Source organism: Ditibartonella apis (genome assembly GCF_001952075.1).
GTDB lineage: Bacteria > Pseudomonadota > Alphaproteobacteria > Rhizobiales > Rhizobiaceae > Bartonella > Bartonella apis.
In genome coordinates this window covers 403,700-513,774 of the sequence record NZ_LXYU01000003.1, presented here as the reverse complement: position 1 = coordinate 513,774, position 110,075 = coordinate 403,700, and the positions used below count along the sequence as shown (strand labels likewise).

Annotated in this window: 82 protein-coding genes, 4 tRNA genes and 1 other RNA gene (1 of these 87 cut by a window edge); 42 read left to right on the top strand and 45 right to left on the bottom strand. The window is 45.0% G+C overall.

Features of this window, described 5'->3' with window-relative positions; genetic code table 11:
* From PEB0122_RS09140 to rpsL, 4 genes are all read right to left on the bottom strand, one after another.
* A partial coding sequence (locus PEB0122_RS09140) for a GTP-binding protein (protein ID WP_143238797.1) occupies nt 1–412 on the bottom strand: 412 nt, incomplete at its 3' end.
* Nucleotides 413–476: 64 nt separating this feature from the next.
* Nucleotides 477–2,561: an elongation factor G gene (gene fusA, locus PEB0122_RS09135; RefSeq protein WP_075868527.1), complete on the bottom strand. Its 2,085-nt coding sequence runs from the start codon at nt 2,559–2,561 to the stop codon at nt 477–479.
* 30 nt (nt 2,562–2,591) lie between these two features.
* A complete protein-coding gene (rpsG, locus tag PEB0122_RS09130) occupies nt 2,592–3,062 on the bottom strand; it encodes a 30S ribosomal protein S7 (RefSeq protein ID WP_075868529.1) in 471 nt (156 codons plus the stop codon).
* 19 nt (nt 3,063–3,081) lie between these two features.
* Nucleotides 3,082–3,453, bottom strand: coding sequence for a 30S ribosomal protein S12 (gene rpsL / locus PEB0122_RS09125; protein ID WP_002964366.1), 372 nt, complete (start codon nt 3,451–3,453; stop codon nt 3,082–3,084).
* 976 nt (nt 3,454–4,429) lie between these two features.
* Between rpsL and xth the strand changes: the two genes are divergently transcribed.
* The 5 genes from xth (at nt 4,430) to PEB0122_RS09100 (ending at nt 8,617) form a co-directional block, all read left to right on the top strand.
* On the top strand, nt 4,430–5,206 hold the full coding sequence (gene xth / locus PEB0122_RS09120; protein WP_075916842.1) for an exodeoxyribonuclease III: 777 nt from the start codon (nt 4,430–4,432) through the stop codon (nt 5,204–5,206).
* A gap of 147 nt (nt 5,207–5,353) precedes the next feature.
* Nucleotides 5,354–6,259: a transporter substrate-binding domain-containing protein gene (locus PEB0122_RS09115; RefSeq protein ID WP_075868533.1), complete on the top strand. Its 906-nt coding sequence runs from the start codon at nt 5,354–5,356 to the stop codon at nt 6,257–6,259.
* Between the two features lie 130 nt (nt 6,260–6,389).
* Nucleotides 6,390–7,142, top strand: a complete 753-nt coding sequence (locus PEB0122_RS09110) for an amino acid ABC transporter permease (protein WP_075916840.1) — start codon at nt 6,390–6,392, stop codon at nt 7,140–7,142.
* Nucleotides 7,143–7,144: 2 nt separating this feature from the next.
* Nucleotides 7,145–7,858, top strand: coding sequence for an amino acid ABC transporter permease (locus PEB0122_RS09105; RefSeq protein WP_143238453.1), 714 nt, complete (start codon nt 7,145–7,147; stop codon nt 7,856–7,858).
* Nucleotides 7,859–7,870: 12 nt separating this feature from the next.
* Complete coding sequence (locus PEB0122_RS09100; protein WP_083639705.1) at nt 7,871–8,617, top strand: amino acid ABC transporter ATP-binding protein; 747 nt, start codon at nt 7,871–7,873, stop codon at nt 8,615–8,617.
* Nucleotides 8,618–9,282: 665 nt separating this feature from the next.
* On the opposite strand, the gene PEB0122_RS09095 is transcribed toward PEB0122_RS09100, so the two are convergent.
* The gene (locus PEB0122_RS09095; RefSeq protein ID WP_075869813.1) at nt 9,283–10,077 is read right to left on the bottom strand and encodes a tetratricopeptide repeat protein; all 795 of its coding nucleotides are present in this window, start codon (nt 10,075–10,077) and stop codon (nt 9,283–9,285) included.
* A 383-nt stretch (nt 10,078–10,460) separates the two neighbouring features.
* Here PEB0122_RS09095 and PEB0122_RS09090 point away from each other — a divergent pair, with 383 nt between their 5' ends.
* Nucleotides 10,461–10,706 (top strand): hypothetical protein, encoded by a 246-nt coding sequence (locus PEB0122_RS09090; RefSeq protein ID WP_075916838.1) that lies wholly within the window; start codon nt 10,461–10,463, stop codon nt 10,704–10,706.
* A 66-nt stretch (nt 10,707–10,772) separates the two neighbouring features.
* Here PEB0122_RS09090 and PEB0122_RS09085 read toward each other — a convergent pair whose 3' ends face one another.
* The 5 genes from PEB0122_RS09085 to PEB0122_RS09060 form a co-directional block, all read right to left on the bottom strand.
* Nucleotides 10,773–13,496, bottom strand: coding sequence for a valine--tRNA ligase (locus PEB0122_RS09085; RefSeq protein ID WP_075916836.1), 2,724 nt, complete (start codon nt 13,494–13,496; stop codon nt 10,773–10,775).
* Between the two features lie 328 nt (nt 13,497–13,824).
* Nucleotides 13,825–14,607: a DUF2497 domain-containing protein gene (locus tag PEB0122_RS09080; protein ID WP_075916834.1), complete on the bottom strand. Its 783-nt coding sequence runs from the start codon at nt 14,605–14,607 to the stop codon at nt 13,825–13,827.
* 933 nt (nt 14,608–15,540) lie between these two features.
* Complete coding sequence (locus PEB0122_RS09070) at nt 15,541–16,914, bottom strand: TolC family outer membrane protein (RefSeq protein WP_178391748.1); 1,374 nt, start codon at nt 16,912–16,914, stop codon at nt 15,541–15,543.
* 126 nt (nt 16,915–17,040) lie between these two features.
* Nucleotides 17,041–17,715, bottom strand: coding sequence for a protein-L-isoaspartate O-methyltransferase family protein (locus PEB0122_RS09065; RefSeq protein ID WP_075868555.1), 675 nt, complete (start codon nt 17,713–17,715; stop codon nt 17,041–17,043).
* Nucleotides 17,716–18,364: 649 nt separating this feature from the next.
* A tRNA-Cys gene (locus tag PEB0122_RS09060) sits at nt 18,365–18,438 on the bottom strand.
* Between the two features lie 702 nt (nt 18,439–19,140).
* On the opposite strand from PEB0122_RS09060, the gene PEB0122_RS09055 reads away from it, so the two are divergent.
* Nucleotides 19,141–19,215, top strand: a tRNA-Asn gene (locus PEB0122_RS09055).
* A gap of 557 nt (nt 19,216–19,772) precedes the next feature.
* Here the strand turns inward: PEB0122_RS09055 and PEB0122_RS09050 are convergent.
* Nucleotides 19,773–20,453, bottom strand: coding sequence for a glutathione S-transferase (locus PEB0122_RS09050; protein WP_075916830.1), 681 nt, complete (start codon nt 20,451–20,453; stop codon nt 19,773–19,775).
* 649 nt (nt 20,454–21,102) lie between these two features.
* Nucleotides 21,103–24,909 carry an autotransporter outer membrane beta-barrel domain-containing protein gene (locus PEB0122_RS09045; protein ID WP_075916828.1) on the bottom strand — a complete coding sequence of 1,269 codons (3,807 nt, stop codon included), beginning with the start codon at nt 24,907–24,909 and terminating at the stop codon, nt 21,103–21,105.
* Nucleotides 24,910–26,299: 1,390 nt separating this feature from the next.
* Between PEB0122_RS09045 and PEB0122_RS09040 the strand changes: the two genes are divergently transcribed.
* The 6 genes from PEB0122_RS09040 to pqqE all read left to right on the top strand — a co-directional run bounded on the left by PEB0122_RS09040 (nt 26,300) and on the right by pqqE (nt 33,547).
* On the top strand, nt 26,300–27,337 hold the full coding sequence (locus PEB0122_RS09040; RefSeq protein ID WP_083650298.1) for a LacI family DNA-binding transcriptional regulator: 1,038 nt from the start codon (nt 26,300–26,302) through the stop codon (nt 27,335–27,337).
* A 285-nt stretch (nt 27,338–27,622) separates the two neighbouring features.
* Entirely contained in the window at nt 27,623–30,070 is a 2,448-nt protein-coding gene (locus tag PEB0122_RS09035; protein WP_075916826.1) for a membrane-bound PQQ-dependent dehydrogenase, glucose/quinate/shikimate family, read from the top strand.
* A gap of 397 nt (nt 30,071–30,467) precedes the next feature.
* On the top strand, nt 30,468–31,403 hold the full coding sequence (pqqB, locus tag PEB0122_RS09030) for a pyrroloquinoline quinone biosynthesis protein PqqB (RefSeq protein WP_075916896.1): 936 nt from the start codon (nt 30,468–30,470) through the stop codon (nt 31,401–31,403).
* On the top strand, nt 31,396–32,154 hold the full coding sequence (gene pqqC / locus PEB0122_RS09025) for a pyrroloquinoline-quinone synthase PqqC (RefSeq protein WP_143238825.1): 759 nt from the start codon (nt 31,396–31,398) through the stop codon (nt 32,152–32,154). Before pqqB ends, pqqC begins: the two co-directional genes overlap by 8 nt.
* Nucleotides 32,151–32,456, top strand: a complete 306-nt coding sequence (pqqD, locus tag PEB0122_RS09020; protein ID WP_143238824.1) for a pyrroloquinoline quinone biosynthesis peptide chaperone PqqD — start codon at nt 32,151–32,153, stop codon at nt 32,454–32,456. Before pqqC ends, pqqD begins: the two co-directional genes overlap by 4 nt.
* On the top strand, nt 32,453–33,547 hold the full coding sequence (pqqE, locus tag PEB0122_RS09015; RefSeq protein ID WP_075916824.1) for a pyrroloquinoline quinone biosynthesis protein PqqE: 1,095 nt from the start codon (nt 32,453–32,455) through the stop codon (nt 33,545–33,547). The genes pqqD and pqqE overlap by 4 nt, the downstream gene beginning before the upstream one ends.
* A 129-nt stretch (nt 33,548–33,676) precedes the next feature.
* On the opposite strand, the gene pcaQ is transcribed toward pqqE, so the two are convergent.
* Nucleotides 33,677–34,600, bottom strand: coding sequence for a pca operon transcription factor PcaQ (pcaQ, locus tag PEB0122_RS09010; protein ID WP_075916822.1), 924 nt, complete (start codon nt 34,598–34,600; stop codon nt 33,677–33,679).
* An 89-nt stretch (nt 34,601–34,689) separates the two neighbouring features.
* Here pcaQ and pcaD point away from each other — a divergent pair, with 89 nt between their 5' ends.
* From pcaD to PEB0122_RS08955, 11 genes are all read left to right on the top strand, one after another.
* Complete coding sequence (pcaD, locus tag PEB0122_RS09005; RefSeq protein ID WP_075916820.1) at nt 34,690–35,487, top strand: 3-oxoadipate enol-lactonase; 798 nt, start codon at nt 34,690–34,692, stop codon at nt 35,485–35,487.
* Nucleotides 35,480–35,875, top strand: a complete 396-nt coding sequence (gene pcaC / locus PEB0122_RS09000; RefSeq protein ID WP_075914269.1) for a 4-carboxymuconolactone decarboxylase — start codon at nt 35,480–35,482, stop codon at nt 35,873–35,875. The genes pcaD and pcaC overlap by 8 nt, the downstream gene beginning before the upstream one ends.
* A 24-nt stretch (nt 35,876–35,899) precedes the next feature.
* A complete protein-coding gene (gene pcaH / locus PEB0122_RS08995; RefSeq protein WP_075916818.1) occupies nt 35,900–36,619 on the top strand; it encodes a protocatechuate 3,4-dioxygenase subunit beta in 720 nt (239 codons plus the stop codon).
* 1 nt (nt 36,620) lies between these two features.
* Nucleotides 36,621–37,247, top strand: coding sequence for a protocatechuate 3,4-dioxygenase subunit alpha (gene pcaG / locus PEB0122_RS08990; protein WP_075916816.1), 627 nt, complete (start codon nt 36,621–36,623; stop codon nt 37,245–37,247).
* 284 nt (nt 37,248–37,531) lie between these two features.
* A complete protein-coding gene (locus PEB0122_RS08985; protein WP_158025430.1) occupies nt 37,532–38,575 on the top strand; it encodes a 3-carboxy-cis,cis-muconate cycloisomerase in 1,044 nt (347 codons plus the stop codon).
* 202 nt (nt 38,576–38,777) lie between these two features.
* Nucleotides 38,778–39,947: a 4-hydroxybenzoate 3-monooxygenase gene (gene pobA / locus PEB0122_RS08980; RefSeq protein WP_075869818.1), complete on the top strand. Its 1,170-nt coding sequence runs from the start codon at nt 38,778–38,780 to the stop codon at nt 39,945–39,947.
* 43 nt (nt 39,948–39,990) lie between these two features.
* Nucleotides 39,991–41,166 (top strand): ABC transporter substrate-binding protein, encoded by a 1,176-nt coding sequence (locus PEB0122_RS08975; RefSeq protein WP_075916812.1) that lies wholly within the window; start codon nt 39,991–39,993, stop codon nt 41,164–41,166.
* A gap of 23 nt (nt 41,167–41,189) precedes the next feature.
* The gene (locus PEB0122_RS08970; RefSeq protein WP_075914257.1) at nt 41,190–42,053 is read left to right on the top strand and encodes a branched-chain amino acid ABC transporter permease; all 864 of its coding nucleotides are present in this window, start codon (nt 41,190–41,192) and stop codon (nt 42,051–42,053) included.
* A complete protein-coding gene (locus PEB0122_RS08965) occupies nt 42,054–43,043 on the top strand; it encodes a branched-chain amino acid ABC transporter permease (protein ID WP_075916810.1) in 990 nt (329 codons plus the stop codon).
* The gene (locus PEB0122_RS08960; RefSeq protein WP_075916893.1) at nt 43,040–43,789 is read left to right on the top strand and encodes an ABC transporter ATP-binding protein; all 750 of its coding nucleotides are present in this window, start codon (nt 43,040–43,042) and stop codon (nt 43,787–43,789) included. Before PEB0122_RS08965 ends, PEB0122_RS08960 begins: the two co-directional genes overlap by 4 nt.
* Complete coding sequence (locus PEB0122_RS08955) at nt 43,786–44,502, top strand: ABC transporter ATP-binding protein (protein WP_075868586.1); 717 nt, start codon at nt 43,786–43,788, stop codon at nt 44,500–44,502. The genes PEB0122_RS08960 and PEB0122_RS08955 overlap by 4 nt, the downstream gene beginning before the upstream one ends.
* 341 nt (nt 44,503–44,843) lie before the next feature.
* On the opposite strand, the gene PEB0122_RS08950 is transcribed toward PEB0122_RS08955, so the two are convergent.
* The 5 genes from PEB0122_RS08950 to ilvA all read right to left on the bottom strand — a co-directional run bounded on the left by PEB0122_RS08950 (nt 44,844) and on the right by ilvA (nt 50,669).
* Nucleotides 44,844–45,365, bottom strand: a complete 522-nt coding sequence (locus PEB0122_RS08950) for a GNAT family N-acetyltransferase (protein WP_075868589.1) — start codon at nt 45,363–45,365, stop codon at nt 44,844–44,846.
* 1 nt (nt 45,366) lies between these two features.
* The gene (gene sseA, locus PEB0122_RS08945; protein WP_075916808.1) at nt 45,367–46,227 is read right to left on the bottom strand and encodes a 3-mercaptopyruvate sulfurtransferase; all 861 of its coding nucleotides are present in this window, start codon (nt 46,225–46,227) and stop codon (nt 45,367–45,369) included.
* A 443-nt stretch (nt 46,228–46,670) separates the two neighbouring features.
* Nucleotides 46,671–48,182 (bottom strand): DEAD/DEAH box helicase, encoded by a 1,512-nt coding sequence (locus tag PEB0122_RS08940; protein WP_225867837.1) that lies wholly within the window; start codon nt 48,180–48,182, stop codon nt 46,671–46,673.
* A gap of 649 nt (nt 48,183–48,831) precedes the next feature.
* Nucleotides 48,832–49,362, bottom strand: a complete 531-nt coding sequence (locus tag PEB0122_RS08925) for a hypothetical protein (protein WP_075868599.1) — start codon at nt 49,360–49,362, stop codon at nt 48,832–48,834.
* A 38-nt stretch (nt 49,363–49,400) separates the two neighbouring features.
* The gene (gene ilvA / locus PEB0122_RS08920; RefSeq protein WP_075916804.1) at nt 49,401–50,669 is read right to left on the bottom strand and encodes a threonine ammonia-lyase IlvA; all 1,269 of its coding nucleotides are present in this window, start codon (nt 50,667–50,669) and stop codon (nt 49,401–49,403) included.
* 539 nt (nt 50,670–51,208) lie between these two features.
* Between ilvA and PEB0122_RS08915 the strand changes: the two genes are divergently transcribed.
* Nucleotides 51,209–51,295, top strand: a tRNA-Leu gene (locus PEB0122_RS08915).
* 502 nt (nt 51,296–51,797) lie between these two features.
* Here the strand turns inward: PEB0122_RS08915 and PEB0122_RS08905 are convergent.
* Nucleotides 51,798–52,064: a hypothetical protein gene (locus PEB0122_RS08905; RefSeq protein ID WP_075868605.1), complete on the bottom strand. Its 267-nt coding sequence runs from the start codon at nt 52,062–52,064 to the stop codon at nt 51,798–51,800.
* A 1-nt stretch (nt 52,065) separates the two neighbouring features.
* Nucleotides 52,066–54,372, bottom strand: a complete 2,307-nt coding sequence (locus PEB0122_RS08900; RefSeq protein WP_225867841.1) for a mechanosensitive ion channel family protein — start codon at nt 54,370–54,372, stop codon at nt 52,066–52,068.
* 1,318 nt (nt 54,373–55,690) lie between these two features.
* Here PEB0122_RS08900 and secD point away from each other — a divergent pair.
* The 3 genes from secD (at nt 55,691) to PEB0122_RS08885 (ending at nt 61,130) form a co-directional block, all read left to right on the top strand.
* The gene (gene secD, locus PEB0122_RS08895; protein ID WP_075916889.1) at nt 55,691–58,237 is read left to right on the top strand and encodes a protein translocase subunit SecD; all 2,547 of its coding nucleotides are present in this window, start codon (nt 55,691–55,693) and stop codon (nt 58,235–58,237) included.
* Nucleotides 58,238–58,398: 161 nt separating this feature from the next.
* On the top strand, nt 58,399–60,168 hold the full coding sequence (locus PEB0122_RS08890; protein WP_075916800.1) for a cation:proton antiporter domain-containing protein: 1,770 nt from the start codon (nt 58,399–58,401) through the stop codon (nt 60,166–60,168).
* On the top strand, nt 60,165–61,130 hold the full coding sequence (locus PEB0122_RS08885) for a lysylphosphatidylglycerol synthase transmembrane domain-containing protein (RefSeq protein ID WP_075868615.1): 966 nt from the start codon (nt 60,165–60,167) through the stop codon (nt 61,128–61,130). The genes PEB0122_RS08890 and PEB0122_RS08885 overlap by 4 nt, the downstream gene beginning before the upstream one ends.
* A gap of 49 nt (nt 61,131–61,179) precedes the next feature.
* On the opposite strand, the gene PEB0122_RS08880 is transcribed toward PEB0122_RS08885, so the two are convergent.
* From PEB0122_RS08880 to PEB0122_RS08870, 3 genes are all read right to left on the bottom strand, one after another.
* Nucleotides 61,180–62,199, bottom strand: coding sequence for a dihydroneopterin aldolase (locus PEB0122_RS08880; protein WP_075916798.1), 1,020 nt, complete (start codon nt 62,197–62,199; stop codon nt 61,180–61,182).
* Nucleotides 62,200–62,224: 25 nt separating this feature from the next.
* Nucleotides 62,225–62,797 carry an NADPH-dependent FMN reductase gene (locus tag PEB0122_RS08875; protein ID WP_075914244.1) on the bottom strand — a complete coding sequence of 191 codons (573 nt, stop codon included), beginning with the start codon at nt 62,795–62,797 and terminating at the stop codon, nt 62,225–62,227.
* Nucleotides 62,798–62,894: 97 nt separating this feature from the next.
* Nucleotides 62,895–64,460 (bottom strand): TerC family protein, encoded by a 1,566-nt coding sequence (locus PEB0122_RS08870; protein WP_075916796.1) that lies wholly within the window; start codon nt 64,458–64,460, stop codon nt 62,895–62,897.
* Nucleotides 64,461–64,945: 485 nt separating this feature from the next.
* On the opposite strand from PEB0122_RS08870, the gene PEB0122_RS08865 reads away from it, so the two are divergent.
* Nucleotides 64,946–65,021 (top strand) — tRNA-Lys (locus tag PEB0122_RS08865).
* 318 nt (nt 65,022–65,339) lie between these two features.
* Here PEB0122_RS08865 and PEB0122_RS08860 read toward each other — a convergent pair.
* From PEB0122_RS08860 to PEB0122_RS08790, 14 genes are all read right to left on the bottom strand, one after another.
* On the bottom strand, nt 65,340–66,035 hold the full coding sequence (locus tag PEB0122_RS08860; RefSeq protein WP_075916794.1) for an amino acid ABC transporter permease: 696 nt from the start codon (nt 66,033–66,035) through the stop codon (nt 65,340–65,342).
* The gene (locus PEB0122_RS08855) at nt 66,032–66,757 is read right to left on the bottom strand and encodes an amino acid ABC transporter permease (protein WP_075916792.1); all 726 of its coding nucleotides are present in this window, start codon (nt 66,755–66,757) and stop codon (nt 66,032–66,034) included. The genes PEB0122_RS08860 and PEB0122_RS08855 overlap by 4 nt, the downstream gene beginning before the upstream one ends.
* A 104-nt stretch (nt 66,758–66,861) precedes the next feature.
* Nucleotides 66,862–67,671, bottom strand: a complete 810-nt coding sequence (locus PEB0122_RS08850; RefSeq protein ID WP_075916790.1) for an ABC transporter substrate-binding protein — start codon at nt 67,669–67,671, stop codon at nt 66,862–66,864.
* A gap of 741 nt (nt 67,672–68,412) precedes the next feature.
* A complete protein-coding gene (locus PEB0122_RS08840) occupies nt 68,413–69,132 on the bottom strand; it encodes a M48 family metallopeptidase (protein ID WP_075916786.1) in 720 nt (239 codons plus the stop codon).
* The gene (locus tag PEB0122_RS08835; protein WP_075916784.1) at nt 69,132–72,242 is read right to left on the bottom strand and encodes a type I restriction endonuclease subunit R; all 3,111 of its coding nucleotides are present in this window, start codon (nt 72,240–72,242) and stop codon (nt 69,132–69,134) included. The genes PEB0122_RS08840 and PEB0122_RS08835 overlap by 1 nt, the downstream gene beginning before the upstream one ends.
* A 9-nt stretch (nt 72,243–72,251) precedes the next feature.
* On the bottom strand, nt 72,252–74,048 hold the full coding sequence (locus tag PEB0122_RS08830) for a restriction endonuclease subunit S (RefSeq protein WP_075916782.1): 1,797 nt from the start codon (nt 74,046–74,048) through the stop codon (nt 72,252–72,254).
* Nucleotides 74,042–76,489 carry a type I restriction-modification system subunit M gene (locus PEB0122_RS08825; protein ID WP_075916780.1) on the bottom strand — a complete coding sequence of 816 codons (2,448 nt, stop codon included), beginning with the start codon at nt 76,487–76,489 and terminating at the stop codon, nt 74,042–74,044. Before PEB0122_RS08825 ends, PEB0122_RS08830 begins: the two co-directional genes overlap by 7 nt.
* Before the next feature lie 725 nt (nt 76,490–77,214).
* Nucleotides 77,215–77,457, bottom strand: a complete 243-nt coding sequence (locus PEB0122_RS08820; protein ID WP_075916778.1) for a PhzF family phenazine biosynthesis protein — start codon at nt 77,455–77,457, stop codon at nt 77,215–77,217.
* A gap of 81 nt (nt 77,458–77,538) precedes the next feature.
* The gene (locus PEB0122_RS08815) at nt 77,539–78,885 is read right to left on the bottom strand and encodes an MFS transporter (RefSeq protein ID WP_075916775.1); all 1,347 of its coding nucleotides are present in this window, start codon (nt 78,883–78,885) and stop codon (nt 77,539–77,541) included.
* Nucleotides 78,886–79,057: 172 nt separating this feature from the next.
* Nucleotides 79,058–80,509 (bottom strand): aldehyde dehydrogenase, encoded by a 1,452-nt coding sequence (locus PEB0122_RS08810; protein ID WP_075868633.1) that lies wholly within the window; start codon nt 80,507–80,509, stop codon nt 79,058–79,060.
* A 64-nt stretch (nt 80,510–80,573) separates the two neighbouring features.
* Nucleotides 80,574–82,235, bottom strand: a complete 1,662-nt coding sequence (gene mdlC, locus PEB0122_RS08805; protein WP_198935999.1) for a benzoylformate decarboxylase — start codon at nt 82,233–82,235, stop codon at nt 80,574–80,576.
* 229 nt (nt 82,236–82,464) lie between these two features.
* Nucleotides 82,465–84,189, bottom strand: a complete 1,725-nt coding sequence (locus tag PEB0122_RS08800) for an acyl-CoA dehydrogenase family protein (RefSeq protein ID WP_075916773.1) — start codon at nt 84,187–84,189, stop codon at nt 82,465–82,467.
* Nucleotide 84,190: 1 nt separating this feature from the next.
* Nucleotides 84,191–86,326, bottom strand: coding sequence for an acetate--CoA ligase family protein (locus PEB0122_RS08795; protein WP_075916771.1), 2,136 nt, complete (start codon nt 86,324–86,326; stop codon nt 84,191–84,193).
* A 103-nt stretch (nt 86,327–86,429) separates the two neighbouring features.
* Entirely contained in the window at nt 86,430–87,242 is an 813-nt protein-coding gene (locus PEB0122_RS08790) for a p-hydroxycinnamoyl CoA hydratase/lyase (protein WP_075916769.1), read from the bottom strand.
* Nucleotides 87,243–87,347: 105 nt separating this feature from the next.
* On the opposite strand from PEB0122_RS08790, the gene PEB0122_RS08785 reads away from it, so the two are divergent.
* A complete protein-coding gene (locus PEB0122_RS08785; RefSeq protein ID WP_075868639.1) occupies nt 87,348–87,788 on the top strand; it encodes a MarR family winged helix-turn-helix transcriptional regulator in 441 nt (146 codons plus the stop codon).
* Nucleotides 87,789–88,363: 575 nt separating this feature from the next.
* On the opposite strand, the gene PEB0122_RS08780 is transcribed toward PEB0122_RS08785, so the two are convergent.
* Together PEB0122_RS08780 and PEB0122_RS08775 are read right to left on the bottom strand one after the other, a co-directional pair.
* Nucleotides 88,364–89,269, bottom strand: coding sequence for a PhzF family phenazine biosynthesis protein (locus tag PEB0122_RS08780; RefSeq protein ID WP_075869823.1), 906 nt, complete (start codon nt 89,267–89,269; stop codon nt 88,364–88,366).
* 242 nt (nt 89,270–89,511) lie between these two features.
* Nucleotides 89,512–90,006, bottom strand: a complete 495-nt coding sequence (locus tag PEB0122_RS08775) for a DUF992 domain-containing protein (protein ID WP_075868641.1) — start codon at nt 90,004–90,006, stop codon at nt 89,512–89,514.
* Nucleotides 90,007–90,179: 173 nt separating this feature from the next.
* On the opposite strand from PEB0122_RS08775, the gene PEB0122_RS11975 reads away from it, so the two are divergent.
* Complete coding sequence (locus tag PEB0122_RS11975) at nt 90,180–90,521, top strand: BA14K family protein (protein ID WP_075868643.1); 342 nt, start codon at nt 90,180–90,182, stop codon at nt 90,519–90,521.
* 487 nt (nt 90,522–91,008) lie between these two features.
* Here PEB0122_RS11975 and ilvC read toward each other — a convergent pair whose 3' ends face one another.
* The 4 genes from ilvC to PEB0122_RS08750 form a co-directional block, all read right to left on the bottom strand.
* Nucleotides 91,009–92,028 (bottom strand): ketol-acid reductoisomerase, encoded by a 1,020-nt coding sequence (ilvC, locus tag PEB0122_RS08765; RefSeq protein ID WP_075868645.1) that lies wholly within the window; start codon nt 92,026–92,028, stop codon nt 91,009–91,011.
* Nucleotides 92,029–92,039: 11 nt separating this feature from the next.
* Nucleotides 92,040–92,690: a TetR/AcrR family transcriptional regulator gene (locus PEB0122_RS08760; RefSeq protein ID WP_075869824.1), complete on the bottom strand. Its 651-nt coding sequence runs from the start codon at nt 92,688–92,690 to the stop codon at nt 92,040–92,042.
* 213 nt (nt 92,691–92,903) lie between these two features.
* Nucleotides 92,904–94,829, bottom strand: coding sequence for a potassium transporter Kup (locus PEB0122_RS08755; RefSeq protein WP_075916766.1), 1,926 nt, complete (start codon nt 94,827–94,829; stop codon nt 92,904–92,906).
* A 103-nt stretch (nt 94,830–94,932) separates the two neighbouring features.
* Nucleotides 94,933–95,670 carry a pyridoxine 5'-phosphate synthase gene (locus PEB0122_RS08750; RefSeq protein ID WP_075914235.1) on the bottom strand — a complete coding sequence of 246 codons (738 nt, stop codon included), beginning with the start codon at nt 95,668–95,670 and terminating at the stop codon, nt 94,933–94,935.
* A gap of 105 nt (nt 95,671–95,775) precedes the next feature.
* On the opposite strand from PEB0122_RS08750, the gene PEB0122_RS08745 reads away from it, so the two are divergent.
* From PEB0122_RS08745 to PEB0122_RS08705, 8 genes are all read left to right on the top strand, one after another.
* Nucleotides 95,776–96,174 carry a SpoIIAA family protein gene (locus tag PEB0122_RS08745; protein WP_075916764.1) on the top strand — a complete coding sequence of 133 codons (399 nt, stop codon included), beginning with the start codon at nt 95,776–95,778 and terminating at the stop codon, nt 96,172–96,174.
* A gap of 810 nt (nt 96,175–96,984) precedes the next feature.
* Nucleotides 96,985–98,328, top strand: coding sequence for a dicarboxylate/amino acid:cation symporter (locus PEB0122_RS08735; RefSeq protein WP_075868655.1), 1,344 nt, complete (start codon nt 96,985–96,987; stop codon nt 98,326–98,328).
* Between the two features lie 734 nt (nt 98,329–99,062).
* Nucleotides 99,063–99,433, top strand: a transfer-messenger RNA (tmRNA) gene (gene ssrA / locus PEB0122_RS08730).
* Between the two features lie 267 nt (nt 99,434–99,700).
* Nucleotides 99,701–100,279 (top strand): SspB family protein, encoded by a 579-nt coding sequence (locus tag PEB0122_RS08725; RefSeq protein WP_075868658.1) that lies wholly within the window; start codon nt 99,701–99,703, stop codon nt 100,277–100,279.
* 10 nt (nt 100,280–100,289) lie between these two features.
* Nucleotides 100,290–100,481, top strand: coding sequence for a DUF4169 family protein (locus PEB0122_RS08720; RefSeq protein WP_075868660.1), 192 nt, complete (start codon nt 100,290–100,292; stop codon nt 100,479–100,481).
* A gap of 1 nt (nt 100,482) precedes the next feature.
* Nucleotides 100,483–100,731: a ribbon-helix-helix domain-containing protein gene (locus tag PEB0122_RS08715; protein ID WP_075916760.1), complete on the top strand. Its 249-nt coding sequence runs from the start codon at nt 100,483–100,485 to the stop codon at nt 100,729–100,731.
* A 331-nt stretch (nt 100,732–101,062) separates the two neighbouring features.
* Nucleotides 101,063–102,169 carry a serine/threonine protein kinase gene (locus tag PEB0122_RS08710; protein ID WP_075916758.1) on the top strand — a complete coding sequence of 369 codons (1,107 nt, stop codon included), beginning with the start codon at nt 101,063–101,065 and terminating at the stop codon, nt 102,167–102,169.
* A gap of 75 nt (nt 102,170–102,244) precedes the next feature.
* The gene (locus tag PEB0122_RS08705; RefSeq protein WP_075916883.1) at nt 102,245–104,725 is read left to right on the top strand and encodes an ATP-dependent helicase; all 2,481 of its coding nucleotides are present in this window, start codon (nt 102,245–102,247) and stop codon (nt 104,723–104,725) included.
* Nucleotides 104,726–104,837: 112 nt separating this feature from the next.
* On the opposite strand, the gene PEB0122_RS08700 is transcribed toward PEB0122_RS08705, so the two are convergent.
* Both PEB0122_RS08700 and PEB0122_RS08695 read right to left on the bottom strand, forming a co-directional pair.
* Nucleotides 104,838–106,553, bottom strand: a complete 1,716-nt coding sequence (locus PEB0122_RS08700; RefSeq protein WP_075916756.1) for a thiamine pyrophosphate-dependent enzyme — start codon at nt 106,551–106,553, stop codon at nt 104,838–104,840.
* Nucleotides 106,554–106,661: 108 nt separating this feature from the next.
* The gene (locus PEB0122_RS08695; RefSeq protein ID WP_075916754.1) at nt 106,662–107,303 is read right to left on the bottom strand and encodes a DapH/DapD/GlmU-related protein; all 642 of its coding nucleotides are present in this window, start codon (nt 107,301–107,303) and stop codon (nt 106,662–106,664) included.
* Between the two features lie 212 nt (nt 107,304–107,515).
* Between PEB0122_RS08695 and PEB0122_RS08690 the strand changes: the two genes are divergently transcribed.
* From PEB0122_RS08690 to PEB0122_RS08680, 3 genes are all read left to right on the top strand, one after another.
* Nucleotides 107,516–108,121 (top strand): SCO family protein, encoded by a 606-nt coding sequence (locus PEB0122_RS08690; protein ID WP_225867835.1) that lies wholly within the window; start codon nt 107,516–107,518, stop codon nt 108,119–108,121.
* Between the two features lie 17 nt (nt 108,122–108,138).
* Entirely contained in the window at nt 108,139–109,008 is an 870-nt protein-coding gene (locus PEB0122_RS08685) for a 50S ribosomal protein L11 methyltransferase (RefSeq protein WP_143238822.1), read from the top strand.
* A 133-nt stretch (nt 109,009–109,141) separates the two neighbouring features.
* Nucleotides 109,142–110,075: the 5' portion of an aminopeptidase P family protein gene (locus tag PEB0122_RS08680; protein WP_075916750.1), read on the top strand. The gene runs 893 nt beyond the window's last position; only the first 934 of its 1,827 coding nucleotides appear in the window; its start codon is at nt 109,142–109,144; the stop codon falls past the right edge of the window.

Genomic DNA, 110,075 nt, shown 5'->3' with positions numbered 1-110,075 from the left:
CATCAACCTGATCAACTTTGTTCAGGAAAACAACAATTGCAGGAACACCAACCTGACGGGCAAGAAGAATGTGTTCACGTGTTTGAGGCATCGGGCCATCAGCTGCCGAAACAACAAGAATAGCACCATCCATCTGCGCAGCACCGGTGATCATGTTCTTGACATAGTCAGCGTGTCCCGGGCAATCAACGTGTGCGTAGTGACGCTTCTCTGTCTCATATTCTACGTGTGCTGTAGAAATCGTAATACCACGAGCGCGTTCTTCCGGCGCAGCATCAATCTGGTCATATGCCTTGAACTCGCCAAAATACTTTGTAATCGCTGCTGTCAGCGTTGTTTTACCATGGTCAACGTGACCAATCGTGCCGATGTTTACATGCGGCTTCGTACGTTCATATTTGGACTTTGCCATCTGAGCTCTCTCCATTTCCTGCCCTATTCAGGGCTGAGTTGAAAGTTAATACGTAACCGCCTGATTACGCGAATTTTTTCTGAATTTCTTGAGCCACTGCCGTCGGCACTGGATCATAATGATCAAACTGCATTGTATATTGGGCGCGCCCCTGGCTCATAGACCGCAAACTGTTGACATAGCCGAACATGTTTGCAAGCGGAACCATGGCATCAACCACAGTAGCAATACCTCTCGGTTCTGTACCGGAAATCTGTCCGCGACGGGAATTCAAATCACCAATAACATCACCGACATAATCTTCCGGTGTCACAACCTCGACTTTCATGATTGGTTCCAGAAGCTGGGCGCCAGCCTTCTGAGCTCCCTCACGGAAAGCAGCACGGGCTGCAATTTCGAAAGCCAATACGGAAGAGTCAACATCATGGTAGGCACCGTCAAGCAAGGTTGCTTTAACACCTTGCATCGGAAAACCTGCAAGAGGACCTGACCCCATGACGCTCTCGAGCCCCTTCTGAACACCCGGAATGTATTCCTTCGGAACAGAACCACCAACGATCTTCGATTCAAACAACAAGCCTTCGCCGTCATAAGGTTCGAAAAGAATCTTGACACGAGCGAACTGACCAGAACCACCGGATTGCTTCTTATGTGTGTAGTCAATTTCGGCAGGCTTCGTTATCGTCTCGCGATAAGCAACCTGCGGCTGTCCAACATTGGCTTCAACCTTGAACTCACGACGCATACGATCAACGATGATGTCAAGATGAAGCTCGCCCATACCAGCAATGATTGTCTGACCGGATTCTTCATCCGATTTTACACGGAATGAAGGATCTTCTGCTGCCAAACGATTAAGAGCTATACCCATCTTTTCCTGATCGGCCTTGGTCTTCGGCTCGATAGCAATTTCAATAACCGGATCAGGGAATTCCATACGTTCCAGAATGACCGGATGAAGTGGATCGCAAAGTGTGTCACCAGTCGTGGTTTCTTTCAAACCAGCCAAGGCAACAATATCACCAGCAAAAGCTTCATCAATATCTGTACGTGCATTCGAATGCATCAGCAGCATACGACCGATACGTTCTTTCTTGCCTTTTACTGTGTTTTCAAGCGAAACACCTTTATGAAGCTCGCCTGAATAGATACGGCAGAAAGTCAACGAACCAACGAACGGGTCGTTCATAATCTTGAAGGCCAGCATCGAAAGCGGAGCTGCATCGGAAGATTCACGTGTCGTCTCTTCACCTGTCTTGACATCAACACCCTGAATGGCAGGAACATCAACCGGAGAAGGAAGATAGGAAACAACAGCATCCAACAACGGCTGAACACCTTTGTTTTTAAAAGCAGAGCCGCAAAGAACAGGATGGAACAATACCTCGCAGGTACCCTTGCGGATAAGAGCGATAAGCTCGTCATTGGTAGGCATTTTGCCTTCAAGATAAGCTTCGGTAGCCGCTTCATCGACTTCAACAGCAGACTCAACCAGTTTCTCGCGATATTCTTCAGCTTTATCCTTCATATCGGCGGGAATTTCGCTGGTCACTGTATGACCACCAATCGAACCGTCCCAAGTAAGGGCTTTCATATCGATAAGATCAATAACGCCTTCGAAATCATTCTCCGCACCAATAGGCAACTGAAGAACAAGTGCTTTCGCTCCAAGACGCGAACCAACCATTTCAACGCTGCGATAAAAATCAGCGCCGATCTTGTCCATCTTGTTGACAAAAACCATCCTCGGTACGTGATATTTTTCCGCCTGACGCCAAACAGTCTCTGTTTGCGGCTCAACACCAGCATTAGCATCAAGAAGTGCAATAGCACCATCAAGAACGCGTAATGAACGTTCTACTTCAATTGTGAAATCGACGTGTCCTGGAGTGTCAATAATATTAAACCGGCATTTTTCGCCGTTACGACCTTTCCAGAAGGTGGTTGTTGCAGCGGAAGTAATGGTAATACCACGTTCCTGTTCCTGTTCCATCCAATCCATCGTAGAAGCGCCATCATGCGTTTCGCCGATTTTATGATTCTTACCGGTATAGTAAAGAATACGCTCGGTCATTGTGGTCTTACCGGCATCAATATGCGCCATAATACCAAAATTGCGATAATCTTCGATTTTATACTCGCGAGCCATATTTTTTGCTTTCGATTAAAAAGAGTTCTCTTACCAACGATAATGCGAGAAGGCGCGGTTGGCTTCAGCCATACGGTGCGTATCTTCGCGTTTCTTGACAGCCGAACCACGATTATTCGCAGCATCCATCAATTCACCCGACAAGCGATCAACCATGGTTGTTTCGTTACGGTTACGTGCTGCAGCAATAAGCCAACGAATGGCCAATGCCTGACGACGATCTGGACGTACATCAACAGGAACCTGATAAGTTGCACCACCAACACGACGAGAACGAACCTCAACATGCGGAGCAACATTCTCTAGTGCTTGATGAAACAGAGCAACCGGTTCTGTTTTTGCTTTATCTCCAACTGCATCAAGCGCACCATAAACGATGCGTTCTGCAACTGACTTCTTACCATCAAACATGATGGCATTCATAAACTTTGTAATCACAAGATCGCCGAACTTAGGATCTGGATTAATCTCACGTTTTTCTGCTCTATGGCGACGGGACATTGGCTTCGTCTCTCAAAAATTATTTAGGACGTTTGGCACCGTATTTTGAACGGCGCTGCTTACGATTCTTGACACCTTGTGTATCGAGCACACCACGAATGATGTGATAACGAACACCCGGCAAATCCTTAACACGTCCGCCACGAATCATGACAACGGAGTGTTCCTGAAGGTTATGACCTTCACCCGGAATATAACCAATAACTTCAAAACCATTGGTCAAACGAACCTTGGCAACCTTACGGAGAGCCGAATTAGGTTTCTTCGGTGTCGTTGTATAAACGCGCGTGCACACACCACGCTTTTGCGGGTTTGCCTGAAGGGCAGGAACCTTATTACGCTTGACCGGCGCTGTACGCGGCTTGCGGATCAACTGGTTTACGGTAGGCATTCAACCTTCCTCTTTTCAATCTCTTTTTGTCTCGCCCAATCTGGGCCGCTTCACTTTATTTAGCTACCAGTCACCTGGCAACAACAGTAAACACATGCACAAAAAACCGGGCTTCACCGCTATCGTGCAGATCACCCGACTATAAGCAGAGGAGACTTTTTCAGTCTCATGCATCCGGCATTTGCGTTTCAAAACCGTAAAACGAACCCTGTTTGAGGCGAACTCCAAAACGTGTCGTTTCGAAAATGTAGCTAACCTCACATCGGCTCCGATGGCGGTTTATTAACGATAAACTACTGTTGCGTCAAGCCCTATCGCCCAAGAAAAGCAATGAAATTGCGAAATTGGCGGCGATAAGGCAAACTGAACACAGTTTAGGATAAAAACATCCTATGCTCGAACCTATTTTATAAGGCCGGGTTTACCAGTAAGCTTCTCAAACGTTAAATTCTTGCACTTTTTGCGATTGATTTAGGACTTGATGGGCTTCGTTCAAGAATCAATTCAAGAAAAACAGAATCGTCTTGAGACAATGATCCAACAATTCACGAAAATCTGCTGAGGCTTTCACGCCCTCGCATGGTAGAGGAGCCTACACTATAATAGAGATCAATACGGTTTTGTTTGCAGCAGGTCCGATATCCAGAATTCAAACTGTTAGCTATGTTATTCCATCATGAGACTAATAATGCCATGAAACATTGAAGTGTCACAAACAATGAGAAGCCAAGAACTCCCTGCCTCTGCATGTGCGCCACACAAAACCGGAACATCCCTCTTAACGGTTTGACGAGATTCTAAGCGGAAGGCAGTTAGCGGGTCTTGGACCATTCAAATGGCGCCCTTTAAAAAACGCTTTCGACTAAAGAAAGCCCTATTCCGATTTCGCTGCGCTCAAGCTTTAAAAACAAGAAACACCGATCAATAACAAACAAATGCTTGAAGCTTTAAGCAAACATTGATTAAACTATAATTCATGAAAATAGCAACATGGAATGTAGCAGGCATCAGGGCCAGACATGAAACGCTGATAAAGTGGCTGAAATGGTGTGAGCCCGATATTGTCTGCTTGCAAGAAACAAAAACGATTGACACAACCTTCCCGCATGCCGAGATTGAAGCGCTTGGCTACCATATTGATGCGCATGGTCAAAAAGGGTTCAACGGTGTCGCCCTACTTTCAAAAACCAATCCGGATGAAGTCATACGAGGCCTTCCCGGAGATGATAGCGATGAACAGGCGCGTTATATTGAAGCTGTTTATTCGACCAAGACAGGGGTCATCCGCGTTGCATCACTTTATATACCGAACGGCAATCCGGTTGATAGTGACAAATATCCTTATAAGCTTCGGTGGTATGAGCGTTTCTTTCAACATGCCTGTTCTCTTCTTGCCTTGGAAGAGCCGTTGATATTTGCCGGCGATTATAATGTCATTTCATCGGATTTCGACGCGAAAAATCCTAATGAATGGGTGGGAGATGCGCTTTATCTTCCCCAAACTCGACAAGCACTCTGGAAAATAAAAAATCTGGGGTTTTACGATGCAATCCGCGCCACGTCCGATGAACCGAATTATAGCTTTTGGGACTTCAAATCCGGAGCATGGCAGAAAAACGATGGCATAAGAATCGACCATTTTCTTATTTCACCCGAGGCAGCAGACAAGTTGGAAAACAGTTCTGTCCAAAGTGTTGTCCGTAGCTGGGAAAAACCGTCGGATCATGTACCGGTTGTCATTAATTTGCGCTGATATTCATTCTGCGTTCGCTTTCAGCGAAGTGAAATTATAAAGAATCCGTTTAAAAACACAGAAAAATTATATTCATGAAAAAAAATGTGTTAAACTTATCGCTAACTGCAATTTTATTGCGGAATTAAATGAATAAGGAGAACATTCATGAAAAAGGCTCTCATGGCTTTTGCCGCTTTGGCAATCTTGGGATTGACCGGAACAGCAATGGGTCAGCAAAAAGACACTCTCGAAAAGATTAAAGACACCGGCTCTGTTACATTGGGCGTGCGCGAATCTTCAGGTTTGGCTTACGCTTTAGGGAATGGCAAATATGTCGGATTTCATACCGAAATGGCTGAACGCATTGTCGATGATATTTCCAAAAAAATCGGAAAACCGATAAAGATCAATTATTTGCCTATTACCTCACAAAACCGCATCCCTCTTTTGCAAAATGGGACCTATGATTTTGAATGTGGTTCAACAACCAATAATGCTGCAAGAGGCAAAGAAGCGGCTTTTGCCTATACGACTTATGTCGAGGAAGTGCGCATTGCCACAAAGAAAAATTCAGGGATAAAGTCGATTGCAGATCTTAATGGCAAAACTGTTGCAACGACGACAGGAACGACGTCTGTTCAACTTATCCGGAAAAATAAACGCGCGCAAAACATTGATTTTAAAGAAGTAAATGGAAAAGACCATGGCGACAGCTTTCTTCTCCTCGAATCCGGAAGAGCAGACGCATTTGTTATGGATAGATCGATTCTTGCCGGAAATATTTCAAAATCGAAGAACCCGTCAGACTACGTAATTTTGAACGATGTTCTTTCCGTTGAACCGATAGCATGCATGTTACGTCTGGATGACAAAAATCTGGAGCAGGCCATCGACGACAGCATTGTCCGTCAGGTCAAGGATGGTTCACTTGAAGTGCTCTACAATAAGTGGTTCATGCAACCGGTACCTCCTTCAAATACAGTTGTCGGATTGCCACTTTCGGATACAACCAAATATGCATGGGAACACCCGAACAACAAACCGATGGAAGACTATCAGGAAAACAAATAATAAAATCATGCTGAAAGGCTGCTCGCATGGGAACTTGCAGGCAGCCATTTTGACAATTGGATATCATGGTTTTGTTCATCCAAATTTTTATGTATGAGTGCTTTGTGTAAGTTTTCGGGAATAGTCTACAATGGATTTTTCATTCCTCTGTATGGATGATATCGATCACACCCATGTTGCGGGGTGTTTTGGCAAAGCCGGTTTGAGCCACACCTATCTTGACACTTTGGTCAATGCATTTCTCAATACCGCGCTACTTTCCGTTTCAAGTTTGATTTTGGCCATCATTGTCGGCGTAATTATCGGCACAATGAGAACTTTGCCTAAAACCTCTATATTGAACCGGGTTTTACGAATAATTGCGCGGATATGGGTGGAAATAACACGTAACATCCCGTTATTGGTTCAAATATTTCTATGGTATTTTGTCGTACCGAAGATTTATCCTCCGGCAATGGGTTTCCCGCCAATGATTCTCATCATCTGTGCATTGGGATTTTTCACATCCGCTCGTATTGCCGAACAGGTTCGTTCGGGCATTGAATCGATTCCGACAGGGCAACGTTATGCCGCCATGGCGATGGGATTCAGCACGTTTCAAACTTACCGCTATGTCATCTTGCCGCGCGCGATGCGAACAATTCTGCCGCCACTCATATCGGAATCGATGGGGATTGTAAAAAATTCGGCAGTCGCATTCGCTGTCTCGATTCATGAATTGATGCAATTCCAATTTCAGGCCATTGAAGAAGTAAGCCATGTTTATGAAAACTATATGGTCGTCACTGTCCTCTATGTCATCATTTCTCTCGTTATCTTCATTGTCATGACAATCATTGAAAAAACGGTCAAGATTCCCGGTTTCCAGACGGAGGGGAGATAATTATGTCCCATCTCGGCTCCACCCTCTCCTATTACCTGACCTTCGATTTTTCGTGGATGGATTTTTCCTTCTTCACTTTCGATGTGTTCAAAACCTATATTTTGTCCGGTCTTATTTTTAGTGTTGTTCTCACTATTGTAGCAACGATATTAGGGCTGATTTTCGGAACACTATTGGCAATGATGCGCCTATCCTCAATAAAGCCGCTGTCATGGATTGCCACTTTTTACGTCACCGCAATGCGGGCAATTCCGCTCGTCATGGTGATTTTGTGGTTCTTCGTTTTGCTTCCCTTTGTAACCGGTCATTCAATAGGGGCGAACAATTCTGCATTCATTACATTTACCGCATTCGAGGCAGCCTATTTTGCGGAAATTATGCGTGCGGGAATTCGTTCAATTCCACAAGGTCAGAAGTTTGCAAGCGAGGCTCTCGGCATGACTTACTGGCAATCCATGCTGATTGTTATATTGCCGCAGGCATTGCGCAATATGCTTCCCGTACTTCTTACACAGGTTATCATTCTGTTTCAGGATACTTCGCTTGTCTATGCCATTAGCGGTAATGATCTCCTCAAAGGTTTTGACATTGTGGCTAATAACTTCGGTGTCAAACAAGAAGCGTATATTCTTGCTGCTGTGTTCTATTTTGTTATCTGTTTTACTCTTTCTCAGGCCGTTATGTACCTGCAGAAGAAAGTTGCCATTATTCGCTGATAGGAAAGTTTCATGCCCGAACACATGATTGAAGTAAAAAACGTTTCAAAATGGTACGGAAAATTCAACGTTTTGAAAAATTGCTCTACCAATATTAGCAAGGGTGAGGTTGTCGTTGTTTGTGGTCCTTCCGGTTCGGGAAAATCGACCTTTATTAAAACTATCAACGCACTCGAGCCATTTCAGGAAGGGCAAATCTGGGTTGATGGTGTTCCCGTTCATTCGCCTAAAACCAATTTGCCAAAACTGAGAAGCCGTGTCGGAATGGTTTTCCAACATTTCGAGCTTTTTCCGCATCTATCGGTGATGGAAAATTTGACGATTGCCCAAACCAAGGTTCTTCACCGCTCAAAAAAAGATGCCATTGAAAGCGGACTAAAATATCTCAAACGCGTTGGTCTGATCGACCATAAGGATAAATATCCGGGGCAACTTTCGGGTGGTCAACAACAGCGGGTTGCCATTGCGCGCGCTTTGACAATGGATCCGGTTGTTATGCTGTTCGACGAACCGACATCAGCCCTTGACCCTGAAATGGTCGGAGAAGTTCTTGATGTCATGGTGGGACTTGCGCAGGACGGTATGACCATGATCTGCGTAACCCATGAAATGGGATTTGCCCATAAAGTTTCCGATAGAGTCATTTTCATGGATGCCGGAACAATATTGGAAGATTGTACTTCCGAAGAGTTTTTTGCTTCTCCGGAATCAAGAACCCCACGCGCCCGCGATTTTTTATCGAAAATCCTGAGCCATTGATCGTTTTAACCAAATATAATTCTTAGAATGCCGGATAAGGGTTAAGCACCTGCTAAACCTTTCCGGCTTTAACAATTCTATATCGGGTTGTTTGCACATAAGTCGGGGTTCCGTCTTTTATTGCGCTTTTTCAAGAACGTGTTTTTCACCTACATAGAATTGGCATTTTCAAAATCCGAATTGTGGTCCTTTTAATGAGATAAGTTTCTAGCGCTTTGCTCCGACCACAGAGGCAACATCAATAGGATTGCCATTCCCTCTCAACTTCTAGAATTAGGCAAGTTAATCAGGTAAATTCCGATATCCGGTTTAAAGGATAGTTCTTGAACCATCCGTGACGTTGTTTTCCTTTTCACGTCAGATTTTTAAGAACCGCAATAAACCGACGCTTTTTATCGCATGAAGAAGCGTTAAGAGATCGTGCAATATAACACCAGCAAAAGAGATGTCGGGAGAACAATGAGTGCTATTAACTCGGGGTTTAGCAAAACCACCAGACTATCCGCCGAGTAAGTTAATCGGTATCAGGCGACTTTAAGGACGGAAATCGGAATTGGCAGGACTGCTTTAATTCGGATTTCTTGAATTTATCCCGATGCCGGAAACCATACTTTTTAAACGAATTGGCTAATGGGAAATCGATAAAATTGAGAACAAATTTTTAATCAGAAACCGTTGTCATTTCTGACAATGTCGCTTGCAAGCGAAATAGCCGTGCGACGATCGGCTTCACCGGAAACAGCAAAAGCACGCTCTTGCAACTGTCTTATCCATATTTGATCATGTGGCCCGGCTTTTTCATACGCGGCGGTCATCATTGCAAGTCCACGCACCGTCTTGCCCGCTTGAAAAAGCATGTTTCCCAGCATTGCTTGTGCCGCCGGGTTACCTTTTCTCGCCGAAAGTTGGAACCAGCGTGCAGCTTGAACAGGATTCTTTTCGCCGCCATCACCATTCAGCAGCATTTTACCCAACCGATATTGGGCTTCGGGGTTGCCGAAATTGGTTGCTGCCTGCAAATAAAGGCTACGCGCTTGAGGCATATCCTGTTTAACGGGGGAATTCGGAATTCCGGTTACAAGATAGTCGGCTATTTCAACAAGTGCATCCGAAAGATAGCTTTCATCTTCCGAACCGGGATCGGCACCTTCCTGAACAATGCGAACGTAAAACTTGTAAGCGGCGTAGTCGTTTTCTGCAACACCATCTCCATCCGCATACATACGGGCAAGCTTCCAATTGGCACCCGGATGCCCCATATCGGCGGCATATTTCAACGCCTTGACAGCCTGACCTTTATCGCCATTTTTATAGGCTGAAATGCCGCTTTTAAAAAACTCGAACGGACTGTCGGACTCGCTTTTTGTGTGGTTCACATCCAAAGCAGATGCTGTGGAAAGACAGATTCCCAATGTGAGCGCAGTCACACTGGCCAACCAACCTTCTTTGCACCTGTTCATATGAACTTTTCCTATCTCGCCCGTCTTCATACACGAATGCTATCAATGCTTGCTAAAATGCTCTTTCTTTGTGGTGGGAATGAGGCACCAACTTTGCTGGTATTATTAGCATATCAACTATCATAAAGGTGTTGCTTCAAAGCAACACGTAAAAATCACCTTGCTATGGTTAACTCGATGCAACGCATTATTTCATTTAAAATTGCATCAGGATCGCAATTATGTAGAATAAGTTATAAAGCCGTTAAAACTTGATAATTATAAAGCTTGATTGTTTTTTCGAACAAACATAGCCAACATGAAACTGATTTGCCAACTTCAACGTTATTTGCCAACTTGAAACTGATTTTCCAAATCGAAACTGATTTTAATGAGTCGAAACAATGATGAGTAAAACGAGTATTATAGTGTTCGCTCTTTGCGCGGCTATTGTATCGGGTTGTTCTGCTACGAAAAAGCCGGAAATCGCAGCAACGGATGAACATTCAGCTTCCACTGGTTACTGGTATCTTGGCGATAACGGAGAACGCCAATGGCGAACATTAAATCCTGCCGATATCCCCGAGCCAGCTCCTGCCATGCGAAAAAATTATGCTTCATCAACAGGCAATGGAAGCGGAAACGGTTAAAGGTAAAGAAAACCGCCCTTTAACGGATGTCAGGGCGGTTTTCGTTTTTTCAAAGTTGTTGTGAAATCAACCCAAGCGCTTCATGGCAACAACAAGTTTTTCTTTAGCTGCTTCAAGTTCGCTTAACCGTTCGCGTTCGGCTTCGACGATTTCCGGCTTGGCATTTTCTACAAACTTCGGATTATTGAGCTTCTTTTCAACCTTTTCGATATCAAGATCAACTTTACCCATCTCTTTTTCAAGCCTTGCGCGCTCGGCATCAAAATCGATCAATTTACCTAATGGCATGCAGAAGGTTGCCTCGCCAAGAATAATCTGGGCCGACGCTTCAGGAACCTTGTTAGCGAATTCAATGCTTTCAATACGGGCAAGGCGCTTAATTGCTGCCTCATGACGTTCGACGCGTTCTTTTGTTTGCTTACCAGCCTCAACAATAACCAATGGTGCCATTGCTCCCGCCGGAACATTCATCTCTGCACGGGCAGAACGGATTCCGCTCACAACGTCAATGAGCCAATTGATATCTTCGGCTGCCTTTTCATCACGGAAATTGATATCCGGCCAACTTGCCAGTGCCAACATAGTATCTCTTTTATGCTGATCCGTTGCCGTCAATCTCCATAATTCTTCTGTCATATAAGGCATGAAGGGATGGAGAATTTTATAGACCTGTTCAAGAACCCAGGCGACGCAGGCCTGTGCTTCTTTCTTGTCACTTTCATCTTCGCCCTGAAAAATCGGCTTCAACAGTTCGAGATACCAGTCGCAAAGCGTATTCCAAATAAAACGATAGACAGCCGCCGCTGCTTCGTTGAACTTGTAAGTTTCAATTCCGGAGGTGACTGCTTCAACTGTTTTCGAAAGCTCAGTCAAAATCCAGCGGTTAAGCGAGAGTTTGACCGATTCCGGTTTGAATGACGGATCATAGGCAACGCCATTCATTTCAGCAAAACGCGTGGCATTCCATAGTTTCGTTCCGAAATTACGATATCCGGCAATACGCGCGGGATCGAGTTTTACATCGCGTCCCTGCGCCGCCATTATAGCCAGCGTAAAGCGCAAAGCATCGGCACCATATTCGTCCATGAGGTCGAGGGGATCAATCACATTGCCCTTCGATTTCGACATTTTAGCGCCGTGCTTATCACGAACCAGCGCATGCATATAAATGTTGTGGAACGGCACATCATGCATGAAGTGCAGCCCCATCATCATCATACGGGCAACCCAGAAAAATAGAATATCAAAACCTGTTACCACAACGCTGGTCGGGTAATAGATTTCCAGTTCTTTTGTCTTATCCGGCCAACCTAGCGTCGAGAATGGCCATAAGGCCGAAGAAAACCACGTGTCGAGCACATCCTCATCTCTCCGCAGTTCAACAGACTTTCCATAATGTGCGTCAGCAGCCTTCTGTGCTTCTTCCGCCGATTTTTCGACGAATACCTTGCCATCAGGCCCGTACCAGGCCGGAATTTGATGCCCCCACCATAATTGGCGGGAAATGCACCAAGGTTCGATATTTTCCATCCAGTTGAAATAGGTTTTTTCCCAGTTTTTGGGAATAATCGTCGTTTTGCCGTTTTTAACGGCATCAATGGCCGGTTTTGCTAGTTTTGCCGCGTTGACATACCATTGGTCGGTCAACAACGGTTCAATCGGTACACCACCACGGTCGCCATGAGGAACCATATGCGTATGATCTTCCACGCCGGCAAGATAGCCGCCCTCTTCCATCATCTCGACTATTTTTTCCCGTGCCGCAAAGCGATCCATCTGGTCGAATATTTCAACAAGTTTCTTGAGCTCGTCTGTCTGTTCCAGATCTTTTAAAAAATCCTCGTTGTCACGCAGAAAAATTTTCGCATTTTCTGTCATGATATTGATGATTCGCAGATTATGACGACGACCGACCTCAAAGTCGTTGAAGTCATGCGCCGGTGTGATTTTAACCGCACCTGTGCCTGCCTCGGGGTCAGCGTAATCGTCACCGACAATTTCAATTTTACGTCCGACAAACGGCAATATTGCATGGTGGCCGATGAGTGCCTGATATCTTTTGTCTTTCGGATTGACTGCAATACCGGTATCACCAAGCATAGTCTCGGGCCGTGTTGTTGCCACAACAATGAAGGTACTTGGGTCATCCGGATTGAAGACTTTGCCTTCCAAAGGATAGCGGAAATGCCAAAGATGCCCCTTTATTTCCTTCTGCTCGACCTCAAGATCGGAAATGGCTGTCAACAGTTTCGGATCCCAATTGACAAGGCGCTTATCTTTGTAAATCAACCCTTCTTTATATAGAGTAACAAAAACTTCAAGAACTGCGCGCGACAACCCTTCGTCCATAGTGAAGCGCTCGCGCGACCAGTCACAAGAGGCGCCCAGACGCCGCAATTGGTGAGCGATTTTACCACCCGATTCTTCGCGCCATTGCCAAACACGTTCGACAAACTTTTCACGTCCCATTTCTTGGCGTGTCGGTTCTTTTCTTTGCGCGAGTTGCCGTTCGACAACCATTTGGGTGGCAATGCCGGCATGATCCATTCCCGGTTGCCATAAAACATTTTTGCCCCTCATGCGCTCGAAGCGAACCATGATGTCCTGAATGGTATTATTAAGCGCATGCCCCATGTGTAACGAGCCGGTGACATTGGGCGGCGGAATGACAATGCTGAAAGCCTCGGCACCGGGCTTGGACCCTGCGCCAGCCTTGAAGACACCATTGTCTTCCCATTGCTTTTCTATACGGGGCTCGGTCGAGCCGGCATCATAAGTTTTGTCTAACATTCTCTTTTCCAATTTCCACCGGTAAACGGGCGATCTCGTTGCTGTCGTGCAAAAGATATCCGGCTTCCGTTTGAACACACATTTTCAACCGGTTTTAACCGACTTCGTAACAGGTTTCAAAAAATAATAGAATGAATCGATAAAATTTCTTGATTTAATATGGACTTTACGCATTTTCGACGATTTCAATTGCTTTGACCGTTAAGCGTTGACGCCCCCCCCTGCATCAAACGCATTTGACCGCAACCTCGTTAACCGGAAAACCGGTGAACCAGTAAATAGCAAAAGAGCGCCGATTATTCGTCACGAAGATTAATTCGCCGGTATATTATCCACGATCGGAGGGAAAATTCTTTTCAAACGCGGTGGTTATTTCTTCGCGCAAAATCTTTTCCACAAGAGCAGGCCAATGCTTTTGCAGCCATTTCACAAGTACCGGTCGCAATGCCTGTTCGGCCAAAGAGTCGACACTTTCCCAAAATTTCGGGCTGAACTGCATATCGGTATAAATTTCTTCACCCTGGGTCACCGGTTGCGGTTCTCTTTCGGGGGCGTTTTCAACTTCCTCACGCGCCGAAAAGTCTTCACTTCCAGCCGGTTGATAGACGCCGGTCATAGACGAATCCCGAGGCGAAGCATCTTGAGACAAAGAATCCTGTGATAAAGTATTCGGAGACAACGTATTCTGGAACGTGCCTGTCGCCTCCTCTACCGGACGAGCTGTTTCGAACTCTACCCTCTCTTGTTGTCCGGCCGGAACGTCGGTCATAACCGGTTGCGTTGTGCTATCGGCAACGGCTTCCATATTGTTATTGACCGGCTGTCCCGCATTGCTATCGAACTCGTTCCGGTTAGCCTGCTCGCTCAAACCGATGCGGGCAGCCAAAGCTTTCATGGCATCATCAACGTTCAAAGAATCTGTATTCGCCTCCGGTCTCATTTGCGCTGTCGCGGGGGCGGAATCATTATGAGCTCCAGAGCGAATTTCACTTTGGTTTTTCGCGGCCACACGCGGAGTGACGTGTCCTGTATTTTCCTCGATGATCTCGCGTATTGATGCGAGTATCTCGTCTGTTGTCGGTTCCTTAGCCGCGTTTGAACTTTGTGCCATACTCTTAAACCTCATACTCCAACTAGCAACCAGAATCGTAGGCCAAACTTAGCAAATCATCCAGCTTGCTAAAATCATTGAGCAAAATTTCCGGTACACTACGCACAGCTTTCTCTTCTTTTTCAACCTACGCTAGGTTGATACCCTTGTTATACCCGCGATACGTTCATCCAGACAAGGCCGGTATCCTTTGGAAAACAAGTTATTAGGCAATTCAATGGGCAATTTGAAACATAGATGGAAAATTGCAGTACTCTATCTATCTCAATCGTTTAGCGATAAATTGTTCAGCCTTCTCAAACAGTTTTCATCGGATAGATAACTTGCTCTTTCTCGGATTAGCTGTTGCATCGGATAAATTACATTCATTACTGTAAAATCCGGTTAGCTTTAATCAAGCTAATGAATGCCGAATAAATGACAATTTCAAAAATCGAACAATGACCGGAAATGTAAGTCAGTCATCGTGGGATTTTTACAGAATTGGCTACTTTGATCGTTGGTAATTCCGAAAACAGCGTCAGTTGTCCGATACCGTGTCATGAAAATGAGAATTTCAGAAATGGAAGAAAAGAAACTTCAATAGCGTCCGATGACCTACTGATGAATGGTCTTCTATTAGTATTGCAAATTTAACTTTCCAAACATGTGCCTATGAATAACCATTGCTTTCCGTGATTTTTATTTTGCGAGCCATAAGTTTTTATCATGATGGAACGAGTCGGCACGTTGTCGACAAAATGATGAATACAGAGGATGTTATCCGTTTTTCTTCAACTGATAATGGCATTCGAACCATCAGTTCCGGCGCAGCAACTATAAAAACAAAAAGGCACATTTTAAAAAAATGTGCCTTTTTATAATCAGTTGAAGAATTTTGTTGGGGTCGGATATCCCGTTGGTTATTCAACAAACTTTATTGGACCGGAAAGTTCACCGGCCATCCGGTGTACGTACGCCGATCCATTTATCCTTCACAGCTTTGTTGTGTTCTTCAGGATCATATTTGACAACACGGAGTCCCAATTGATCAGCTGTCATTTTGCCAATTGCCGATTGGACATTGTAGCTTGCGACAACTACGTTACGTTCTGCCGTTACCAAAGAAATCTGGGCATCAATGAGCTGCGTGCGCGAATTCAACACATCCAATGTAGTCGCTTGTCCAACGCGGTTTTCCTGAACACGACCATCAAGTGCAATTTCCGCAGCACGAACACTATCCCGATAGGCTATGACAGAAGCACGAGCCCCTTCCAATTGCGACCAGGATGACGACATATTTTCACGAACGCTATCTTGTGCCAAATCAAGCTGTATTCTTGCCTGACCGAGCTGTTCCTTTGACTGGCGTATTTGTGCCGACGTCCGTCCACCCTGATAGATAGGAACATTGATCGACACGCCAACGGAATTCGACCGACCACCGTCACCGGGACCATTATAAATCTGGTTATAAGATGTACTTGCGGACAAATCCACCTGAGGAAGCAAAGCGCCTTCTTTGGCTTTTACATTGTAGGAGCTCGCGTCAATCAGATATTTTGAATATAAAATTGCAGGGTGAGTCGCTGCACCGATTTTATATCCGGCATCCGGCGAACCCGGCAGTGCTTTAGAAACCGGCGGGCGTTCGAGTTTATCCGGATCAGCCCCGATAACCTGACGATATACAGCTTCTGCCGACTTCACATCGGCACGTGCAAGACTGAGCTCGGAAACTGCAACAGAACGGGCTGCTTCGGATTGAGCCAAATCTGTACGTGTTCCTTCACCGACATCAAGTTTGGCCTTGTCAGCGCGAACCTGTTCTTCAAGTGCTGCAAGGTTCTGCCGACGCAATTCGGCAATTTGCCTGTATTGAAAAACATTTGCATAAGCGGTTGCAGCATTGACCAGCATATTCTGCTCGGTATTGCGCAAATATTCTCTCTGGGCCTGTGCTTTGACCTCTGCTGAAGCGACCGTGTTCTTGGTAACAAAGCCATCAAAGACTTTCTGGCTTAATTGTACCCCCAACGACCCGGTCGTTGTATAATAAGTCGTGGCAGCACTACGGCCGCGGGCATAAGAACCGAACCCCTCGATTTGCGGGCGGAAATTGGATTTTGCGATTGCTATATCCTCGTCAAGAATACGCGCGCTCGCTCTTTCACTGTTCAGATTACCATTATTTGTGTAAGCCTTGGCAAGAGCCCCCATTAGCGTTTCGGCATGCACAGGGTGCGACGCAAAAACAACGCCTGATAGCAACAAAGCCGATAACAGAGCTTTTTTTGTTTTCACCACAGCTACACCTCTATTCATATAAATTCACAATCATCCATCTTGCATGGACGAGTTGCTACTATTTACCTGACCGTCCAAAAAATGCAATGCGTCAGTTCATTAAAAATCTTAAACGTTGCACAAGCGCAACCCTTCAAAGATATCTCAGAAAACAAATTCCGGGGTTTTCTGGAAACCTTCCAGCGGATTGATTGCAAGGTTGAATATTCGACGTGCAGAAACAACTCCGTCTTCCTTCATATAGACCCGCGCAACAGCAGAATTTCCATGCCCTTCAGCAACCACGAGACGACCACCTTCCCTCAATTGTGCAAATAGCGCGTCCGGAATAAAATCAACCGCCCCTTCAAGGAGGATTACATCAAACGGACCTTCTTCAGCATAGCCTTTGGTCAATTCGCCACTTACGACAACAACATTGTCATAACCGCCTTTTTGCATATTTTCATTGGCAATTGCAGCAAGTTTTTCATCCTGCTCCAGAGCGATAACAGAGCTTGCCAATTTTGACAAAAGCGCGGCACTATAACCTGTACCTGCTCCAATATCGAGCACAATATCTTCGGATTTAATATCTGCTGCCTGCAGCAATTTAGCCAGAGCCGCCGGTTTCATCAAATAGCGTCCGCACCCGCCTGCACGAGGCGCTGCCAACGGAATTGTCTCGTCCGAATAACTGAGTTCTTCAAATTTCGCGGGGACAAATTTCTCGCGGGGAATAGACAAAAAAGCGGCGAGCACGGACAGTTTCGTCACATCAACTGTACGAATCTGCCCATCGACCATTCTCTGCCTTAGCATTGCAAAATCTGCTGCCATAACCGATTTTCCTTTTTATACCCACTACGCAACATTTTAACGGAAATATATACAACCCGACGAGATGTCGCAAAAAACATCGCTTCAGTCAATCACAACATTGGCAAACTCGTTGTTTCACTAGCGAAATCAAGTGGAATACGTCATCAGACCTTTGTGATCCAATTGTGCGTAGCTATAACATAAATATATAAAATACGCATGAAAAAGTTCTGAGAAAACCTATCAAGTGATAAGCACGATAGAATTAAGTCAAATTTTTACTGACACTCATTCATGTTGCCGAGTTCGAGAATGTCCGACTTTACAAAAGCCTGAAAGCATAGAGTTATAAACCTAAATCCTTAAGACCGACAACAGCGGACAGCTCAACAAAAGTCGGTGTAACAAGCCAACATTTTTGCTTCCGATTGAATATTCCGAATGAAAATGAGATTGACGATTCGGTCGATTGGAAACAGGTATCATTTCACAATTTTTCTGAAATAAACATCTTCCGTCTGACAGACTTAAACTATAGTGCCACATCTCCGGATGGTGGTGAAATTTAAGGAACTAAAAGCCGGTCAGGCAAATCGTATGTAGACATCGGCTACTTGTAGAAGAATCTGGCTGTTCAGAAATACCGATCCAATGGGGGGGAACAAAATGGAGGCCTCGCCCGGAGTCGAACCGGGTTACAAGGATTTGCAGTCCTCTGCGTAACCGTTCCGCCACGAGGCCTCATAAAATGCACGTAGGTCATTAAGTTAAGCAAACGCTTCCGTCAAGACACCCTATAACCGAATATGCGGATTTTCTGTTAAATCTTGCACATTATTGGAAGACAAATTCGACAGCGGACTCAAATCTGTTTTCGCTAATCGTTTGCGCCACACGCTTATCTTCCAAATTATTCTCTGACCTTTTATCCGATTGCATTTCCGATCAACATAACGCCAGCGTTTAAAAAATTGTCTGTGCTGAAAAGTTCTTTTTGCAATCCGTGTTATCACTGCAATGATCAAATTTATTCATCCGGATAATGAGTTAATTTCGACAAACGAATAGTTCCCGCATGAGACTCGAATTGCTGTCCTCAAGCCGCCTTCTCTAAACGATGTTATATTCTCTGAATTCCGTTTTTTTCTAATGACGAAATTTATGTCCCGTTATCTCTTAAAATACGGTTGGGACGTGCAACGGGGGTTCCTTATGGCTTCACCACCACTTCGGTGCATGAGCCTCGCCCTACTTCTTCCTTCGTCACGCTTTATTTGCTTCTTCGACATACAAGCAAGAATGGCGTTTTTCCCCCTGTGTGAGTGCTGTAAATGCAGTATCCCGAACACTTATTCAGATTTTTTTTAAAAAATAGCATTTCCCTATTTGCAAAACATAAATTCATTTGCTATAGCCCTGCTGCATCACACAAATGAGCATCGTTCCCCGGTAGCTCAGTGGTAGAGCCACCGGCTGTTAACCGGTTGGTCGCTGGTTCGAATCCGGCCCGGGGAGCCATTTTTCTTCTTCCTGTTTATAAATTGTTGTTTTACCGTGAAATTTTTAAAGCGGAAATTGTTGGAAGAGATGCGAAAATAAAAAACCGTTATAGTTTTCCCGAAGTTTTGTGATTGCTTCTTGTGCTAATCTTCCCGGTCATTATAGCTCACTTCACTTCAGGTCATAGGCGGACATAGTTCATATTGAAAGCGGTTTGTTTTAGGCATGTGTATGGGCAGCATAACATGCGTCGTCAATTGCGGAACCGGTTATTTACCTTGAATGTTCTGAGTATTTGATTTGCTCGGCTTTTTTTAAAGCCCTAGCGTTTACAACCACAGGGCAAAAGCTATCCGGCTCTTTTCCGGTTTAGAACGTTCAATTATGTGATCCGTGCTATTTCATCGTTAAAACGGATCTAAATGGTCTCCCCGGCAAGTATAGTTGCTTTTCAAGCTCTTCTGTAACCATTCGTCGAGTTAAGGCTACGCAGCAATTCTTCGAATTCAGGTTGCTGATCGGGTCGGTATTATTGCATTATCGCACGGGCTTTATACGCGTCTCTATACGGCGTTTCAAATCTCCCTGAGATCTTTAATGCGAATAGCGTATCGATCAAGTTGTTGCTCCTCCATCGGATCCGTCTCCTGCTCTTCCAATGCTAGCTGCAACCATTCCTGCATAGAAGAGAGTGCAATGAGTTGTTCTATATAGCCCATCGATTTCCTACTTAATTTAAGGTTATAGTTTTTGATACGGAATGCCACCGGGCAGAAAAACGCATCAACAGCAGTAAATCTGTCTCCGGCAAGGAACGGCCCATTGAATTTTTCTTGTGCGGATACAAAGAGTTCATCCACGCGACGAATATCATTTTCAAGTTCCGGAGTTAGTTTTTTCAGTTTCGCAATAACACCTACCGACATCGGGCATTGTGCCCTTAACGCCTGAAAAGACGAATGCATTTCAGCAGCGGCTGAACGCGCCCAAGCTCGCGCAACACGGTTTGTCGGCCATACATTGTGGTAACTTTCATACAAATATTCTGTTATCGCAAGACTGTCCCAAACAGTGATCGTGCCATCAATAAGAACCGGAACTCTTGCCGAAGGTGAAAAAACTTTAAATTGACTATAATTATCCTGCTTGAAATAATGCTTTATTTCTTCAAACTCTATCCCCAATGTTTTCATTAGAACCCACGGGCGGAGCGACCATGAGGAATAGTTTTTGTTTGCAATGTGAAGTTTGAACATTTTTTTAGAACTCCGACATACAACTTGTTGATACGGGATACATTGTGCAGGTTTTAATAACTTCGATTACTGCCGGCCTCAATGCCGATGCCGGAATTTTATCAGACCGGCATATTTCCGCATCCTACATAACCCGGCAATATCACTTTCCTTATTTTCCCACTTTTTAAAAAATCTGTATAAAACGTTTTTTCCCAATTTATCGCTCAAAATTATCGCTCAAAAAAACATCCATAAAAAAATTAGAAATAAAATTATTTGTTCTATATATAAAAATATATATTATATTTTCATATATATCTTTAAATAATATATAATATATTATTTTTTATAGAATCAGTATTATTTTTTTAGATTAAATATATATTTTGTAAATATTTATGAATATTTTTAATATACAAATATTATCAGGATTGGAACAATTCCCAAATAGAATTTTTTGATTTTCGTGGAATCACAAATTTTCGTTTTAAAATTTCGACACTCCCTCCATTCACATCACTCGGTGAAAACAGGAAATAATCGAGCATAAACAACTATAAAAAAGAAGCCTGCACTCTTTCCAGTCGAAAAAGCACAGGCTTTCAATATTCAATTTTCCTGAAATTCCGGAAAATAGTTTATTAAAATCAAAATTGACGAAGGTTGATCAGAACTGGTATTTGATCTTGAGACCGCCACCGCCGCCTTCACGTCTGCCGATAAATCCTTGACCGCTGACATCAACACTCAAAGCATCAATCGTGCTAACCGGTTTCATAGAAATACCAGCTTCCACAATGCCTGTGTCACCTTCAAGCGACGGCTTGTCCAATTTCAATCCATAAGCACGGGCTGCAACTTCACCATCAAATTCATGATCGTAAGCAATACCGACATATGGCTTGAGCTGTTGGTTATAAATCATCGTATATCTGGTACCGATGCGTAAACGCGAACTATCTGCTTCATCGAAGTGCAAACGGTCACGACCGACATCAACGGTTTCGCTATCAACTCTCGTCCAGAAATAGCGGCCATAGACATCAACCGAATTACGTTCGTCGAAATTCATGACATAACCGACACCACCATGTAGGCCGTAATAGTCCGCACCACTGTCGTAATCGCTCCCCTCGCCGAATTCACCCAACAAGTCATCCGTGTCAAAATCGGTGTCAAGATGACCAGCACGGAACGATGCTTCTGCATAAAGCCCGTCCGCCTGACCCGCGTCAAGTTTGTTAACAAGACCTAAGCCTGTACCGGCAAAATCAATCCGGCCGAGAACACCGCCACCTGTATAGTGCGTGTCACCGTCACCATGAACCGATGCATAATTGGCAAAGCTGTTATAGGTGTCATATGTACCACGGCCATATTCGAAGAATGCACCGAGCGTTACCGGATGTTTGTCCGCAAGTTCAAAGCCGGTTGCCAATCCGACAGCCATATTGAAACCGTCAACATTTGCATGGCTTCCCGTTTCATAACGGTTCGAGCTACCGTCAATAACGAAGAACGGCATCAAATTCATCTGCCATGGATTATTGCGCCCCTCTGCAACAGAACTTTTGGCTGCACGAATGCCGGAATTTGCAATCAAATCTGCTCCTTGATTCAAGAAGCCCAGAGACGCTACACGCCCCTCAGAAAAGGCCTTTGTTTGCGGATTGATACGACCTGCAAGCTCGCGGTTGCCGCTTTCGCCCTGCTCACCATGCGCTGTATTTCCGGTGTTGTTAGTTCCACCGATATTAACATTAGGCAAATTGCCAGTATTGGAAGTGTTGCCGGAATTGCCATTGTTTTGATTGGCATTGGCCCCATTGTTAGCACCGGTATTGCCGCTGTTACCGACTGTATTCTCTCCCCCGTTTGAACCTGCATTGTTGCTATTATGGCCGCTACCATTGGCATTACTACTTCCGCTATTGTTGGACGTATTCTCTCCGCCGTTGTTTCCTCCATTGTTGGTATCGCCAGAGTGTTCCTCTTTAACAGCCTCACTGTTTTGAGCGGTTAGAACATAACCATCACCGGATTGTTCTGCCTTCATGTCATAGATCAGGAAATTGCCTTGTTTGACTTCCATAGTAGATGTCGGTGCATTGGCAGTTTTATCAATAAGCGTAATTTTGTCGCCAACAGTCAGGCGATTACCATCGTTGTCAATTGCGACTTTATGCGTCGTGTTGGAAAGATTAACGGGGTTTTCGCCGGTAATGCGAACCAGAGCATCATTATTGACAACATCCTTCGGCAAAATCCAATTATAATTTTGTACGTTTTCAATGCCCCCCAACTCGCCGCGGAAGTGAACGAGGTTCAATGTATTGCCGGTAAAGACATCCCCGGCCGATCTGGTCTCGCCATCAAAAAAACCACCGTAAACAGTGCCGCCGATTTTTACATTTCCACCTGTTAAAGTGATCAAATTATTCGTGGCATTGCCATTTGACGTAACACCACCGTAAACATTGCCATCAATAGTCGCATCTTCAATCGACACGCTGTTGTTTGTCGCATCACCAATAAGTGTTTTACCGCCTACACCGTATCTTAATAAATGTGCTCCCCCACTAATAGTGAGCGAATTTTCGCTTACATTACCATTTTCGGAAACACCTGCCACGACGCCCTTATTAACTTCGGCTTTCGAGGTCACCAACAAAGTATTTTTTAATGCCAAGCCAGATTGTGTATAGCCGCTGGTAACCACGTTTACGTTTTTGGTGTCATTCTCAGGCGATGCCTCAATTTTTGCTTCATCAGAAATCGTAAGCGAATTGCCTTCGACGTTACCCGATCCTTCGGTATTCTCCAACTTCTCAACGTAGCCGGAAGTTATATCACCTGTAACAGTGACCTTCTTGACCGTGACAACATTATTTGTGCTTGAACTGTTTGTTGAATAGCCCCCTGTAATCTGCCCATTGATTGTCCCGCCAGAAACATGAACCTCATTCTTATCAGTACCCTTGTTAGCTTGACCGGCGAAAATATTGCCGCTGACAGACCCTCCGGTAACATTAATTACGTTACGATCAGCACGGCCATTCGTTGCTTGTCCCCCGACAACAAATTTCCCGACCGAACCGCCGTTTAACGTGACAGTGTTATCGGATACATCGCCCAATTTACTAAGACCGGCAACGAGATTTCCTTTTACGTTTGTTCCGTCGCCACTCATGGTAACGGCATTACCTGTCACATTACCCGCTGTGTCGGCTCCGCCGCCCATAACATCTTCCTCGACAGTTCCACCGGTAATGGTAACCTGATTACCTGACACGCTGACAGCATTCGGATTGTTGCCACTATATTGCGAGCGTCCGCCAATAATCTGATTCGCTACTGTCCCCCCAGACATTTCAACCGTATTTTGTTTCACTGAGCCGTGCATGGACACCCCGCCGTAGCCACGTTGAACCGCTCCCCCATTGATGACGAGTTTATTTCCTTGTGCTGTGCCATTCAGCGCAATGCCGCCCCCGGCCTCAGCGACATTGGCATTTCCCGAAATCGTTGTCACATTATTTGTTGCTGAACCATTACCTACGTCAACTGATCCGCCATAAGCAGATGAATTTACAGTGCTGGTACCGGAAATGGTTATGCTATTTCCATCGGCAGCACCCTGTTCGGCTTCTCCAAAAATAAATCCCCCTGCAATCTGTGATGCTATTGCCGAGCCATCCATAATGACGTGATTATTGGAAACCGACGCACCCTTGGAAGATGCACCGCCTGCAACCAAAACAGTAGTCGTACCGCTATTCAGGGTTAATGTGTTGTTGTCAACTACACCTGTAGCGTTCGTGTAACCGGCGAAAATATTATTTCCGTAGCTGCCACTTTTGACCACAACGGAATTATTTTTGACATCTCCACTTGATGAACTGCCACCATAAGTAACTCTGGATACTGTTCCTCCATTTAGTGTCACAGTGTTGCCAGATGCACCGGTCGCCCCAGCTCCGCCGAAGATCTCTCCGGCAACATTTCCTCCGGAAAACTCGACGCTGTTATTGTTGGCGCTACCATCGTTGGAAATGCCGCCCATAACTGGGCCACCAATTTGACCGTCGGTTATAATAACTTTATTGCCGTCGGCAACAAAATCGCCTTCCCCGACAATTGCTCCATAAACATCTCCGGTAACTTTCGCTTTTCCCTGGATATTAACGGTATTTCCTGAAGTAGTCCGGTTCCTTACTGATGCTCCTGCAACGGTATCGGGAGCTTTATAGTCATCTGTCAAATTATTCGTATTATCTATCGTGACTGTATTTCCCTGACCACTCAAGTGAGATGTCACGTAAGTTCCGTTATCTTCACTATGGTAATTGTTATAATCAGCCTCAGTACCATTATATGTGATTTCTTCAGCCCATGCAGTGGACATATTTGCCCCTGCAACCGCCAATACCAACGTCAAAGCCGACACTGTTGTACTGAAATATTTCTTATTCATTATGAAAATGCCCCGTTGAGAATTATTTGCTGATAACGACAGACCAGCTCCTTTTAAAATTCCGAAGCATAACACGCACATAAATTCAAGTTCAGATCAAGCAGAAAAAAATAGTTTTAGTTAATTTTATGCTATTCTTTGGCTAATTTATCACAGTTGTTTTCATTTATAGTTGAAAAAAATCTTCTTCTTATAGGATAAATCTCTGTAACATAATGAAAAATCGTTATTTTCTCGATTTTTTAGCACTCAAACAGATAAATCAACCTAGAGTAGATTATGCTTTTTGATCGTCCACATTCAGATTGAAGCTTGGCGACTTCTTAGCGAATCTATAATACTTTCGGACAATAACCAATTCGATTAAATCTGAAATCTCATTCGCGACGTATCGAGAGCTGATACCGCAATTCAAAATGTCATTGATAACTGATTTGATGACCGTAATTGAACGCGTTTTCAGAAACGCCCGATCTGTCGGCAGCAATTTTCAAGCTTGTTTTAATTGGACAAGATTTAATTACTCGCCACCCCTTTTAAAGCGAGCTGAATTTTTAAAAAATCCCGATTGATTGAAGTTTATCACTCATAAATTGCCGGTGTCGAAAACCGGATAAAGATCACATTAAACGATCGCTGTTGTTCGTCACAAAAGCGGTTTGCAATCAGGTGTGACGCGTTCTATGGAAATGCGGTTAAAAATTATACTTTTCTCAGACTCTATAAAACCAACATGTGGAGGTGATGATAGAAGTTGAAATAGACGGCGTTAATAAATACCCAATCTACAAGCGTAGCCGATATAAAGGAGCCGACAAAAAGAGCCCATAAAAAACATATGGGTCATGAAAATTTCAGGCAAAACCTCTGGAAAGCATCCTGTCCAGCATTATCATTTATCAGGGTGAACAGGTTGAATAACGCCCCGAGAATTTGCGAGGTTTTGCAATTTGAAAACCGAATAATAATATGAGAGGAATTTTTATAATTTTAAATTGATTATATATTAATATATTTTAATAAAAAAATAATACTATTCAGTTTAAACTATTTTTCATAATATATATTAGATAATTTATTCACGTTTATTTACTTGAATTAATAGACATTCACAATATTATATTTGTTTCTAAAAATATTTCATCTCTTCAAAAAATTGTTACAGGGCGGGAAAACAGATTTTCAAATCAAGCTTTATGTTATTATTAAACTCCATTTTTAAAGAGATGCAAAACGTCAATCGAAAAGCTCATCGTATTCTAGATATTCCTAATTCCGGACACGTTTGATCTGCTTCACTGTGTTTTCAGGTCTTTGAAAAAGGATTGCAATATTTCTTCAATGCAATTTCGATATCAATTTTCGGGATATATTTTCGGGAGGAGCGTTTTTGTCAGCCATAGCCTATTCAAACCTGGGAAAAGCAGCCATTAAGCGTGTAAACACATCTGATATTGCAAGGCTGGCAGGGATGAGCCGAAGCACGGTCGATCGTGTTTTGAACGAACGTGGAAGCGTATCGGAAGCAACCCGCAAAAAAATTATTGCTGCTGCGCGGGAACTTGGCATAAAACGCGTTCTGCCGGATCTCTGGCACGGTACATACCGCATCGAACTTATTATTCCTAAAAACGGGCCCCACAACCATTCACCCTTGTGGGGTGAAATTGATTCATTTGCGCAAATTCACGCCCGCAACTTACCGTCATATATTTCATTGCACCGTACGCTCATTCCCGAAGGGGACCATGACGGTCTTTATAGAGCAATTCTGACGCCCCCTTTTCAACGCAATGCACTGATTATAGCAGCCGGATCGGATGAAGCTGCAATCCCTGCACTTCGTGAGGTGGCGAAACGTGGCGAGCAAATTGTCACGATTGTCAATGACGTACCGATTGATGTCGACCATCTTTATGGCGGAGTTGACAATTTTGTTCAGGGACAAACTGCCGGACAGTTGATGAATGGAATATTACGTGATGACGGAGAGATTCTTGTTATTCAAGGCTCTATGAAAAGGCGGGAACATCGCGATCGTGTTGTCGGCTTTCTGAAAATAATCGACCAGCATTATCCGGTCATCATTCACGAAACCAATGAAGATGACGATATGACGAGTAGAATTGTGCTCGAGACATTCAAAAAGCATCATATCGTAGGAATATATTCAACAGTCCACTCACCGGACGCTATCGGCAATATTTTGAAAAAAATGCCCGACCGGCCAAAGTGGATCAGCCATGAATTGAGTGATCAGCACAAATTGCTTCTTCAACAAGACGTGATTGACTTCGTTCTTGATCAGGATGTCGATACACAAGTCGCATGGGCGATAGCCAACGCAGCAGCCCCGATTCTGGCGGGAAATCACGGTACTCATCTGAAACAGCCAGAATTTAAAATTTTTTGCAAAACAAATATTTGAAAAGGCAAGGTTTTAATTGCCTCAATTGCGTCATTTTAGTGAAGCAGCACATCTTGCCGCTCTGCTATTGTCAGACTAGACAAAATTAGAGACAAAATGTCGCAGCTTAAATAGGGTCCAAGTATTTTCAAGCTGAGTGCATTTTGAAAGGTTTTAGGCCTTTGTTTTCTCAATGTAATTGCTAGTCGGTTAAGCAAGCGGGCAAAATCTAGCGAAGCAATGCGCCGAAAATTTGTTCGTTACTTGATTAAACGCTGGGGTAATCCAATAAGATTGGGAGTATAAATGACGAATTGGAAAGTTTGGGCGCTTCGCGTCCTTGGTATTATTGCCCTACTTTTAGGGTTGGCGCTCACCTTTGGAGGTGTTTGGCTCATAGCATTGGGCGGTTCCTGGTTTTATGCCATTGCGGGTATAGCCATGATCGTCATCGGCTTTGATGTCTATAGACGCCGTTCAACGGCTTTATGGGTTGCCTACGGACTTCTCATAGTTGATCTTTTATGGGCATTCTGGGAAGTCGGCTTTGATTTTTGGCAACTTGTGCCAAGAATTATGGTATTTCTTGTTTTTGCTTTGGTCGTTTCCATTATTTCGCCGGCATTGCTCAAGAAAAATGGCTCAAAGTCATTTTCAGCAATGTTCGCAACGATCAGTTCTGTTGTACTCGCCATCGCTGTTATTGCGGTTCTCGCCAATATGCCGCATCCGCATGCATTGGTAACAGCAAGTGGCGAAAAGTCACCGGTTGTCTATAGCGATGCCGGCAAGGACAGTGGAAATGATTGGCCTGCATGGGGGCGCAACACCAAAGGCAACCGTTATGCACAATTCGACCAGATCAACAAATCCAACGTCAAGGATTTGAAAGTTGCCTGGACTTATCATACAGGCGATCTTGCAATCGACGGAGCGGAATATCAGGTCACTCCGCTGAAAGTGGATGACACAGTTTACCTTTGCACGCCGCTCAACAAGATTATTGCACTTGATGCAACAACCGGAACTGAAAAATGGAAATATGATCCGAAGCCGAAAATCTTCCAGAGTACAAAAGGCTGGAAGAGATGCCGTGGCGTTGGCTATACGGACCTCACTGAGCAGTATGAACAAGCTGCTGCCAATCATTCAGCATCAAACGGTGATAATGAACACAGCAGCAATAGTCAGGCTGCCCTTCCGACAGTTTGCCGCAAACGTATTGTTGTAACCACAATTGACGCACGTCTCTTCACACTTGATGCGGAAACCGGCAAGCTTTGTGACGGCTTCGGCGACAATGGTTTTGTTGACCTGACTGTAGGTCTTACAAAAGAGCCGCCGACAAGCGATCAGGGCTCGTACAATATCACCTCCGCTCCGCTTGTTGCCGATGGCGTAATTGTCGTTGGTGGACGTTTGAACGATAACCTGACGGTTGGTGAACCTTCCGGTGTTGTCCGTGGTTTTGACGCCATTACCGGTAAAATTCTCTGGGCATGGGATGCAGCGCGCGGTGCAAAAGACAGCACTCCGCTACCAGCCGGTCAGACCTATGCGCCTGAAACACCGAATTTCTGGGGCACAGCCGCCTATGATCCGAAGCTCCACCTTGTCTATTTCCCGACAGGTAATCAGACACCGGACTTCTGGACAGGTAATCGCCACCCTTATTCGGATGAATATAACGACTCTATCGTCGCGGTAGACATAAAAACAGGTAAAGAAGCCTGGCATTTTAGAACTGCCAATATCGACCAGTTCGACTATGATGTTTCTTCCCAGCCTATTCTTTATGATCTCCCAAGACCCGATGGTTCCGTTGTACCGGTTGTCATCCAGTTGACAAAACGTGGCGAGATTTTTGTACTTGATCGTCGCAATGGCCAACCGGTCTATCCGGTCGAGCAACGCGCTGTAGCCACAGATGCAATGCCAGGCATGAATGTTGCACCGACACAACCTTTCTCGGCTCTTTCGGTTGGTACTGAAAGACTTAAAGAATCCGATATGTGGGGTGCCACAATCTTCGATCAGCTCGTTTGCCGTATCGCATTCAAATCGATGCGTTGGGAAGGTGAATGGACACCATTATCGGATAAGAAACGGACTCTTATTTTCCCCGGCTATTACGGTGGCATGAACTGGGGTGGCGGCGCTATTGACGCTGCAACCGGTACGCTTATCGTCAATGATATCCGCATGGCACAATGGGGCCGTTTCATTAAACAGGATGTTGCCAAGAAAATCGGTTTGAAGCCGACCACAGAAGGCGAATATTCAACGCAAACCGGCACTCCTTGGGGTGTTGAACGCTCTATGTTCGTTTCGCCACTTGGTGTACCGTGCTTTAAACCGCCATTCGGTTCATTGACGGCTATCGACCTTGTTACCGGAAAAACAAAATGGCAGGTACCGCTTGGTTCCATTCAGGATGCACCGGTTCATGGATTTGTCCCCGGTGTTTACATTCCGCTCGGGATGCCGACAATGGGCGGACCGCTTGTTACCGGTGGTGGATTGACCTTCTTCCATGGTTCGCTTGATTATTACATCCGTGCATTTGATAGCGACACAGGAAAAGAACTCTGGCGCGGGCGCCTGCCCGTTGGTGGACAAGGTGCACCAATGTCATATATCGGCAAAGATGGAAAACAGTATATCGTTGCCGTTGTGGGTGGTGCCACACGCACAGGAACCAACAAAAACCGTTCCGATCTGGTCATCGCCTATAGTTTGCCGGATAACAAATAAAAGGGACATTCTGCCCTTTTTAAAAGGCTTCTTCCGGTCTATCCGGCAGAAGCAATAAACCCGAATATTGAAGGAGAAAAATCGTGAAAAAAACATGGAAAAAACCGTCTATGTGTCAAGTTGCTGCAGGAATGGAAATTTCCCGTTACTTGCCGGCGGAAGTAAAGAACAAACGTTAATATGACCGCTACGCCTGCAGACTTTTTCTGCAGGCGTAGCACTTCATTCGGTTTTATGTCGGCTGATACAACATTTCGGCATTTAACCCGTAAAGTTAAAAATATGAATTGACCGGATATTCATCTTCAATATTTTTGCAGAATATTTCTAATGCCGGTTGTTTCAAAGTTTTGGCAATATCGCCAAGTCAAAAAAATGCCAAATCAGACAATTCATTATGTATATTAAAGTTTTAGGATCAGCAGCAGGCGGCGGCTTTCCGCAATGGAATTGCAATTATTATCTGAGCCGCAATGCGCGCAATCATCAACCGGGTTTTTTACCTCGCACGCAATCAAGCATCATTGCCTCGGTAGATAAAAAACATTGGATCCTCTTCAACGCCTCGCCCGATTTACGCCAGCAAATCAATTCGACTCCGGAACTTTTCCCCGACCCGAATGGACTGTTGCGTTCGACACCGATTTCAGCAGTCGTTCTCACCAATGCCGATATTGATCATATCGCCGGCCTTTTGACGATGCGGGAAAGAGAACCATTTGTCATTTACGCAACAGAACGGGTTATCAATGTGCTCGACAATAATCCCGTTTTCAACATTCTGGATCCGGCAATAGTCAAGAAAATAATATTGCCGCTTAACAGGTTAACCAAGATTTCCGATGTCAATAATGAACCTACCGGCCTCGAGATCAGGGCTTTTCCTGTTCCGGGGAAAATTGCACTTTTTCTGGAAGACAAGAAGAAAAAGAATTTTGGTTCGGAAACTGAAGATACAATCGGCGTCAGAATTTTTGACAAGGAAAACAATCGCTCGGTTTCCTATATTCCGGGTTGTGCAAGGGTAAGTTCCTTGGTCAAAAATCAAACAGAAAATAGCGATTGCCTGTTTTTTGACGGCACGTTATTTCGCGATGACGAGATGATAAAAGCCGGCCTTGGCCCCAAAACCGGACAACGTATGGGCCATATGTCGATATCGGGCTCAGACGGCGCTATCGAAGCCTGGCGTAACGCAAAAGTTTCTAGAAAAATATTTATTCATATCAACAATAGTAATCCGGTCCTTGATGATCATTCGGCTGAACGTCATGAAGTCGAACAATCCGGCTGGGAAGTTGCATTTGACGGAATGGAGATAAATTTTGACTGATTATCATAATATCGCCCGCAATGGCTTGACACCTGACGAGCTTGAAAAAATACTACGTCAGATCGGGAAAGAACGTTACCATATCAACCACCCCCATCATAAAATGATGATGGCTGGCAAAATGACGAAATTGCAACTTCAAGCCTGGGCATTGAACCGCTATTGTTATCAGGCAGCCATTCCGCGAAAGGATGCGGCAATTCTGATGAATTCCAAAGATCCGGTTTTTCGTGCTGAATGGCGCCGCAGAATTAGCGATCATGATGGCACAAACGGACTGGATGGCGGCGTTGCGCGCTGGTTGAAACTTGCCACCGGTTTGGGACTTGATGAAGAGGTGGTCAAAAGCGAAAGACAGGCTCTTTGGTCAACGCGTTTTGCTGTCGAAGCTTATGTCAACTTCTGCCGCCAAAGGCCGCTTCTCGAAGGTGTTGCCTCTTCATTAACGGAGTTGTTTTCACCGACAATCATTGCCGAACGTGTTCCGGGTATTTTGTCAAAATATCCTTATGTGAGCGAAGAGACATTGGCCTATTTCAAACCGAGATTGACGCAGGCACCGAAGGATTCAAGTTTTTCATTGGCCTATGTGCGCGAACATGCAAATACGCCCGAAAAACAGCAGGCCGTCATAGATGCTTTGATCTTTAAAACCGGTGTGCTCTGGTCAATGCTTGATGCGCTGGATTATGCTTACGGAGAAGCCGGACGCATTCCCCCCGGCGCTTTTCGTGGTACATCAAACGAATGATGACGAACCGTTTGACAAAACAAAGAAAAATTCTGAGCGACGAAAGTCGCCCGGAATTGTTCCATCACGTGCGAATCCAATATGAACCGGTGAGAAAAGCTTATGCGCTGCTTTCACCGGAAAAAGTGTTTTGGCCGAATGAAATCGGACTTGATATATTGCGGCTTTGTGACGGAAAGAGAACTGCACACGAAATTGCTCTTTCTCTATCCGAAACCTATGATGCTCCGGTTCACGAAATCATTGACGATGTTTACTCCTTTTTACAAGATTGGGCCGACCAACTTGTCGTAAAAATATGACTGTAGAAATTTTCCCTCCCATCAGTATGCTGGCAGAACTCACTTATCGATGCCCGCTTCAATGTCCCTATTGTTCCAACCCTCTGGAACTCATGAAAGCCGATCAGGAACAGGATAAAAACTTTTGGGAACAGCTTTTCAAAGAAGCAGCAAAACTCGGCGTGTTACAAGCGCATTTGTCCGGTGGCGAACCGACATTGCGAAAAGATCTTGTAGAGATTGTTGCTGCCGTTCACGATAGCGGCATTTACTCGAACCTTATTACCGCCGGCGTTGCTTTATCGGAAGCAACCTTGGAAGCTCTAAAAGAAGCAGGCCTTGATCACGTACAACTATCGCTACAGGGCACAACGCCGCAAACGACAGAATTGATAGGCCATTATAAAGGCGCATATGAGAAGAAAATCGCGACAGCAAAACTTGTCCGTAAACTCGGCCTGCCACTCACTTTGAATGCGCCGATCCATCGCTACAATATCGACGAGCTTGACGCCTATTTCAATCTTGCTCTCGAGCTCGACGCCGAACGCATAGAAATCGCCAATGTTCAATATTCCGGGTGGGCATTACTCAATCGCAACGCTTTGATGCCCAAGCGTGAAGACTTTGAAAAACAGATGGAAAAGGTCGAAAAATATCGCGAAAAGCTACGGGGTGTTATCAATATAGACTATGTCATTCCCGACTATTTTGCCGATTACCCGAAGCCCTGTATGGGTGGCTGGGCTCGCGATGCATTTGTCGTTATCCCTGACGGTACAGTTTTACCCTGTCATGCTGCAAGAACCATTAAAACATTACAGTTTGATAAATTTGGAGAAAAAACACTTTCCGAAATCTGGCATAATTCAAGTGCGTTCAACGCGTATCGCGGTTTTGATTGGATGCCGGAACCATGCCGTTCCTGCAAGAGGCGCGATATAGATTTTGGTGGCTGCCGTTGCCAGGCACTGGCATTAGCAGGCGATGCTTCAGCAACCGACCCTGCCTGCATCAAATCGCCATTTCACAAGAAAATCAAACAGTTGGGAGAGCAAGCAAGTCATGCCAATGCGCCGCTTCAATACCGACGCATAGGCCTCTTTCAATAATCATAACCAGTATTAGCCGAATTTACCAAATTCCATTGCGCCAGGTTTTCGACACAGCATTCCATTCCTTTCGTTGTTGATGAAAAACTGTTTAAAAACACGATAGTTAAAGTTTTTCTTGATCCCGCATCAAGGATGAAAATTGTTTGCTTCGCTACGGATATCATTCATCACAAATTCAAGAGCCGGTGAAATATTGCTTTCCGTTCGCAATGTCATTCCTACCGGGCCCAAAGTTTCGGACGTATCAAACGGCAAGGCCACTAAAGAACCAGCACGAATATCTTCCAGAACGACCCCTTCGGAAATCACCCATATCGCATCACTCGAACGCGTATACGAACGGCCAAAAGCAGTCGAGACAGTTTCTGCAACAATATTGAGGCGAGGCATATCAGAAATCAGCAATAGTTTTTCTACTGCCGGACGAATAATCGATTGTTGGGTTGGCAGAATAAAATCATATTGCCCCATCGCTGCAAGATCGAAATTGGTTCGTTTCAAAAGCGGGTGTTCCGGACGTACTGCAAAACAGATTTTTTCCGAATAAAGATGCTCGAAACGCAATCCGATCATTTCTGATGGTTCGCCCATCCGGCCTATGACAATATCAACCCTGCCATCGCGTAACTGATTGATCAGATAATTATTCGGTCCCGTTACGATAACCGGCCTGCCTCCTATTTTACGAGCAATATAACGTTGTATAGCTTTTGGTAACAGACGCGCAGACACAGTTGGCAATGCACCAATATGAAGCGGCTTTGCTTCCGGCGAGTGCGTCTCTTCAATTTCTTCGACGCCCAAACGCAATGCCAGCATAGAATTTTCTATATGCGTCAAAAAGCGCTTGCCAACCGGTGTCAGACGGAGTGTTCTATGACTGCGGTCGAAAAGTTCTGTATCAAGAATGGTTTCTAATTCGCGAATGGTCTTGGAAACGCCGGGTTGTGTAATTGCCAATGCATCTGCAGCAGCACTTATACTTTTCTGCCTCGCAACTTCTTGAAACGTCTTCAAATGGCGAAGCCTGATCTGTTGGAAGGCTATCATTTTTATAACCCATTAGTTATATTACAAGCATAATTTATCATTTTACATAATCATTTAATTTTTTTAAAGTAATAATTGGAGGGGACGATATGAAATTCTGTTTTGCAAATGACATAGCGGTAAATTATTCTATAAGCGGTGCTGATAAATGTCGTCACATCGTCTTTATCAATTCGCTGGGTACAGATTTACGCATTTGGGATGATGTCGTTACCGATCTTTCAAAGGATTACCGGTGCCTTTGTTACGACAAGCGGGGTCATGGACTTTCCGGTGGTGAAGAGGAAGCTTATTCGATTGATCTTCTAACCAAAGATTTGTTTGAACTCCTCAATGCTGTCTCATGGAAAGACGACCTCATACTCGTGGGACTATCGGTAGGCGGGCTTATCGCACAAAATTTTGCTTATCATCATCCGGAAAAAGTTGCCGGACTTGTATTGATGGATACGGCTGCAAAAATTGGCGACGATAAATCATGGAACGAGAGGATTGCCATTATTCGTGAACGGGGAATTCCCGCTGTCGGCAAAAATATCATGACTCGCTGGCTAACACACGATTTCAAGCAGAAAAGACCCGATGCTTATGCGTGCTACCGCAATATGTTGGAACGGACCAGTTCCAAAGCCTATTGCGCCACCTGTTTTGCATTGCGTGATAGTGATCTCACATCACAGACTGCTGAATTGAAATTGCCAACACTGGTTATTGTCGGAGAAAACGACCTGTCGACACCACCGCAATTGGTCAAACAAACGGCTGATCTCATTGCCAATGCTGATTATCAAACCATCGCTGCTTGCGGACATCTGCCATGTATAGAGCAGCCGGAGCTTACAATAAAGGCATTGAGAAGTTTTATCTCGGAGAAATTGCATGGCTGAAAATGGAAAAAACGAGCGTTATGAAAAAGGTATGCTTACGCGCAGGCAGGTGCTTGGGGATTCCTATGTTGACAGGGCTGTAGCCAATACAACGCCGTTTGATAACGATTTCCAGACATTCATAACAGAGGGCGCATGGGGCAGTTTATGGTCCCGTCCACACTTCAGCAAACGGGAACGTTCGATTGTGACATTGGCTTTATTGGCAGCTTTGGGACACGAGGAAGAATTTGCCATGCACGTCAATGCCACGCAAAACACCGGTGCTACCGCTCAGGACATCATTGAAACACTCATGCATGTGGCGGTTTATGCGGGCGTTCCAAGCGCCAATAGCGCAATCAAGATTGCCAAGAGGGAATTACTGAAACTTGGTGTTCAGCAATAGTTGAATTGATAAGAGGAGGAAAAAATGAATGGACGTTTCATCCAGCGGGATAGAGATTGGCATCCACCGGCATATACACCTCAATACAAAACCAGTGTTTTGCGGTCACCGCGTAATGCTTTGCTTTCTTTGGGACCGACGATCTCGGAAATGACAGGTCCGGTTTTTGGCCACGATATACTTGGTGAACTGGATAACGATCTTATCCGCAATTATGCCAAGACAGGTTCGCCGATTGGCCAGCGCATTGTGGTTTACGGGCGCGTTCTTGACGAGAACGGCAACGGCGTTCCCGGTACTTTACTTGAATTCTGGCAAGCCAATGCCGGCGGCCGTTACAGGCACAAAAAAGAAACCTATCTTGCCGAGATTGACCCGAATTTTGGTGGATGCGGGCGCACCATTACCGATGAAAACGGCTTCTACATGTTCCGTACAATAAAACCGGGTGCATATCCGTGGCCGAATGGTGTGAATGATTGGCGTCCGGCTCATATCCATTTTTCGATATTCGGTCATGCATTTGCGCAACGTTTGATTACCCAAATGTATTTTGAAGGTGATCCGATGATCTGGCAGTGCCCGATTGTCAAAACAATTCCCGACCCGGAAGCCATCGGCCGCCTGATCGCAAAACTCGATCGCAATGCAACAATACCGATGGATGCTTTGGCTTATAAGTTCGACATTGTGCTTCGCGGGCGTCGTTCGACAATGTTTGAAAATCGTATGGAGGGCAATTAATATGGTTCAGGAACTCCATTATCTCAAAGAATCTCCCTCGCAAACCGTTGGCCCCTACATCCATATCGGTGCAACACCCAATTATGTCGGCATTCATGGTGTCTATCCCCATGATCTCGGTTCGATAATGTTGACAGATGAAACAAAAGGCGAGCGTATTATTCTCGAAGGACAAGTTTTTGACGGTGGTGGCGAGCCGATTAAAGACGCCTTGGTTGAAATCTGGCAAGCCGATGCCAACGGGCTTTATAATTCTGTCAACGAGACGCGGGGCAAAGCCGACCCGACTTTCACCGGATGGGGACGGCAGCCGGCATCAGCCGATAAAGCTTTTTTCCGGTTTGAAACAATTCGGCCGGGTGTTACTCCCTACCCCGATGGACGCAAACAGGCACCGCATATAACGATTTGGGTCGGCGCACGAGGTATCAATATCGGCCTTCATACGCGTGCGTATTTTTCCGATATGGAGGAGTTGAACAAACAAGACCCCCTCCTCAACCGGATTGATTCTGAAAAACGTCGCAATACGTTGATCGCAAAAAAATCCGAACGAGATAATGTCACAGTCTTCACCTTCAATATTATCGTTCAAGGTGAAAATGAAACTGTTTTTCTGGATATTTAAGCTGGAAAAGCATGGCCGCCAATGGAACGTTTTTTCATTCCATTGGCGTCAACTATTTCTGAAATTACGATCTCATACCAATATGTCGCAAACCAACCGGTCAAAAACCGGAACGAATCAAGATAAAACTATATTTTTATAGATGACAAATTCTGTATGCGGAAATTTTTAAGCTGAACGAAACAGAGCATACAGGTTCGTTGGCCTAATTGGACGTAAAACGAATATAAAAAGGCTTTGCTACAAAGTTACAAAAAATTTGAAACCATCGGGAGTGTGCAATTTTGGAAAAACTGATTGATTGTCTGGTTGATGATCCCGAAATTTCAAAGCTGTTTTCGATCGACGCCGAATTGCAATCTATGATTGATGTTGAAGCTGCCTTGGCATTTGCGCAGAAAGAAACAGGATTTATTCCTGAAGCGCATGGAACCTATCTTGAAAAACTCTACGCCGGTTTCAAGCCCGATGTTGCAGCCATAAAACAAGCGATGCAACGTGACGGTGTTCCCGTTCCCGAACTCGTCAAACAGCTTCGCAAAAAAGCCGAAGCGCCATTTGATACGTCAATCCACAAAGGTTCAACTAGTCAGGATATTGTCGACACCGCACTTATGTTGAGGTTAAAACGTGTTTTTAAAAGATTGGAACAATCTTTAAGCATAATTCTTGAGCTACTTGGAGATTTGGTAAAGCGTTACGGAACGCAAACTTATATCGCCCATACACGCATGCAAATTGCCCGTCCGATGACCGTTTCCGACAAGCTTTCGTCCTGGAAGAATGCACTTTTAGCCGATCAAACGAGGTTCTCCCACGCGCAATCGACTTTTTTTACTGTACAAACCGGCGGAGCAATCGGCAATAATTCAGATTTCGGCATGAAAAGTCGCGATATTGTCCGCTTGATGGCTGAAAAGCTTGATCTCAATTATGGAAATAGCTGGCAGACGGACCGTAGCCGGATTATCGACATTGCCGAAACATTCTGTCTCATTGCGGGAACACTCGGAAAAATCGGTCAGGATATTGTTTTAATGGCGCAAAACGAAGTACACGCAATCGCGCTGGCAAAGAGCGGAACATCTTCTGCAATGCCTCATAAAAACAATCCTGTTAAGGCTGAAATTCTCGTGTCTATAGCGCGGCTGCAAGCCGGACTTCTCGGCACAATTGCACAATCGCTCATCCATGAAAATGAAAGATCGGGCGCTGCATGGAGCCTCGAATGGCTGGTTTTGCCGCAAATGGCGGTGACATCGGGAGGAGCTTTGTTAGAGATGCGGCAGCTAATGGAAACAATATCATTTCAGGAGGTGAGAACCTAGTACCCGTTATCGCGATGAGATTGCGGGAGAACAAGGGGCAATCAACCGAGTAAACGAACGGGCATCTGTACGGCACACTGAAGAATAAAGAAATAGCAGCGGAGAATGTCGGTTACCCCTCTGTTCGCCCCTGCTGTTCTTGTTGTGCTTTAATATTTTTTATGAAGATGACGATCCAGTCATAAAATGGAGGAGGAAAAAGGTGGAAAAAACACAAGTTGTCATTATCGGTGCAGGCCCCGCAGGTTTGTTGTTAGGGCAACTCCTGCACAATCAGGGCATTGAAACGATTATTCTGGAGCGCAAAACTCCCGAATATGTTCTTGGCCGCATTCGTGCCGGTATTCTCGAAAATGGTGCACGCGAGCTCATCAATGAAGCTGGTGCAGGAAAGCGCATGGAAAGCGAAGGGCTTGTTCATCACGGGGTTATGTTAGCCTATGACGGGCATAGTCACAGAATAGATTTCAAATCGCTGGTTTCAAGTTCGGTCATGGTTTACGGGCAAACCGAGGTGACCCGTGATCTTATGGACAAACGCAAAGAATCGGCCGCGCCCAGCGTCTATGAAGCGGAAGATGTCACGATCGACCAATATCAAGGCAATAAGGCTGTCGTAAGCTATCATAAGGGTGGAAAGGAACACATTATCGAATGTGATTTTATTGCCGGTTGCGACGGTTTCCATGGTGTAAGCCGGCGTACTGTTTCCGAATATGTTAAAGAATACGAGCGCGTTTACCCGTTCGGCTGGCTGGGACTTATGGTCGACCAACCTCCGGTTTACGACGAACTTATCTACTCGAATTCACCGCGTGGTTTCGCATTATGCTCACAACGTTCGTTGACACGAAGCCGTTATTATATTCAGGTTCCTCTGACAGATCATGTCGAAGATTGGACAGATGAAGCCTTTTATGATGAATTGCGTCGCCGCATTCCCCAATCGCTTTCGGATAAATTGAAAACGGGGCCCAGTCTTGAAAAAAGCATCGCACCGTTACGCTCGTTTGTAGCCGAACCGTTGCGCTTCGACCGTCTGTTTCTTGCTGGTGACGCCGGCCACATTGTGCCGCCAACCGGCGCCAAGGGGCTCAACCTTGCCGCAAGTGATGTGCGCTATCTTTCCCATGCATTGATCGAATTTTATACCGAAAAATCGACTGCCGGAATCGATCATTATTCACAAAAGGCTTTGGCTCGTATCTGGAAAGCCGAACGTTTTTCCTGGGCGACAACAATGATGTTGCATCGCTTTCCCGATTATAGTGCATTCGACCAGCGTATGCAGCGTACGGAATATGATTATCTTGTTTCTTCGCAATCAGCTCAAACGGTATTTGCCGAAAACTATACTGGTCTCGCATTTTAAAAATCTGACAATCAACGAGTGAATCATAATTTCGGGAGGTATTATGAATAAACTTATCGCCACATTTCTCATTTTTTTCGGATTTTTATTAACCGGTGCGGCGGCCGATACGATTAAAGTCGGCATTATCGGCCCCTTTTCCGGCCCTTATGCGTTGCAAGGGAAAAATTTTAAAGCCGGAATTGATACCTATGTTGCCGACCATGGTTCCAAAATTGGTGACCACGAAATCCAGTTTGTCTATCGCGATTTGCCGCTTACCGATCCGGCACAATCGAAATCATTGGCACAGGAATTGATTGTCAAAGAAAAAGTTCAATATATTGGCGGCTTTTTCTTCACACCCAATGCTATGGCAGTGGCACCTTTATTGAAACAGGGCAATGTGCCGTTGGTCATCATGAACGCCGCCACCTCGACGATTATGACACAAAGTCCCTATATTGTGCGCACTTCCTTTACCCAATGGCAGGTCTCATATCCCTTGGGACAAGTTGCCTTTGACAAAGGGGCGAAAAAAATAACCACAGTGGTGGCCGATTATGGTCCCGGTATCGACGCTGAAACCGCGTTTAAAGAGGCCTACGAAAAAGCCGGAGGAAAAATCGTTCAGTCGCTTCGTGTACCTCTGACAACAAATGACTTCAGTCCGGTTATGCAACGTATAAAAGATTCAGGAGCAGAAGGCGTTTTTACTTTTTTACCGGCAGGCCCGACAACCTTGAGTTTTATGAAGTCGTATGTCGATAATGGCGTAAAGGCTGCAAATATCCAGTTTTTTGCACCGGGTGATCTCCTGCAGGATGCCGATTTACCGGCTTTAGGAGAAAACGCGCTCGGTACACTTACAACTTTCCATTACACAACATCACATGACTCTGCTGAAAACCGAACCTTTGTCGAACACGCCAGAAAAGCGATTGGCAAACCCGAAGAGCTGAATTTCACATCTGTCGGTGCTTATGACGCGATACATGTCATTTACAAAATGATTGAAGCGACCAATGGCAAGAAAGACGCGGAAAAAGCTGTTGAAGCAGTCAAAGGAATGAGTTGGATGAGCCCCCGCGGTCCAGTGACTATCGACCCGAAAACCCGCCACATCACACAAAACATCTATTTGCGCGAAGTAACGAAAGCGGAAGACGGAACCTATTATAATAAAGAAATCCGCACCTTTGAGCATCAAGGTGATCCGGGCTTGAAAAACGCCGATTAAACGCGTTTTTGCGGGAGGAAGTTATGGAAACTTTAGCGAGCATTGCGATTGACGCTTTTGCCTATGGAACCATTCTTTTTATTATTTCCATCGGGCTTTCTGTCACGCTCGGACTCATGCGCGTGGTTAATCTCGCGCATGGTGCTTTTGCCATGATCGGTGGATACCTTGCCTCTTACGGCGTTACGGAATTGAGGCTTCATTATTTTGTTGCAATGATCCTTGCAATTGTTCTGACAATTCTCATTGCCATTCCCGCCGAACGATTTCTCTATCGCAAAATCTATGGCGCACCGGAACTCACACAGGTGTTAATGACAATCGGCATCACCTTTCTTGTCATCGGTGTCACAAATTATGTTGCAGGTCCGACGCTGAAAACCATTCCCTTACCCGATTTTCTAACCGGTTCGGTCGACATCGGTTTTCGCGCATTGCCAAAACAACGTTTGTTTCTGATCGTCATCGGCATGGTTGTTGCGGCAGGCTTATGGTTTCTCATCGAGAAAACCAATTTCGGAATAAAATTACGCGCTGCTGTCGATAATGCTAATATGGCTCAAGCGCTGGGAATAAGAACACAGATCATTTATGCGGTAAGTTTCGCCATTGCTATCGGCCTTGCTGCAATGGGTGGAATCATCGGTTCCGAACTCCTCCCACTCGATCCCTATTATGCACTGCGTTACATGGTTGTATTTCTGGTAGTTGTTTCCATCGGCGGTGCCGGTTCCATTCCCGGTGCACTTTTTTCCAGCCTGTTGCTCGGTGTCATTGACACAACAGGTCGATATATCGCGCCGGAATTCGGTGAATTCTTCTTTTATTTTGCTGTTATTTTCATTGTTACGCTGTTTCCTCGCGGACTGGCCGGGAGGATGAAATAAATGTCGAATATAAACGTTTTACAAGCAACCCCGAACCGCGACCGTTCTATACTTTCAGCTGTTGGTATTATTGCAATATTTACCGCCGCGGTTTATTTTTTCTTTCCTGATAATCTCGCACTTTTCACACGGATTATCTCTATTGCTTTACTCGTTCTGTCATTGGATCTGGTAACCGGTTATTGTGGAATAGCCACACTTGGCCACGCTGCACTTTTTGGTGCCGGTGCATATGCTGCGGGCATCGCTTCGGTGCGCTTTTCCATAACAGATCCGATTTTAATGACAATCGTTGGCCTCTCTGCAGGTGCCATAGCAGGATTTTTTTCCGCATTGATTATCCTTCGAGCTAAAGGTCTGGCGCAATTGGTTCTCTCTATTGCCGTGGTTCACCTCTTTCACGAATTTGCCAACAAAGCATCGTCATGGACCGGCGGCAGTGATGGTCTTTCGGGGATTACCGTGAGCCCCCTCTTCGGCATGTTCGAGTTCGATTTATGGGGGGTCACAGCATTCTTCTATTCGGCCGCTTTGCTGGTTGTGGTTATCGGTTTGCTTAGCCTCATTGTCCGGTCACCTTTCGGTATGTTGTGTCGCGGCATCAAAGAGGACCCTGTCCGCATCGAAGCAATGGGAGCCTCAGTCCGCTCAAATGAAATGGTAATGTTTATCATCTCCGGCGCCGTTGCCGGTATTGGTGGAGCGTTGAACGCAATTTCTACCGAGGTGGTCGGTTTGGACAGTCTGAGCTTCACAATGTCGGCAGAAGCATTGGTTATGCTTGTTATCGGAGGAACCGGAACACTTTATGGTGCGCTCATAGGCTCGGCTGTTTACCTCTGGTTTGAAAATATTATCTCCGCTATCAATCCGTTTTACTGGATGTCGATTGTCGGAATATTGTTGATTGTTGCTGTCCTTTTTGCACCAAAAGGCCTTTTCGGACTTTTTACCCTATGGCTCAACCGCTTGAGGGGAAAAGAAAAATGAGCAAGATTTTTGAGGTCTCGAACCTGAAGAAGAGTTTTGGCGGTTTGACAGTAACGGATAATGTTTCAATCGGATTGGATAAAGGCGATCGCGTTGCATTGATTGGCCCCAATGGTGCAGGAAAAACAACTTTCGTCAATCTGGTAACCGGTCACCTCAGACCTGATAGTGGCGGCGTTTTTCTCGACGACGAAAATATCACGTCTGTAAATGCAATTTCACGCGTCCGGAAAGGGTTGGTACGAAGTTTCCAGATTACTCGCCTGTTCCGCGATATGACACCGGAAGAACATATTGCGCTTGCATTGTTACAAGTGGAAGGAAAAGCTCGCTATATATTTGGCAATTATCGTCGCATGTCCCATATTATGGACGAAATCAATGAAATCCTCTCCACGCTCGGCTTACAAACGCTCGCAAGGATAAAGGTTGCCAATCTGGCCTATGGCCAACAACGCTTGCTTGAAATCGCTTTGGCTTTGGCTTTGCGCCCCAAAGTTTTATTATTGGATGAACCGGCCGCCGGTGTACCACAGAGTGAAACCGGACGCATCGAAGATGCTCTCGCCCGTTTACCGGAAGATCTTTCTGTTCTCATGATCGAACATGACATGGATCTTGTGTTCAGATTTGCAAGCCGCGTCATAGTTCTTGCCGCCGGTGCAGTGATATTTGACGGTTCACCAAAAGATGTCGTCAACAATGCGCGCGTGCGCATTGCCTATTTGGGGAGTTATGCGCAATGACGGCATTGTCGTTGAAAATAGAGCAGCTCGAAGCCGGCTACGGGCCGACAAAAGTCATTGAGAACGTCAGCTTTACGGTGGACAAAGGCTCCCGTCTTGCCATTTTGGGAAGAAATGGAGTTGGTAAAACAACACTATTTGCATCAATCGCCGGTCTGACACGCTATCTCGGCGGGCGCATCATGTTGGGCGACACCGATGTGACAAGCTTTTCGACCTCGGAAAGAGCTATGGCAGGTCTTGGATATGTCCCGCAGACGCGTGATATTTTTCCAACCCTCACAGTTGAAGAAAATCTCATGACCGGTTTAAAAAAACGTTCTGTATCAGCCATTGAGGAAGCTTACACCATGTTTCCTCGGCTGAAAGAAAGGCGAAAAAATCTCGGCGGCCAACTTTCCGGAGGAGAACAACAAATGCTTTCAACCGCCCGCACTATGTTGGGACAGCCGAAAGTTCTTCTCCTTGACGAGCCGTTGGAAGGTTTGGCACCCGTCATCTGCGAAGAATTGATGCACGCTTTTGCACAAATGGGGAAAACCCATGATATGACAGTGCTATTGGTCGAACAGCGTATTGAACCGGCATTAGAGTTTGCCGAACATGCAATCATTCTTGAACGAGGGAAAATTGCATGGTCCGGCACACCTGTTGAATTATCCGGTCAACATGATGTTATCGAACAATTGCTCGGTGTCGGAAGTTTGCACTAACTCTGTCTGCCCGTACCTGTTTTGGAAAACAGAGATTATAAGTTTCGGAATACAGGTTACGTAAGGGAAGTACGCTTCTCGCCGCCGTAAGAAGAAGCCATTGCAGGAAAAGCGTGGGATTGATGAAAAATATTTCTAAAAATCAATCTTTTGGAAGAGTATGCACGCTTTCGCTATAATTATTCGATTAGTGAATGTTTATGATCCCGTTATTAGGGCGCACATCAGGAAATAAGCAAGCCTGCGTGCAATTATATTGCCAGAATGAATCCGGTTTGTCATTTGACTCACCAAATTGGGCTGTAACGGTATGATAACAGTCGGACTATTTATCCGGACAATCAATCCCAACGCTCAATCATAACATCATTATAGCTCACCGGCGTGAAGCCGCATTTTTGATAAAGCTGCAAAGCTCGCGGGCTATCCAATGTATTAGTTTGAATGATGACTTTATCCGGATTTGTTTCCCACACGGAATGCAAAATTTCATTGAAAAAGAAATAGGATAATCCCCTACCCTGATAATCCGGAACAAGACCAAAATATACAATTTCGGCCGACTTCGGCAATTCTTTCAGATTTGTTTCTGCAAATCCCGCCGGACAACCATCGACATAAAGAATCTGTATAACGGTATTTTCCGACTGTATGAGGTCGCGCAACGCATCATCGGTCATCTTCCGACGCACATTCCAGTGATGCGCCTTACCAATCTGCTCATAGAGATAACGGTAGAAATGAACAGGCATATGATGGGCACGCATTATCGCAATTTGCATATTGAGCGGCGACGGCACGGTTATGTTCGGTCGCTCGTACATTTCCAGATGTGTGACGCGCGCATTGAGAAAATGTGGCATATTATTTATCCCCATCATTGCCTGTAACAACCGGCGTATCTTTTTTAGACCCCCATTCACTCCATGACCCATCATAAAGCCTTACATTATGGTTACCCAGTGATTCAAGCGCCAAGGCAAGTACAGCTGCCGTAACGCCGGAACCGCACGTCGTTACAACCGGAGCGGCAACATTGATGCCCGCATCCTTGAAAATTGTTTTAATTTTACTCAAGTCTTTGAAGTTGCCATCTTCGGATAATGTCGCAAAAGGAATATTGTGCGCACCCGGCATATGACCCGCGCGCATTCCCGGTCGTGGTTCGGCTTCTTCACCCAAAAAACGTTTATGATTACGCGCATCGGCTATCTGCGTGGTTTTACCATCAACAAGCTCACGCATTTCGTCGATAAGTACAACTTTTTCAGCGTCAAAGTTGACTTTGAATAACGTATTTCTGATTTTCGTCGGCTCGCTCGTAACCGGATAATGTTTTTCTTTCCAGCCTGCAAAACCGCCATCAAGAACATAGACGTTGTTTGCCCCCATGACACGAAACATCCACCATGCGCGTGGTGCCGAAAAAAAGCCGATACTATCATAAATCACAATCGTATCGTCTGCATTCACCCCCATATCACTTGCAAATTGTGCAAATTTGTCAGGGCTCGGAAGCGTATGGGGAAGACCTGAAGTCTCGTCACAAACCTTGTCATGATCGAAAAATACGGCGCCCGGTATATGCGCCTTTTCATATTCTTCACGTCCATTCCGTTTTGCCGCCGGCAAATACCATGAAGCATCAAGAATTGAAAGTTTGGAATCACCAAGACGCGCTTTCAACCAATCGCCCGAGACAATAAATTCACTCTGTTCTTTCATCACAAATCACGGCCCTCTTGCTATCCGGAACCTTATACCGATGTTGACCGGTTTAAAAAATTGTCAAAAATATACTAGACAAGTTATGAAGCGATGCAAGGCCCATAGCGATCAAATCGGATAATATGAAGAACAATTGCCTCCGTTTTTTCTCCATGAGCGTTGGAACAAATTGCCCAAGCCGCGTTAAGAAAACTCAATGTTGTTTTCTAAAATTTTATTGGAAGAATGATATTTATTTTATCTTCGTCGCAAACAGTTTTCCTTACATGACGGCTGAAGACTTTACCCGCACGACTTTTCTTGTCTTAAAGAACCAAAAGCCCGAAAGACGCTATATTCTTTCGGGCTTAAATCATAATTTCAATTTTTAAAAAAACGCATCAAAACCGGTTTTATTGTCCTCCTATGGGCATCCCGATCAATAGCAATATTCAAAAAATTCAAGCTGCACGCCTTACCGATTTCCTTAATCTAACCGGCTTTTTACGGTTGTTCGGCTTTTTTCTTTTGGGGTTTGCCGGTTTATCGCTACGTGCATCAAGTTTTTCGCTATTTCTCCTGCTGCCGTTACCTTTCCGACTTTTATTGGAAACACGATAACCGTCTTCCTTTGTAGCGTTTTCGCTATGAGATGCGTTATGAGGCGCATCCTTCCGCGAACCCTGTTTACGATCTGTGGCCTTTGAAAAAACACGTTTGCGGCGATGAGCCTTGTTCTTTTCCCGCCCACTGTTATGACTATCGTCACCAGCTTGTTGTTCACTACCCTCACGATCACTATGCGGTTTTTCCGGCAAAGGACCAAACTGCGGCGGAACATCTTCGCGTGGCAATTTCATACGGATAACGCGTTCAACAGCTTTCAACCGCGCACTCTCGATACTTTCGTCATAAAGTGTAATGGCTTCACCATGAGCGCCATTACGCCCCGTGCGCCCAATTCTATGCACATAGCTTTCAGCTTCGTCAGGAAGCTCGTAATTGATAACGTGGCTTATACCCGGAACATCAATACCTCGCGCTGCAATATCGGTAGCGACAAGAACGCGAACAGTTCCATCCCGAAAGCCTTTTAACGCTTTTTGCCGAGCATTTTGTGATTTGTTGCCATGAATTGCCGCAACTGAATAGCCGGTTTTAGCAAGATTTCTCGTTACGACATCAGCCCCATGCTTTGTACGCGTGAAGACAATGACCGAACTTAATGCCGGATTGGTCAGAAGTTTGTTAAGGACATCTTTTTTGTCACGCCGGTCGACTTTATGCAACACCTGATTGATTTCGGCAGCCGTCGTTCCTTGTTTGGCAACCTCAACATGGACGGGGTCACGAAGAAGCGTCTCGGCAAGCTTTTCAATCTCGTTCGGCATGGTAGCGGAAAACAGTGCCGTCTGACGGTCTTTGGCAACAAGTTTTGCGATCTGGCGAACATCCTTGATAAATCCCATATCAAGCATACGGTCAGCTTCATCAAGAATAAGAAAGTCCGTCTTTGACAGATCAACACTCTTTTCATGGACCAAATCCATGAGCCTTCCGGGCGTTGCAATGAGAACGTCAACACCTTGCGCCATTCTTTTGATTTGTGAATTTCTGGAAACGCCACCGAGAATAAGAGCTGTCGACAGATGAGTACCTTTCGAGACCATATGGATAGCCTCTTCAATCTGTACGGCGAGTTCGCGCGTAGGAGCCAGAATTAAAGCACGAGCCGTTCTCGGGCGACGTTTGTCGCCCATTGAAAGGATTTTCGTCAACACCGGAAGACCGAAAGCCAGTGTCTTGCCCGAGCCTGTCTGTGCAATGCCTAGCAAGTCACAATCTGCAAGCATGGAAGGAATAGCTTCTTCCTGTATCGGTTTCGGGTCAGTCATACCGGCTTTCAGCAAATTTTTAGCAAGAACCGGCGATACCCCCAATGCCTCGAAGGCATTCGAATTTTGTGTTTTCAAAATATAATCTTTCCCTGCCGAGTTTTCTTGGGCAGGCCATTTAGAATCCTTGCCTTCCGCGCAACCGGAAGTCAGGAACAGTCAAAAAATAAGGACGAAACGCTTGAGGATAAACCTTGAAGCGACTTGCGCGACCAATGAACACCTCAACAGAGGTGAATGATGCTACGAAGTCTCTTAAATAGAAAGTTGGCAATCCAACCCAAGCATCACAAGGCGTCTTATCGTTCAAAGCGTGCGAAAAAGCAACCGGTTTCATCAATAATAAATTTTTTCATAAAAGACGCGAGTTGGTTGACTTGAATTTTACACCGCTCACTTTCCAATGTGAATCATTTTCCCTCACATATGAGAATATGTCACATGTGATCTTCAAATTGGCGCTGGCTGTTATTCTCATGAACGACAAAATTGATTATCGCGCAACCGCAGAGGAAGTCACATGTTCTTGCCACCAAGAAATTAAACACTTCCCGACGTCAAATCTTCACACCGGAAGAAAACCGGTTAAACAATATCTCAAGAAAGCTGTTTTGTCGTTTTACCGATTTCAACGTCTGACAGAAAAAGGTCCCGAGAGGAAAAAACATTCACACAACGTCACGAAAGCATTCACGCGTCTGCATTCAAGTGTCGTTTATCGACCAGCCTATTTCCGTGTAATTGTTTCCTGAGGGATATTCACATCCTGAAAATCTGGATAAATCTCCAGAAATACAGGATTTTGAACAGTTCTCTGCCCGCCATAAATCAGGTGCCATTTGGTGTTATCAAGAATTGCCAATGTCGGATATTGAGCAATTGTTTCTTTTGTCTCGATCCGAGTTGGAACGAGTGCATAAGGAACCCCCTTCGAAGTTTGGCGATATTCTATCTTATCGCCATCAAGGTGATAGGCGTTAGCAGGAAGACTTGCGAACTGGCTATCCAGTTGTTTTACAAAACTCTGCTTCAGCGTTGCTTCATCAGTCTTCAGCCTGAGCGCCATTTCTTTGAAAAGGCGCTCAGGCATATTGTTTGCAATGAAGGTCACATCTTTTCTTTGTGCTGCATTATTAATTTCTGCAACAAGGCCGTTAAGTTCTGCCTTCTGGATAGAATCCGGTTCGGCAGCACTTGCTGATGCCGCGCCTGACAAGAAAATTGTCAGGCCGAAAATAAGTGACGAAAGAAACTTCATTGAAAACACCTTTTATTCAATATAACTGTTTGATCTTTTTAAATAATATAATCAAACAATACTCTGTCATTGGTGATATCGCGATAGGCCCAGCCAAGTTCTTTGAATTTGGTTTCAAGAACCGCAAAATTCTCGAACTGCTTTGTTTCGATAGCGATAAGAACGGAACCGAAGTTACGCGCCGATTTCTTCAAATACTCGAAGCGCGCAACATCATCATCCGGCCCTAATTGGTCGAGGAAGCCGCGCAATGCACCGGGGCGTTGCGGAAAACGGAAAATAAAATATTTTTTCAAGCCCTGATAGCGCAATGCGCGTTCTTTAACTTCCGGCAAACGTTCAAAATCGAAGTTGCCGCCAGAAATAATAAGAAGAACTTTTTTACCCTTCAAATCCTGAGGAGAAATGCTTTTCAATGCGTCAATCGAAAGGCCACCTGCCGGTTCAAGAACGATGCCTTCAACGTTCAGCATTTCAACCATTGTGGCGCTCAAACGATTTTCCGGAACAATCGAAACATCGAAAGGCGAAAAACCTTTCAGCATCTTGAAATTCAATTCACCAATCTGAGCAACAGCAGCGCCGTCAACAAATGTATCGACATCTTCCAGTTTGACGCGTTTACCTTCTTTCAGACTGGTATAGAGACTGGCGGCACCTTCCGGTTCGGCAAAGTGGATGTGGGTTTTTGTCCAACCGCTTTCACGAATAAAATGGCTGATGCCTGCAGCCAGCCCGCCGCCGCCAACCGGAATAATGACCAAATCCGGCTTTTCGTCGCCAACGAGTTCTTTCCACTGTTCAGCGGCTTCATACATAACGGTCGCTTGTCCGGTCACAATCCGCATATCGTCGAAAGGCGGTGCCATAACCCCGCCCCCATCGGCAACAAACGCTTTGGCAGCCGCATAACATTCGTCGAATGTGTCACCGATCATACGAATTTCAATATATTTGCCACCGAAGGTACGCGTCTTGTCGATCTTTTGCTGCGGCGTTGTTACAGGCATAAAGATGACGCCCTTACGTTTAAAATGGTGGCAAGCAAAAGCCAAACCTTGGGCGTGATTACCGGCTGAAGCACAAACAAAAGCAGCCTCGGGCGAAACCTTATCGAGCATCTGCGAAATGAAATTGAAAGCACCACGAATTTTATAGGAGCGAACCGGAGTCAGATCTTCACGCTTGAGGTAAATTTCTGCACCATACTTGTGACTTAGATATTCATTCCGCTGAAGCGGGGTCTCATCAAAAAGACTGCGCAAAGCTTTGGCAGCTTTTGCCACGTCTTGAACAAACTCACTCATGATATAAAATGCTTTCTAATTCATAAAATTCGAGATGGCCTTTTTCACAAAGCCGACTTTGGCAGATTAGAACAAACAGGATTATATTCAACAAAAATTCGCATCAAAAAGCATCAGAGGCACAAAAAATACTGCTTCCAAATCAATCGGGTTGAAAGCCACTCTTCATGTCGATTGACAATAGAATTGCTCATAAATTCTGTTCGCACGAAGAGGAGAATTATTGACAGCGACAGATCGAGAATTCGTCATCTGATTTTCTTATCAACGTCAATAAAATTTTTGAAAATTCAATGTCAATATAGATCCTTCGATAGCACTAATATTATAAAAACGCGTGTATTATCTTAAATGAGCTTTAAATTTTATTGGAAAATTCGGCAATATCATAACAGCGAGGTTATCTGGCTAGCGGTTGCCACTTACTTTTTAAAGATGTCGTGGCTTTTTACAAATGTTGTGGCTATCCGGAGCACGACGTTTTTAATCGAAATTTTGGCTTTTCTTTTTGTTTTTCGTTCCCTATAAGGACAGGTGCTGCGGACGTGGCGAAATTGGTATACGCTAGGGACTTAAAATCCCTCGATCTTTAGATCATGCGGGTTCAAGTCCCGCCGTCCGCACCACTTATTACTCACTTTCACGCAGTTTCGGGTTATTGCATCAAGACGACGGTTCATCAGGCAGTCAAAACGTTCATATGCATTCTCAAAAATTTAAATTTTTCCGGTAGTGATTATCCATGAACTTGATTTTGGAGATTTCATTTTAGTGGCTAATCAGCTAAAAATCGGGATCAGACCTTTTCTTAAAATCAGACTTTTTCTTAAAAAAACGAAAGCATTTACCGCTTCAATTGAATTTGAAAACAATATAGTTCCAGTCAACGCGCCTTTCATGCCGGACGATATATCTTTAAGGACTCTCTCATCAACACGTTTATCTTGACAGACAAGCGCGATACCACACTTGTCTGTGAGCCCTTTCCGTTCCGTCATGCATTGAACATGATCAGGTAAAACACGTCATGCTATAGAAAATAACCGGTTTTAGAGATGACGATTCTATCGTCTGCAAAAACCGCGTGACATTCATCATGATATTGATATTGCCAATATAGTCGGCCGCTTATTTGAAGCTTGCCCGACTTCCGTTGATTTCAATCGTATCTGTCGCCTTGATTGCGAACCGGTCACCATTCGGAAAAGTCACAAAACATCCTTTGGGGCAGATATCGACTGTCTGATCGGCCTTCAAAGAAACGTCGCGGCGGGAACTGCCTTCGGCAACCACGAGAGACTGTGTCTTTTGATCGGTATTTTTTATCGTTGCGGCGAATCCTTCTTGAGAGCCAAGACATAGCAAAGCAACGATGACAAAAAACCATTTTTTCATATCAGGTAATTCCCTCGTCAGAGAAACGCTTGTAGGCCTGGAAGCGAACCTTGTTTGTAACGGCAATTGTTGATGTGATATCGGGCACGTAAATTGCCAGTGTAAAATTGAAATTGTTGCTGTCGAAACTTGAAAAGCTGACCCACGGGCTAGGATTTTTTAGAACGCCCTCAGTGTTATTAGCCGTTTCCATCAACACATCGACAATATGTTCAGGATCAGACATGGCCGGAACAGAAAAAGTGACATCGACACGACCGATTTTATTGCGGTGTGTCCAGTTGCCGACATTATTGTTGATGAGGCTCGAATTCGGCACGATGATTGTTTGCCGTTTCAACGTCTCGACTTCTGTTGCACGCACGCTGATACGTTTGACAATTCCGACAATTGTTCCTGTCTCGACATAATCGCCAACCTTGAACGGACGTTCAGCAAGCAGAATAAGACCGGAGACAAAATTCTGGACGATATTTTGAAGACCAAAGCCGATACCAAGTGAAAGGCCACCGGCAATCAGTGCCAGACTACTCAAATTGAAACCTGCCGCCGATAGCCCGATCAGCGCGGAAAGTGCAATGCCACCATAACCGACAACTGTGCGAATTGAATTTCTTACACCTGAATCTACTTTTCCGCGCGCGAGAACCGTTCCGTCAAGCCAGCCGATAAACCAGCGGATCAGGAACCAGCTGATCAGGAAAAATATAATGCCGATTGAAATACCAACGAGCGATATCGAAACATTCCCGATCTCGAAGCCAGTCATTATGTGAATAAAAGCAGAGAAAATATCGGCAGCCGAAAAGCCGAGCTGCATAATGATCGGAGGAACGCAAACAACAATCACAACGATGTTGAGAAGGATACCGGCGACCAGTCCAAGTTGATCCATCGTACTGTCATCAATATTGAACCGTTGTACCAGACGGCGCCCGATAAATGTTTTAGCAAATGCCCCTTCCGCCGCCGTTGCACGTGCTGTTTGAATGCCCAGATACATTAAAACGAGAAAAGCACCACTCACCACGATCTGTTGGGAAATGAAACGTGCCATACCGACGTAACCGGCAAGAGCCGTCAAAATAGGTAATAGCCCGACCACGATAAGCGGAATGCGGATGTAAAGCGGCCAGGATGTAACCTTCTTGTCATCTTCGGTGCTGGTTCTCGCGCGCACAAACGAAATGGCAAGAATGATAATGCCAACAAGGATAACGGAAATAAAACTCTTGGCAATTGCAAGCGAAAGAGGTGCCGATACCGCGCGATAGACAGCATTCAGGAAATAATCGAGACCCATCACCAAAGCCAATAATGTCAATAGCACAATCAGCAAACGAGCAGGCCGCGGAGCAATTCTCATCAAACGCAATTCCGGCAGCTTTGGCGAGAGAATAACAAACGACATGCGGGCAATGAAAAATACCAGCATGACAACATCGGCGGCAGAGCGGAAAACGGGATCAAGATTTGTCCAACTTATTCCAAGATAATTGAAAAATATCAGAACAAGGATAACAAAAACCGCGCATATCATCGTCGGGACAAGTGTCGCAACGAATGCAAACGACAAACGCTTCAGATAGGAAGCATCTTCATCTTCTTTCGTTGCCTCGTGTTTCACACGACCGATCAGTTTATGCGTTGAAATCGCCAGAATACACGCAACAAAAAACGGAATCAAAATGCTAGCACATAGAGCTAACAGCTTGAATTGATAGACAAATTGCCACCAAGAAAATATTAAAGAAAAAAAGTCCGCGCCCGCATCTTTTGCAGATTGGGCAATTTGAGTGCCCAAAGGTGACGAGAACTCGACCCTGTGGGTCAAAGTTCTTGCAAAGAGTTCACGTGACTGGGCAATTGTTCTTTCAACCAAACGATTGGAATCAATCGAACAGTCTTCCAATTGACCAACCAGAGTATTGATTTTAACTTTGAGCTGGCGAAGATTGTTTCTTTCGTCGGTTACAGTTTTAGCTTCCTGCACGCCCTCTTGCGGTTCACCCAATTGGTCGAGACGCAGGTTAATGTCATTCAAGGGCGAGCGAAACAGAAGCGCTGTCCCTATAATCTTGCCATTTATATCCTGCGCTTTATTGCGGATATCGGTTAAAGCTGAATCGTCATCCTGTCCGGAATCGTAATTCTTCAAAAGCTCTTTCAGCTGGTCTTTATAACCATTCACAACCGCCTGTTGTTGTTTCACAAGATCAGCCGGACTTAAAACCGAATTATCGGCTGTAGCAGGTGTTTGCGCATCTGCCGCATCGCTCATAGCCGCAAAAACCGGCAATGCAGCCACCGACAAGCCACACACCAGAGCGTAAACAAAACAGCATTTGCGAATGAAATTTTTAAAGTTCAACGAACTGACCACTCTTACAAAGATTACGAATCGTGCATATAGGTTTTAAAAATAAAAAAGCAATTTGTAGAGAGACCCGGAAGGACTCAACTGCTATTTTTTCTTTTCCTACATGATTTTTGCAAAACTATGACAACTCATAAGTTTTGTTGCCAAGGTTCGTTAAATTTCGCCTTCCCAATTTGGATTTGCCAACAAAATTATTTACAGTTTCATCAATATCTACCAATCCCTCTTGCATTTAAAATTTACTGACGTTTTGGCAACATAGAAAAGTGAATTTCTTATTCTGAAAGCGGCTTCATTATAAAAATGCCACTTTATTCAAAAGCACTGCGATCGCATGTAGAATAGCTTTTACGCTTCAAATCCACGATCACCTTTTGTCAAAGTGCGAAGCACCATCAAAATGCGATCCATCACAAATAAACAATATTTAGTAAATTCAATTCATTGAATGACAATCCGGAATCATTTTCTGAATTCCCGGATGAGTTTTGAGTGCATTTTCACCCAAAATATTCTTTGGTCACAAATTCAAGCTTTAAATCCTGGTATAATTTCGAAAATAAACCGTTCCACCGGAAACAAAGTCATAATTTTTTCAATGGGTTATTTACGACGTTTGAATCAATAAACGAATGGAGCACAACTAAAAAAAATATCGATTTCACCCCATTATAGTTTTAGAGAGATTTAAGCTGGCGCACAAGCTGCAACCTGAACGTGACGATATGCCTTTCCGGCGATATAGTGCTTTATCGCACATAAGAAGAAGCTAAGCCATTTCGTTATATCATATTTCAATTCCGTATTTCTGCAATGTCCATGCTTTCCCCAAATGGCGCAACAAAAGCCCAATCATCAAGCTTTCTCTAAGCGCTTCATACACGAAAATTTTGCTTGCTCCGTTTTATAAAAGCAAGCTGCATTTAGCCGATAAAACCATATCGTCCTGAAATAAATTATCGTAAATCCAACTATAAAATTATTTTAGAAAAACAAAACAGTTAAAGGACCGGTCGTCAATTCAAGTTCCAATTCAGTGAGCCACTGACATCAAAATGAGCAGTATTCGCCGAAATGAGACATCCGTGTCGGAAATTGATGGCAAATAAATGGTAGATAGAATTTTCCTTACACGATAATACGTGTTATCAGCCTCAATGTTAAAAAATTGAAAAAGATGGTTCTTCTCTGCACCAAATCGTAATATAGAACGTGTTTTTCAGGTGCCAATTATTGGATGGATTTTATGCGAACACCACGCTGGCTAACAACTTTATATTTTGTCATTCTTCTATTGGGGATTCTGGTTGCATTACCAAATCTGCTCACTGAAAAACAGCTTGAATATTTGCCATCATTCATGCGTCAGACAAAAGTTGTTCTGGGGCTTGACCTGAGAGGTGGTTCTTCCCTCGTTCTTGAAGTCGACGCAAAATCGCTCAAACGTGACCAATTGAGAACAGCTCTTGATAATGTTCGTGGCAAACTTCGTGAAAAGCAAATCCAATCGACAAGCGTGCGTATGATCGGTGATTCGATTGTCGCCGTTATTCCCGATGCAGGGCAGCGCCAAACCGCACTGACAGCCTTGAAAGAGTTGGCGACTCCAATTTCTGCCGGCGCTTTTCGTGCTTCCGATTCCGATATCGATGTCGCCGAGCAGAACGACGCTATCCGTGTTTCGCTCACCGATGCAGGCATCAAATATCGTGTCAACAACGCGGTTGACCAAAGTCTGGAAATCATCCGCCGGCGCGTCGATCAGGTAGGTGTTGCCGAACCGAGTATTCAAAAAGTAGGTCTTGATCGTATCGAAGTTCAATTACCGGGTTTACAGGATCCGAAGCAATTGCGCGATCTTTTGGGAACGACGGCAAAAATGACATTTCACCTCGTTCCAACCAATATTGACATGAACAACCCGCCCGCCGGCGTTTCGATATTGCCAGGCTACACCGACGAAAACCAACGTTTTCCTATTTACGATCAAGTCTCGCTTGACGGCAGTGTGTTAACCGATGCATCGGCCGGTTTTGACCCGCAAATACCAGGAAAATCACTGATATCTTTCAAACTCAATACCATCGGTGCCAAGGCCTTTGCCGAAATTACACGCCAGAATATAGGAAAGCCGTTTGCTATCGTACTTGATAATAAAGTATTGACTGCCCCAACCATTCAAGGTGTCATTCCCGGTGGCAGCGGACAGATTACCGGTAACTTCACACCGAAAGAAGCTTCCACTCTTGCTGCCTTGTTACGTGCAGGTGCGTTGCCTGCACCTTTAACGGTGATTGAAGAGCGTACTGTCGGGCCTGATCTCGGAGCTGATGCCATCAGAATGGGGCTTTACACAGGTATTGCCGGATTTGTTCTCGTCGCGCTTTTTATCTTCCTCCTTTACGGCCTTTGGGGCATTATTGCCGACATAGCGCTTGCTCTTCATACTGTGCTGACATTTGCAGCGTTAAGCCTTATTGGTGCAACACTTACTCTTCCAGGAATTGCCGGTATCATTCTCGGCATCGGCATTGCAGTTGATGCGAATATTCTTATCAATGAACGTATTCGCGAGGAAAGCGAAAAAGGCATGGGGGCAATGGCGGCACTTGACCGTGGCTTCAAACATGCTTTTTCCACCATTATCGATGCGAATGTGACAGCCGCCATTGCCACCGTCTTGCTATTGTGGTTCGGCACCGGCCAGATACGCGGTTTTGCGGTTACAATGCTTCTTGGTATTGTAATTTCGCTCTTTACCGACGTAACGATCGTTCGCATCATTATGTCGTGGGTGGTACGTGAATGGAAAATTACAAAATTGCACATCCATTCATTTTTCAAATTTATCCCGCAACACACCAATTTCCATTTTATGAATGCCCGATTCATCGGCATCGGTGTTTCCATTTTCCTGTCAATCGCATCAATCGTTCTGTTTTTCAAACCCGGCCTTAATTTCGGCATTGATTTTATGGGTGGCAGCCAGATGGCAATCACGACCAAAGCTCCTGCCGATCTTGCTACATTGCGTTCCACACTCGGGCAATTGGGGCTTGGTGAAATTGCCTTGCAAAATGTTTCCAACCAAAACACCGTGCTCATCAGGGTTCAGCAGCAGGATGGCGGTGAAGCCCAGCAAACCGCAGCCATTGAAAAGTTGAAGACCTCTGTCAAAACAATCTATCCGGATGTCACTTTCGACCAGATAGAAGTTGTCGGGCCGAAAGTCTCGGGCGAACTTGCAACAGCAGGTTTTACCGCTGTCGTTCTCGCAGCAATTGCCATGATGTTTTATATCTGGTGGCGGTTTGAATGGTTCTTTGCTGTTGGTGCGATTGTTACCATTGTCCTTGATACAACGAAAATGGTCGGCTTTTTCGCGCTGTTCCAGCTTGATTTCAATTTGACAGCGATTGCGGCGCTGCTCACAATTGTCGGCTACTCGGTCAATGATAAAGTCGTGGTTTACGACCGTATGCGTGAAAATATGCGACTTTATAAAAAGATGGCTTTGCGGCAATTGGTCGATATGTCGATCAATCAGGTGCTTATCCGTTGTATATTTACTTCGACAACAACTGTTCTGGCCATGTTGCCAATGGCGATCTGGGGCGGTAGCGCGGTTCACAATTTTGCGGTTCCGATGGTTGTCGGCGTTATCATTGCAACATCGTCATCCATCTTCATTGCAGCACCGATCCTGCTTTTCTTGGGCAACTGGTGGCATCACCACCATGAAGGACGCGATCTTATCGAAGATAAGCCGCATGTAAATCCGGAGAAAGCATAATAAAAAATTGCGAAAAGCCGGTATGTACAGGTTTCTTCATACCGGCTTTTTTATAATCAAAATAATTGCCTTATGTCATAAGCTTAACACAAATCGTGTCTATAGCCACTACATATCGGAATAACAGAACTTGAAAGTCAGGGAGGGAATATCAGCCACAGATGATACAGGACACACCATTGGTGACAACAATTGTTGTGGGACTCTGTCTTGCATTTCTGTTTGGTGTTCTCGCCAATCGTTTACGAATCTCGCCACTGGTTGGCTATCTTCTGGCCGGTGTCATTGTCGGCCCTCACACCGGTGGCTTTCGTGTTGATTCACATTTGATCAATCAGCTTGCCGAAATCGGCATCATTCTGTTGATGTTCGGCGTCGGGCTACATTTTTCTGTCAAGGATCTACTATCGGTCAAGGCGATAGCCATTCCCGGTGCCATTGTGCAAATGGCGGTTGCCACATTGTTGGGTCTTTGCTTCGGTCTTTTCATGGGGTGGGGCTTTGGCGGTGGCGTCGTCTTCGGATTAGCGCTTTCTACAGCAAGTACCGTTGTGCTCTTACGCTCTCTTCAGGAGCGTAATCTGATTGAAACAGAACGCGGACGTATTGCCGTCGGATGGCTTATTGTCGAGGATCTGGCAATGGTTCTCGCCTTGGTGCTTATCCCCGCCCTATCAACTTCGTTAGGTGGAAACGTTGCGGGCGAAGCCGACCCGCTGGCGCAATGGTTGCAATTGGGGCTCTTCGGAACAATTCTTTTGACAATTGCCAAAGTTGTTCTGTTTATCATTGTCACTTTTGTCATCGGGCGCCGTGTTATCCCGTGGTTTTTGAAAATCTCCGCACAATCCGGTTCCAGAGAGCTTTTCCGCTTGAGCGTTCTGGCAATTGCCTTAGGCGTTGCGTTTTTTTCTGCGCATCTCTTCGGCGTTTCTATTGCTCTTGGTGCGTTTTTTGCCGGAATGATTATGAGCAGCTCCGAGCTTAGCCAGAGAGCAACAGAAGAAACCCTGCCCCTACGTGATGCTTTTGCAGTTCTGTTTTTCGTTTCGGTCGGAATGCTTTTCGATCCATCAAAATTGGTTACTGCGTTTTTCCCCCTTCTGGTTACACTCATCATCATTATCGGTGGCAAGTCTCTTGCAGCTTATGCCATTGTCCGTCTTTTCCACCGGCCATATGCAACAGCGCTGACAATCGGAGCGGGTCTTGCACAAATAGGCGAGTTTTCCTTTATTCTTGCAGGTCTTGGAACTGCATTGGGAATTATCAATGACGAAGCACGTGACCTTATTGTTGGCGGCGCAATCCTATCCATTCTTTTAAACCCGCTCGTCTCTATCGTTGCCGATAAAATCCGCTCTCGTCTCGAGACAAAAAATGGCGAAAATACGGTTCTTGATATTGGCGGGGACGATGAAAACGGGTTGGTCAAAACGGTAAAAACGAACCATATAATTCTTGTGGGCTTCGGCGATATCGGTGAAAGGATTGCCGTTTCTCTTCAAAATTTGGAAACGCCTTTCGTTATTATCGACAATAATGCCGAGGCCATAAAAAATGCCAAGGAACAGAAAAACGAAGCAATTCTCGGCAATGCCGCCAATGCGGAAGTGCTTGAAGCCGGCAATTTGAGCACGGCACGACAACTTGTCATTTCAACGAAAAGTGCAATTGATGCTGCAAAGATTGTTGCCGAAACTCGCAAATCAAATGCAAAAATAGACATCATCGCCCATGCTGTAACGGACATGGAAACGGCCTATTTAAAAGATATGGGTGCGAATACCATAGTGACGGATGACGAAGAAATCGCTAAAGGTATGTTAAAACATTTGCGCTATTGCGATGGGGACACAAATGTGCCTTCTAAAGACCGGACATCGCCAGATATGGTGAAAAAGCCGGAAAATACGAGTGGAAACGCATGAAACTGAAGAAATATATTTGGCCGCTTATCGGCGTCATCGCAATGGTGGTTTCCATCTATATTCTCTACCATAAATTATCAGCGATTTCCTTTGCCGATATCACTAACCGCCTTGGCGCACTCAGCCCGCATCACTGGGTTCTCGCCGGTTTTTTTGCGCTGCTCGCCTATGCGGCTCTTGCCGGTTACGACCGCATAGCATTGCAACATTTGGGAAAGAAAATACCGCTCCACTATATCGCCATTTGTTCATTCACCACTTACGCGCTTTCCCATAATATCGGCGCATCGGTTTTTTCTGGCGCGGTTGTACGTTATCGCGCTTACAGCAAAAAAGGGTTGACGGGCGTTGAAATAGCCGTGCTCGTGGCTTTTTGTTCTTTCACTTTTGCTCTTGGGACAATTCTTCTTTCCGGCCTTGTACTGGTTATCCGCCCCGATCTGGTAACACTCGTCCATGAAGGAATTCCCTCATGGCTCGCCATTACAATCGGCGTAGGCATGCTGACATTTGTCGGGCTTTATATTTTAGGCAGCCTGTTGCAGTTGCGCCCTTTAAAAATTGGCAAATCGTTCCAGATTTCTTATCCCCATTTCAGCATTGTCGTTCAACAATTAATCATCGGACCACTCGAGTTGATCGGTGCTGCCGGCGTTATCTACGCGACTTTGCCTGATGTCGGAAATCCCGGTTTTATCGTCGTACTCGGCGTCTTTCTAGCATCCTTTACAGTCACACTTTTATCGAACGCACCCGCTGGCGGTGTCGGCGTATTGGAAGCCCTGTTTATGGCAGGCATGCCGAATATGAATCCGGCCGATGTTATTTCGGCTTTGATTGTATTCCGCCTGCTTTATCTCATCATTCCGCTTGTTATTTCGCTGTTCTTCGTTGCAGCATTCGAAATCAGTCAATATCGGCAGCGCAATTCCAATATCGAAAACAACTCGCCAAAAAGCTGAAAAGCTGAGCTGCAAAAAAGCGGATTACATAGGCTGAAAAGAGGATAGTTCAGGCCTTCTTCCGATATCGCTCGATTTCCACTCCAACGGCAGCTGGGCCGAGTTCTAGCTTGTCTACACGCACAATCACCCTTTGAACCCGTGGATAAGCAAGAATGAGTGCGGCAATGCGTTCAGCCAATGTTTCAACCAGTTCGACATGTCCGAGGGAAACAAGATTCTTGATGCCATCAAGAATAAGATCATATGAAAAGATATGTCGCATATCTTCGGGATTTGAAGACAAGCGTTCAACATCGGCCTTGATGTTGAAACGGACTTTTTGTTTATGCCCATATTCGCGTTTATAGGCACCAATTTCCATCGGAAGGATAAAATCCTCAATGATAATACGGTCGGTTCCTAGTCCGGTATCGCCATCGCTTTGTTCCTGCCCGCTGTCAAATGGCAAAAGTGCGCGCATTAATGAATTGGTTTCATCATCACCAAATTGGCCGGACTTGATAGGATGCCTGACGACAAATCCCAACCAGTCGGGGGAATACGGCAAGAGACGCGGTATATCGGGCGCTTCGATCATTCCAAGAACGCCGGCTTCCAGATTGGACGCTCGTGATTTTTCCATGAACTGGCCGATATTTTCGATTTTCATCTGGCTTAGAATGGTCTGCTCCATATCTCGCGGCTGAAGCAAAATACCGCTAAACCCCAATGCGCTAATAATCGGAATCAATGAATTGTTTGGTGAATCTCCCGCTTCCATCGACGCTACCAGAGGAAAACCGCTACATTGAGTGATCAGTGTTTTATGAAATGCAGGAAGTTTGTCGGGAGAAGCTGAAACAACAATCCGGTTTGCTCCGCATTTTTCCATAACCTTGGCGGTCACCAGATGTGGATTTGAAGTTTTTACCCAGATTTGCGGAAAATAGTCGGGCATGTTCCTAAGTGTCGAACAAAGCTTTTGTATTTTTTGCAATGTGCCCGACAGCAAAACAATATCGGCGCGAACGCTAAAAGCAATCCGCGCGTCATTCTGATCTTCAAGTGCGACTAAAAACTTAGTCATCACATTTTCCGATATTCATGTCCAACTAGAATTTGGGGCGGATGTTTTTCAAAGCATTATTCATTTTGAATAGCTCGTCTAACACTGCTTGCGCGCCGCCTTCCATCGCTGCATTCGGCAGGAAATAACCGTTTTCATCAAGATATTGGGTATATTGCGGAATTGGTAATGTTTCCAGAATTGGAACCATTCTTACGGCATTGACCATCAAACGGGCTGTTTCCACGGCTCTAAGCCCACCCGAAATACCACCATAGCTCAGAAACGAAACCGCTTTATAGCTCCATTCATTAGCAAGATAGGTAACCGCATTGACAAAAGATGAAGGCGGCAAATGATCATATTCAGGAATAACAAAAATGTAGCAATCACCTTTTGCAATCAATTTGCTCCATTCTTTCGTGTGGGCGTGTTCGTATTGATGGAGACGAGGATGTTTCGGTTCATCAAATAACGGCAGGTTGATTGTAGCGAGATCGATCAACTCGACATCAAAATTTGAATGACTATCAGCGTATGAACAAAGCCAGTCTCCCAACTTCTTGCCTACGCGACCAGCGCGCGTCGATGTGACAATGATCTGCAAAAGTGGTTTCATTTTTTCTTTCCCTTCGATTGAGAAACTATTTTATACTTTAAAACTGTCTTTGTTCAATGACGCGTTTCTATCAAACACCGATTATTATCCAATAAAATTACTGGTCCTGTTTTTTAATTGGCGATATCAAAACTTTCGAAATATTGCGCCTGTCCATTTCAATCACCTTGAAATTGAACCCCTCGGCATCAAAATTTTCCCCTGTAGTAGGCAAATGTCCGAAATGCCATAACATGAAGCCGGCGAGAGTGGTATAACGATCATTCTCGTCCACGAGATCTTTCTCGAGATATCCACTCAACCGGCGAATATCGGCATAACCTTCAACCATAAAACTTCCGTTTTCAAGCTGTTCGGCTACAACCGGTTCGTCATCTTCGTCGGGAAAATCGCCAGCAATCGCTTCCAATATATCGGTTGGGGTTGCGACACCTTCAAACGAGCCATGTTCATCGACAACAATGGCAAGTTGTATGGGCGAGCGGCGTAATTTTTCCATTAAACGCAAAACACTTGTGTTTTCGTGAACCACCAAGGGTTGGCGCATGGCCTTTTGCCAGTCAATGTTTTTGCCTTCAGCAAGATCAAGCAGCAAATCTTTTGTCAACGCCACACCGACGAATTCATCGACCTTTTCGCGGGCAAGCACGAGACGGCTATGTTTGAATTGCTCGAGCTCGTCACGCATTTCCTCTTCATTGGTATCCAGATCAAGCCACTCTATCTCGTTTCGAGGAGACATAATCGAACGGACAGGCCGGTCGGCAAGATCAAGCACCCCACGAATCATCTGCTTTTCTTCGGGTCTGAAAATTTGCGACGAGGCTGCTTGTTCTGCAATCAAATCAACAGTTTCACCAAGATTGCCTTCTTTTTTACCTCCGCCCAAAAGCCTTAGAACCGCCCCTGCTGTGCGTTCACGCAAATCATTTGTCGAAATCAGTTTTTCTCGGTTGTGACGGCCAATCTGGTTGAATGCTTCGATAAGAACGGAAAAACCGATTGCCGCGTAGAGGTATCCCTTCGGAATATGAAAACCGAATCCTTCCACGATCAGACTGAAGCCGATCATCATTAAAAAGCCGAGACAGAGAATAACAACAGTGGGATGGCGATTGACAAATTCCATCAACGGCCCAGATCCCCACATCATGGCAGCCATCGCGATGATAACCGCCAGATACATCACCATCATCTGGTCTTTCGGGATCATACCCGTTGCAGTGATAATGCTATCCAGAGAGAACACTGCGTCAAGAACAACAATCTGCACGATGACCTGCCAGAAGACAGCGTGAGCCACAGGAGCTCCGGTTTCCTCGACCTCGCCCTCCAGTCTTTCGTGGAGTTCAAGAGTTCCTTTGGCGAGAAGAAATGCGCCGCCAACAATGAGAATCAAACTGTGCCAACTGAACGAGAAATTGCCAACCGAAAACAAAGGCTGGTCAAGTGTCATCACCCAACCCATAGCGGTTAAAAGTATCAACCGCATGACCAGTGCACAGCTCAACCCCGTCAGGCGGGCACGGTTTCTTACTTTAGCAGGAAGTTTCGTTGCCAGAATTGCGATAAAGACAAGGTTGTCAATGCCCAGAACGATTTCCAAAAAGATAAGCGTTACAAGGCCCATCCACGCATGGGGATTTGCGATCCATTCAAACATTCATCAATTCCCGGAAAAAGGCCGAAGATAGGAGAGAACTTGAGGACAAACAATATTGATCATGTTATTCCTCAAAGCCGTAGCCGGAAAAACGACGGAGAACGTCCATCCTTTTAACGGGTGCAAAAAACGTTTTGTTGCGTCGGGCTGTTAATTTCAACGCACAAGAAAAATTGATAGATTGATAATAATAAATTTTCCCCCGAAACGGCCTGTACCGCTCGATACTACAAGAAGGGTCTTCTGAATTTTGGTCGGGCATTACGCTCGATCGTCCTCTCTCTACCGGTAACAACCTTTGTTACACGCAATGAATGAAAGTTATATAATGAGACGTTTTCAGGTGAAGATCAAGATATTTTCTCAATCGTCAGAATGGACCATTCAACATAGAATAAAAAGGCAGAAAAAATAAAAATTTTCTATAGACATCATTCATGAGGAACGCTATAGAACCGCTATCCGTTGTTTGACAACGTCACTGTGGGTGATTAGCTCAGTTGGTAGAGCAGCTGACTCTTAATCAGCGGGTCACAGGTTCGATCCCTGTATCACCCACCATTTAAATCTCTGATTTATAAATGTTTTTTCAGACAGAAAAATTTTCCGATAACAAAGTTTGACACTTTTTTGAAGAGTTTGACAATTTATGTACTCTTTTTGTTCATTCTAGCGCCCAGTCTGATAACCGCCGCTTCGACCTTTTTACTCTTGTCGGCAGACCGTGAATAGTGCCGCGCCATTTCAATAGTTTTTTGCCCCAACGCATTGCCATGCCTATATTTTCGGACAATGTTTGAAAATAGTTAAACGGATCTGACTTGTTTTTCTAAAATTAACGCAGCGGAACCAATACACAAACTTAATCTGCAATGCCTTTCAGACAAACTGTCTTTCTTTTGAATAGTGTTTGTTGATGCGTTCTGCAAAAAAACTCAATGTCATACAGAGCACAAAGTAAACAATCCCTACGAATAGATAGATTTCTGTTGAATAAGCGCCTGTCAAGCGACCATCAATTTGCCGCGCCAAGGTCAGGAATTCTTGTGTACCAATGATGTAAGCCAACGACGTATCTTTCGTAAGCGAGATACATTGGTTGATAAATGATGGTGCCATACGTGGCAGTGCTTGTGGCAAAATCAAAAACCATAGAACTTTCCACCTATTAAATCCTAGTGCTAGTCCGGCTGCCCATTGATCGTCGCCAACGCTGCGCAGACCTGCTGCAACAGAATGACCAAGATAAGCCCCGCCAACCAAGGATAAGGCCAAAACAATAGTCTGTACTTTTGGCGCAGATATGCCAAGCGTCATGGGAAGCAAAAAATAGATCCAGAAAATTAACATCAAAATCGGGATTGCCCGGAAAAACCCGAGAATAGCAACCAGAACCAACTGACATTTCTGACCCGACATAACAAGCAGGATACCGGATAAAAGACCGAACAAAGCTGATAAGACAGCTGAAAAAACGCACAATAGCAATGTTAAAGCCAAGCCGCCTACTGGCCCATTTGGCCAAGCACCAATCATCAAATATTCCAAATTATCGAAAATGAACGAGAAGTTCATGCCTGAACCCTCCGACCGGTGCTTTTAAGCCGACGTGTTTCAATAATGCGTCCGATTATCTCGATAAGAGCAATGGTTATTAAATATAACACTGTCAAAATAAGATAGACAGGAAAAGCCAAAAGTGAACGCGTTTCAATTTGGCTTGCAACATAGAAAAGTTCAGCAACTCCTATTGAGGCTGTTAGAGAAGAGTTTTTTAAAGCCATCATATATTGGCCGAGCAGTGGTGAAAGGGCGTTACGTACCGCTTGCGGTAAAATTATAAAACGGAATGCCTGACTTCGCGTGAAACCAAGGGCATAGGCAGCAGATTGCTGATTTATCGGTACAGTCTTTATACCAGCCCGCAATTCTTCTGCGATATAGGCGGCTGTATAGAGTGCCAAACCAATAAATCCGTATATAAACTCATATGACGGCCAATTTAAAGTAACTGGGCCGAAAACCCATTGATGTGCATCCAGTAACCAAAATCTGATACTATCCGGTACAAAACGGCTGACCCCGAAGTACCAAAAGAAAAGTTGAACCAGCAATGGTGTATTTCGAAAAATCGCTATGTAAGCTTTGGAAAAAATATTGAAAGGCCAAAACGGGCTTATGCGCATGCTGCATAAGACGGCGCCAAGTAATGAGGCGGCGATACATGAAAGAATAGTAAGGGCAATGGTTACTTGATAACCGTTCCATATCCAGCCTAAATACTCGTGTGACAGCATGTGCTCTACTCAAAAGTTTTGCGTATAAATTTTTGTTCTTCGAACAGACAAAAGAGCCGATTGTGTCGGCTCCTTCGCTCAAGTTTTATGTCGGATGAAAAAAATTATTGTTTATCGCCGATCTTGAACAATCTGGGGAGCGGAGTTTTGCTATCGGGGCCAAACCATTTATTGTAAATTGTTTCCGCTTTTCCTGTCTTTTCCAAATCCAGCAGAGTTTCATTGACTACGGTCACAAGCGCAGTTTCACCCTTGGGTGCTGCTGCTGCCATGTAATCATTAGAAATGGTGAACGCCGGCACCTCATATTGATCTTTGTCGGGGACATTTGCCAATAAACCAACAAGCTTCGGACCATCTTGTGTGATGGCTTGCACATTTCCGTTTCGCAACGCAGCAAAAGCAAATGGCGTGTCATCGTACGTAATAATTGTTGCTGTCGGATACAAATTTTTCAGATTAATTTCATTGGTTGTACCTTTATCTGCTCCTATGCGCAAATTTGCCAGTTGGTCAGCTGATTTTAAAAAACCTTTTTTGGCAATAAATTGTTGACCCGAAGCAAAATAGGGAATGGAAAAATCAACCTGCTCGGCGCGCTCTGGAGTGACCGTAAAATTCGCCACAACCAAATCCACCTGACCTGAAGTCAAAAGAGGTATGCGGTTTGCCGGATTGGTTGGATGAACTTCCAATTTGACGCCAAGTTTGTCAGCAACAGCTTGAGCAAAATCAACATCAAGTCCGGTGATCTGTTTTGTTTTTTCATCAACAAAACCAAACGGTGGATTGCTATCAAAAGATGCAACTTTTAGAACGCCAGCTTTTTTTATGTCGTCAAGACGATCAGCATATGCGGCGCTAGTAAAAAGCACAAGAACTGCAGCCAATAATGTGGAAAAATAACGCTTCATGATGATCCTCTTCATCATAGTTGGAATGAGGTTTTCATTTTCTCCATTTTTAGCCGCAAGATAAGAAATATATTGCTAAACTCGCTGTTACAATTAGAAAAAAATTTTTAGAAAATGAATGTTTTAAGGTTACGCAAACCTAACCGGATTGCTACTGTTATTTTTGCAAAATTATGCTGTTTGAAGTGACTCTGTTTGCCGAAACAATTTGACGCATTTTGTTTAATCTCCCATCGTCATTGGTGTCAGCGCTCTGCTGTGCAGTTAATCAATTATCATCCCCTTACGCAATGAATGTAGGGGGATGTTCAATGCGCGCACTGGCTTCGGCGAAGTTCTTATTCACTCGGCAATATGTTTATAGACGTTGAGATAAACTATCTCATATGTGTGTGCTCAAAAAAATGCTGTTTGCTCAAGCGCCCTTGCTAGCTATCGCGATGGCAATTTTTTCATTCTTCCGTATTTATGGAGCGTCTATTGATAGGCACCACGGCAAAATGCAGATGCAGCCGAGCCGGTTGCAGCATCTTCCGAACCATCAGGACGGAACATACGAACATGGAAGGCACTCTGGAACGTCGATTTATACTAAATATTCTATACCATATCGACCTTTGGTAATTTCTCTGCACAAGAGTGATGCATATTTTTTAAAAAATTTAGAAATCAGTTAAAATGAAGTGCATAATAATAAACTATAGAATTTACTCATTGTGCATATTTTACGACATTTGAATATTAAACCGTTATGGACGGGTCTAAATAATCGAGCATCTCACCATTGAGTTCATTTTTTGCCGATCTCCAAGACGGATAGAAACGATCCATATATTTTCTGAATTTATCAGTATGATTTCTTTCAAGAAAATGCACCAATTCATGAGTAATAACATAGCTCAGAAATTCAGGCGATTTTTTTGCAAGTTGTAAATTTAACCAAATACGTCGACGTTCAGGAACGCAGCTTCCCCATTTTGTACGCATATTTTTGACATGCCATTCTTTGGCTTTCACACCTACGATTTGTTCGCATTTTTCCAAAATAGCTGGAATCGCGGATTTTAACTGTTCACGGTACCATGTGTTGAGAATGTTTTCACGTTGCACATCAGTGCTTTCCTTACGCACCTGTAGAAGAAGTTTGTTGCCAGATAGGTATACATTGTTACGGATTGATGAGTATGTAACTTCAAGACGGTATCTGCGCCCCCAAACATAGTAGCTTTCTCCTGAAACGTATTGCCGCTTGGTTTGCCTTGCCTGGTCAATAAAATTCTGCCTTTGCTTTTTTATCCAGGCAATTCTTGAAACGGCAAACAAGCGAAGAGCATCGTCTGACGTATTTTCTGGAACGACAATAGCAACCTTTCCTTCCGGCGGCAGGACACGAATATACATATTTTTGATATTCTTTTTCGTAACGCGGATATTCAAACCACCGACAACAATGCTATTCATCAGTATTCAGCCTGTGCGATAACTATTTGCATAAGTTCTTCGGTCTTGCGGTCATCCTTCACAATGGCTTTGATCTCACGCCGTATTTTCCGCTCTTTTATTTTGTTCCCGCGAAAATCAGCTTGCTTAACACTCAAAATTCCTTCGTCCAACGCTACGGCAGTATCTGCATCGTGGTTCAAATAGTCATAGAAGGCGCACCTTGCCTTACTATTACGGATGTTTTCCGGGTATGCTTCGCCGGATTCAGGTTTTTCAACTCTTGTAGCCAAGGCCACGATTTCCTGCAAATATTCTTCGTAATTCAAAACATCTTTTTTGCGCTTTGCTACCAATTCGCCCAGCAATTCCGACATTTTTTCATAATACGCAGGATTGCTCTGTCTTCTTTCGACAATTTCTTTTCCGATGTTATTTTCGATTGTCTCCGCAACTGCTTCTTGTTCCGCCTTAGTCTCAGAAGGCATGGCTGCTATTGCTGCTTGACCATTTTCTACAAGGAGTTGAACTAAAGGGATACCGCCGAAGGAATTGAGAACGCGACTGGGATCGGCAGATAAATATGTATCAATCAGATGACGCATGTCCGGATCATATGCTTTCAAGTCAACGTAATCGCCACTGGCTGCACGTACCACATCGCGGATTTTAATAAAATCCGTCACTTCCTTTTCCAGATCGCGAATTTCATCCAAAGAGTAGTTGAACACCTCCTTCAAGCTGCCGGAAACCTCGCTGAATGCGCGAAGTGCGGTAGCAGATAAAGAGTACAACTGCTCACGCTTTGGCAGATTTTCTTCCAGTTCATCAAGGTCAAAGTTTTCGGTATTGCTGCCACAGAAATAATGTATGTAGTCTACATCATTTCGTGGCAAAGGCACCGCCTCACATAATGCGTGCAGAGCTTCGAGTGTGTTGTCCAATTGTTCCTTGGCTTTGGAAAGACGATCTGAAAGTAGACCTGTGACATCTTCTTTATCATAGCTGTCAAAGGCTTCAGACGTATAGTCGCCCACTGCCTTTTCGAGAGAGCGAAATAGGTCCTTATAGTCAATGATATATCCGAAATCTTTATCTTCCCCATCCAATCGGTTTACGCGACAGATTGCTTGAAACAGACCATGGTCACGCATGGATTTGTCAATGTAAAGGTAAGTGGCTGGAGGAGCGTCAAAACCGGTAAGAAGCTTGTCTACAACTATCAGCAGTTTCATCTGATCAGGTTGTTTAACAAACTTCTCTTTTGCCTCGGCTTCAAATGCCTTCGGGTCTTTTCCTGCCAGCATATTCGTGTAGATCTCGTACTGCTCAACAGCCTCGGTTTCTCCGTCGTCGCCGACGGTTTCAGTACGGATATCTCCTGGATTTGGCTGATATGACGTTACAACAGCACATTTGCCTTTGAGAGGCGTGTCTTGGAATAATTCATAGAATTTGCAGGCTTGATATATGCTCGCTGCAACGAGCAGCGCATTTCCGCGCCCATCGTGCAGGCGCGGCTTCATTTCCATATCGAAAACTATATCACTCACGATACTGCCTAAGCGTTCTTTGGAACTGAACATTTTTTGCAAATTGCCCCAGCGTCGCTTGAGCTTGGCTTTAGCAACGGAAGTTAAACCTTTGGTTTTTGCATCAAACCACGCGTCGATTCTATCTTGTTGAACGACATGTTGTTCTACCTCACGGGCTTCATAGCGCAGATCCAGCACAACCTTATCACGCACCGCTTCATCAAATTTATAACGATGAATGTAGGGACCAAAAACTTCTATACTTTTTTCTTTGTCCTTTTTCATCAAAGGCGTTCCGGTAAAACCGACAAACGTCGCTTCCGGTAAAATGTGCTTCATAGCCTGATGGAGTTTTCCAGATTGGGTGCGATGGCATTCATCCACAAAAACAAAAAAATCGCCTTTCGGATGAAAGTCCGGGGGCAACGAGCGATTTATTTCTTCAATGAACCCGGCATAATCGCTCTTATCCTCGTCATTTTTTGAACTGTTTTTCCGGCCGAACTTATGAACGAGAGAACACATTAATACCGGGGACGTATCGTTGATTTTCTGTACCAATTCGCTGCCTCGTTTTATGCGAACAATGTGCTCGTCAACGCCCTGAAACACCTGCTCAATTTGCAGATCTAACTCTTCACGGTCGGTAATGATAAGGATACGGCTATCAGGTAAGTTTTCTTTTATCCATTTACTAAGCCAGACCATTGTTAAGGATTTTCCCGAACCTTGGGTGTGCCAAATAATACCCCCCTTATGTTCGCGCATATAAGCGCGGGCTTCCATAACACCAAAAAACTGGTTGGGACGACAGGTTTTTTTGGTACCGCTATCAAACACCATGAAGTTGTGCAATAGTTCAACGAACCGCTCTTTACGGCACAGGGAAATGAGATTTTTATCAAGACGTATGGGGTAATTTTCAATCTTCGCACGCACGGCGATAGAGATTTCATCTTTTATTACGTTTTGATCTTCACGCCATGAAAGATAATATTTTTCAGGAGTATTGATAACGCCATAGCGTAAACCTTCTGAATCGTTGCCTGCCATTACCAGACCGATCGTAGCAAAGAACGGCATTATCATATCTTTACGCTGATTGGTCAGATTTTGCCGAATGCCTTTGGACATAGACACTGTGCTCCGCTTGAGTTCGATAACAGCAACAGCTATTCCATTGATATAGAGTACCAAGTCAGGACGTTTGGTTTGTTTTCCAACACACGTAACCTCCTCGGCAATATAAAAATCATTTGCCAGTGGATGTTCCCAATCGATAAACTGCACAGTTATGTTTTTCTGTTCGGCAGATTCACTGATTTTTGAACCGTAACGAAGTTTCTTGTAAGTCTGCTGATTGAGATCATAGAGGCTTACCGATTGGTCGCCAACAGTGTTTTTGAGGTCTTTGAGAGCGCGAGAAATGAGTTGGGCTGAATAGCCTTTGCGGGTAAGAAAAGCCTTTAAGTACGTTTCTTCAATATTGTCGTGGACGCGATCCGAAAAATCGCCAAGATAACTATATCCAAGTTCCTCGACGAATAATTGGATAACTCTTTTTTGCGTTGCTTTCTCTCTTTGGCCTACGCTCATCTTACCCCCTTACTGCCCCCCGAAAAACTCCCGGCATTTGTTGATTGCTCTTTGAATATTTAGATCCGAAAAATTTGTTTTATCAAGTTTATCACGCCATTCTTCCGTAGAATGAATAAACTCTTTTATAGTTTGAACAGAAATTGGCTTATGTAATTTGCGGAGATCACAAATAGCCATATCTACCGTTGCAAACAGTTCCAGATCATCCACACCAGTATACTGAAAATTGGAAGTGAGCCAGTCTATACTCGCCTCCTTTCCCCATGACTGAATGTAGCCCAAGGCTTTCCCGATGTTTGCTCCACGGCTGAACAGTGTGCCTTTTCCATTTGTTCGGACTGCAATATAATTGTTTTTTTTGGCTATTGTTTCGCCACCATTGTAACGCACACTATCTGCATACGGGCCGGCTGCTTTTTTATGAAACGCTGAAACATCCGCCTTTTCTTTCCGACGCATGAGATAGAGAAGCTTTTGCACCTTTTTACGTCCCAACGGAAAAGTTTCAGAATGGAACGCATTAACAATTCCGGCAATCATCACAGCATCGTCAAACTGCTGATTGTGCTTTTTAGTAGACGCGGTAGCCGGCTGTTCGTGCTTTGGCTCCGCATCAACAAGACGAATTCTGCCAGTGAGCAGCTCCTGCATCATACCCTGTTTGATTTTCTGATACTCGGAGAGCTTTTTCTCCAACTTTTCGATTTCAATATCCATATCGGAAAGGACTTGGGCAATAGCTCTTTGAGCAGTTACTTGCTCCGGCAGGGTTATTTCGATTTTAAGAAGTTCTGATTTATTTAATTTAGACCTAGTTCCACTTGAAATGTATGCTGTTACATCTTTATTGACTAACGCCTGAAATAGGTAGTCTTGATCAATTCCCACTTTAGCCTTTAGAATATGTGCATGGTTATTAACCCAGCACTTTCCCCTCATCCTATAGGCTATAGGCCTAGTTGCAAACTGGTCAAAGTAACCACCATCCTCCGCAACCAATATGATATCATCATCTATCGTATAGTCATTTACAAACCCCAACACACCATTTGCTCCGCAATAAGGTATATTTCCTTTCATTGCTTGTCGACCAGATTCTTTTACGGGAATGCGGCAGTGATCTAGAATTAAAGCAATTTCTTTTATCTTTTTTGTTTTCAACTCCCCACTAAACCCCGGCAACCGCCTTTTGCCACTGAGCAATTCCTGCATCGCACCCTGTTTGATGGCTTTCTTTTTGGCAATGAGTCTTTGTAGAGAAGCAATTAGGCTATCTGCATCAGAAAGGACTTCGCCAATGGCAGATTGCTCCCGTTGATCTGGATAAACGATTTCAACGGATGAAACTAGATCTTTATTTAGGTTCAAAACGCTGCTTCCAGACGCTTTGTGAATATATTGTGCCATTGTCTGCTCAGAGACAAGATAGTAATATAAAAATTCTGTAGTAAATACGTTGTGGTAATTCTGAATAACGAGCCATCCATCGTGGATGCATCCATCTATTTTTAGAATATAAGGTCGTCCAAAACTCATAGAATTGGAAAGTAAAAAATCTCCCGCTTGCACACGCCTAGATTTGTTCTCTCCCTCAGGAATAATTTTTTCTTTTGTGTGTTCTATGTATTTTGAGTCAATCTTAACATCACCTATTTTTATCCAGTTAATTCCCTGTGGTGAGTTAGTCAAATAATCCTGTATCGGCCTTGGAGAACCGCCTCTTAGGATAAGGGATGCTTGACCAAGAAGTATGCGCTTCCACTCCCCACTAAACCTTAGCAATTGTCTTTCGCCTGTCACCATGCAAATCCCATCCTTTCCAAATGAGATTTGACTTTGGCCTCGTAGACATTCACCTCATCTTCACATTCTTTCAACGTAAACTCATATCGCTCAACCAATTCAGTTACGCGAGAAGAAAGATGATGTGAAACTGCGTTGTGAATAGCGTCAATTCCGGCATAGATGGCGGCAAACCATTTTTCTTCCAACAGAAGATGCTTGATTTCAGCAATGGTTAGCGTGGCGTAGCGCTTTTCAACACGTGTATCCAGGTCAACTTCAGTCTGTCTCAGCGCTTTCTTATAATTCAATTCCACTTTCAATAGCTTGATGTACTTTTGTAATGCCTTGAGTTCATCTTTCGCATCAGAATCTTTTTTGATTTCTTTAATGCGGGCTTCAATAGTGCCTTTTTTCAAGTCATCAAGAGTAGAAAAGAATCCGTCTTCACCACTATATTGTTCCGCCATTTCTTCCATTGCAGCCGTCACGTCTTCCAACTGGGAACGGAGTTTATTAATAGCGCTTACAGTGTCGGGAAAAAAATATTTCGCAACAATATCCTTGGGAATCAAACGGCCTTCAAAGCTCTTTATTTTGCCCCTCTGCTCGCCAACGCTCTCGTCGTGATCTTTCTTCTTTTTTGTGACATATTCATAGGCGATTTCACGACCTGCTTCATAGCCCCCAAAATAGATCGCGTACACATCGTCCTGCATAGTTTCATCCCAATACTCCATGAGCACTTGGTACACATCATACTTATCGAGCAACGGGACATTGGAAAAAGCTTTCAAAAGGCTTTCAGATATTTCCGTGATAACATGATTTGGATGTGTTTCCCCTGAAAGTTCCGACAGAAGCGGTGTGATCGCTTCTTTCCAGGAGGAATATGCAGCATCCACCATGTTGGCATGTTCAATAAATTCCGCTTGTGAGGTGATGGTGGAAACGATTTTTTCTTTATCCACCACCGGACGATAGTAACCCTCGCGCAATGGCTGGAAAAGAATGCCCTTTAAAGAAGGATACACATCCCAATAAGCTTGCATGCCGTTCACATCCGCTGCCGGAATGCCGCCGTTCAGGTGGGCGTTAATGTCTTGCAAATCCTCCGGCTCGCTGTTGTCGATATAACGGGGGATGTTCAGGTTGTAATCGTTCACGTTTTTTATTTCGTCGTTCGGCACGAAGCGGGCGTATTTAGGGTTGGATGTATCGGCATTGATAAAGGTGGTGACGATTTTATGGATATCCTGCTCACGCAAGCGGTTCTTGTTGCCGTCTTTGACAAAGCCCTTACTTGCATCAATCATAAAAAGGCCTTTACGCTGCGCAGCATCTTCTTTGTCAATAATGATAATACAGGCCGGAATACCCGTGCCGAAAAACAAATTTGCCGGCAGCCCGATGATGCCTTTGATAAAACCCTGATCAATAATTTTTTTACGAATGGCCGCTTCCGCATTGCCACGAAACAATACACCATGTGGCAAAATAATCGCCGCTTTGCCGTTGGATTTCAAAGACTTTATCACATGCAGCAACCAGGCAAAATCGCCATTTTTCTCCGGCGGTACTCCAAATTCAGCATCGCTGTATCGTCCATAAATGTCAGGGATGCTGATGCCATCCATCCATGACTTATCGGAAAATGGCGGATTGACCACGATATAATCAAAACGTCTGAGTAAAACCGGATTATTTTCATCAAAAAAAGCAGGGCTGGCAATGGTGCTGCCGCGTCTGATTTCGCCATATCCCTTATTATGCAAAACAAGATTCATACGGGCCAAGCCAGCGGTGGAAGGATCGATTTCCTGCCCATAAATGGTAATTTCTACACGAGCAGAATCGGCTGCACGGATAAGCAGTGAACCCGACCCACATGCCGGATCATATACTGTCATGCTAGGGTCAGTAGCCTTGTCCAGCCCGATCACCTTGGACATGATGCGCGAAACTTCGCCAGGGGTGTAGAATTGCCCCTTACTTTTGCCAGAATCCTGCGCGAATTTCCGCATCAAAAATTCATAGGCGTCACCCAATATATCGTCGCCACCTGCACGGTTCTTCGTAAAGTCCAGTTCGGGCTTCTGAAAAATTTCAACAAGGCCGGACAATTTATCCACTGCCACCTTATCAGTTCCCAATTCTTCACTATTGAAGTCGGCAATATCGATAACGCCTTTCAGGTCATTGACTTCTGCCAATTTGCTGATGACAATGTTGATACCTTCACCTATATTCTTTGCATATTTGAGCTTAACGATGTCATCAAAGCTACCACCTTCCGGTATCTCGATATCCCAGTTGTCGCTGCTCTTGAAACGGTCAGACACATATTTGACGAACAATAGAGTGAGGATATAGTCTTTATACCGTGCGGGCTCCACGCCGCCGCGCAGTTTATCGCAAGCAGCCCATATCTGACTGTAAATTTCGCTTTTTCTTACTGCCATCTTATCAATACAATGTGTTACAAAATTGCCTTTGATTGACCAGTCATCATATCCAATTTTTCAGAGCCTGTTAATTACGGGCGTTTAACTTAATAAAAGCGTCAATACGATTCCGGCTGCCTAAAAAGTGTATAGTTATGGCAATCACTTATGTCCATCGCTTTGTAATATTAGACTAATGAAAAACAATATCAGATTGATCGAAAGAGACACATAAACGAAATATCCCCATATCGGATTTTTCAATTTTGCCCCTTTATTGGATGAAATTGAGACGATGTTTGCAAAATCATTGCCATAATTGAAAAATAAAATCCCACTTCAGTGCTAGCCTTAAGGTTAGGATGTTTTGGGCTCAGAATATGGCTTATCGAATAGCTGCAACATCGATGGTTCCTATGCTGGCCTGATGCATCGTGGCTAAAATGTTTTTAAATGAACAGCAGACGAAGCCGACCGCTCCTTGAAACATCTTCGGTCAATTCACCAACATAATCGCAGATTGCAACTGTATGTACATTAATGTCAGATATGAAAGTTTTTCAATTGCACAACGAGAGTTTTCGACAGATGGCATAGCTTCGGTGAGAGTGGGTTTGGTTTTAAGTCAACCGGAAAAATGTTTTAAAAAACATGTTAGCTACAATCATAAAAGCTGAAAGCAATCTCAGGCAAAAGAAAGTTTTCCCGATTGCTAGGATCACGGCAGGAAAGCCAAAAAATGTTCAAGGGAATATATGACCTTCGGCATATTTGACAGCCTTGCCGCCAATGCGTGCCGAAATCAATTTTCCATTTTCGACATACCATTCGAGACGGATTTTTGACACCCGATTCATCTCCATTCCCTGCTCGAGCCAAATATTTTTCTTTCCGTCCAGAGGATGGTCAAAATGCTGGACGACACCGCAAAATGCAGACGCTGCCGAACCTGTGGCTGCATCTTTAAACCCGTCCGGCCGAAACATACAAACATGGAATGCACTCTGGAACAGCTGTGTTTCCCGACTATTCAAGTAAAATGACGTTGTTTCCCGAAGCCATTTCCATCAGCTTGCCGTTTTTGCCGGCGGAATATGCCGTTGCAACACCAATAAGGCAATTGTAACAATAAACATTGAGAAAGCTAATAAACCGAAATAACCGAGCGAGCCGCTATAGGTGATAATGGGAGCCCCGCCGAAGGCTGCAGCTATTGCACCTACGCGGCCGAACATCAAAGCCCCTGACGTTCCTGTCGCGCGTATTTTTGTTGGATAGATATAGGCACAAAGAGCATACATGGTCGATTGAACCGCATTCACGAAAAATCCGTGCAATCCCAACAGCATAATCAACAATAACAGGTGGCTTGACATATCAAAAAATTCGACTGCCAAAGCGCTTAACGCGCCGCCCGCACTACACAGAATTAACGGGCTATAAGATCCGAATTTGGTAATAAACCAGGAACAAACAAGTGCCCCTATAACTCCGCCGAAATTATAGACTGTCAAGCCCGACCGCGCCACATCCTGCGATATATTAACCGAAGCCAGCATTGTCGGCAACCAGCTGAAAGCAGCATAGACGGATGCCAAACAAAAGAAAAATGCACACCAAAGCGCGGATGTATCGCGTGCCATGTTATTACGAAAAATCGTTCCATAACCGGCTCGTTTTGTGGGCTCCTGTTCACCCGTATCGGTGAACGTCGTATTGTCGTCCACCATCTGCCCCATTTTTTTCAATATGCGCCGCAATTCCGGCCACCTTTCAGGATGTCCGACAAGATATTTGGGCGTTTCGGGAGTAGCAACAATACAAAAAATCATCAGTGCAATCGGCATTGCACCACCGATCAGAAACATCATTCTCCAACCAAAATCCGGCATGATGACTTCGGCAAAAAAACCTGCAACAACACCGCCTAAAGGAACGCAAACAATCGTGGCAGTGACCACCATCGTCCGGTACCGTTGCGGTGTAAATTCGGCTGCAATTGTCGTCGCAATTGGCAGAGCTCCACCGATGCCTATCCCCGCTATGAAACGAAAGATAGCAATTCCGAGAATACTATTTTGCATAGCAACCAGAGATGTAAACAAACCGAATGTCAGCATATAGCCGATAAGTGCACGTTTACGGCCGAAATAGTCGGCAAATATACCCGTTATTGCGCCGACACTAGATCCGAAAACACCGGCAACCACGCTCGGCATGAATTCGTTTTTGGTCAATCCCCACTCACGCATCAAAGCCGGTGCTGCATAACCTATCAACTGGGAATCAAACCCGTCCAGGATGACCGCCAGAGCCGCGAAAAATACGATCAGCCTTTGATATAAGGTAAAAGGCATATGGTCCAATGTTGTACTAATATCCAATGCCGGTTTCGGATTGTTACCTTCTGCCATTTTTTCCCTCCCGAATGATATGTGACGGCAAACCGGATTTTTGTTTTTGTATATTGATCTGCCATCTTCTCCCGTTTTTCTTCTATTCACGCATTCGCGACCGCATAGGCTCCCACAAACCGGTCGCAGCACTCAATGAAATTAGGCACGAAACCGACGTTAACTGCGTAAATCAAAGCGGGTAACGGCGACGTTTTGTCTCCATAGTCAACCAGCGCAAATCGGTAAATTCATGAACCCCGGCTTGTCCGCCAAACCGGCCGAAACCGCTTGCTTTCACGCCGCCAAAAGGTGCCTGCGGTTCGTCATCGACAGTGGCACCATTGATATGGCATATTCCCGAATTGATGCGTTTTGCCAGTCGATAGCCTTTTGCCGTGTCGCGAGTGAAAATTGCTGATGATAGCCCGTATTCGCTGTCATTGGCGAGAGAAACGGCGTGCTCGTCATCTCTTGCTCGGATAATTGCCTTAACCGGTCCGAATGTTTCTTCGTGATAAATATCCATCGAGGGAACCACATCATCCAGCAATGTCGCCGGCATTAACGTTGTTTCCGATTTCCTCCCGCACAACAGTTTGGCACCTTTGGAAAGTGCATCATCAATCAGGCGATTACAATGAACGACTGTCGCCATATCATAAACAGGACCAAGATTGACGTTGTCTTTACGCGGATCGCCAATGGTCAGTTTTTTCACTCTGTCGACCAATTTTCCAAGAAATGCTGTGGCAACACTCTCTACAACTATGATGCGTTCTGTCGACATACAAATTTGTCCGGAATTCATGTATGCACCAAAAACGGTAGCATCGACAGCAGCGTCAATATCGGCATCTTCCAGTATCAGGATCGGGGCTTTTCCACCCAGCTCGAGAACACACGGTTTAAGGCTTCGTGCACAATGGGAAGCGATAATGCGTCCGACTTTTGTAGAACCGGTGAAGTTTACCCTGCGCACATCAGGTGCACAAACGAGCTTTTCTACGAATATCGCCGCTTCATCAGGAGCATTAGTCACATAATTGACGACACCTTTAGCAAAACCCGCTTCGGCAAGACAGTCCACAATCAATGCATGAGTGAGCGGACATGCTTCCGAGCCTTTCAAAATCACACTATTGCCGCAGGCAAGTGGCACGGCGATCGCTCTGGAGCCAAGAATGATCGGAGCATTCCATGGTGCAATGCCAACAACGACGCCAGCCGGCTGACGCACTGCCAAAGAAAGCTGATCGGCTGTATTGGAAGACAGTACCTCTCCCGTTGCGGCTGTAACAATGGACGCCGCTTCCTGAAAAACCGCTGCTCCCAATGCAACGTTAAAACCGGCCCAAACTTCCGATGCTCCGGTTTCTGCTGCCATTGCAGAAATGAAATGATCTTTTTTGGCAAGCATAATTTCGGCAGCGCGTTGTAAAAGTCTTTGCCGTTCCTGCGGTGTTGATTGCGACCAGTCTTCAAATGCTCTCGATGCGGCATCAACCACCTCTACAATGTCCTCTATCTGGGCAGCCGCCGCAACGGATACGACTTCTCCATCAATCGGATTTTTCCGTGTAAAGGTTTTATCACCATTGGCTTTGCGATGTTTTCCATCAATAAAAAGATGAACATTTTCCATGAATAACCGCCTGTTTTTGTTAAGCTTCGTTAAACTTCATATGCGAACCGTTATGATCTATTGTTCATACCGGCTCATTTTTTATATCGGATACGACAACCTCGAATAATGTCGGTGAAGATGAGGCCGTTGCATCTTGCAATTCCCGTTCCAATTCGGCGCAATCGACGATGCGTTTTGCATTGATACCGAAGCCTTTGGCCAATCCTGCAAAGTCAATTCCCGAAAGGGTCGTGCCGACCACTTTTTCGTGTTTCTTAAACCCGAATTCGGGTGCAAATTCTTCCAATGCCGCATAGCTTCCATTCCGCAAGACAATCCATGTAATGGATAATTTCCGAACCGCCGCGGTCCACAAACTCTGAACGGAATAAAGTGCCGAGCCGTCACCGATGATGGCAATGATCTTTTTATCCGGTAATGCCAGAGCTGACCCCACGGCCGCCGGCATCCCGTAACCCAGTCCGCCGCTCTCCATCGTCAAAAATTGTCCCGGCTTTGATATTGGCAAAAATTTCTGTATCAGACTGCGCGCGCTCGGTGCTTCCTCAACAATGAACCAATCCTCGTTTTCCAAACCATGCAATGTCTGGAGCACAAAAGCGGTAGTCAATGTGTTCGACGATAATCGGGGATTGGATGACGATTGGGGCTTTGCCGATAATCCGGTTCGAGGCAACTTTTTTGCCTGTTTTTTTTCTCTTTCAAGCGGTTTTGAAACAGCCAAAAGTTCCTCCAACGCCAAGCGGACATTGCCCACAATGCTTGTCCCTGTCGGCGTCCACGATGCTGTAAAAGGATTGTCGACAATCTGGAAAAGTTCGGATTGTTCTGGAATGAAAGGGCCAAAACCTTCAACATGATAAAGAAAGGCGCTCGCCCCCAATACAATGATAAGATCGTGATGCCCCAATATGTCAACAATTTTTTCACGTCGTGCAGGAAGAAAACCGTTGAACAGATAATGATCTTCGGGAAAGCTGCAGCGGCCGCTCATCGGAGCCACATAAATCTGCGCCTGATAATGTTCCGCCAATTTGACAACCAAATCCGAAGCCCTTGCGCGATCAACGCCACCACCGACGACGAATGCCGGGCATTTGCGTTCTTCGAGTGCGCAAGACAATGCCATAATGGCGTCTGCCGACGGTCTTTGCGAGTAGAACATCCTGTGTTCGGCGAGCGGCTTTGTCTGTCTATCCCAATCGTCAACCGGAACCGATACGAGAACGGGGCCTCGCGGCTCTGTCATAGCGATGTTGAAAGCGCGCTGGATTGCTAAAGGCACATCTTCCGCACGAGCCGGTTCAACCGCCCATTTGACATAGGGTTCAGCCAATTCGGTCGGCCGGATAGAGGCAAGAAAGGGGTCAAACGGTAATATAGAACGGGCTTGTTGCCCGGCAGTAATAATCATCGGCGTCTGGTTTTTATAGGCGGTAAAAATATTTCCCATTGCATTGCCCACACCCGCAGCCGAATGCAGATTAACCAATGACGCTTTGCCCGTAGCTTGCGCAAATCCATCTGCCATTCCCACCACTGTGGCTTCCTGAAGCCCCAGAATATAACGGAAATGATCGGGGAAATTTCTGAACATGGGCAATTCCGTCGAACCGGGATTGCCAAAAATAGTATCAACACCAATGGTCGCGAAAAAGTCGAACACGGCATCTCTGACGGTATAATACTTTTCCCTTCCGGAACTCCGGCATTGCTTTATCACTTTTTCCCTCCCGAATAAAAAGACTCTACCTCATTGAAAACTTGAGTCATTGTTAACTTGGGCCGCTGATAACTTGGAAAATCGCGGCGACGACGTGAGATCACCAAGGCAATAAGTTTTGAGAACGCGCTGCAATGTAACTTGAGTTAAAACGATCGGTATCCATGTTGTTATTGATGTTGATATGCTTGTCTTCATTAAAGGCAGCCGGAATGCCGTATCAGAGCAATCATTGTGCTTCTGTTTGTCCCAATCTTGCTCTTCCCAATAAGGCAAGGTCAGATAAAGCACGGCATTTTATGGCCATTTCATGCAAATAAAATTCGGATTGCGAACGTAACTGTGCCGGTATGTCGCCTGCAGCAATCAGTCTTGCAGCTATCCATCCGAGCGCCGCTCTACCGGTCAGACGGAGGAATGCATCTGCCCCTGCCTCGCCATCTTCATTGTCCAGCAACGACAGTTTTTGCGCCGTAATCTTGAGAAGATCGAGACCGCTTTGATAATTGTTTGCAAGATTTGAAGGCAATGCACCGGTCAACTCATATGCTTTATCGAGAAACACTTTAAGTCCTTTGCCCTGATCGCGGCCTTTGAGACGACGTTTCAACAAATCCAGCGCTTGAATTCCGCTTGTTCCCTCGAAGATTGACAGCACGCGTGAATCCCGCAATGCCTGTTCAACCGGCCATTCACCGGTATATCCGGCACCACCCAGAACCTGTATTGCGGTGCTAGCCACCTGAAAACCGATGTCGGCACCCAAGGTTTTTACGACAGGCAACAAAAATTGAGTAAACAAGTGACTTTGTTCCCGTTGTGCCTCATCTGAGCTCGAAAGGGAAATATCCGTATGATTGGCGATTGAAAAAATCAATCCCCGCATAAGATTGGTGTTTGCTGCCATCTCCATCAGCATACGTTTTACATCTACGTGCTGATAAATCGCGACCGGTGGCTTGTCAGCCGGTCCGCCCTGCTTGCGTTCAAAACTATAATTCAGTGCGGTATCATAAGCTGCCGAGGCTATAGCCGTTCCCATCACGCCCACCGACAAACGCATATTTGCTATCATTACAAACATTTGCGATAGGCCTTGCCCCGTTTTGCCAAGCAATATTGCTTCCGATTTTTCAAAACTGATGACACATGTCGGCGAACCATGGAGCCCCATTTTTTCTTCGACACGTTGAATGGCGACGCCATTTCCAGACGCCTGTCCATCCTGATTCACCTCAAGGCGATTGGGAACCAGAAACAGACTGATACCCGGAACACCTTTTTCATCATAGGAATAGGCAAGGAGGCAATGTCCTATCTTTTCTGCGAGATCGTGGTCACCATAACTGATCCAGCATTTCTCGCCGGTGATACGCCAGCTTCCATTGAGCTGTTTTTCGGCCTTTGTCCGCATGCGCCTTACATCGGAGCCGGCATCCGGTTCCGATATACAAATTGTTGCCCCCCATATGCCGCTAACGAGATTTGGTAGCCAATCTTTTCTGGTCTTTTCATCTCCCCAATGAGAAATGAGTTTTACTGCCGATATTTGGGGAACCGGCAACATACCAAAAGCAGGTGACGACCTGTCGAAAATACCTTGAATAGCTGCCCAAAGTGCTAAAGGAGCCTCTTGCCCTCCATAGAGTTCAGGTTTGCCGAGAAGTGTCCATCCGGCCTCGACAAACTGTTTCCATGCTTCTTTATGGCCATCGACTGTAACAACGCGGCCGTTTACGAGTTTTGCTCCCACAACGTCCATAGTGTGATTTAACGGTGACAAAACACCGTCGGCAAACCGTGCGGCCTCGCTTAAAAGCGTATTTTGCATTGACGCCATTTCGCTAAAATTGGGCGAAAGCTCAAGAACTTTTTGCCAATCATCTGAACAGTGTAAAAGACAATCCAGGAGTTCTGGTTGCAATCTGGGAATGCGAGCACGCTGTGATACCATTTTACATGACCTCACTTATCTCAATCAGAGCATCAAGTGCGATTGCTCCCTGACCTTTGTCGTAAACCACCACGGGGTTCAGATCTATTTCTGTGATTTCCGGTGTGGCACGCATGATTCCAGCCAGCTGTAATATCAGGTTGACAACGCTATCTTTGTCCTTTTCCGGCGAACCGCGAAACCCGTTCAGCAGTTGAATGCATTTCAAGCTATTCAATGCCTCTATAATTTCCTTTCGGCCGACATCCACTGGAATAAGGCAACTGTCGTGATAAAGCTCTGCTGTTACCCCGCCTGCTCCGATAAGAATAACCGGCCCCCATTGCGGATCACGCTTGGCGCCAACAATGAGTTCAATTCCCTTTTCCCCCATTTTTTCAATCAACACACCTTCAATGTTCACATCAGGGCGATGATGGGCAACATTGGCGTACAACTTTTGCCAAGCTTGCCGTAAATCGTCAGCATTATGAATATTGATAACAACACCGCCTGCATCGCTTTTATGCGGAAGAGCTTCCGACTGTGCTTTTATGACAACCGGAAAACCCAATTTTTCGGCAACGACAAGCGCATCTTCCAATGAACTAACCAATGCACCATCCGGAAAGTTTATGCCCACCAACGAGAGATGTTCTTTTGAACGATATTCGGCGATAATCCCTGAGCCCTTTACCCTGTCAAACCGGATCGGTTTTAGCGTTTCATCAGCCACGGACCGTTCAAAGTCGGCGTGATTGGTAACCAATGCCAAAGCCCGAATTGCTCTGTCAGGTGAACTGAAATAGGAAGCGCCATTTTTCCGGAGTGCATGGATAAAATGCTGAGGCACCGGAGCGCCATCATCAAGACCGGCAAAAACGATAGGGCAACGCGGTTTTATGTTTCCAATTGCCGAAATGATTTCCGGATATTTGATTTCACAGGTTTCATGGTCTGTCTGGATGAGCGGTAAAAAAATCGCATTAATATTATCGTCTTTGTTCAATGCCTTAATCACACGCCCATAGATCGCCGGTTCGACCAGACCTTGAGCGGTAAGATCAACCGGATTTGAAAGAGCCACAAAAGAAGGTAAAACCGAACGCAGTTCCGCATGTTGTTTTTCATCAAGCTTCAGGAGCCGTAAACCGACCTCTTTACAAAGATCAAGCGCCAAAGCTTTATATGCCCCCGATTCAGTGACAATAACAGCGCCTCCCTGTTTGAACGTACCATAGCGGCTCAAGAGATCACACACATCGATCAATTCTTCCAGATCATCAACCTGCAATACACCTGCACGCTTGACCATAACTTTCATCAAATCATAATCACCAGCCATTGCACCGGTATGTGTCGCGGCAGATTGCCGTGCTTCCGCACTTTTCCCAGGATGAAGAAGAACGATGGTTTTGCCGGAAGCCTGCATCTGTCGAGCAATGGACAAGAACAATTCAGGCTTGCGAAATTGTTCGACAATCATCGCGACAATGCCGACATCTTCTTCGTTCATAAGCGAATGAAGAAAATCTTCGACTGTATTGACTGCTTCATTTCCTGAAGAAATTGCGTAAGAAAGCGGAATGTCACGTGCCGTCAAAGATACGCTTAAAACTGCCGACATTGCCCCGCTTTGCGAAACAATGGCAACTTTTCTGCCGAACTTCTCTTTCATCAGCGGTGCTTTGATAAAAGTCAGGGGCGAATGATGATCGAAATTGATGATGCCAAGACAGTTTGGCCCATTGACGACCATACTGTTTTCGCGTGCTATCTCGGCGATTTGGCGTTGTTGGGCTAACCCCTCTTCTCCGTCTTCGGCAAACCCTGCCGAAAAGATAACCACGCCTTTGGTTTTCCTTGCTGCCAACGCCTCCATTGTTGAAAGAACCGACTGACGCGGAATAGCTAAAACGGCCGCATCAATAGCTTCTGGCAAATCATTAATGTTGAGATAGCAATGATGCCCATTAATTTCATCATATTTCGGGTTTACCAGATAGATTTCACCCTTGAAATGATGTTTTTTTAAATTTTCCAGCACAGAAAATCCTAGTGCGCCGGTATTAGGCGATGCACCGATGATAACAATGGATTTCGGGTGCAAAAGGCAATCGAGCCTGAAGTGCTCGTTGCGATCATTGATAGCGGCCATTTTCTCCTCCAAATCCCGCTCATTAAGGCTCACCAGCCCTATCGCAATTCAAATGCTGCTTATGAAAGCACATTGCTCTTCCCAACAATATGCTTGTCGAGGTCTATTTATTCCGGTTATATGCACCAAGCCCCGGCTTATAGGTTTTTTCGTCGAGAAACTGCTTCATCCCTTCCTTGCGTCCTTCATTATCGAACGAATTAGCAGCCTCCTGCATATGAACGAGATAGTCTTCAGCCTCGTCATAATCCATATTACCCACACGACGGATTGCATCTTTCGTCGCTTTCAGCGCAGTGGGATTTTTCGCTAAAAGTACTTTGCAAACTTCTTCCACCCGTTCTTTCAATTTGTTTAAAGGAACAGATTCATTGACCAAGCCCCAATCTGCAGCCTTTTTGCCATCAACCAGCTCTCCAGTCATGGCATGATACATAGCATGGCGGAAACTCAGCAATTCGACAGCCACTTTTGTAGCACCACCACCTGGCAAAATACCCCAATTGATCTCCGACAGGCCGAACTTTGCCTCATCTGCCGCAAATGCAAGGTCACAGGCAAAAAGCGGGCCATAACCTCCGCCAAAACACCAGCCATTGACCATTGCGATTGTCGGCTTCTGATACCATCGCAACCTTCTCCACCAACCGTAACTTTCACGTTGTGACTGCCGTATTCCCTTTAATCCCTGCGCTTCTGTATCACGAAAATATTCTTGCAAATCCATGCCCGCTGTCCACGCCGAACCTTCGCCCGTCAGTACCAGAACGCCCACATCCTCGCGAAACTCCAATTCGTCGAGAACACTCATCATTTTGCGGTTCAATGCGGGGCTCATAGCGTTTCGTTTTTCCGGCCTGTCAAAAGATACCCAGGCAATCTTATTGATAACTTCAAATTTAACAATATCTGACATATTGCTTCCTCCTCTTTATATGTATAACCGGTCATTTGACGGGCTATAAATAATTGCTATGATTCATAGCAGTTAAAAAACAAACCGACAAGGAACGAATTCGTGATGAAACAGGAAGACGAAAAACCGGATGAGCTACAAAATCCCATCGGAAGTCTTTTCGGCTACCGGCTCAGGCGCATATCGGCTGACGACATGGCATATCTCGGAAGAAGTTTGACAACCTTGGATATATCCACTGTAGCGGCCTCGGTCTTGATGATGATTCATGCAAATCATGGCGCTACACAATCGGAAGTCGGTCATTGTCTGGGAATAAAGCGCGCAAATATGGCCCCTATTACCACCCATCTTGAAGAAAAGGGCTGGATCAAAAAAACGCCCCTCAATGGACGTTCTTGCGGCTTGGAAGTTACCGATGCAGGAAATTCTCTTTGCACACGCATTTTACTGGAAATGAAGAAAACCGACGCAATGATATTGCGAAATCTGACTGATGAAGAAAAAAGAATTTTCGATCAATTAATCAACAAAATTATTCATTGATAAGCCGGCATTTTTGCCCCTTCTATTCTCTTCCAATGAAGAGAATAGAAATATATTTTCTAGAAAATCGTGTTGATTTTTATCATTATATCAATAATAATATATATTATTTATATTATATTTAATTATCATTAATTTATAATATTATTTTAATATAAAATATTTTTTAATATTGTTCAATAAACGTCAATTTTAAAATATTCATATTCACTCGTACAAACGTATATATTTTCGGTAGTACCAGTACATCTTGATATTTTAATATTTTTCGATAAAACGACTGATATTCCAAATTAAATTTTGGAATTACGTATTTGTTAGCCCGTAATCTAGATGTAAACAACAAACTTAATTTGTATTAGCGGTCATTCAATTTTTTTACAGGTGCTATTCTTTACAAGAAACTCGCATGTTCAACCGATATTGCGCCGAGAGAAAGCTGCATACAGGAATTGTTATACTGCTGGCTAGAGTTGAAACCCCTTCTTGACGGAATACTTTAAACAATTAATCGCTGAAACTGGTGGGCGATAAATTATCGTATCAACGTATCGATCATTGAAACACAAAAATATTCAACAAAAAATACGCCCTTCGGAATATTTGACAGCTGTTCCACCAATGCGTGCAGAAACCAGCTTGCCATTTTCTACATACCATTCGAGACGAAGTTTCGAAGGACGCATCATCTCCATGCCCTGTTCCAACCAGATATTTTTCTTTCCGTCCAGAGGATGGTCAAAATGCTGGACGACACCGCAAAATGCAGACGCTGCCGAACCTGTGGCTGCATCTTCAAACCCGTCCGGCCGAAACATACGAACATGGAATGCACTCTGAAACAGCTGTGTTTCCCGACTATACAAGTAAAATGACGGTGTTTTTACATTCAACTTGTCGAAATTCTCCGCAATATAAACCGGATCAGGCAAAGCACTGGCAATTGTTTTCAAATCACGAACAGGAACAAAGAAAAATGGTACGCCGGCGGTCCATAAAGCTGGCACATGATTTTCAAAACCGATATCCTTGCTTTCAAGTCCGAATGCCGCTGCAAAAATTTCTTTCGGTGTATCAAGCGGAAGTTGTTCAGGCAGTTTCGGAAGATCGAATTCGGCGAAAGCCACCTTTCCGGTCTGGTCTACAACAGCGCGAATAATACCGACTTCCTCTTCCAGAATAATGAGCGAATCATTCCGGCAATCGTTTTTAAGTGCCAGCGACACAGCAGCACCTATTGTCGGATGGCCAGCAAATGCCATTTCTCCGTCCGGTTTAAAAATGCGCAAACGCGCCATATGTTTTTTGTCTTTTGGTGATTTCACAAAAACTGTTTCGGACAAATTGAATTCGCGAGCGATTGCCTGCATCTTCTGGTCTGTCAAACCATTGCAATCATGCACAATTGCCACAGGATTTCCTGAAAGAATCGTGTCACTGAATACGTCGAACACTTCGAAAAAACGACCTTTATGTGCCACAGTGACAAATCCCTCTTTGACTGGCCCCTCTTTGACTGGCCCCTCTTTGACTGGAGACCCGAATAGACGAACCTTCGCTTCATTATGCTTATGATAAAACAGGCAGGACTGTAAAGTTTGAATATGCCCGAAAAGAAAGGATGCAGCCTGGAAGACTGCATCCTTATTAGCGTTAAAATATCTCAAGTCAAAGACAAGCTGAAAAATGCCCCGCATAAAAAGGCGAGCGACTTGTCACCCGATTATTTGTTGTCGGTAGCCAATGTCAATTTGGAGACGCCGATAGCAATGTTGGCACCTTCATGAGCCTCGACACTCACCGGTTGCAAAGAGAATGCTTTATTATCGCCTACAAGGAGATTGGCACCACCACCGACACCGGCTGCAGCGTCCACACCAAGCCCCTCATATTTGCCAACGAGAATTCCGGTTTTATAAGCATTTTTGCTGGCGGCCAAAACCATCCAGGACATTTGCCCCGCACCGGCTTTGCCAATGTCTATTCCAAGCTGTTCAATCTTGCCGACATATTTATCGGTTTGTGCCCCTTTGTCGTTAGGCTGAAAAACGCAGGTCAGCTTTTCGGTGGCTTTAAAAATGTGCCCCTCTGCCCCTTGTCCGGTACAAACGAGCATACCGATGGTGACTTTATCGTCGGCTGATGCGCCATTGACACTCAAAAAAGCGCTTCCTGCAGCAAGACCGGCAATAACAAAATTTCTTAAAAAATGTGACATGACTGTGGTTCCTTCTCTACTAACTCATCCCAATTTGGCGTATATTATTGAAAATACAAGTCGTCGTCTCATAAGTTTTACAAAGTAGAATTGAATTCTTATTACTGTCGAAACGAAACGTGATGGCTTTATCGGCTTTGGCCGAAGTTTTTTGAATTTGAATGAGGAAATCCATGTCTTGCCGGTTAGCAAGTATTTTTATTACAACACTTTTTGTGTCATTCGCCTGCACGGTGAATGGCAATGCGGTTGAACTTAACAGTCCACTGGCACCCATAGCCCGTCCGCAAAATGCACCGCTTCCTCACGCCCATTATGGGGTACCAAAGCCGAACCGCAATTATAAACCGGAACAGACAAATCCCGGTGGCCCGACATATAAATTGGATACCGGTCCGGATATCAACCACCAACAATGGTGTAGCGATCGTTATAGAAGTTATCGTTCGTCTGATGACACTTATATCGACCGTGGTGGTGTGCGTCAGACCTGTAAGTCACCATTTCCGAAATAAATATTGTCGTTATGACTCTATGAGGCGGGGAAATTGCCATGGGCTGCGGTTTGCGGCTTTCTTCCCTATTTGAAATAGAAATTTTCTATTTCAACAAATATCAGACTTTTTATGCCTGATAAATTTTCAAAATATTGAAAATTATTGTTACCTGTTCCTTCATTGAAGCCTGTTCCGAAAGCCAATTGTCTTGTCTAACAAATGATGAAGGTGAAAAAATTCCATCGGCTCAAGCATCAAAGGATGATTTTCGTAAAATACGCGTTAACCGAGAAAAATCTACGTGAATTCTCTCGAACAACCGCTTGATCAAAGAAACCGGTCCTTGTCACTTTCTTAAAGGTTGTTGCGATAACGCCGGAAGGACCAGACGTAATTGCCATAAGCAATTGAACCTGCAAATCGAGTTTTCGCAAAATTTTATAAGAAGAAAGAGCCGGTATAACCGGCTCTTTCGTTAAGATTTTATAAAAACAAACCGCTTTGCTTAGTTGCGTGTTTTATCGACCAATGCATTGGCTTTAATCCACGGCATCATCCCGCGCAATTTTGCACCGATTTGTTCAAGCTGATGGCCGTCATTAATCCGGCGGATAGCTTTGAAGCGAACAGCGCCGGACTTATATTCCTGCATCCAGTTGGAGCAGAAGGTACCGTCCTGAATGTCTTTCAAAACACGCTTCATATTCGCCTTGACTTCATCCGTAATAATGCGCGGACCACTGACATATTCACCCCATTCGGCGGTGTTGGAAATCGAGTAGTTCATGTTGGCGATGCCGCCTTCATAGATAAGATCAACAATGAGCTTCATTTCGTGGCAGCATTCGAAATAGGCCATTTCCGGAGCATAACCGGCTTCAACCAGAGTTTCGAAGCCTGAACGGATAAGATTGACAAGACCACCGCAAAGAACAACTTGCTCGCCGAAGAGATCGGTTTCGGTCTCTTCCTTGAATGTTGTTTCGATAACGCCTGAACGGCCTGCGCCAATTCCACAAGCATAAGAGAGAGCAAGATCATGCGCGTTGCCTGTTGCATCGTGACCAACGGCAATGAGGCAAGGAACGCCACCACCACGTTGGTATTCGCTGCGCACTGTATGACCTGGACCTTTAGGAGCAATCATAATGACATCCACAGTCTTTTTCGGTTCGATCAGACCGAAGTGGATGTTCAGACCATGAGCAAATGCAATTGCCGCGCCATCGCGCAAATTGTTAGCAATCTGTTCTTTAAAAATGTCGGCCTGCAATTCATCAGGGGTAACCATCATAATGAGATCAGCCCATTTTGCAGCTTCGGCAACAGTCACAACCTCGAACCCGTCAGCCTGAGCTTTTTTTGCTGTTGCTGACCCCGGACGAAGAGCTACTTTAATCTCTTTTACACCGGAATCTTTCAGATTCAATGCATGGGCACGGCCTTGAGAACCATAGCCGATAACACCGACTTTTTTGGATTTTATCAAGTTAACATCTGCATCACGATCGTAATAAACACGCATGGAAAACTCCCTTAATTTTGTGTTTCATCTGTTTTTTTTCGCCCATAAAGAGCAAAAAATTGCCTGGTCGCTGTGCGCGCTTCACGAATGATTTCTTCATCATCCATGTGAAAGTCGTCGCCCAGCAATTTTCTTATTTGGACATCACGAACAACGAGCCCGAAAAATGTCCGGAACGCATTGTCAAGATTGTCCATTTGTAGAAGTCCGCAATCGCGACCGATTTCCAAAATTGGTTTCAAGCGACGCGCCATCGCAAACGGTCCGCGATAAAGGACGACATTTCCGAGATTGGATTTGCCCGTCCCTGCCTGACTGACGGCAAGCCGGTTAAGCGCGATCGATGTCGGCGAGGTCAGAACCATCAACCAGTCGCGTGCAAAATGTTCAAGGCTGTTGAAAAGCGTTTGTTCATCAACCGCTTCGCGACTGATCGGTACCGCACGAACTCTTGAAGCCTGCCATTCGACCATGGCTTCAAGAAATGCATTGCGATCACCGAACCACTTATAAAGTGTTTCCTTCGAGCAGCTTGCTGCTTTCGCAACTTTCGACATTGTCAACGCCAGATGGTCTTTGACGAGCACTTGCAGTGCTGCGTCAAGAACGTCCTTCTGACGATCTGTCAAATTATTGACCAGAGCATTTGTCGACTGTTGCATGTCTGCTGTTTTCATCTTTTTGCGTACCGTACCGTACGGTTCGTTACCATGCTACGAGAAATTGCCAATAGCAAGTAATATTTTCAGTAAAAATTTCTTTTTATTAGAAATCGAAATTTGTGGAACGGCTTTACCGGCTTTGTCACCTTTTTAGTTCATCAACAAAGCCGGCGGTTTGAACAGCAAGATTGCTTTTTTAAACACTAATCTCGCTCAAACTGTAATCTGGGTGCCAATTTCCACAACACGTCCGGTAGGAATCTGGAAATATTCGGTTGCGTCGGCCGCTGTTCTGGCAAGGAAAATATAGAATTTGTCCTGCCACATCGGCATATCGGATTTCGCTGCCGGTTTGATGGAACGACGGGACACAAAAAATGATGTGGTCATAATGTCGAATTTCCACCCCAATTTGCGACAAATTGCCAACGCCTTCGGAATATTCGGCTGCTCCATATAGCCGAATGTCAAAGTGACTTGCATAAAGCGTTCATTAAACTGGGAAACCCGTGCACGATCAACCGAAGATACACGTGGCGTCGAGGCGGTATTCACCGTCAATATAACGTTGTTTTCATGCAAAACTTTATAATGTTTAAGGCTATGCATCAAAGCACTGGGCGCGCTTTTCGGATCACTCGTTAAAAACACAGCCGTACCTGGCACGATGATCGGCGGTTTTTCGGCCATTTTGGTGACGATAAGATCAAGCGGCACTTCGGCTTTGCGGGTTTTTTTGAACAAATGCCGGCTACCACGAACCCAGGTCCACATAATCAGCACCACGCTGCAGGCAAGCCCGACGGACACCCATCCGCCATCATGGATTTTTATCAGATTGGCGCTGAAGAAAAGAAGATCAAGACACAGGAACGCAAGCGTCGGCAGAAGGCATAAAGCGAGCCGCCATTTCCAGATGCGCCTCATGACGATAAAAAGCAGCGATGTTGTGACGATCATATTGCCGGTAACAGAAATACCATATGCAGCTGCAAGGTTGGATGATCTTTCAAAACCTATCACCAGAAGAATAACGATAACCGCTAAAATAAGATTGATCCGCGGCATATAGATTTGGCCGAGATTTTTTTCCGAAGTGTGCAATATCTCAAGCCGAGGCAAAATATTGAGTTGCACAGCCTGACGTGCCATGGAAAAAGCACCGGTTATCACCGCCTGAGCCGCGATCACTGTCGCCATCGTTGCCAGAATAATCATCGGTATAAGTGCCCATTCGGGCAGCATCTGATAGAACGGATTGATCGTATTGCGCCCGTGGGAAAGGATAAATGCACCCTGCCCCAGATAGTTGAGCACAAGACAAGGAAACACAATCCACAGCCATGCTGCAACAATCGGACGACGGCCGAAATGACCAAGGTCTGCATAAAGCGCTTCAGCACCGGTCACCGCCAGAAACACTGCGCCGACGGCTGCAAATGAAGTTGCAGGATTGCTGACAACATAGGAAATAGCATAGCCTGGAAACAATGATTTCAAAATCGTCAGATCATCAAAGATGTGGAAGAGACCGAACCCGCCAAGAGCCAGAAACCAGATCAATGTTATCGGACCAAAAACAATTGCAACCTTTCCTGTTCCAAACTTTTGGACAGCAAAAAGTGCCACCAGAATGATGAGTGTCAGCGGCACAACAAAGGGCTCGAGGTCGGGCGCCACAACTTCCATACCTTCAACAGCCGAAAGCACCGAAACAGCCGGAGTAATGACGGCGTCGCCAAAAAACAGCGATGCGCCGAGTATACCTATCCCCAGAGCCCAGCCACCTTTCTTTCGGAAAGTCGAGCGTGCAAGCGCCATCAAAGATAAAATCCCGCCCTCGCCGTTATTGTCGGCACGCAAGACGAAAACAACATATTTGATTGTAACGATAAGCAGTAACGCCCAGAAGATAAGAGAGATAACGCCATAGACGTCGAATTTCAAAATATCATGATTGCCTGCACCTGCGTGCAAGGCCTCGCGGAACGCGTAAATCGGACTTGTACCGATGTCACCATAGACAACACCTATGGCGCCGATCAACAGAAGCAAAAAGCTTTCTTTGGAATGGTCATTGCTTTCATCAGCTGGCGTAGAATCGTCGGTCACAAGGTCGATATCTTGAGGGTCCGCCATGGCGCAATCCTTTCAGCCGAAAGTATTCATTGTTGAAGAAATAGAAAAACGGAGGAAAAATTACCTGCCTTATATAGTCTTAAATTAGTGCCGCAACGGACGGTTAAACAGTTAATGCCCGTTTGAACCTTATAACGGTATTTCTCATACCGTGTTCCAAAGCATCTGCTATAAGCCCGTGACCGATTGAGACTTCATAAAGCCACGGCACACATTTTACAATAGGGGGAAGATTGGGCACTGTCAGATCATGTCCGGCATTGACAAGGAGTCCCAGTTGTTTTGCCTTTTCGGCAACGATAGTAACCGCTTCAAGCGCTTGCAACTGCTTTTTGTCGCTGTCATAAGCGTCGCCATAGGGGCCGGTGTAAATTTCAACACCATCAGCACCGAGCTTTTTTGCTTCTTCAAGCCCGTCGAGAACCGGACTTACAAACAGAATAACGCGGATGGAACGATCCTTCAGCCGTTTGATAATCGGAGCTAAAAAAGTGCTCTGTTGACTAAAATTCCATCCATGGTCCGACGTTGATTGCTTGGGAGAATCAGGAACCAATGTTATCTGGTTGGCATAAGTTTCTGCCATATCAAGAAATGTTGGGTCGGGGTAACCTTCAATATTGAATTCCCGATTTGGAAATTCATCATCAATAAGGCGGCGGATGTCGGGAAGATCGCTAAATCTTATATGTCGTTGATCGGGCCGCGGGTGCACTGTAATACCGTCTGCCCCCGCATCAAGTGCAATGCGCCCCATGCCTACGACATTTGGCCAGGGCAAATTCCGACGATTGCGTAAAACCGCGATAGCGTTAAGATTAACCGATAGCTTTATTGTCATCGACCACACCTATAAATTCCGCTTCAAATCGTTCTTATGACTATTTGAAACGCTACATTAATTTTCTACATATAACTTAATTGCGCTTCAAGGAAGGGGAAAAGCATGTTGCCTGAAGATACACTATCCGTTGTCTCCAAAATCAAAACAGATCGCGCCGGTGCTATTGCATTTTCGATCAATGGCGTGCTTGCGTCTTCGGATGTTGAAAATCTCTATGGCCTTTTCGAAGCTGAAGCGGAAGGGCAAGATCATATCGATATGATTGTTATCTTCAAAGAATATGACGGTATTGATTGGGAAAGTCTGTTTAATGAGGATACCGCAAAAATCAGGGCCGAAGCTTTTAAAAAATTGAACCGCTATGCCATCGTCGGAGGGCCCGAATGGCTTAATCTTGCTGTCGAATTTTTCAGGCCTTTCGGGCGTGTCGAAACCAAATGGTTTTCTTTGAACGATATTGACGAAGGTTGGAAATATATCGGAGCGCGACCTGCCGAATAAAAATCACTGCTAAAATTATCGAAGACATTGAAACTTCGAGTTTTCAGGACAAGAATTCTTTTTGGATTTTCAGCTATATCCGTCTTCTACTTTCCGATATGCACTTCATCATTTTATCAAAGCCGCAATGAGTAGTCCTTATCCATTGGAATAGCCGTCATTGGCGGAGTGTTTGGAAAAACTTCCCGGGTTTGATAGTAATTTTATAAACAAAGCAGTCAAATCATCAATTGCCACCAGTCATGAACAAAATGGTGGCGAAAGTTGTTTTTATTGTACAATTTCGTTTTTGTTTATTGAAACACCCAACCTTGAATATCAGGCCAAAAATCCGGCACAGTCCTCTCCTCTTGTCTTCAGCTTTTTCGCGTCTTTAGCTTCTCTTCATCACCCCGACGGAAACGGCAAAAGTAGCGCTAAACTTCCGAGACATGGTGGCGTTATGCAATTATCCTCAGTTTATCATCAGGCAGCAATTTGCTTTTATCCCGAACAAAAGTTCGGATTAACACGAGAAAGTTGACTGTTTGGCATTCTATTTTGAAATAAAACGGGATTCTCCCAATTGGTAAAAAACATTTGAATCAAAAATTGAGGATATCAGCTTAACCTATGGTGATTTCATTGTTTTTCCCCCGATTTTTAATTATTTTATTGACTGAAAATGCTGTTATTTGCTGAAATAAACTTGCGAAGCAATGGTCACTTGGCATATGAATTGCAGGACTTTATGGAAAAGGTCGGTCGGGAGGTAGCCGAGGAGCTGCTGGAACCATTTAAAAGTGGTGCGGTCGATCAGAGGGAGGCTTCATGGCTTACAAAATTGAACAAATGACACAACCACATCCTCGTCGTGCGTTATACAAAGTACTTTATGTGCAGGTGATATTCGCGATTATCTGTGGTATTTTGCTCGGATATTTTTATCCTGATGTCGGTGCATCGTTGAAGCCGCTTGGTGATGCCTTCATCAAACTGGTTAAAATGATTATCGCACCGGTTATCTTTTTGACCATTGTAAGCGGTATTGCCGGTATGAGCGACTTGAAAAAAGTCGGTCGGGTTGCAGGCAAATGCATGCTTTATTTCATTACATTTTCAACACTGGCGCTTATCATCGGCCTCATTATCGGAAATGTGCTGCAACCGGGAGCGGGAATGCATATTGACCCTGCTTCACTCGATGCAGCTTCGGTCAAAGTTTACGCCGAAAAAGCCCATGATGCATCCATAGTCAAATTCCTGATGAACATCATTCCTTCAACAGTGGTTTCTGCTTTCGCCGAGGGTGATATCCTTCAGGTATTGTTTTTTTCCATATTGTTCGGTATCGCTTTGGGATCCGTTGGCGAACGTGGCCGCCCCATTCTGGATTTCATCCATGCTCTTTCCACACCAATTTTTAAATTGGTTGCCATTCTCATGAAAGCCGCCCCGATTGGTGCTTTTGGTGCAATGGCCTTCACAATCGGTAAATATGGTATCGGCTCTGTCATCAATCTGTTCTATCTGGTTGCAACATTCTACCTGACATCTATTCTGTTTGTCGTTGTCGTTCTTGGTGCTGTCTGCCGCTATAACGGCGTGTCGATTTTCAGAGTTGTCCGCTATATCAAAGACGAGCTGCTATTGGTTCTCGGCACATCGTCTTCAGAAGCTGCTTTGCCGACATTGATGGAAAAAATGGAAAAGGCAGGCGCCAAGAAATCGGTTGTCGGGCTTGTTATTCCGACAGGCTATTCCTTCAACCTTGATGGAACCAATATTTATATGACATTGGCAACATTGTTTATCGCCCAAGCTTTGGACATCAACCTTACGCTTGAACACCAGTTGCTTATTCTGATTGTTGCAATGATTTCATCAAAGGGAGCCGCCGGTGTCACCGGAGCAGGCTTCATCACACTTGCCGCTACACTTGGTGCGGTTCCCGCTATTCCTGTCGCGGGCATGGCAATCATATTGGGTATTGACCGCTTCATGTCGGAATGCCGTGCATTGACCAATCTCGTCGGCAATGCGGTAGCCTGTATCGTCGTTGCCCGTTGGGAAAACGAGCTTGATACGGTTCAACTTCATAAAGTACTGGGTGGTCATGAACACCAACACGGACATCACCATGTTGAAGAAGCAAAAAGTGAAGAAGCCCGGTAAAAGCACTTCCTGCTGAATTAGGAAAAGCCCCTCTTTCGAGGGGCTTTTTTATGACCGTATGAATCCCGATAGCTAAATTTTTTAGAATCGGATCGCCACAAAATCGGACTGAACGATGTTGTTCCAGAACACGGAATTCCACCCATCCAAGTTTTAATAAACAGGCTGCCTCCTTCGCCTTTCCACCAAATCTCATAATCTTCTTGTTCCTCGCGCAAAGGAGGAATTAGACACTCAGCGAGATTGGACGTGAAACCGGCCATTTCCTTTGCCCGGGCAAACGGGTTTATCGGCAACAAAAAAGTATAATATCATCCGATTTTCATACGACTGTTTTTCAATGAAACGACAATTAATTACCATTTCTTGACTGCTTGGTTGTTTTTGTCTCTTGCGCAAATTGTTCGAGGGCTCTTTTCTACACATTGCGGCGCCATCGGTTATAGCCATTTCCGCGGCATCGTGTATTTGCAAGTTAAACGGCAATCTCTTGTCATACCGCTTGACTGCTACTTCATCCGCATTTGCATCATATATTTATTTGCCCCAAGTGGTTGAGCATGAAGCCGGTTTTCCTGCCATGAATGAGGAGCGACCTTTTAACATTTTTTATCTCTCGGCAAACAATGATTCTTCATTATTTTTCATCCGGAATAATGAAAATTCAAAAGCCCGACCAGCTAACCGAACGCCTGTATCGTTATTTGAAACGGGCTGCGAAAAAGTTGGACACCCCCCTTTTCTATGAGAGCCATTTTGCCTATATTGGCGGTGCTGGCTTGCCAGCTATGGTAATAAATGGACAGTGTAATAAACCCATTGGACCCGGGGGCGGTACCCGGCGCCTCCACCACAACCAAAACAGCTTTCATTATTCTGGTTGTTTTTGTTATGAAGGGGGCGAAATAGGATCGACAAGGGCGTAAAGATTGCTCTTTTACCCGGCATTGTACCACCGTTATCGGGCTACTTAAGTAGTTGCAAATGACAACTATGCGGAAGCTCGTCTCGCTGCTTAATTGCGGCGCGAACGCTTCAAATTAAGTCTTGGACCTTCGCCGGTCCAAGCGGGGTTCGGAGGCACCTGGCAACAGAAGCCTTCACTTCTTTTGTTCAGCAGCATTCTGTTTAAAAACTATCGAGTCATTCAATTTTGAAAGTTCAAGTTTGAAACTTTGGCTTCAATTTGTCTTTTCTCCGAAAGCCATAGCGGTCATTTCATCAAGTTTGAGACCGAAGCTTGTGATCAATCGAAGGTCAAGAAAATTTTTGAGGAGATTTTGGTTGCCTCATTGCATTACAATTGGCTACATTGCATTAAGGATGTGTGCCAAGTTTGGTTAAAACACATCGCAGAAGGAACAGGTTTTCGATGGTTCATGATCAGATCCGTTATGACATTCTCGTTCAGGACGCTTTACGTAGTGTTATCCGTAAAGTTTTGTCCGAGGTAGCAAAAGCCGGCCTTCCGGGTGACCATCATTTTTTCATTACCTTTTTTACAAATGCACCGGGGGTAAAAATTTCATCACGCTTGAAAGAGCGCTATCCGGAACAGATGACAATTGTTTTGCAGCATCAGTTCTGGGATTTGAATGTTTCAGATACCGGTTTTGAAGTAAGCCTCTCGTTTGGTGACGTTCCCGAACGTCTTGTCATTCCATTTTCTGCCGTTCAGGTTTTTTATGATCCGACGGCGGCATTCGAAGCTGCGTTCGATCTTGCATCCGATATGCCGAAAAGTGACAATGATAGCCCCGATGTGAAAACAATAACGGAAGAAAAAGAAGGTGGTGAACTTGCCATTCTTGCCGATAAAAAGGGCAAGAAAAAAACTTCCGGCAAAATAAAAGCACACGAAAAAGCCGTTGATGGCGATGATAAGTCGAGTGCAGAAGAAAAAAAGCCTTCCGCCGATGTTGTCTCGCTTGATGCCTTCCGGAAGAAATAAGGCGGTTTTAATGGCTGAAGTTGTCAATTTGCGGCAGTTTCGCAAACAAAAGAAACGTCTGAACAACGAAAAGGAAGCAGAAGAGAATCGGGTTTTATTCGGCCGTACAAAAATCGAGCGTGCATTTGATAAACGACAAAAACAAAAAACCGAAAGCTTTCTTGATATAAGGAAAATTCCTCACGACAAAGATCAAGGATGATATGCCCTCGTCAATCGGAACCATTGACTGGCAGAAAGCGCAGGCAAAGAAAATTTCTGTTCGCATTGATGGTCATGCAACAAGTATATCACTTGAGCAGGCCTATATTGATATTCTGCTGCAAGAAGCCAACAAACTTGAACTTTCTTTTGCTAGCCTCGTAACTTTGATCGACGAGACACGACCTTGCGAAATCAATCTTTCAGCTGCGTTGCGCCTGCTTGCCCTGAAGCTTGCAAAAAATATTTGAAGCACCCCGCAAACAGGTTTTTTAAAATCAGTAATGCGGGTTCATTTTAAAATACTATCGTCTAACGCCGCTTAACGCGAAATTTCCGCCTGCCCGCCTATTCTTTCATTTCTTGACGTAAGCTTGAAACTTGTAAGCCAATGTGCGCTTTCCTGACTTATGTTGGACCGCGCCTTAGAAAAGCACCGATTCTGAAGTTATCCCGAAGACATGTGCTATTTTTGTCCGAATTTGACAATAATGGTTACTTCCTGCTTTTTGTCGTTTATATTTCTAACCGATTTGAACAAACGGACTTGATAGAAGAGAGCCAACCGTCTAACTCAACGCTATGGAACATTTTGCCGATTCAGACAGCGCTTTGCCGCCTTTGAAAGACCCACAATTTTTAACCGAATTTGTGGCTCTGATGGTTTTAAAGCGCGATGTTTTTTCGGAAACGCGGGTCGGCTATTTTGCTGATGATCCGCATAAACGCGTTATCCGCCGCATTGTCACTGCTGCGCCAAAATGGTCTCGCCCGCTTGCCTGGATATTGGCAAGAAGAGAAATACGGGCATTGAAGAAAGTCCGCGGGCTTGAAGGCGTGCCACAGCTTATTGCCGTTGATAAAGACGGGCTTTATCGCTCGTGGAGTGAAGGAACACCACTACATCTGGCGCGCCCGAACAAACCCGAATTTTATTTGAGTGCATTTAAAATACTTCGCAATTTGCGCCGCATGGGCATTACCCATAACGACCTTGCAAAGCCGCAAAACTGGCTGATGACAAGCGACGGAAAAGCCTCGATTATCGATTTCCAGTTGGCAAGTGTGCATAAACACCGCGGTGCCCTTTACCGCTATTTTGCCTATGAGGATTTTCGTCATCTTATAAAGCAAAAAAGAAGTTTTGCGCCGGAACTTATGACGCCAACAGAAAGGCGGATATTAAAAAACCGCTCCTGGCCGTCGCGTCTTTGGTTGGCAACAGGCAAGCGTGTCTATAATTTTATCACCAAAGACATGTTCAAATGGTCGGATGGTGACGGAACAGGCGACCGCGTTCAACATCAAGGGCCGGTCATTCGCAATCTTTTGAAAAATAATCCGGATATTGGCGATATCGCCATTGCAACCTATTCGCTTCCCGCAAAAGGTGTCGGGCTTTATGTTTTTGTTGAATCCGACAAGCTTGATGAAAAAGCCGTTCGCAATCTTCTGAAAGACCAGAAAATCGAGTCCCTTCAAGTCGTGCATCAATTGCCGAGGCGTAAAGACGGGTCAATTCGCTATGATATTATAAAACTCGTTGCCATGAACGAGCTCAATGATCTTGTCGCTTTGATCAAACGCGAACCGGACTTGAAACCGGTTGTTGCTCCAATCATAGACAACCGGAAGAATTTGACCGACCGGCGCGTCTATCAATATGAAGCACAACGCAAAAAAAAGTGATTTTGCAATCGTTTTCGTGTAAAAGCTTATATTCTGGCCTAGAAGAAAATATCTTGAACCATTAGATTGGTGATGATGACCGATTTTCCTGACGATATACCGTTTTTTGATGATGAGCCGAAAAAGCCAACGCCGCAATCTTCTGCGCGCGAGGAAGCTCCTAATGGTCAAGCTAGTTTGGCTGAACGCGCCATGGCTGCGCGCCGTAATGCCGATGTTGACGCCGACTATCTTAAAAAACTCAATCCCGAGCAGCGCCTTGCCGTAACAACGACGGAAGGTCCTGTTCTGGTTCTGGCTGGTGCCGGCACCGGAAAGACGCGGGTTCTTACCACACGCATTGCCCATATTTTGCGGCTTGGTCTTGCTTATCCTAGCCAGATTCTGGCGGTCACATTCACCAATAAAGCCGCACGTGAAATGAAGAATCGTATTGGAGAACTGGTTGGCGGAGCGGTTGAAGGTATGCCGTGGCTTGGCACGTTCCACTCGATCGGTGTCAAAATTCTTCGCCGTCATGCAGAGCTTGTCGGCCTCAACAGCAATTTCACCATTCTTGATACGGATGATGTGATAAGGCTTATCAAACAGCTCATTCAGGCTGAAGGGCTTGACGACAAAAGGTGGCCCGCGCGCACTTTTGCCAATATGATTGATGGTTGGAAAAACCATGGCCTTGCGCCTGACCAGATACCGGAAGGTGATGCCCGCTCATTCGGCAACGGCAAAGGACGCGAGCTTTACCGCGCCTATCAGGAACGTTTGCAAACGCTGAATGCGTGTGATTTCGGCGATTTGTTGATGCATCCCATCCATATTTTTCAGAAAAACGCTGATGTTTTGCGCGAATATCATAAAAAATTCCGCTATATTCTGGTCGACGAATATCAAGATACCAATACTGCACAATATTTGTGGTTGAGACTATTGGCACAGCGCCCTGCCGGACAAACTGTCAATCTTTGTTGTGTCGGAGATGACGACCAATCCATTTACGGTTGGCGCGGCGCAGAAATTGATAATATTTTGCGTTTTGAAAAAGATTTTCCCGGTGCAACTGTCATCCGTCTTGAACGCAATTACCGCTCGACTTCGCATATTCTGGGGGCTGCATCCTATCTCATTGCCCATAATGAAGGCCGGTTGGGAAAAACGCTTTTTACCGATAACAAAACGGAAAATGATCAGAAAGTCAAAGTCCATGCCGCGTGGGATTCGGAAGAAGAAGCGCGTGCTATTGGCGAGGAAATCGAACAATTACAACATCAAGGCCTTGCTTTGAATGACATTGCCATTCTTGTTCGCGCATCATTCCAGATGCGTGAGTTTGAAGACCGGTTTGTCACATTGGGGCTTAATTACCGCGTCATCGGTGGCCCGCGTTTTTATGAGCGGCAGGAAATTCGCGATGCACTTGCCTATTTCCGTGTTGTTGCACAACCCTCGGATGATCTTGCATTCGAGCGTATTATCAACACGCCCAAACGCGGCCTTGGCGAAGCAACTGTTCGTCAAATCCATGATACCGCCCGCGCCCGCAACGAGCCTATGCTCAAAGCCTCTCAGGAAATGGTGGAAACCGATGAACTGAAGCCGAAGCCCAGAAGCTCATTAAGAAAGCTTGTCGAAGATTTCCGCCGCTGGCAGAATATGCTTGATAATACCCCTCATACGGAGCTTGCGGAAACTATTCTGGATGAATCGGGCTATACTGCCATGTGGCAGGCCGATCGTTCTGCCGAAGCTCCGGGGCGCCTTGAAAACCTGAAAGAGCTTATCCATTCCATGGAAGATTTTGAAAGTTTGAGAAGTTTTCTCGAACATGTCTCTTTGGTCATGGATACAGAAAAGAACGAAGACATGGACGCAGTCAACATCATGACGCTGCATTCGGCCAAGGGGCTGGAATTCAACACGGTATTCCTGCCTGGATGGGAAGAAGGGCTGTTTCCCCATCAACGTTCGCTTGATGAAGGCGGGCGTGCTGGGCTTGAAGAAGAGCGGCGCCTCGCTTATGTCGGTCTTACACGTGCAAAGGAAAACCTTCACATCTGGTTTGTTTCAAACCGGCGTATTCACGGGTTGTGGCAAACGACGATACCATCCCGTTTTCTTGATGAACTGCCCAACGAACATGTTGAAGTTGCGGAAGTTGAAACGTCCTATGGCGGTTATGGGCAATCTCGCTTTGACCGACAGGAACCGTTCCAGAATAATTATTCAACACCTGGTTGGCAAAGAGCCAAAAAGAATGCAACCGACGCGACACGCACCAATTGGGGTAATCGTTCGGGCGCCAATGTTGAACGCATCGGTTATGGGGAAGTTGATTCCGGCTATGGTGCAGGACGGGCAGCGCGTTCGAAAACCATAGAAGGCGAGCTTGTCGCCAAATCGGTTTCCGACAAACCGTCCGAATTCAGCGTGGGTGACAGGGTTTTTCATATCAAATTCGGAAATGGCAATGTCGCAGCGATTGACGGAAACAAACTCACAATCGCTTTTGACAAAGCAGGCGAAAAGCGCGTACTCGACAGTTTTGTCAAAAAAGTATGAATATCTTTTGCTTGGCCGTAATCATCCGGTTTTGCTGCAACTTCCATAAAATTTAAAAAGGCAGAAAATAAATCAATTTTCTGCCTTTTATTTTATCAAATTGGTAAAGCGATTATTTAATGAAATTGTGAATGAGGAGATCGGTTACATCTTTCACACGTCCCTGCATAATCGCCTTGGTACCATAAAGTGCCATTCCGGAAACTTCGCCGGCCGTTACCTTTGGCGGCATAACCAGTTCATATCCGCTGGTTTTGACATCTAGAAGTGCCGGACCTTTGGCACTCAAAAAGGCTTTGACAGAGCTTTCAAGCTCTTCCGGCTTGTCAACTTTCCAACCTTTTATGCCAATCGATTCGGCGAGTTTTGCAAAATCGGGATTTTGTAAATCGGTATAATGATCAACCAGTCCTTCAACCTTTTGTTCAAGTTCAACGAAGTTGAGTGATGAATTATTGAAAACTACAATCTTGACGTCGATCTTTTCCTGAACAACAGTCAAAAGTTCGCCCATCAACATGGCAAGGCCGCCATCGCCCGAAAGCGAAATAACTTGCCTGTTTTTATAGGCTTTTTTGAAGCCGATAGCCTGCGGCAAAGCATTTGCCATTGTTCCATGGGAAAGACTGGCAAGCGTTCTCCTCTTGCCATTTGTTTTGAAATGGCGGAGTAACCAAACCATTGGCGAACCGCAGTCACCTGTAACCAGCGCATCATCATCGGCATATTGATTGATAAGCGATACCAGATATTGCGGATGAATAATCGATTTTGAAACAACGGTTTCCTTCGCTTCAGCTTTTTCGGCTTCGGCTTTGGTTTTCAGACACTGGTCGAGAAAACCGGTATCTTTTTTTTCGTCAACATATTTCAAAAGTGCTGCCGCTGTCGATTTGACATCCCCGATCAACCCCATATTGACAGGATGACGACGGCCCAAATGGGTTCCATCCTCATCTACCTGAATAATCGTCGCTTTGTCCGGATAAAATTGCGTATAAGCGAAATCGGTACCAAGCAGAAGCAAAGTATCGCAATGTTCAACCATGTCAAAACCGGGCTTTCCGCCCAACATGCCGTTCATTCCCATATTATACGGGTTGTCATATTCGATGAAATCTTTCGATTTTGACGAATGTCCAATTGGTGCTTTCAACTTTGCCGCAAGAGCGACCACCTCATCATGAGCACCTTTGACACCCGAACCGACATAGATTGCAACTTTTTTGCCCTTGTTCAAATGGGATGCAACTTGTTCAAGTTCGCTATCGGAAGGGCGAATAACCGGATTCGGCCGATGAACGCTATATTGCGTGATATGGCTTACTGTTTGCATGGAAACATTAACCGGCAGAATAATGACAGCAACACCCCTTTTCGTCAGCGCTGCCTGACAAGCTTCAACCGTTATGCGTTGGGCTTCCTCCGGATTTAAAATTTGCTCGCAAAATACCGAGCAATGTGAATAGAGTGCGGGAAAATCGACTTCCTGCGGCCATTCACTGCCGATAACTTCGGTCGAAAGCTGGCTTGCTATGGCCACAACCGGAGCGCGATTGCGATTTGATTCATAAATTCCGTTGATAAGATGCAAGCTCCCCGGCCCGCAAGAGCCTGCGCATGCACTCAATTCGCCAGTCAAATAAGCTTCTCCTCCTGCTGCCAAAGCAGCAGCTTCTTCGTGGCGTGTATGGACCCACTCGATTTTCGAGCGATATATCGCATCGGTGATATAGTTAAGTGTATCACCGACAATGCCGTAACAATGTTTCACACCGGCTTTTTGCAGTGTCTCTACGATAATCTCGCCAACACGTTTAGAAGACATTTTCAATTTCCTTTCAAAATTGAAGTACAAAATAACTATTGAAAGAAACAACGAGAAATTGAAAATAAAATTCGTGTTATCGCGTGTCTTTGATGATTTTTTCTACTCTCAGACAAGCTTTTTCCACTTTGCGATAAATTCTTCAGCCGAGAGTTGTTGCATATCGGGTATTGCTTCATAAAGTGTGTTCAGCGGCCAATTCCACCAACAAAGGTCAAGAAGCGCCTGAATAATGTAGTCGGGAAATCTCATTCTTATTCGCTTTGCCGGAATGCCGCCGACAATCTCGTAAGGAATGACATCTTTGGTTACAACAGCATTGGCACCGATCACCGCGCCATGACCGATGGTAATTCCCGGCATCACCACCGCCCCATGACCGATCCAGACATCATGGCCCACGGTTACCCGTTTATTATGCCGCCTTTCGCGAAAAGCGCTATCGAGTGTCATGAAACGAAAATATTCATTCGGCCGGTAAGTCATCTTATGCATGCTTACCCGTTCCATCGGATGTTCAAGGGCATTGAGCCGGACATTCGAAGCAATAGAACAAAAACGGCCGACATCGGTGTATATTGCTTCACCATTGCGTTCGAAATAGCTGAAATCTCCAACCGTTACATCACGTAAGAGAACCCGTTCACCGATTTCGGAAAAACGTCCAAGTTTACAACCGTGGAGTTTGGCTGTTGAATGGATGCGCGGCGCACTATCCTGAAAGCGTTGGTCTGTTGGCGATATGCTCATGATAATCCGGTATATTGAATGATGAATTACCATAAAACGCGGTTAGGAGAAGTGCAATCCCGACTATTTGGCCGAAGCTTTCCGACAATTATAATTTAAATTCCGCTTTTCATTGCAGTATCGTTTTCATACCGATATATTTTAAAATATCATCCTCAGGGGTCACACCAGTGGCTTTTATGACGGTGCATCAAGCTCAAGGGATTTTGGCAATGATGAGTGAAACCAAAAGTACTGTTAAAAGTGTTTTTTACATTGTTTTATTGGTTGCGGTTTTTATGGCATTCATATTTGGTTGGCAAACCTTCGTCAGTCCGCCACTCGGTGAGGATTTCAGCCTTACCGATTCCAATGGAAAAACCGTTACGCAGGTTGAACTTCGCGAAAAGCCGTCAGCGATATTTTTCGGTTACACAATGTGTCCGGATATTTGCCCGACAACGTTGATGAGTATGACCAATTGGATAAAAGAATTGGGACCGGACGCGGATAACATCAATATCTGGTTTATCACGGTGGATCCCGAGCGGGATACTCCGGAAGTTCTTCACGATTATTTATCGAATTTTACCGACAAGGTTGTTGGCATAAGTGGTGATCCCGCAAAAGTCCACGAACTGGTATCATCTTTCAATATTGCGGCTGAAAAAGTACCCGGTGAGAATGGCGATTATACCTACGACCACACAGCGGCAATTCTTCTCACCAAGAAAGGCGGCCAATTTGCCGGCGTAATCCCTTATAGCGTGGAAGAAAACAGAAATGAATTGAAAGACCAGATTGCTATAGAGCGTCTCAAGAGTCTGGCAAAACAATAAAAGACATAAGGACAAAAATTTTGGGACAGATCCGCCTACATTATAAATCGCCGAAACGCGAAGCCGAAAAACAATATGAACTTCTCGATCACGCCTTCGAGGATGATGCCTTTCCCCTTGCGATAACCGAAATAGACGAGGCCAATGGAATTTATGAAGTTTCGCTCTATGTGGATGAAGCGCAAAAGAATTCGGTACTTCCCCGCTTTGCACAAGTTTTGGGCGTCAATGGAAACAAGATAGAAATAGAAATACTTCCGGATATTGACTGGGTAAGCCATAGTCTTGAAGGACTTAATCCTGTTCGCGCGGGGCGTTTCTTTGTTCATGGCAGCCATGACCGAGACAAGGTGAAACCGGGTGATCTTGCAATCGAAATCGATGCCGGTCAAGCTTTTGGCACCGGCCACCATGGAACGACAGTCGGCTGCCTTGAACTTATCGCCGACGTTATGGAACATGAAAAACCGCAAAATGCACTTGATCTTGGAACGGGGAGCGGAATTCTGGCAATCGGTATTGCTTTGATCAAACCGATCAGAATTCTGGCAACCGATATTGACCCGATTGCGATCAAAGTTGCGAAAGAAAATTTTGCTTTAAACGGTGTCGCCAAAACAATAACAGCCATCACGGCTACCGGCCTTGATGATGAAGAGATTAAAAAGCGCTCACCCTTTGATCTCATTGTTGCAAATATTCTCGCCAATCCCCTGATTGAACTTGCGCCACAAATGGTTCCTGCGCTTAAAAAAGGTGGTTCCATTGTGCTTTCAGGCATTTTGGAAGAGCAGCATGACCGCGTGGTCAAGGCCTTCGAGGCGGAAGGCGCGAAATACATCAAAACCTTGCATCATGAAGGCTGGGTTGCCATTCATTTGAAATAAGTGACGATCAAATAAAATTGGTGGCCAATAAACAATCGGACATTTGGCCATTTCACAAAAATAACAGGTGATAGAATTGCCCGATCATAGCGATCATAATTCTTTCACCGACTAGACAATCAGAGGCGATTTTATGTTTCAATCATTTGAAATTGCAACAAATCCCGATAACGCTAGACCGCGTGTTTCCGCGCTACGCAAGGAAATGGAAAAACTCGGGCTTGATGGCTATCTGGTGCCAAGAGCGGACGAGCATCAGGGGGAATATGTGCCTCCCCATGCGCAGCGGCTGCAATGGCTCACCGGTTTTACCGGCTCGGCCGGTGTTGCACTGATTTTGAAGGATAAAGCGGTTATTTTCGTTGACGGGCGCTACACTTTGCAGGTGCGCAACCAGACAGACGGAAAAATATTCACTTATGCCGATCTCGTTTCCTGCCCACCTTCCCTTTGGCTTGAACAAAATACCAAAGGTTTGAATATCGGCTTTGATCCCTGGCTTCATACTGTCAACGGCGTCAAGGCCTTGAAGAAAGCTGTTGAGGAAAAGGTACATGGCAAACTTGTCGGCACGGACAAAAATCTCGTCGATCTCATCTGGCATGACCAACCGGAACCGCCGCTGACGCCGGTCACGATCCAGCCCCTCGACTATGCTGGCGTTCCAGCCGATAAAAAGCTTGAATTGATGGCAGAGAGCTTGAAAAAAGACGGTTGCGATCTCGTTATATTGACAGACCCCTCGTCGATTGCATGGGTTTTCAATATCCGCGGCAATGACGTTTCCAATACACCTTTTTCCTTGTCGTTCGCTATTCTTCGGGCAAAAGGCCGGCCGTCATTATTTATCGACCAGCGAAAGCTTGGAGAAAATGAAAAGCAATATCTAGCCCGTTATGTCGACATTTTCGAACCTTCCGCATTAATCGGCGAAATCACAAAAGAGGCGCAGTCGAAAACTTGCTTTTCACTTGATGGGCAACTTTCAGCCGAGAAATTGCGTCAGGTGATTGTCGATCATGGCGGTATAATTAAGGATTTGCGCGATCCGGCACGTTTGCCGCGCG

Excerpts from the sequence above, each read along its gene's own strand:
- PEB0122_RS08715 (WP_075916760.1), top strand. The coding sequence starts at position 100,483 with ATGCCCTCGTCAATCGGAACCATTGACTGGCAGAAAGCGCAGGCAAAG.
- PEB0122_RS08810 (WP_075868633.1), bottom strand. The coding sequence starts at position 80,509 with ATGGAAAATGTTCATCTTTTTATTGATGGAAAACATCGCAAAGCCAAT.
- PEB0122_RS08690 (WP_225867835.1), top strand. The coding sequence starts at position 107,516 with ATGATGAGTGAAACCAAAAGTACTGTTAAAAGTGTTTTTTACATTGTT.
- PEB0122_RS08875 (WP_075914244.1), bottom strand. The coding sequence starts at position 62,797 with ATGAAACCACTTTTGCAGATCATTGTCACATCGACGCGCGCTGGTCGC.
- PEB0122_RS08745 (WP_075916764.1), top strand. The coding sequence starts at position 95,776 with ATGTTGCCTGAAGATACACTATCCGTTGTCTCCAAAATCAAAACAGAT.
- pcaQ (WP_075916822.1), bottom strand. The coding sequence starts at position 34,600 with ATGATAGCCTTCCAACAGATCAGGCTTCGCCATTTGAAGACGTTTCAA.
- PEB0122_RS08720 (WP_075868660.1), top strand. The coding sequence starts at position 100,290 with ATGGCTGAAGTTGTCAATTTGCGGCAGTTTCGCAAACAAAAGAAACGT.
- xth (WP_075916842.1), top strand. The coding sequence starts at position 4,430 with ATGAAAATAGCAACATGGAATGTAGCAGGCATCAGGGCCAGACATGAA.
- PEB0122_RS08735 (WP_075868655.1), top strand. The coding sequence starts at position 96,985 with ATGGCTTACAAAATTGAACAAATGACACAACCACATCCTCGTCGTGCG.
- pcaD (WP_075916820.1), top strand. The coding sequence starts at position 34,690 with ATGAAATTCTGTTTTGCAAATGACATAGCGGTAAATTATTCTATAAGC.
- PEB0122_RS09050 (WP_075916830.1), bottom strand. The coding sequence starts at position 20,453 with ATGTTCAAACTTCACATTGCAAACAAAAACTATTCCTCATGGTCGCTC.
- PEB0122_RS08785 (WP_075868639.1), top strand. The coding sequence starts at position 87,348 with ATGAAACAGGAAGACGAAAAACCGGATGAGCTACAAAATCCCATCGGA.
- PEB0122_RS11975 (WP_075868643.1), top strand. The coding sequence starts at position 90,180 with ATGTCTTGCCGGTTAGCAAGTATTTTTATTACAACACTTTTTGTGTCA.
- PEB0122_RS09045 (WP_075916828.1), bottom strand. The coding sequence starts at position 24,909 with ATGAATAAGAAATATTTCAGTACAACAGTGTCGGCTTTGACGTTGGTA.
- PEB0122_RS08775 (WP_075868641.1), bottom strand. The coding sequence starts at position 90,006 with ATGTCACATTTTTTAAGAAATTTTGTTATTGCCGGTCTTGCTGCAGGA.
- PEB0122_RS08815 (WP_075916775.1), bottom strand. The coding sequence starts at position 78,885 with ATGGCAGAAGGTAACAATCCGAAACCGGCATTGGATATTAGTACAACA.
- pqqB (WP_075916896.1), top strand. The coding sequence starts at position 30,468 with ATGTATATTAAAGTTTTAGGATCAGCAGCAGGCGGCGGCTTTCCGCAA.
- rpsG (WP_075868529.1), bottom strand. The coding sequence starts at position 3,062 with ATGTCCCGTCGCCATAGAGCAGAAAAACGTGAGATTAATCCAGATCCT.
- PEB0122_RS09115 (WP_075868533.1), top strand. The coding sequence starts at position 5,354 with ATGAAAAAGGCTCTCATGGCTTTTGCCGCTTTGGCAATCTTGGGATTG.
- PEB0122_RS08700 (WP_075916756.1), bottom strand. The coding sequence starts at position 106,553 with ATGTCTTCTAAACGTGTTGGCGAGATTATCGTAGAGACACTGCAAAAA.
- PEB0122_RS08840 (WP_075916786.1), bottom strand. The coding sequence starts at position 69,132 with ATGAATAGCATTGTTGTCGGTGGTTTGAATATCCGCGTTACGAAAAAG.
- PEB0122_RS08820 (WP_075916778.1), bottom strand. The coding sequence starts at position 77,457 with ATGTTTCGGCCGGACGGGTTTAAAGATGCAGCCACAGGTTCGGCAGCG.
- PEB0122_RS08800 (WP_075916773.1), bottom strand. The coding sequence starts at position 84,189 with ATGGTATCACAGCGTGCTCGCATTCCCAGATTGCAACCAGAACTCCTG.
- pcaC (WP_075914269.1), top strand. The coding sequence starts at position 35,480 with ATGGCTGAAAATGGAAAAAACGAGCGTTATGAAAAAGGTATGCTTACG.
- rpsL (WP_002964366.1), bottom strand. The coding sequence starts at position 3,453 with ATGCCTACCGTAAACCAGTTGATCCGCAAGCCGCGTACAGCGCCGGTC.
- PEB0122_RS08795 (WP_075916771.1), bottom strand. The coding sequence starts at position 86,326 with ATGGCCGCTATCAATGATCGCAACGAGCACTTCAGGCTCGATTGCCTT.
- PEB0122_RS08725 (WP_075868658.1), top strand. The coding sequence starts at position 99,701 with ATGGTTCATGATCAGATCCGTTATGACATTCTCGTTCAGGACGCTTTA.
- PEB0122_RS08860 (WP_075916794.1), bottom strand. The coding sequence starts at position 66,035 with ATGAACTTCTCGTTCATTTTCGATAATTTGGAATATTTGATGATTGGT.
- PEB0122_RS08850 (WP_075916790.1), bottom strand. The coding sequence starts at position 67,671 with ATGAAGCGTTATTTTTCCACATTATTGGCTGCAGTTCTTGTGCTTTTT.
- pcaH (WP_075916818.1), top strand. The coding sequence starts at position 35,900 with ATGAATGGACGTTTCATCCAGCGGGATAGAGATTGGCATCCACCGGCA.
- PEB0122_RS09090 (WP_075916838.1), top strand. The coding sequence starts at position 10,461 with ATGATGAGTAAAACGAGTATTATAGTGTTCGCTCTTTGCGCGGCTATT.
- fusA (WP_075868527.1), bottom strand. The coding sequence starts at position 2,561 with ATGGCTCGCGAGTATAAAATCGAAGATTATCGCAATTTTGGTATTATG.
- ilvA (WP_075916804.1), bottom strand. The coding sequence starts at position 50,669 with ATGAGTGAGTTTGTTCAAGACGTGGCAAAAGCTGCCAAAGCTTTGCGC.
- ilvC (WP_075868645.1), bottom strand. The coding sequence starts at position 92,028 with ATGCGTGTTTATTACGATCGTGATGCAGATGTTAACTTGATAAAATCC.
- PEB0122_RS09085 (WP_075916836.1), bottom strand. The coding sequence starts at position 13,496 with ATGTTAGACAAAACTTATGATGCCGGCTCGACCGAGCCCCGTATAGAA.
- PEB0122_RS08970 (WP_075914257.1), top strand. The coding sequence starts at position 41,190 with ATGGAAACTTTAGCGAGCATTGCGATTGACGCTTTTGCCTATGGAACC.
- pqqD (WP_143238824.1), top strand. The coding sequence starts at position 32,151 with ATGATGACGAACCGTTTGACAAAACAAAGAAAAATTCTGAGCGACGAA.
- PEB0122_RS08760 (WP_075869824.1), bottom strand. The coding sequence starts at position 92,690 with ATGCAACAGTCGACAAATGCTCTGGTCAATAATTTGACAGATCGTCAG.
- PEB0122_RS08890 (WP_075916800.1), top strand. The coding sequence starts at position 58,399 with ATGATACAGGACACACCATTGGTGACAACAATTGTTGTGGGACTCTGT.
- PEB0122_RS08975 (WP_075916812.1), top strand. The coding sequence starts at position 39,991 with ATGAATAAACTTATCGCCACATTTCTCATTTTTTTCGGATTTTTATTA.
- PEB0122_RS08880 (WP_075916798.1), bottom strand. The coding sequence starts at position 62,199 with ATGACTAAGTTTTTAGTCGCACTTGAAGATCAGAATGACGCGCGGATT.
- secD (WP_075916889.1), top strand. The coding sequence starts at position 55,691 with ATGCGAACACCACGCTGGCTAACAACTTTATATTTTGTCATTCTTCTA.
- PEB0122_RS09065 (WP_075868555.1), bottom strand. The coding sequence starts at position 17,715 with ATGGCAGCAGATTTTGCAATGCTAAGGCAGAGAATGGTCGATGGGCAG.
- PEB0122_RS08695 (WP_075916754.1), bottom strand. The coding sequence starts at position 107,303 with ATGAGCATATCGCCAACAGACCAACGCTTTCAGGATAGTGCGCCGCGC.
- PEB0122_RS08905 (WP_075868605.1), bottom strand. The coding sequence starts at position 52,064 with ATGAAAAAATGGTTTTTTGTCATCGTTGCTTTGCTATGTCTTGGCTCT.
- PEB0122_RS09110 (WP_075916840.1), top strand. The coding sequence starts at position 6,390 with ATGGATTTTTCATTCCTCTGTATGGATGATATCGATCACACCCATGTT.
- PEB0122_RS08925 (WP_075868599.1), bottom strand. The coding sequence starts at position 49,362 with ATGAAGTTTCTTTCGTCACTTATTTTCGGCCTGACAATTTTCTTGTCA.
- PEB0122_RS09100 (WP_083639705.1), top strand. The coding sequence starts at position 7,871 with ATGCCCGAACACATGATTGAAGTAAAAAACGTTTCAAAATGGTACGGA.
- PEB0122_RS08750 (WP_075914235.1), bottom strand. The coding sequence starts at position 95,670 with ATGACAATAAAGCTATCGGTTAATCTTAACGCTATCGCGGTTTTACGC.
- PEB0122_RS09035 (WP_075916826.1), top strand. The coding sequence starts at position 27,623 with ATGACGAATTGGAAAGTTTGGGCGCTTCGCGTCCTTGGTATTATTGCC.
- PEB0122_RS08710 (WP_075916758.1), top strand. The coding sequence starts at position 101,063 with ATGGAACATTTTGCCGATTCAGACAGCGCTTTGCCGCCTTTGAAAGAC.
- PEB0122_RS08955 (WP_075868586.1), top strand. The coding sequence starts at position 43,786 with ATGACGGCATTGTCGTTGAAAATAGAGCAGCTCGAAGCCGGCTACGGG.
- PEB0122_RS09070 (WP_178391748.1), bottom strand. The coding sequence starts at position 16,914 with ATGAATAGAGGTGTAGCTGTGGTGAAAACAAAAAAAGCTCTGTTATCG.
- PEB0122_RS08855 (WP_075916792.1), bottom strand. The coding sequence starts at position 66,757 with ATGCTGTCACACGAGTATTTAGGCTGGATATGGAACGGTTATCAAGTA.
- pcaG (WP_075916816.1), top strand. The coding sequence starts at position 36,621 with ATGGTTCAGGAACTCCATTATCTCAAAGAATCTCCCTCGCAAACCGTT.
- PEB0122_RS08885 (WP_075868615.1), top strand. The coding sequence starts at position 60,165 with ATGAAACTGAAGAAATATATTTGGCCGCTTATCGGCGTCATCGCAATG.
- PEB0122_RS08950 (WP_075868589.1), bottom strand. The coding sequence starts at position 45,365 with ATGCCACATTTTCTCAATGCGCGCGTCACACATCTGGAAATGTACGAG.
- PEB0122_RS08870 (WP_075916796.1), bottom strand. The coding sequence starts at position 64,460 with ATGTTTGAATGGATCGCAAATCCCCATGCGTGGATGGGCCTTGTAACG.
- PEB0122_RS08830 (WP_075916782.1), bottom strand. The coding sequence starts at position 74,048 with ATGGTGACAGGCGAAAGACAATTGCTAAGGTTTAGTGGGGAGTGGAAG.
- PEB0122_RS09105 (WP_143238453.1), top strand. The coding sequence starts at position 7,145 with ATGTCCCATCTCGGCTCCACCCTCTCCTATTACCTGACCTTCGATTTT.
- PEB0122_RS08755 (WP_075916766.1), bottom strand. The coding sequence starts at position 94,829 with ATGGCGGACCCTCAAGATATCGACCTTGTGACCGACGATTCTACGCCA.
- PEB0122_RS08825 (WP_075916780.1), bottom strand. The coding sequence starts at position 76,489 with ATGGCAGTAAGAAAAAGCGAAATTTACAGTCAGATATGGGCTGCTTGC.
- PEB0122_RS08705 (WP_075916883.1), top strand. The coding sequence starts at position 102,245 with ATGACCGATTTTCCTGACGATATACCGTTTTTTGATGATGAGCCGAAA.
- PEB0122_RS09080 (WP_075916834.1), bottom strand. The coding sequence starts at position 14,607 with ATGGCACAAAGTTCAAACGCGGCTAAGGAACCGACAACAGACGAGATA.
- sseA (WP_075916808.1), bottom strand. The coding sequence starts at position 46,227 with ATGAAAGAACAGAGTGAATTTATTGTCTCGGGCGATTGGTTGAAAGCG.
- PEB0122_RS08960 (WP_075916893.1), top strand. The coding sequence starts at position 43,040 with ATGAGCAAGATTTTTGAGGTCTCGAACCTGAAGAAGAGTTTTGGCGGT.
- pqqE (WP_075916824.1), top strand. The coding sequence starts at position 32,453 with ATGACTGTAGAAATTTTCCCTCCCATCAGTATGCTGGCAGAACTCACT.
- PEB0122_RS08790 (WP_075916769.1), bottom strand. The coding sequence starts at position 87,242 with ATGTCAGATATTGTTAAATTTGAAGTTATCAATAAGATTGCCTGGGTA.
- PEB0122_RS08835 (WP_075916784.1), bottom strand. The coding sequence starts at position 72,242 with ATGAGCGTAGGCCAAAGAGAGAAAGCAACGCAAAAAAGAGTTATCCAA.
- PEB0122_RS09095 (WP_075869813.1), bottom strand. The coding sequence starts at position 10,077 with ATGAACAGGTGCAAAGAAGGTTGGTTGGCCAGTGTGACTGCGCTCACA.
- PEB0122_RS08965 (WP_075916810.1), top strand. The coding sequence starts at position 42,054 with ATGTCGAATATAAACGTTTTACAAGCAACCCCGAACCGCGACCGTTCT.